The 115,343-nt window shown below is 60.9% G+C and carries 101 protein-coding genes and 1 pseudogene (1 of these 102 running past the window's edge); 42 read left to right on the top strand and 60 right to left on the bottom strand.

The features are described 5' to 3' along the window. Positions 1-171, bottom strand: the 5' end (the start) of a protein-coding gene (locus LVD10_RS00505) for a TetR/AcrR family transcriptional regulator (protein ID WP_237061329.1). Its footprint begins 486 nt before the window's first position; 171 of the gene's 657 nt are visible here — the first part of the coding sequence; it begins with the start codon at positions 169-171; the stop codon falls past the left edge of the window. Positions 172-351: 180 nt separating this feature from the next. Between LVD10_RS00505 and LVD10_RS00500 the strand changes: the two genes are divergently transcribed. From LVD10_RS00500 to LVD10_RS00475, 6 genes are read left to right on the top strand one after another with little or no spacing between them, the layout of a single operon-like run. After that, the gene (locus LVD10_RS00500) at positions 352-1,245 is read left to right on the top strand and encodes an SDR family oxidoreductase (RefSeq protein ID WP_237061327.1); all 894 of its coding nucleotides are present in this window, start codon (positions 352-354) and stop codon (positions 1,243-1,245) included. Continuing rightward, the gene (locus LVD10_RS00495) at positions 1,245-2,852 is read left to right on the top strand and encodes an acyl-CoA carboxylase subunit beta (protein ID WP_237061325.1); all 1,608 of its coding nucleotides are present in this window, start codon (positions 1,245-1,247) and stop codon (positions 2,850-2,852) included. The genes LVD10_RS00500 and LVD10_RS00495 overlap by 1 nt, the downstream gene beginning before the upstream one ends. A gap of 45 nt (positions 2,853-2,897) precedes the next feature. Next, complete coding sequence (locus tag LVD10_RS00490) at positions 2,898-4,109, top strand: acyl-CoA dehydrogenase family protein (RefSeq protein WP_237061323.1); 1,212 nt, start codon at positions 2,898-2,900, stop codon at positions 4,107-4,109. Further along, positions 4,099-4,926 (top strand): enoyl-CoA hydratase/isomerase family protein, encoded by an 828-nt coding sequence (locus LVD10_RS00485; RefSeq protein ID WP_232942182.1) that lies wholly within the window; start codon positions 4,099-4,101, stop codon positions 4,924-4,926. The genes LVD10_RS00490 and LVD10_RS00485 overlap by 11 nt, the downstream gene beginning before the upstream one ends. Further along, on the top strand, positions 4,923-6,974 hold the full coding sequence (locus LVD10_RS00480; protein ID WP_305080560.1) for an ATP-binding protein: 2,052 nt from the start codon (positions 4,923-4,925) through the stop codon (positions 6,972-6,974). The genes LVD10_RS00485 and LVD10_RS00480 overlap by 4 nt, the downstream gene beginning before the upstream one ends. A 43-nt stretch (positions 6,975-7,017) precedes the next feature. Next, entirely contained in the window at positions 7,018-8,181 is a 1,164-nt protein-coding gene (locus tag LVD10_RS00475) for an acyl-CoA dehydrogenase family protein (protein WP_232942180.1), read from the top strand. A 27-nt stretch (positions 8,182-8,208) separates the two neighbouring features. Here LVD10_RS00475 and LVD10_RS00470 read toward each other — a convergent pair whose 3' ends face one another. Both LVD10_RS00470 and LVD10_RS00465 read right to left on the bottom strand, forming a co-directional pair. After that, a complete protein-coding gene (locus LVD10_RS00470) occupies positions 8,209-9,687 on the bottom strand; it encodes an alanine/glycine:cation symporter family protein (protein ID WP_232942178.1) in 1,479 nt (492 codons plus the stop codon). A gap of 160 nt (positions 9,688-9,847) precedes the next feature. After that, complete coding sequence (locus LVD10_RS00465) at positions 9,848-10,702, bottom strand: beta-keto acid cleavage family enzyme (protein WP_237061322.1); 855 nt, start codon at positions 10,700-10,702, stop codon at positions 9,848-9,850. A 268-nt stretch (positions 10,703-10,970) separates the two neighbouring features. On the opposite strand from LVD10_RS00465, the gene LVD10_RS00460 reads away from it, so the two are divergent. The 10 genes from LVD10_RS00460 to LVD10_RS00415 all read left to right on the top strand — a co-directional run bounded on the left by LVD10_RS00460 (position 10,971) and on the right by LVD10_RS00415 (position 24,970). Then, complete coding sequence (locus LVD10_RS00460; protein ID WP_237061320.1) at positions 10,971-12,944, top strand: S9 family peptidase; 1,974 nt, start codon at positions 10,971-10,973, stop codon at positions 12,942-12,944. A gap of 16 nt (positions 12,945-12,960) precedes the next feature. Then, on the top strand, positions 12,961-13,470 hold the full coding sequence (gene greB / locus LVD10_RS00455; RefSeq protein WP_237061319.1) for a transcription elongation factor GreB: 510 nt from the start codon (positions 12,961-12,963) through the stop codon (positions 13,468-13,470). 475 nt (positions 13,471-13,945) lie between these two features. Beyond that, positions 13,946-15,244: a zinc metalloprotease gene (locus LVD10_RS00450; RefSeq protein WP_232942170.1), complete on the top strand. Its 1,299-nt coding sequence runs from the start codon at positions 13,946-13,948 to the stop codon at positions 15,242-15,244. Between the two features lie 134 nt (positions 15,245-15,378). Continuing rightward, positions 15,379-17,178 (top strand): copper resistance system multicopper oxidase, encoded by a 1,800-nt coding sequence (locus tag LVD10_RS00445; RefSeq protein ID WP_232942168.1) that lies wholly within the window; start codon positions 15,379-15,381, stop codon positions 17,176-17,178. Between the two features lie 8 nt (positions 17,179-17,186). Then, positions 17,187-18,053, top strand: a complete 867-nt coding sequence (locus LVD10_RS00440) for a copper resistance protein B (RefSeq protein WP_237061316.1) — start codon at positions 17,187-17,189, stop codon at positions 18,051-18,053. Positions 18,054-18,323: 270 nt separating this feature from the next. Next, positions 18,324-19,655 (top strand): MgtC/SapB family protein, encoded by a 1,332-nt coding sequence (locus LVD10_RS00435; RefSeq protein WP_232942164.1) that lies wholly within the window; start codon positions 18,324-18,326, stop codon positions 19,653-19,655. Between the two features lie 37 nt (positions 19,656-19,692). After that, the gene (locus LVD10_RS00430) at positions 19,693-20,421 is read left to right on the top strand and encodes an ABC transporter ATP-binding protein (protein WP_232942162.1); all 729 of its coding nucleotides are present in this window, start codon (positions 19,693-19,695) and stop codon (positions 20,419-20,421) included. A gap of 27 nt (positions 20,422-20,448) precedes the next feature. Beyond that, complete coding sequence (locus LVD10_RS00425) at positions 20,449-22,827, top strand: ABC transporter permease (RefSeq protein WP_237061314.1); 2,379 nt, start codon at positions 20,449-20,451, stop codon at positions 22,825-22,827. 1 nt (position 22,828) lies between these two features. Beyond that, positions 22,829-24,037, top strand: a complete 1,209-nt coding sequence (locus LVD10_RS00420; RefSeq protein ID WP_232942158.1) for an efflux RND transporter periplasmic adaptor subunit — start codon at positions 22,829-22,831, stop codon at positions 24,035-24,037. Between the two features lie 105 nt (positions 24,038-24,142). After that, positions 24,143-24,970: an SDR family NAD(P)-dependent oxidoreductase gene (locus LVD10_RS00415; protein WP_237061312.1), complete on the top strand. Its 828-nt coding sequence runs from the start codon at positions 24,143-24,145 to the stop codon at positions 24,968-24,970. 56 nt (positions 24,971-25,026) lie between these two features. Here the strand turns inward: LVD10_RS00415 and LVD10_RS00410 are convergent, their stop codons facing one another. After that, positions 25,027-26,706, bottom strand: a complete 1,680-nt coding sequence (locus LVD10_RS00410; RefSeq protein WP_232942154.1) for an NAD-dependent malic enzyme — start codon at positions 26,704-26,706, stop codon at positions 25,027-25,029. Between the two features lie 210 nt (positions 26,707-26,916). Then, positions 26,917-28,029: a cation diffusion facilitator family transporter gene (locus tag LVD10_RS00405; protein WP_237061310.1), complete on the bottom strand. Its 1,113-nt coding sequence runs from the start codon at positions 28,027-28,029 to the stop codon at positions 26,917-26,919. Positions 28,030-28,193: 164 nt separating this feature from the next. Between LVD10_RS00405 and LVD10_RS00400 the strand changes: the two genes are divergently transcribed. Beyond that, on the top strand, positions 28,194-29,897 hold the full coding sequence (locus tag LVD10_RS00400; protein WP_237061307.1) for a DUF1254 domain-containing protein: 1,704 nt from the start codon (positions 28,194-28,196) through the stop codon (positions 29,895-29,897). Positions 29,898-30,131: 234 nt separating this feature from the next. Continuing rightward, complete coding sequence (locus tag LVD10_RS00395; protein ID WP_237061305.1) at positions 30,132-32,171, top strand: DUF3604 domain-containing protein; 2,040 nt, start codon at positions 30,132-30,134, stop codon at positions 32,169-32,171. A gap of 70 nt (positions 32,172-32,241) precedes the next feature. On the opposite strand, the gene LVD10_RS00390 is transcribed toward LVD10_RS00395, so the two are convergent. Both LVD10_RS00390 and LVD10_RS00385 read right to left on the bottom strand, forming a co-directional pair. Further along, positions 32,242-33,789, bottom strand: coding sequence for an arylsulfatase (locus LVD10_RS00390; protein ID WP_370636703.1), 1,548 nt, complete (start codon positions 33,787-33,789; stop codon positions 32,242-32,244). A gap of 105 nt (positions 33,790-33,894) precedes the next feature. Then, complete coding sequence (locus LVD10_RS00385) at positions 33,895-34,887, bottom strand: HAD family hydrolase (RefSeq protein WP_237061303.1); 993 nt, start codon at positions 34,885-34,887, stop codon at positions 33,895-33,897. Between the two features lie 664 nt (positions 34,888-35,551). On the opposite strand from LVD10_RS00385, the gene LVD10_RS00380 reads away from it, so the two are divergent. Beyond that, positions 35,552-37,549: a tetratricopeptide repeat protein gene (locus tag LVD10_RS00380; protein WP_237061302.1), complete on the top strand. Its 1,998-nt coding sequence runs from the start codon at positions 35,552-35,554 to the stop codon at positions 37,547-37,549. Positions 37,550-37,591: 42 nt separating this feature from the next. Here the strand turns inward: LVD10_RS00380 and LVD10_RS00375 are convergent, their stop codons facing one another. Then, positions 37,592-38,596 (bottom strand): helix-turn-helix transcriptional regulator, encoded by a 1,005-nt coding sequence (locus LVD10_RS00375; protein ID WP_232942142.1) that lies wholly within the window; start codon positions 38,594-38,596, stop codon positions 37,592-37,594. A 265-nt stretch (positions 38,597-38,861) separates the two neighbouring features. Between LVD10_RS00375 and LVD10_RS00370 the strand changes: the two genes are divergently transcribed. The 4 genes from LVD10_RS00370 to LVD10_RS00355 all read left to right on the top strand — a co-directional run bounded on the left by LVD10_RS00370 (position 38,862) and on the right by LVD10_RS00355 (position 44,259). Then, positions 38,862-39,905: an NAD-dependent epimerase/dehydratase family protein gene (locus LVD10_RS00370; protein WP_237061301.1), complete on the top strand. Its 1,044-nt coding sequence runs from the start codon at positions 38,862-38,864 to the stop codon at positions 39,903-39,905. A 146-nt stretch (positions 39,906-40,051) separates the two neighbouring features. Then, the gene (locus LVD10_RS00365; protein WP_232942138.1) at positions 40,052-41,563 is read left to right on the top strand and encodes a flavin-containing monooxygenase; all 1,512 of its coding nucleotides are present in this window, start codon (positions 40,052-40,054) and stop codon (positions 41,561-41,563) included. Between the two features lie 264 nt (positions 41,564-41,827). Then, complete coding sequence (locus tag LVD10_RS00360; protein ID WP_232942136.1) at positions 41,828-42,397, top strand: hypothetical protein; 570 nt, start codon at positions 41,828-41,830, stop codon at positions 42,395-42,397. Between the two features lie 227 nt (positions 42,398-42,624). Further along, entirely contained in the window at positions 42,625-44,259 is a 1,635-nt protein-coding gene (locus tag LVD10_RS00355) for a phospholipase D family protein (RefSeq protein WP_237061298.1), read from the top strand. A 69-nt stretch (positions 44,260-44,328) separates the two neighbouring features. Here the strand turns inward: LVD10_RS00355 and LVD10_RS00350 are convergent, their stop codons facing one another. From LVD10_RS00350 to LVD10_RS00325, 6 genes are all read right to left on the bottom strand, one after another. Further along, positions 44,329-44,775: an OsmC family protein gene (locus tag LVD10_RS00350; RefSeq protein WP_232942132.1), complete on the bottom strand. Its 447-nt coding sequence runs from the start codon at positions 44,773-44,775 to the stop codon at positions 44,329-44,331. Positions 44,776-44,850: 75 nt separating this feature from the next. Further along, a complete protein-coding gene (locus tag LVD10_RS00345) occupies positions 44,851-46,113 on the bottom strand; it encodes an OmpP1/FadL family transporter (protein WP_237061297.1) in 1,263 nt (420 codons plus the stop codon). Beyond that, on the bottom strand, positions 46,104-46,964 hold the full coding sequence (locus LVD10_RS00340) for a transporter (RefSeq protein WP_237061295.1): 861 nt from the start codon (positions 46,962-46,964) through the stop codon (positions 46,104-46,106). The genes LVD10_RS00345 and LVD10_RS00340 overlap by 10 nt, the downstream gene beginning before the upstream one ends. A 290-nt stretch (positions 46,965-47,254) precedes the next feature. Continuing rightward, positions 47,255-48,412: an acyl-CoA dehydrogenase family protein gene (locus LVD10_RS00335; RefSeq protein WP_232942124.1), complete on the bottom strand. Its 1,158-nt coding sequence runs from the start codon at positions 48,410-48,412 to the stop codon at positions 47,255-47,257. A gap of 282 nt (positions 48,413-48,694) precedes the next feature. Next, positions 48,695-49,606 (bottom strand): DMT family transporter, encoded by a 912-nt coding sequence (locus LVD10_RS00330; RefSeq protein ID WP_237061293.1) that lies wholly within the window; start codon positions 49,604-49,606, stop codon positions 48,695-48,697. A gap of 77 nt (positions 49,607-49,683) precedes the next feature. After that, complete coding sequence (locus LVD10_RS00325) at positions 49,684-50,199, bottom strand: Lrp/AsnC ligand binding domain-containing protein (protein ID WP_232942120.1); 516 nt, start codon at positions 50,197-50,199, stop codon at positions 49,684-49,686. 138 nt (positions 50,200-50,337) lie between these two features. On the opposite strand from LVD10_RS00325, the gene putA reads away from it, so the two are divergent. Next, positions 50,338-53,484: a bifunctional proline dehydrogenase/L-glutamate gamma-semialdehyde dehydrogenase PutA gene (gene putA, locus LVD10_RS00320; protein ID WP_232942118.1), complete on the top strand. Its 3,147-nt coding sequence runs from the start codon at positions 50,338-50,340 to the stop codon at positions 53,482-53,484. Positions 53,485-53,903: 419 nt separating this feature from the next. Here the strand turns inward: putA and LVD10_RS00315 are convergent, their stop codons facing one another. The 8 genes from LVD10_RS00315 to LVD10_RS00280 form a co-directional block, all read right to left on the bottom strand. Beyond that, positions 53,904-54,296: a glycine zipper family protein gene (locus LVD10_RS00315; RefSeq protein ID WP_232942116.1), complete on the bottom strand. Its 393-nt coding sequence runs from the start codon at positions 54,294-54,296 to the stop codon at positions 53,904-53,906. Positions 54,297-54,594: 298 nt separating this feature from the next. After that, positions 54,595-55,299 (bottom strand): hypothetical protein, encoded by a 705-nt coding sequence (locus LVD10_RS00310; RefSeq protein WP_237061292.1) that lies wholly within the window; start codon positions 55,297-55,299, stop codon positions 54,595-54,597. After that, the gene (locus LVD10_RS00305) at positions 55,292-55,807 is read right to left on the bottom strand and encodes a DUF2878 domain-containing protein (RefSeq protein WP_232942112.1); all 516 of its coding nucleotides are present in this window, start codon (positions 55,805-55,807) and stop codon (positions 55,292-55,294) included. Before LVD10_RS00305 ends, LVD10_RS00310 begins: the two co-directional genes overlap by 8 nt. 23 nt (positions 55,808-55,830) lie before the next feature. After that, the gene (locus tag LVD10_RS00300) at positions 55,831-57,096 is read right to left on the bottom strand and encodes an SAM-dependent methyltransferase (protein ID WP_237061291.1); all 1,266 of its coding nucleotides are present in this window, start codon (positions 57,094-57,096) and stop codon (positions 55,831-55,833) included. Next, positions 57,093-57,893 (bottom strand): DUF1365 domain-containing protein, encoded by an 801-nt coding sequence (locus LVD10_RS00295; RefSeq protein ID WP_237061289.1) that lies wholly within the window; start codon positions 57,891-57,893, stop codon positions 57,093-57,095. Before LVD10_RS00295 ends, LVD10_RS00300 begins: the two co-directional genes overlap by 4 nt. Further along, positions 57,893-59,143 (bottom strand): NAD(P)/FAD-dependent oxidoreductase, encoded by a 1,251-nt coding sequence (locus LVD10_RS00290; RefSeq protein ID WP_237061286.1) that lies wholly within the window; start codon positions 59,141-59,143, stop codon positions 57,893-57,895. The genes LVD10_RS00295 and LVD10_RS00290 overlap by 1 nt, the downstream gene beginning before the upstream one ends. A gap of 149 nt (positions 59,144-59,292) precedes the next feature. Further along, positions 59,293-60,072, bottom strand: a complete 780-nt coding sequence (locus LVD10_RS00285) for an SDR family NAD(P)-dependent oxidoreductase (protein ID WP_232942104.1) — start codon at positions 60,070-60,072, stop codon at positions 59,293-59,295. Positions 60,073-60,097: 25 nt separating this feature from the next. Further along, positions 60,098-60,529, bottom strand: coding sequence for a nuclear transport factor 2 family protein (locus tag LVD10_RS00280; protein ID WP_232942102.1), 432 nt, complete (start codon positions 60,527-60,529; stop codon positions 60,098-60,100). 201 nt (positions 60,530-60,730) lie between these two features. Here LVD10_RS00280 and LVD10_RS00275 point away from each other — a divergent pair, with 201 nt between their 5' ends. After that, positions 60,731-61,324 carry a sigma-70 family RNA polymerase sigma factor gene (locus LVD10_RS00275; protein ID WP_237061285.1) on the top strand — a complete coding sequence of 198 codons (594 nt, stop codon included), beginning with the start codon at positions 60,731-60,733 and terminating at the stop codon, positions 61,322-61,324. Beyond that, the gene (locus LVD10_RS00270) at positions 61,321-62,028 is read left to right on the top strand and encodes a ChrR family anti-sigma-E factor (RefSeq protein ID WP_232942098.1); all 708 of its coding nucleotides are present in this window, start codon (positions 61,321-61,323) and stop codon (positions 62,026-62,028) included. Before LVD10_RS00275 ends, LVD10_RS00270 begins: the two co-directional genes overlap by 4 nt. Before the next feature lie 114 nt (positions 62,029-62,142). Here LVD10_RS00270 and LVD10_RS00265 read toward each other — a convergent pair whose 3' ends face one another. Then, positions 62,143-65,691 (bottom strand): indolepyruvate ferredoxin oxidoreductase family protein, encoded by a 3,549-nt coding sequence (locus LVD10_RS00265; RefSeq protein WP_237061277.1) that lies wholly within the window; start codon positions 65,689-65,691, stop codon positions 62,143-62,145. A 220-nt stretch (positions 65,692-65,911) separates the two neighbouring features. Here LVD10_RS00265 and LVD10_RS00260 point away from each other — a divergent pair, with 220 nt between their 5' ends. Continuing rightward, positions 65,912-66,397 (top strand): Lrp/AsnC family transcriptional regulator, encoded by a 486-nt coding sequence (locus LVD10_RS00260; protein ID WP_232942094.1) that lies wholly within the window; start codon positions 65,912-65,914, stop codon positions 66,395-66,397. Between the two features lie 68 nt (positions 66,398-66,465). On the opposite strand, the gene LVD10_RS00255 is transcribed toward LVD10_RS00260, so the two are convergent. After that, positions 66,466-66,672 (bottom strand): DUF2905 domain-containing protein, encoded by a 207-nt coding sequence (locus LVD10_RS00255; protein ID WP_232942092.1) that lies wholly within the window; start codon positions 66,670-66,672, stop codon positions 66,466-66,468. 129 nt (positions 66,673-66,801) lie between these two features. On the opposite strand from LVD10_RS00255, the gene LVD10_RS00250 reads away from it, so the two are divergent. Continuing rightward, entirely contained in the window at positions 66,802-68,466 is a 1,665-nt protein-coding gene (locus LVD10_RS00250; RefSeq protein ID WP_232942090.1) for an amidohydrolase, read from the top strand. A gap of 233 nt (positions 68,467-68,699) precedes the next feature. Here LVD10_RS00250 and LVD10_RS00245 read toward each other — a convergent pair whose 3' ends face one another. From LVD10_RS00245 to LVD10_RS00210, 8 genes are all read right to left on the bottom strand, one after another. After that, complete coding sequence (locus LVD10_RS00245; protein ID WP_237061269.1) at positions 68,700-70,937, bottom strand: M3 family metallopeptidase; 2,238 nt, start codon at positions 70,935-70,937, stop codon at positions 68,700-68,702. A 398-nt stretch (positions 70,938-71,335) separates the two neighbouring features. Beyond that, positions 71,336-72,388: a glycosyltransferase gene (locus LVD10_RS00240; RefSeq protein ID WP_232942086.1), complete on the bottom strand. Its 1,053-nt coding sequence runs from the start codon at positions 72,386-72,388 to the stop codon at positions 71,336-71,338. A 13-nt stretch (positions 72,389-72,401) separates the two neighbouring features. Next, complete coding sequence (locus LVD10_RS00235) at positions 72,402-73,094, bottom strand: YrbL family protein (protein WP_232942084.1); 693 nt, start codon at positions 73,092-73,094, stop codon at positions 72,402-72,404. Next, a complete protein-coding gene (locus tag LVD10_RS00230; RefSeq protein ID WP_232942082.1) occupies positions 73,091-74,131 on the bottom strand; it encodes a glycosyltransferase family protein in 1,041 nt (346 codons plus the stop codon). Before LVD10_RS00230 ends, LVD10_RS00235 begins: the two co-directional genes overlap by 4 nt. Before the next feature lie 302 nt (positions 74,132-74,433). Further along, complete coding sequence (locus LVD10_RS00225) at positions 74,434-75,123, bottom strand: glutathione S-transferase family protein (RefSeq protein WP_232942080.1); 690 nt, start codon at positions 75,121-75,123, stop codon at positions 74,434-74,436. Between the two features lie 33 nt (positions 75,124-75,156). Then, complete coding sequence (locus tag LVD10_RS00220) at positions 75,157-76,548, bottom strand: class II 3-deoxy-7-phosphoheptulonate synthase (RefSeq protein WP_232942078.1); 1,392 nt, start codon at positions 76,546-76,548, stop codon at positions 75,157-75,159. A gap of 109 nt (positions 76,549-76,657) precedes the next feature. Next, positions 76,658-77,848: an amino acid aminotransferase gene (locus LVD10_RS00215; RefSeq protein ID WP_232942076.1), complete on the bottom strand. Its 1,191-nt coding sequence runs from the start codon at positions 77,846-77,848 to the stop codon at positions 76,658-76,660. Positions 77,849-77,929: 81 nt separating this feature from the next. Beyond that, a complete protein-coding gene (locus tag LVD10_RS00210; protein ID WP_232942074.1) occupies positions 77,930-78,424 on the bottom strand; it encodes a MarR family winged helix-turn-helix transcriptional regulator in 495 nt (164 codons plus the stop codon). A 160-nt stretch (positions 78,425-78,584) separates the two neighbouring features. Here LVD10_RS00210 and LVD10_RS00205 point away from each other — a divergent pair, with 160 nt between their 5' ends. From LVD10_RS00205 to LVD10_RS00195, 3 genes are all read left to right on the top strand, one after another. Continuing rightward, positions 78,585-79,019, top strand: coding sequence for a VOC family protein (locus tag LVD10_RS00205; protein ID WP_232942072.1), 435 nt, complete (start codon positions 78,585-78,587; stop codon positions 79,017-79,019). A 323-nt stretch (positions 79,020-79,342) separates the two neighbouring features. Next, a complete protein-coding gene (gene maiA / locus LVD10_RS00200; RefSeq protein ID WP_232942070.1) occupies positions 79,343-79,972 on the top strand; it encodes a maleylacetoacetate isomerase in 630 nt (209 codons plus the stop codon). Positions 79,973-80,212: 240 nt separating this feature from the next. Further along, positions 80,213-81,316, top strand: a complete 1,104-nt coding sequence (locus LVD10_RS00195) for an NADH:flavin oxidoreductase/NADH oxidase (RefSeq protein WP_237061267.1) — start codon at positions 80,213-80,215, stop codon at positions 81,314-81,316. Between the two features lie 24 nt (positions 81,317-81,340). On the opposite strand, the gene LVD10_RS00190 is transcribed toward LVD10_RS00195, so the two are convergent. Further along, entirely contained in the window at positions 81,341-82,348 is a 1,008-nt protein-coding gene (locus LVD10_RS00190; RefSeq protein WP_232942066.1) for a mechanosensitive ion channel family protein, read from the bottom strand. Between the two features lie 138 nt (positions 82,349-82,486). After that, positions 82,487-83,656, bottom strand: a complete 1,170-nt coding sequence (locus LVD10_RS00185) for a dipeptidase (RefSeq protein ID WP_237061265.1) — start codon at positions 83,654-83,656, stop codon at positions 82,487-82,489. A gap of 101 nt (positions 83,657-83,757) precedes the next feature. Here LVD10_RS00185 and LVD10_RS00180 point away from each other — a divergent pair, with 101 nt between their 5' ends. Beyond that, on the top strand, positions 83,758-84,234 hold the full coding sequence (locus LVD10_RS00180) for an LEA/WHy family protein (RefSeq protein ID WP_237061263.1): 477 nt from the start codon (positions 83,758-83,760) through the stop codon (positions 84,232-84,234). 165 nt (positions 84,235-84,399) lie between these two features. Here LVD10_RS00180 and LVD10_RS00175 read toward each other — a convergent pair whose 3' ends face one another. The 4 genes from LVD10_RS00175 to LVD10_RS00160 all read right to left on the bottom strand — a co-directional run bounded on the left by LVD10_RS00175 (position 84,400) and on the right by LVD10_RS00160 (position 86,566). Continuing rightward, positions 84,400-84,786 carry a hypothetical protein gene (locus LVD10_RS00175; RefSeq protein ID WP_237061261.1) on the bottom strand — a complete coding sequence of 129 codons (387 nt, stop codon included), beginning with the start codon at positions 84,784-84,786 and terminating at the stop codon, positions 84,400-84,402. Next, positions 84,779-85,333, bottom strand: a complete 555-nt coding sequence (locus LVD10_RS00170) for a sigma-70 family RNA polymerase sigma factor (RefSeq protein WP_232942058.1) — start codon at positions 85,331-85,333, stop codon at positions 84,779-84,781. Before LVD10_RS00170 ends, LVD10_RS00175 begins: the two co-directional genes overlap by 8 nt. Positions 85,334-85,345: 12 nt before the next feature. Next, positions 85,346-86,236 (bottom strand): DUF6249 domain-containing protein, encoded by an 891-nt coding sequence (locus LVD10_RS00165; protein ID WP_232942056.1) that lies wholly within the window; start codon positions 86,234-86,236, stop codon positions 85,346-85,348. Positions 86,237-86,302: 66 nt separating this feature from the next. Further along, the gene (locus tag LVD10_RS00160; protein WP_232942054.1) at positions 86,303-86,566 is read right to left on the bottom strand and encodes a hypothetical protein; all 264 of its coding nucleotides are present in this window, start codon (positions 86,564-86,566) and stop codon (positions 86,303-86,305) included. Positions 86,567-86,683: 117 nt separating this feature from the next. Between LVD10_RS00160 and LVD10_RS00155 the strand changes: the two genes are divergently transcribed. The 3 genes from LVD10_RS00155 to LVD10_RS00145 all read left to right on the top strand — a co-directional run bounded on the left by LVD10_RS00155 (position 86,684) and on the right by LVD10_RS00145 (position 88,633). After that, positions 86,684-87,286, top strand: coding sequence for a DUF924 family protein (locus tag LVD10_RS00155; protein ID WP_232942052.1), 603 nt, complete (start codon positions 86,684-86,686; stop codon positions 87,284-87,286). After that, positions 87,286-87,903, top strand: coding sequence for a LysE family translocator (locus tag LVD10_RS00150; protein WP_232942050.1), 618 nt, complete (start codon positions 87,286-87,288; stop codon positions 87,901-87,903). Before LVD10_RS00155 ends, LVD10_RS00150 begins: the two co-directional genes overlap by 1 nt. A gap of 400 nt (positions 87,904-88,303) precedes the next feature. Further along, positions 88,304-88,633 carry a YebG family protein gene (locus LVD10_RS00145; RefSeq protein WP_232942048.1) on the top strand — a complete coding sequence of 110 codons (330 nt, stop codon included), beginning with the start codon at positions 88,304-88,306 and terminating at the stop codon, positions 88,631-88,633. 310 nt (positions 88,634-88,943) lie between these two features. Here the strand turns inward: LVD10_RS00145 and LVD10_RS00140 are convergent, their stop codons facing one another. From LVD10_RS00140 to LVD10_RS00105, 8 genes are all read right to left on the bottom strand, one after another. Continuing rightward, positions 88,944-89,333, bottom strand: coding sequence for an MAPEG family protein (locus LVD10_RS00140; protein WP_232942046.1), 390 nt, complete (start codon positions 89,331-89,333; stop codon positions 88,944-88,946). 90 nt (positions 89,334-89,423) lie between these two features. Next, complete coding sequence (locus tag LVD10_RS00135; RefSeq protein ID WP_232942044.1) at positions 89,424-90,722, bottom strand: amidohydrolase family protein; 1,299 nt, start codon at positions 90,720-90,722, stop codon at positions 89,424-89,426. After that, positions 90,722-92,149 (bottom strand): amidohydrolase, encoded by a 1,428-nt coding sequence (locus LVD10_RS00130; RefSeq protein ID WP_232942042.1) that lies wholly within the window; start codon positions 92,147-92,149, stop codon positions 90,722-90,724. Before LVD10_RS00130 ends, LVD10_RS00135 begins: the two co-directional genes overlap by 1 nt. 206 nt (positions 92,150-92,355) lie before the next feature. Next, on the bottom strand, positions 92,356-92,679 hold the full coding sequence (locus LVD10_RS00125) for a helix-turn-helix domain-containing protein (RefSeq protein WP_232942040.1): 324 nt from the start codon (positions 92,677-92,679) through the stop codon (positions 92,356-92,358). 237 nt (positions 92,680-92,916) lie between these two features. Further along, positions 92,917-93,213: a hypothetical protein gene (locus LVD10_RS00120; RefSeq protein ID WP_232942038.1), complete on the bottom strand. Its 297-nt coding sequence runs from the start codon at positions 93,211-93,213 to the stop codon at positions 92,917-92,919. A 206-nt stretch (positions 93,214-93,419) separates the two neighbouring features. Beyond that, a complete protein-coding gene (locus LVD10_RS00115) occupies positions 93,420-93,980 on the bottom strand; it encodes an HNH endonuclease family protein (RefSeq protein ID WP_237061253.1) in 561 nt (186 codons plus the stop codon). 78 nt (positions 93,981-94,058) lie between these two features. Beyond that, positions 94,059-95,471 carry a M14 family metallopeptidase gene (locus LVD10_RS00110; RefSeq protein WP_237061248.1) on the bottom strand — a complete coding sequence of 471 codons (1,413 nt, stop codon included), beginning with the start codon at positions 95,469-95,471 and terminating at the stop codon, positions 94,059-94,061. A 215-nt stretch (positions 95,472-95,686) separates the two neighbouring features. After that, positions 95,687-96,331, bottom strand: coding sequence for a TetR/AcrR family transcriptional regulator (locus tag LVD10_RS00105; RefSeq protein ID WP_237061247.1), 645 nt, complete (start codon positions 96,329-96,331; stop codon positions 95,687-95,689). A 138-nt stretch (positions 96,332-96,469) separates the two neighbouring features. Here LVD10_RS00105 and LVD10_RS00100 point away from each other — a divergent pair, with 138 nt between their 5' ends. Then, positions 96,470-97,720: an NADH:flavin oxidoreductase/NADH oxidase family protein gene (locus tag LVD10_RS00100; protein ID WP_232942030.1), complete on the top strand. Its 1,251-nt coding sequence runs from the start codon at positions 96,470-96,472 to the stop codon at positions 97,718-97,720. Here the strand turns inward: LVD10_RS00100 and LVD10_RS00095 are convergent. Further along, complete coding sequence (locus LVD10_RS00095; protein ID WP_232942028.1) at positions 97,713-98,486, bottom strand: L,D-transpeptidase family protein; 774 nt, start codon at positions 98,484-98,486, stop codon at positions 97,713-97,715. The two genes, LVD10_RS00100 and LVD10_RS00095, sit on opposite strands and share 8 nt — an antisense overlap. A 180-nt stretch (positions 98,487-98,666) precedes the next feature. Between LVD10_RS00095 and LVD10_RS00090 the strand changes: the two genes are divergently transcribed. The 5 genes from LVD10_RS00090 to LVD10_RS00070 all read left to right on the top strand — a co-directional run bounded on the left by LVD10_RS00090 (position 98,667) and on the right by LVD10_RS00070 (position 105,225). Continuing rightward, positions 98,667-99,062 carry a DUF1622 domain-containing protein gene (locus LVD10_RS00090; protein ID WP_232942026.1) on the top strand — a complete coding sequence of 132 codons (396 nt, stop codon included), beginning with the start codon at positions 98,667-98,669 and terminating at the stop codon, positions 99,060-99,062. Between the two features lie 109 nt (positions 99,063-99,171). Next, positions 99,172-100,053, top strand: a complete 882-nt coding sequence (locus tag LVD10_RS00085) for a DMT family transporter (protein WP_232942024.1) — start codon at positions 99,172-99,174, stop codon at positions 100,051-100,053. Positions 100,054-100,119: 66 nt separating this feature from the next. Continuing rightward, positions 100,120-100,824 carry an NAD-dependent epimerase/dehydratase family protein gene (locus tag LVD10_RS00080; protein ID WP_232942022.1) on the top strand — a complete coding sequence of 235 codons (705 nt, stop codon included), beginning with the start codon at positions 100,120-100,122 and terminating at the stop codon, positions 100,822-100,824. 129 nt (positions 100,825-100,953) lie between these two features. Continuing rightward, positions 100,954-102,063 (top strand): efflux RND transporter periplasmic adaptor subunit, encoded by a 1,110-nt coding sequence (locus LVD10_RS00075; RefSeq protein ID WP_237061244.1) that lies wholly within the window; start codon positions 100,954-100,956, stop codon positions 102,061-102,063. Between the two features lie 3 nt (positions 102,064-102,066). Further along, on the top strand, positions 102,067-105,225 hold the full coding sequence (locus LVD10_RS00070) for an efflux RND transporter permease subunit (protein ID WP_237061242.1): 3,159 nt from the start codon (positions 102,067-102,069) through the stop codon (positions 105,223-105,225). A 64-nt stretch (positions 105,226-105,289) separates the two neighbouring features. Here LVD10_RS00070 and LVD10_RS00065 read toward each other — a convergent pair whose 3' ends face one another. The 9 genes and pseudogenes from LVD10_RS00065 to LVD10_RS00025 all read right to left on the bottom strand — a co-directional run bounded on the left by LVD10_RS00065 (position 105,290) and on the right by LVD10_RS00025 (position 111,123). Beyond that, a complete protein-coding gene (locus LVD10_RS00065) occupies positions 105,290-105,685 on the bottom strand; it encodes a VOC family protein (RefSeq protein WP_237061236.1) in 396 nt (131 codons plus the stop codon). A gap of 100 nt (positions 105,686-105,785) precedes the next feature. Further along, complete coding sequence (locus LVD10_RS00060) at positions 105,786-106,166, bottom strand: YciI family protein (protein ID WP_232942014.1); 381 nt, start codon at positions 106,164-106,166, stop codon at positions 105,786-105,788. 87 nt (positions 106,167-106,253) lie between these two features. Continuing rightward, positions 106,254-106,738: pseudogene (locus LVD10_RS00055) on the bottom strand (VOC family protein). A 23-nt stretch (positions 106,739-106,761) separates the two neighbouring features. Next, on the bottom strand, positions 106,762-107,553 hold the full coding sequence (locus tag LVD10_RS00050; RefSeq protein WP_237061235.1) for a VOC family protein: 792 nt from the start codon (positions 107,551-107,553) through the stop codon (positions 106,762-106,764). Continuing rightward, on the bottom strand, positions 107,543-107,923 hold the full coding sequence (locus LVD10_RS00045) for a DUF1428 domain-containing protein (protein ID WP_232942010.1): 381 nt from the start codon (positions 107,921-107,923) through the stop codon (positions 107,543-107,545). The genes LVD10_RS00050 and LVD10_RS00045 overlap by 11 nt, the downstream gene beginning before the upstream one ends. A gap of 83 nt (positions 107,924-108,006) precedes the next feature. Next, complete coding sequence (locus LVD10_RS00040; RefSeq protein WP_237061234.1) at positions 108,007-109,254, bottom strand: RNA polymerase sigma factor; 1,248 nt, start codon at positions 109,252-109,254, stop codon at positions 108,007-108,009. A gap of 45 nt (positions 109,255-109,299) precedes the next feature. Next, on the bottom strand, positions 109,300-109,650 hold the full coding sequence (locus LVD10_RS00035; RefSeq protein WP_237061233.1) for a VOC family protein: 351 nt from the start codon (positions 109,648-109,650) through the stop codon (positions 109,300-109,302). A 206-nt stretch (positions 109,651-109,856) separates the two neighbouring features. After that, positions 109,857-110,300 carry a DUF6841 family protein gene (locus tag LVD10_RS00030; protein WP_237061232.1) on the bottom strand — a complete coding sequence of 148 codons (444 nt, stop codon included), beginning with the start codon at positions 110,298-110,300 and terminating at the stop codon, positions 109,857-109,859. Between the two features lie 268 nt (positions 110,301-110,568). Then, entirely contained in the window at positions 110,569-111,123 is a 555-nt protein-coding gene (locus tag LVD10_RS00025; protein WP_237061231.1) for a class I SAM-dependent methyltransferase, read from the bottom strand. Between the two features lie 232 nt (positions 111,124-111,355). Here LVD10_RS00025 and LVD10_RS00020 point away from each other — a divergent pair, with 232 nt between their 5' ends. After that, on the top strand, positions 111,356-111,772 hold the full coding sequence (locus tag LVD10_RS00020; RefSeq protein WP_237061230.1) for a carnitine 3-dehydrogenase: 417 nt from the start codon (positions 111,356-111,358) through the stop codon (positions 111,770-111,772). Positions 111,773-111,842: 70 nt separating this feature from the next. Here the strand turns inward: LVD10_RS00020 and LVD10_RS17995 are convergent, their stop codons facing one another. From LVD10_RS17995 to LVD10_RS00005, 4 genes are all read right to left on the bottom strand, one after another. After that, positions 111,843-112,025 carry a GDCCVxC domain-containing (seleno)protein gene (locus tag LVD10_RS17995; protein WP_500793342.1) on the bottom strand — a complete coding sequence of 61 codons (183 nt, stop codon included), beginning with the start codon at positions 112,023-112,025 and terminating at the stop codon, positions 111,843-111,845. Positions 112,026-112,618: 593 nt separating this feature from the next. Next, a complete protein-coding gene (locus LVD10_RS00015) occupies positions 112,619-113,716 on the bottom strand; it encodes a histone deacetylase family protein (RefSeq protein WP_232941998.1) in 1,098 nt (365 codons plus the stop codon). Positions 113,717-113,767: 51 nt separating this feature from the next. Continuing rightward, positions 113,768-114,307, bottom strand: a complete 540-nt coding sequence (locus LVD10_RS00010) for a GNAT family N-acetyltransferase (RefSeq protein WP_237061229.1) — start codon at positions 114,305-114,307, stop codon at positions 113,768-113,770. 172 nt (positions 114,308-114,479) lie between these two features. Beyond that, positions 114,480-115,172, bottom strand: a complete 693-nt coding sequence (locus LVD10_RS00005) for a TolB-like translocation protein (RefSeq protein ID WP_237061228.1) — start codon at positions 115,170-115,172, stop codon at positions 114,480-114,482. Positions 115,173-115,343 lie beyond the last annotated feature (171 nt).

Raw genomic sequence — 115,343 nt, 5'->3', positions numbered from 1 at the left:
GGTGCGCGCAAAACCTTTTTCCACAAACAGCCGAGCCGCCGCGTTGAGCAGTCGCCCCCGCGGCGAATCCGGGTCAGTCAGCTCCCCGCCCGCCACCAGCGCCTGCACCAGTTCCGCGGATCCAGCCCCCGACTTCGCATCACTCTTCGCCACCGCATTACTGCCCGACACAGACTCACCCCCGAATCAAAACTATTGATAACCAAGCGCTTGCTTGGTAGCGTTGACCATCATGCTCAATGTGCCCGTCCCGTGCAAGATGCTGCCAGCAAAATTCGCGCAACTGCCGGGTCCCGGGTAACCGCACAAACAATAACAACCCCAGGGTCACACGGTAGACAGGAGAGCTCCATGCCCTACCAGAGCCAATTGCGACCGGGCAGCTTTGCCGACCAGGTCCATATTGTCACCGGCGGCGGCAGTGGTATCGGTCGCTGCATAGCTCATGAACTGGCCAGCCTCGGTGCCCACGTGGTGCTGGTCGGCCGCACTGAAGAGAAGTTACAACGCGTAAGCGGTGAGATAAGGGAGGATGGCGGCGACAGCAGCTACCACTGCCTCGATATCCGCGACGAGGACGGTGTGCGCGCGACCGTGGGCACCATCCTCAGGGACCACCACCGTATCCATGGCCTGGTCAACAATGCCGGCGGCCAGTTTCCCTCGCAGCTCGAGCAGATTTCAGCCCGGGGGTTCGAGGCAGTGGTTCGCAGCAACCTGCTGGGTGGCTTCCTGATGGCGCGGGAGGTTTACACCCAGTCGATGAAGGGCGACGGTGGCGCCATTGTCAATATCACCGCCGACAATGCGGGCGGCATGCCCCTCATGGGGCACTCCGGTGCTGCCCGCGCCGGTATGGACAACCTGACGGAAACCGCCGCGGTGGAATGGGCAGCCAGCGGCGTGCGCGTGAACGCGGTCGCCCCCGGTTACGTTCTCTCCAGCGGTTTCGATACCTATGACCCGGATTTCCTGCGCCAGCTGCTTCCTGGGTTTCGCGACAGCATTCCCCTTTACCGGCTGGGTGAGGAGGCCGAGATCAGCGCGGCGGTATGCTTCCTGCTATCCGAAGCCGCCAGCTACATTACCGGACAGACCCTGCGCATCGATGGTGGCTCCAGTCTCAAGCACCACTCCCCGTTGTGGCAACCGGCCCCGGCCAGGAACCGCAAGCGCTTCGAGGGATTCCATCGCAGCGTAAAACCGGCTGTGGTCACCGAACTCGAGGCGGAGGGCAAACTCTGATGCAGCCAATCGAGTCACAGGTGGAAACAGGGTCGGCGGAGTTCGCCGAAAACCGCGAAGCCATGCTCCAGGCCATCGCGCGCTTCCGCGAGGCCGAACAACGCCCGGTGGCAGTGGCGGCGGACAAAGGCGATCGCTATCGCCAGCGCGGCTGGCTCCTGCCCCGGGAAAGGCTCAACCGCCTGTTGGATCCCGGCGCCCCATTTATTGAACTCTGTTCCCTGGCGGGCTACCGGCTCTACGACGATAACGACGGCAGCGGTGCCGGTGGCGGCGCCATCTGCGGCATCGGCAGGATCAGCGGCCGACGCTGCATGGTGCGCGTCGACAATTATGCGGTAAAGGGGGGCACCATCTCGCCGGCGGGAATGGACAAGGCACTGCGCATGCAGCAGATCGCACGGGAAAACCACTTGCCTGTGGTTACCCTGGCCCAGAGTGGCGGCGCCAACCTGATGTTCGCCAACGAGACGTTTGCGCCCGGCGGTCGCGGGTTTGCCAACCAGGCCCGCATGTCCGCTGCCGGCATCCCCCAGGTCACCGTGGTGCATGGGGGGGCCACAGCCGGTGGGGCCTACCAACCGGGCCTGTCCGACTATGTGGTAATGGTCCGGGGACAGACCGGAATGTACCTGGCAGGCCCCCCACTCCTGAAAGCCGCCACCGGTGAAATCGCCGACGAGGAAACCCTGGGCGGTGCCGAAATGCACTGCCGGCAATCCGGCAGCGGCGACTACCTGGCCGAAGACGATGCCGATGGTATCCGCATGGCCCGCGAGATAATCGCCGCCCTGCCCGCTGGAACACCAGCAACGGCTACGGAAGACTGGCGCCCTCCCCGTTACCCCGAGGAAGAGCTACTGGGGCTGATTCCTGCCGACAGCAGGCGCCCCTATGATGTGCGCGAAGTGCTGGCGCGCCTGGTCGACGACTCCGCCATCCTCGATTTCAAGCCGGCGTTTGACCGGCAGACGGTGTGCTGCCATGCCCGGATCGAGGGCCGCGTGATCGGGATAATTGGCAACAATGGCCCTATCACTCCCCCCGGGGCGAACAAGGCGGCGCAGTTCATCCAGCTGTGCGAGCAGGGCAACACTCCCCTGCTCTTCCTGCACAATACCACCGGCTTTATGGTCGGCACGGAAGTCGAGCGCAACGGCATCATCAAGCACGGCTCCAAGATGATCCAGGCGGTGGCCAATGCCAGTGTGCCCAAGATCAGCATCGTGATCGGTGGCTCTTACGGCGCCGGCAATTACGCCATGTGCGGCCGCGGGTTCGACCCGCGCTTCATTTTTGCCTGGCCAAACTCGCGCACCGCGGTGATGGGTGCAGCGCAGGCGGGCAAGGTGCTGCGGATAGTGACCGAGCAGAAAATGCAGCGTGCCGGCGCTGTCGACGAGGCATCACTGGACAAACTGGAGCAGGACACCGCCGCCTTCATGGAGGCCGGCTCGGACGCCCTCTCCTGCAGTGCGCGGCTGTGGGACGACGGTATCATCGATCCGCGCGATACCCGCAGGCTGCTGGGTATGCTGCTGGAAATATGCCGGGAAGCAGAACTGGCGCCGCAGCGGAAAAATACTTTCGGTGTGGCGAGGTTCTAGCCGCGCCGGACTGGTAACCAGGTTCAAGGAATCAGGGACAACGCCATGATACTGACTGACGAGCATCGCGAGCTTCAGCGCACCGTGCGCAATTTTGTCGAGCGCGAAATCAATCCCCATGTTACCGAATGGGAGGAAGCGGGCGAATTCCCCACCCGGGAGCTGTTCGGAAAACTGGGGGAACTGGGTTTGCTGGGCATCAGCAAGCCCACCGAGTACGGCGGCCTGGGCCTCGATTTCAGCTACGAGGCGGTCTTCCTCGAGGAGCTTGGCGCGGCCCACTGTGGCGGTGTGCCGCTGGCAATTGCGGTACAGACCGCCATGGCGACACCGGCGCTGGCCAATTTCGCCAGCGACGCACTCAGGGAAGAGTTTCTCCTCCCGGCGATTAGCGGACAAATGATCGGCGCCATCGCCGTGTCCGAACCGGGTGCCGGCTCCGATGTGGCCGGTGTCAAAACCACGGCCATTCCGGACGGTGATGACTACCTTGTTAATGGCAGCAAGATGTGGATCACCAATGCCCCCCGGGCCGACTTTTTCTGCACCCTGGTGAACACCGGCGAGGGCAAGCCCCACCGGAACAAGTCCCTGCTGGTTATTCCCGCCGACGCGCCCGGCGTCCGGGTCGGGGACCGGTTGAAAAAAATGGGCATGCGCTCCTCGGAAACCGCACCGGTATTTTTCGACAATGTCCGGGTCCCACAGGGTAATCGTATCGGCAACGAGGGCGACGGCTTCCTGCTGCAGATGCTGCAGTTCCAGGAGGAACGCCTGGCCGGTGCCCTGCTGACTATTCGCGGCCTGGAAAACTGTGTCTCGTCCACCATCGACTACACCCGTGAACGCGACGTTTTTGGCGGCCCCCTGCTGGATAACCAGACGGTGCATTTCAACCTTGCAGAGATGCAGACCGAGGTGGAATGCCTGCGGGCGCTCACCTGGCGCGCCACAGAAGCATACGTGGCGGGCGAGGACGTCACCACGCTCGCATCCATGGCCAAACTGAAATCCGGGCGCCTGGCCCGCTCCATTCCCGACCAGTGCCTGCAGTTCTGGGGGGGCATGGGCTACATGGAAGAGACGCCCATCAACCGCGCCTACCGGGACTCGCGGCTCACTGCCATCGGCGGGGGGGCAGACGAGGTAATGCTGGGCATCATCTGCAAACTGATGGGGATTCTGCCCCGGGCGAGAAAACCCGAAGCGACGGGCTCAAATGCCGGCAAAGCGGAGGCAACCCAGCGTGCACACTGACACAACAGTAAGCGGTGAACTGCTGGCCCGCCACGAGGGGCATGCAGTTTTCCTGACCCTGAACCGCCCGGACCAGCGCAATGCCCTCAGCCTGCAGATGGTGGGTGGGCTACTGGCGCAACTGGAGCAGGCCGAACAGGACCCGGCAATCCGCGCACTGGTATTGCGCGGTTCCGGGGAGAATTTCTCCGCCGGCGCAGATGTCACTGACCTGCTCGCCGCACAGCAGCGGGTCGAGGCCGGCGATAGCGATGCATTCGCAACCATGAATCGCCGTTTCGGCGAACTGCTGCAACGCTTCGAATGCTCACCGCTGGTAACCATCGCTGCGCTCGAGGGGGCCATTATGGGTGGCGGCCTGGGCCTGGCCTGCGTCGCCGACATCGCCATTGCCAGCGAGACCGCCCGCTTCTCCCTGCCGGAAACCCGCCTGGGCCTGCTGCCGGCACAGGTGGCCCCATTTATCGTTGCGCGTATCGGGTCATCGCAGACCCGCAGGCTGGCGCTCGCCGGCGCCAGTATCGGTGCCGGGGAGGCCCTGCGCATCGGCCTGGTGCACGCATCGGTGAAAGACGCAAGGGAACTCGATACCGCAGTAGCACAGCAGCTCGCGGCGGTGGGTCGCTGCGCACCAGATGCGCTCGCCGCCACCAAGCGGCTGCTCCTCGACAGCAGCCCCGTACCGCTCGCTGGCGACCTCGACCAACTGCTGGACCACGCTGCACGGCAGTTTTCCGATGCGGTCCAGGGCCACGAGGGCCGAGAGGGAACCCGGGCCTTTATTGAGAAGCGCCCCCCGGAGTGGCAGCAGCAATGATGCAGATACCAGAGAAGTCACCAGCGTCCGCCCGCCCCACACTTCTGGTGGCCAACCGGGGCGAAATCGCCGTGCGCATTATCCGCACTGCTCGCAGTGAGGGGTACCGTACGGTGGCCATCTACAGTGAGCCGGACAGGGACGCCCTGCACGCGCGCATGGCCGATACCGCCGTCGCCATTGGCGGGTGCAGTCCACAGGAATCCTACCTGGATATCGGCAAGATACTCGATGCCGCGCAACGGGCTGGCGCTAACGCCGTGCACCCGGGCTACGGTTTTCTCTCGGAAAATGCCGATTTCGCCCGCGCATGTGCGGAAAGCGGGCTTCTTTTTGTCGGCCCGCCGGCGCAGGCCATCGAGGCCATGGCCAACAAGCGCCGCGCGAAGGCGCTCGTGGCTGATGCCGGGGTTCCCTGCATACCTGGCTTTGCCGCCGGTGACGCGGTCGCTGACGACAACGACCTGGTCCGCGCTGCTGAAGAGATCGGCTACCCGCTGATGATCAAGGCCGCCGATGGCGGTGGTGGCCGCGGCATGCGGCTGGTGGAATCCGCCGAGGAATTGCAGGCCCACCTGCGCTCAGCCCGCAGCGAGGCCCGCAGTGCCTTTGGCAGCGACGAAGTTATCCTGGAAAAAGCACTGGTCAATGCCCGTCACGTAGAGGTCCAGGTCTTCGCCGACAACCATGGCAATATTGTCCACCTGGGCGAGCGGGATTGCTCGGTCCAGCGGCGGCACCAGAAAATTGTTGAGGAGAGCCCCTCCCCCGCAGTAGATACTGACCTGCGCCAGCGCATGGGTAGCGCGGCTATCGCGGCAGCGGGCGCCTGCGATTATCGCGGTGCCGGCACAGTGGAATTCCTGCTGGACGAAAGCGGGAACTTTTACTTTCTGGAAATGAATACCCGCCTGCAGGTTGAGCACCCGGTGACCGAGATGGTCACCGGCCTCGACCTGGTAGCCTGGCAACTGTCCGTCGCCCGTGGTGAGCCGCTGCCAGTGACCCAGGACGAGATCCAGCTTTGTGGCCATGCCATCGAGGTAAGACTCTATGCGGAAGACCCGGATCGCGATTTCCTGCCCCAGACCGGCGAGGTACTCCACTGGCGGACACCTGCCGGTGATGGTATCCGTTGCGATCACGCGGTCATCAACGGTGGCCTTGTCAGCCCGTATTATGACCCCATGCTGGGCAAACTGATTACCGCCGGCCGGGACCGGGAACAGGCCCGGCTGCGCATGCTCGACGCCCTGGCGCGGCTCGAACTGATCGGCCCGAAACATAATGGCTATTTCCTCAACCGGCTGGTGGCCGACCCGCTATTTGCCGCCGGCCAGGCCACAACTGCATTCCTGGGCAATGAGGGAAGATACCTTGTTGAGGCCCCGGAGAGTGCCCGGGCGACTCCCCGGCACGCCGCCATCGCAGTAGTGCTGATGCATCAGGGCCTGCTCGATCCTGCAGACCTGCGCCGCCATCGGGCTGACTGGCGCAGCGGCGATCACAGCACACCACTGGTTTACCGCCTGCAACAGGAAAATAACAGTTTCGAGTGCCAGTTGCTCCCGCTTCGCGCGCGGCATTATCGTGTCCACTGCGAAGGCTTGACCTTCGAGATGGCACTGATGCGCTCTGCTGAAAAGCAGGTGCTGCTGGCAGTCGATGGAGTGGAGGAAACTGTCGTCTTTCATCACCGCGCCTCCGAGCTGGTTACCCTGGTCGGGGGCAGGCAGCTGGCATGGCGGGACTGTACCCATGCCCCGGCACGTACAATGGAAGGGCCGGCGAGCGGCACCCTCAAGGCTCCCATGGATGGCACCGTGGTTGAGCTCTGTGTGGAACAGGGCCAGCCGGTCCGCAAGGGCGATTCCGTCGCAGTGGTTGAGGCGATGAAAATGGAGCATGCGCTCAGGGCCGACTGCGACGGTGTCATCGCTGAACTTGCCGCACGGCCCGGGGAGCAGGTACGCGGTGGGCAATTGCTGGTACGGATAGAACCGGAAGCAATGCTCTCCTCCGCCGAGCAGTCCACCGCCGCATCCTGATCCGGCCACCAAAGTGCATCAACGGTTACCAGAGGGACAGCCTGTGTTCGACATTGATTCCAGCCGCCTGTACAGCCCCTTCCGCACCGACGAGCATCATCAATGGCGCGAGCAACTGCGCCGTTTCGTCGATCGAGAGATTGCACCATTTGTCAGCCAGTGGGATGAGGAAGGCCAATTGCCACAGGAGCTGTGGCCCAAAGCGGCGGATGTCGGCCTGTTACCTCTCGGTTATCCCGAAGCCTACGGCGGCATTCCCGGGGATATATTCCACACCATTGTCGCCGCCGAAGAACTCGCCCGGTGTGGCGCGGGCGGGCTTTACGCCAGCCTGATGGTGCACGGCATCGCCCTGCCACCAGTCGTCCATTACGGCAGTCCCGCCCTCAGGGAGGCGGTGATTCCCCCGGTACTGCGCGGCGAAAGGCATATTGCCCTCGCGGTCACCGAGCCCGGTGCCGGCTCAGATGTTGCCAACCTGCAGTGCCGCGCCGAGCGGGATGGCGATGACTTTATCGTCCGCGGCGAAAAGACCTTTATCACCGGTGGTATGCGGGCCAACTGGTTCACCGCCGCGGTGCGCACTGGCGGCGAAGGCTTCGGGGGAATTTCGCTGCTGCTGATCCCGGCCGATGCAGCCGGCGTGGAGCGCCAGGCGCTGGAGCAGAAACAGGGCTGGTGGTGCTCCGACACTGCCAGTATTTTCTTCGACGGGGTTCGCGTCCCGAGGGCCAACCTGGTCGGGGAGGAGAATGCCGGTTTCCTGCCGATCGTGCACAATTTTAACAGCGAACGACTCGGCATCGCCGCGTCCTGCGTAGAGTACAGTCGCGTCTGCCTGCAGGAAGCGATCGACTGGGCACGGGAGCGCAAGACATTCGGCAAGCGGCTCGCCGACCACCAGGTAATCCGCCACAAGTTTGCGCAGATGCTGCAGCGCATCAACGCCACCGCCGCCTACCTGGAACTCTGTGCCGCTGCCGAGCAGCGTGGTGAACTCGGGGTTGCCGATGTATCACTGCTGAAGGTGCAGGCCACCGAAACCATGGAACTCTGTGCCCGCGAAGCCATGCAGGTTATGGGAGGCGCGGGCTATATGCGTGGCAGCCGCACGGAACGCATTTACCGCGAAGTCCGGGTCAACGCGATCGGCGGCGGTTCCGAGGAAATCCTGCGGGACCTGGCGTCGCGGCAGATGGGAATCTGACGGCAACCACAGAGAAGAGAGGGACAGTTACCAGCGATCAGCGTCCCAGACATCGTGCTCCACCCCCGGGATATTGTGCTTGCGTGCATCGAACATCGGCTGGTCAATGCCCCGCGCGCGCTGTTCCTCGTAGTCAGCCATTACCCGGAATGCCACCCCGGACAGTAACAGCATCGCCAGCAGGTTCGCCGTCGCCATAAAGCCCATGGACATATCGGCCATATTCCACAGCAGCGCGAAATTGTCGGAGCTGCCACTGGCCGCCACCCAGGCACCAAAGAGGATAAACAGGATATAGAGTGCCCGGTAACAGAGGATCGATGTGCGGGTGTGCCAGAGGTAGAAAATATTGGTTTCCGCGTAGTAATAATTGGCAATGATGGAGGTAAAGGCAAAGAAGATCAGCGCGATGGCAATAAAGCCGCTGCCCCAGCTGCCCACTTCGCTGGCCAGCGCATCCTGGGTCAGGGTCACGCCCTCGATGTCACCCACCATATGCACATCAGCCAGCAGGATGATCGCCGCTGTCGCCGTACAGATCAGGATGGTATCCAGGAATACTGACGCCATCTGCACATAGCCCTGGACCGCCGGGTGCTTTACGTCCGCCGCGGCACCCACGTTGGGTGATGAGCCCATACCGGCCTCATTGGAGAAAAGACCACGCTTGATGCCATTGGCAACAACCGCCCCGAAAGCACCCGCCCCGGCTTCCTGCACGCCGAAGGCATTGCTGACTACCAGGCCCAGCACGGATGGCAGCTCACCCAGGTTCATAAAGATCACCAGGATCGCAATGGCCAGGTAGGCCAGCGCCATCACCGGTACCACCAGCCCGGCAAAGCGGCCGATGGTATGAATCCCCCCGAAAACGATCATTGCCGCCACCAGGGCAACAATCACTCCCACCAGCAGCGGGTTTATCTCGAACGCGGCGCTGATAGCAGAAGCCATTGCATTGGCCTGCACGGCGTTAAAGAAGAAGCCGAAACTGATCACCAGGAAAATCGAGAACACCACCGCCAGCCATTTCCACTGGCGACCCAGGCCTTTCTCGATGTAATAGGCGGGGCCGCCACGGAAAGTACCGTGCTCCTCCCCGCGCTCCTTATAGGTCTGCGCCAGGGTGTTTTCCACAAAACTGGTGGCCATGCCCACCAGGGCCACAAGCCACATCCACAGGACAGCACCCGGGCCACCGGCCGTAATCGCCACCGCCACACCGGCAATATTACCGGTACCGACCCTGGCGGCGGCACTGGTGGCAAAGGCCTCAAATGAGGAAACCGAGTCATAGTGCTCGCGGCGCAGGCTACAGCGCATGACGTAGAGCATATGACCGAAAGCGCGGAACTGGATGAACCGGCTGCGTATGGTGAAGTAAAGGCCTGCGGGCAACAACGCCGCAATCAGGACTCCCAGCCACCAGAAACCACCGATCCCCCCCCAGGCAAGGGAGTTGCCCCAGCCGATTACTGTCGAGAGTGCATCAAGGAAGGATTGCATTCGGCCACTCCGCTGGTTGGCCCCGGTTTGCGGGCACGACACCGGCCCGCAACTGGTGGCGGAAAAGACTACACCTGCGTTTAAGACTAGTTTACCCCGAGGGAACTATATGACCCGTGGCAGACCGGTTGGTCCCCTGCCGGCGACGGGGCCCATGCCCCTAGAGGAAAATCTCCCGCGCCCGCTGCGGGGACACGACGGTACGACCGGTTTCCTCCGCCAAATTAACCAGCGCCTCGATCAACGGGCCATTGCCACTGGTACGCGAGCCATCCGGGAGGTAGAAAGTATCCTCCACCCCACTGCGCAGGTGGCCGCCAAGTTCGGCGGTCTTGCGGTGCAGTGCCCAGATTTCCTGGCGCCCGATCACCGTACTCTGCCACAGGGTTCCTTCATGCATGTATCGCGTTAATAGTTGCAGCAGGTCCGGGTCCGCGGGCATGCCCGAGGCGACGCCCATCACCAGGTTATAGTTGGGCTGCTCGACCATACCTACATCGCTGAACATACCAACAGAGCGGACAATGCCCACATCAAAGCACTCGAACTCCGGCCGTGTGCCGGTCTCGCGGCAGACCTCCAGTAACTCCTCAATTTTCTCCACCGTGTTCTCGAACAACATCGGCGGCCAGGCCCAGGTGCCATTCGAACGGGCTTTCAGGTAATTGAGGCTGCCGGCATTGCAGGCGGCAATTTCCGGCCGCCCGGCACGAATGCAGTCCAGCGCGCCCTGCTGGTCCCGACCGATGGTGCCGGTGCTGAAGTTGAGGATTACGCCCGGACAGGCATGGCGAATCGCCTCGGCAATGGCCACGGCCACCTGGGGATCCCAGCTGGGCAGGTGTCCCATACTCGGTTCCTGGGAACGGAAATGCACATGCATCACCGACGCCCCGGCATCGAAGGCCTCGCGGGCAGAGGCAGCCATTTCTTCCGGCGTGACCGGTACCGGGTGCTGCTGGGGATTGGTGAGCACGCCGGTCAGGGCACAGGTAATGACAACTTCATCGGACATGGGCAGGACTCCTGAATTATCTTTATTGGAACCCGGGCCCGGGGCAAGCACCTCGCCATCCCGGGGCATAGTGGAATTCGCGCCGCAGGCCGCAATCCGGGCCGGCTGGAACAGAACACAAACCAAGCAATTGCTTGGTTGGTCAGGCTACCACAGGCCGCCGGGCCGGCAAAGCCGACTTGTACACGGCCTGGCGGCTCGGCAGAATGCGCGCCATAAGTCGGGCAAGCAGCCCCGAAATAAACAGCGGTAGAATGGAGACCAATTCATGAGCGAGCAGCCCAACGGCATTACCGCCGCACCCTACGGCAGCTGGAAATCTGCCGTTACCGCCGACCTCCTGGTAAAGGGCAGCGTGCGACTCGGTGAAGCAAGCCTGGTAGACGGCCGCTATTACTGGCTGGAATCCCGCCCGGCAGAAAAGGGGCGCTCGGTCCTGGTCCAGCACTGCCCGGAGCATGGTACCCGGGATATCACCCCTGCCCCGCTCAGTGTCCGCTCCAAGGCGCATGAATATGGCGGCGCCAGCTACCTGGTTGCAGGGGACCAGGTGTACTTTGTGCTCGCAACGGACCAGCGCATTTACCGGATGCCGCTGGAGGGTGGCGAGCCACAGCCTCTCACACCGGATGATCCCTGCCGCTACGCAGATTTTTCCCTGGACCAGCACCACAATCGCCTGGTCTGTATCCAGGAGGACTACCGCCCATGTGAAGGCGGCGATGAACCAGTGGCACGCATTGTGGCTGTCCCACTGGGGGAAACTGCCACGCAGGGTGAACCCGATGTGCTGGTAGAGGGAGCTGACTTCTACTCCAACCCCCGGCTCAGCCCGGACGGCCAGCGGCTCAGTTTCCTGCGCTGGTTCCATCCCAATATGCCCTGGGATGGAACCGAGCTTTGCCTGGCAAACCTGGATGAAGACGGCATTCCCGGAAATATCGAAGTCATTGCCGGCGGCGCGGAGGAATCAATCTTCCAGCCCCAGTGGTCCCCCGGGGGTGAACTGTTCTATGTTTCTGATCGCAGTAACTGGTGGAATATCTATCGTCGCGGCGACGATAAACCGATATGGGAGAAGGACGCCGAGTTCGCCACGCCGCAGTGGGTCTTTGGTATGTCCACTTACAGTTTCCTGACCAGTGACTCGATACTCTGTACCTACACCGAAGAGGGTCGCTGGCAGCTCGGGCGCATTGACCTGGAAGGCGGGGGTCATGAGCGAATCGAGCAACCTTACTGCGATATCGAGAGCCTGCACTGCGAGAGCCATAAGGCGGTATTCATCGCCGCATCCCCCGGCGATTTTTCCTCAGTAGTCGCTTTTGACGACCACTCCGGGCAACTCACCAAGATCGCCCGCAGCAATACCGCAGGGCTGCCCGCAAACAATTTCTCCCAGGCCCAGGCTATCCAGTACCCGGTGGGCGACCGGAACGTATTTGCCTTCTATTACGCGCCGCAGAACCCGGACTACACCGGTCCCGGGGACGAGTTGCCACCGCTGCTAGTCCTCAGCCACGGTGGTCCCACCGGGGCCACCTCAGCCGGGCTAAACCTGAAAATACAGTACTGGACCAGTCGCGGGTTTGCCGTACTGGACGTCAATTACTCCGGCAGCACCGGCTATGGCCGCGCCTACCGCGACCGCCTCAAGGATGGCTGGGGCGTGCTGGATGTAGAGGATGTCTGTGCCGGGGCGGAATACCTGGTTGCAAAGGGCCTTGCGGATCCGCAGCGGCTCCTGGTCAAGGGCAGCAGTGCCGGGGGCTATACCGTGCTGGCCGCCCTCACTTTCCATCACACTTTCAAGGCCGGCGCCAGCCTTTATGGCGTCGGCGACCTCACCACGCTTGCCCGCGACACCCATAAATTCGAATCCCGCTACCTGGACAAGCTGGTGGGTCCGTGGCCCGCTGCGGAAGCGCTGTACCGTGCACGCTCGCCGATCAATCACGTGGAGCAACTCAACTGCCCGGTGATTGTATTCCAGGGGATGGAAGACAAAGTGGTGCCGCCCAACCAGGCCGAAGCGATGGTCGATGCCCTGCGTCAGCAGGGTATTCCCGTGGCCTACATTACCTTTGCCGAGGAGGGGCACGGCTTCCGCGCCGCCGACAGTATCAAGATGGCACTGTCTGCAGAGCTGGAGTTTTACAGCCGTATTTTCGGCTTTCCGCTGGCGGAGCCCGGCCCCGGTATCGAGATCGAGAATCTCAGTCAGCAAAGTGCCAACGGATAACAGGAGCTGAATTCCAGTGGGACGATGGAGACCGCCGCGGCCCCGCGGCTCACGCTATATCACTCCCGAGGGCGCCCGCCGCATGCGCGCTGAGGTAAAGTTCCTGTGGGAAGAGGAACGGCCGCGCGTAACCAATGCCGTGAGTGAAGCTGCCAAACTGGGCGATCGTTCCGAGAATGCGGATTACATTTACGGCAAGAAACGCCTGCGGGAAATCGACAGCCGGGTAAGGTTTCTCACCAAGCGCCTGGAAGAAATCACGGTGGTGGACCGTATCCCGGAAGAGCGCGACAAGGTGTTTTTCGGGGCCTGGGTCACCATTGAGGATGACAAGGGCAACACCAGTACCTATCGCATTGTGGGCCCGGACGAATTCAATGTGAGAGAGGGACTGATCTCCATGGACTCGCCGGTAGCCCGCGCGCTGCTGGGCAAGCGACTGGACGACGAGGTGGATATTCGCATTGAGGAGCAGTGGGTAACCTATTACGTCCTGGAAATCCGATACGAGGAAGCTGCCGACTGAATGACCGTCGTTTACTCCCGGCGGCAGTAAAAAACCTGCCTCATCATTAATTCACGGCACTATCAAATAAACGGTAGCCGGCAGTGGATCCAGCTCAGCCGATTCCTGGTTCTCTCCGGCCGTGAAACTTCCTGGAGTTCGCCCGGGTTCTTCCCGGCGATTACCACATACCTCACTTCGCATGCGCCCCCCTGCAATTTTAAGGGGAACCCCAATTGATCAATTACTAACCACTTCGTTTGCAGGGTATGCAAAAGCGAAATCAATCTGTATGATTTTGCGCCAATTGCGTCGCGCATATGGGGTGTGCGGCTGGCGAAAAGCGCTGCATAAAATTTGTTCACCAAAAAGACAGGGAGTTTCGGGTCGCCATGAGGCGACCATCAGGTCATTGAAGGCTGCAGGTGCATAGCGGACATAACACGCAGCGCGGCTCCGCGAAATGTATAAAAAATAGCCACCAGAAGTGATTCCAATGATGTCTCCCTGTATTCGCACTCTGCTGTTGATGGTCTCTATTTGCCTGCTGTCCGCCTGTAGTGGTGGCGGCGGTGGCGATGACTCCCCTTCCAGCCCGCCCGGCTCCAGTTCCACTGACAATGGCAGCTCCGGTGACAGTGGTGGCAGCAACGGCGGCGATAGCGGTGGTTCCGGCAATACCGGTACAACCGGCCTGCTTCCCGGAGACTATGTCTCCGTCGGCAACTGCGTACCCTTCGAGGGCAGCGAAAACGCCGAGCTGAAGATATTTTTCCTCAATATCAACGACGCACCGTATTTTGACGAGCTGGTCAACAATGCGGTTTACGAGCAATTCCAGGCGATTCCCCCATTCAGCGAATACTTCAGCCACCTGGCTTTCTACCAGCTGGATGTCGGCAGTGGCGAGGACTTCAACTGCAAGGGCACCAACCAGGGCCTCAACGGCGGTGACCTCCTCCAGTGCGACGACGAAAAAATCCACCAGGAAATCCTGGCCCAGTGCGATGTCAGTGACATCAATGGGCTGATCAAGGTGGCGTTCGCGGACTCTCCCAACGGCGGCTCGGCCGGCGAAGTAATTTACGTGGGATCGAACTCGAACCTGGACCAGGAGACAGTGCTGGAAAAACAGACCAATACCGTAATCCACGAAGTGGGCCACAACTTCGGGCTGGCGGACTTCTACGGTGGAGGCATCAACAAGAACGGCGATGCCGTGGAAGGCTGGCCCAGCGAGCGCTCGCGGGAATGGCGCAACCTGGACGGTCCCGGCTGCTCCAAATGGTGCAATTCTTTCAAACCGGCTTCCGAGTACACGCAGTCCGAGACTTCCGTCTGCCCCACCCTCACTACCCGTGACCAGTGTGTCAGCCACAACCGGCTCGAGGACGGGGACTGCACCAAAGACGAGAACGGGGTTTACCAGTGCTGCGCCTGGTCGGAAACCCCGGACGACTACTTCGGCTCCAACTGCGCGCCAGTCTGGGGGACCGAGGATATCGGCCTGGACTGCGAAGCTGGCGCCGGCTGCTTCTATGGCGGGGCATACGGCAATAATTCCTGGCGCCCGGTGAAATCCTGGGAAGACAGCATCATGTACGGACCGGACGATTCCACCGCCTTTGACAGTGTTTCCGAGCGCGAACTCAGGAAGGCACTGACCTGCTGTGCTTCCTCCGAGGACGGGACCGCAGCCTGTGAGGATTTCCGCGAGGAGTATGCGGATTTCCTGGCCAATGAACAGCTCTGGAAGCAACGCCTGGGCTCCTGTGGCGTGGGTTCCGCCGGCTGAGCCACGGCTGCAGCATGCACATTCAATACGGGTCCCCGGCTTCTTTTCTTTGTTGAGCCGGCGGCCCGTTCCGCGCGGCGCCCACCCGGATAGACTAGAGTTCCCCCATCTCGCCAGCGGGGAAACAGGTCACAATGGAATCGAGGCAAAAGCCGTATCGCACGGCCGGAACCTGCAGCAGGCGCCAGTTTCTCCGGGGCCTGGGCGTCGGCCTGTTTACCACCGGTATCAATGGGGCGCTGCCCCTGGCCTCCTGGGCGCTCGCTTCACCCCGCAACCTGCATGGCGGGATCGGGGATTACCATCCGCAGGACTATTTTGACCTGGCGCTGCGATATACCCCCCTGGGTATCGACGGTCGCTACGGCACAGCCACTGCCATCAACGGCACCGTCCCCGGCCCTTTGATCCGCTGGCGCGAGGGCGATACCGTGACAATGGATGTCACCAACCACCTCGATGGAACAAAGCACGCTTCCATTCACTGGCACGGGATCCTGGTACCTTTCCGCATGGATGGTGTGCCCGGGGTGAACTTCAATGGGATCCAACCGGGCGAGACCTACCGCTATCGATTCCCGGTGGTACAGGCGGGCACCTACTGGTACCACAGCCACTCACGTTTTCAGGAGCAGACCGGCACCTATGGCCCGCTGGTGATTGACCCGAAGGACGGTGAGCCCTTCCACTACGACCGCGACCATGTAATCGTCCTTTCAGACTGGGCGTTTACCGATCCCGAGTCCCTGTTCCGCAATATCAATCTCAACCCCGAACACTACATCTACTACAAGCGCACCGTGTTCGACTATCTGCATGAGGTGCGGGAAAAAGGCTTTGCAGAAGCCAATGCCGAACTGCTGCCATTTCGCAGGATGAACATGAGCCCCCGCGATCTCTCCAACGTCACCGGGTATATCTATACCTACCTGATGAACGGTCATTCGCCGGACATGAACTGGAGCGGCCAGTTCCTTCCGGGTGAGACGGTCAGGTTAAGGGTGATCAATGCCGCGGCAATGAGTAACTTCGATGTGCGCATCCCGGGCCTGGATATGGAAGTAGTGATGGCCGACGGCAAGGCAGTGCAGCCGGTACGCTGCCACGAATTCCGGATTGGTGTAGCAGAGACTTATGACGTACTCATCAGGCCGCGGGAAGCCCGCGCCTACACCCTGTTTGCCGAGTCGCTCGACCGCAGCGGCTACGCTCGCGGGACCCTTGCCCCGGAACCCGGAATGACCGCACCGGTACCGGAACTGCGACCAGTGCCGGATCGCAAGCTGGAAGATATTGGCATGGGCATGATGAAGGGCCGGTATTTCGGCGGCATGTCAGAGGCAATGAAGGAAAAGCTGCACCGCAAGCGCCTGCAAATGCAGGATGACGCCATCCCTGGACCCAATGGCCCTATGCCTTTCCTGCCCAACAGGAAAAACCCCAATGTGGCCATGGTGGTGATGAATCCGCAGCGCCGGCTCAATCAGCCCGGTATCGGCCTGGGCAACGATGGCTGGAAAGTCCTTACCTACTCTGACCTGGTTTCCGCGGAGCCCCAGCCCTACAGCGCCACAGTCGACCGCGAAATGACCATCAACATCACCGCCAATATGGAGCGGTTTATTTTCTCGCTGGATGGAAAGAAATTCACCCAACAACCCGGTCCCTACCTGTTCAGGTACAACGAAAGGCTGCGGCTGTTCATGGTCAACCACACCATGATGGAACACCCGATGCACCTTCACGGGATGTGGATGCAGCTGGAAAACGGCGAGGATAATGAACGGATACCATTCAAGCACACCATCCTGATCAAGCCGGGAGAGGTGCTGTCGGTGCTGATTACACCCATCGAAAAAGGCGATTGGGCGTTCCACTGTCACCTGCTCTACCACATGGAGGCGGGGATGTTCCAGGTGGTACGGGTTGCCTGAGCAAGCTTATGAAAAACTACCCTGCCCTGCCCCTTCTCCTGTTGCTGCCGGTGAGCTTCGCGGCAGCGTCGGAGCCCCCGGAAAATGTCCCGATCCAGGCCTCAGAGGATGGCACCGAGCCCAAACCGGAAGGCTACCGGAGCCCGCCTCTGCCCCCTGAACCTGGAAAGCAGATTCGCAAGTACGCAGAAGATGCGACGGGAAAACCCCAGGGAAACTTTGGTGTTATTCCCATCCACGACAACCAGAAATTTATGCAGGTGCTGGGCAAGAGACTCGAGTACCAACGCGACGGTGATACCGAAAAGCAGCTCTGGGAAATTGATGCCTGGTATGGTGGCGACCATAACAAACTGTATCTGGAGTCCGAGGGCGAGCGGGAAGCCGGCGGCAAGACCGAGGCGGCAAAGCTCGAGGTTTTCTGGAACCACGCCATCCGCCCTTTCTGGGACTACCAGCTGGGTATACGACACGACTTCAATCCCCGCGAAAGTCGCTCGTTTCTGGCGTCGGGGCTGCAGGGAATGACACCCTATGGCTTTGAAACCGACCTGACCGGCTACATCAGCGAAGACGGCCATGTCTCCTGGCGGCTGGAGATAGAGCGGGGCTTCCACTTCAGCCAACGGGTTGTGCTGGAGCCCAGGCTGGAAACGGATTTCTCTTTCTCCAATATCCCGGCCTACAACATTGGCGAGGGATTTACCGCTATCGAGCTGGGGTTGCGCCTGCGCTACATGATTACACCCAAGTTTGCCCCCTACCTCGGTGTTTCCTGGGAACGCAAGATTGGGGAATCCGCCGACCTGGTCGAAGCTGATGGGGAGGACTCTGAATTCACCTTCGCAGTAGCCGGTGTGCGCTTCTGGTTCTGATAACTGGCCGCCGCTGCCTCCTGTGGCACAGGCTGTTGAGAGCAACGCCAGATCAGGCTGTGATGTCTATCCCGGCACCTGCTCCCCGCCGCCCCCGGGATCACCAGGCCGCCACAGGGCCCGCGGCCAGCGACTATATTAAAGGATGAACTCACCCGCGACAGATTAAGGACGCCTGCCGGACTGACGAAAAACTCACACCAGTGCATTCGCCCCATGCCGGCTGGCTTGAATGATCCGACAGCATAATCCCAATAAATGGACCCTGACTTGCAAGGAAGCCCCGGTTCCCCCGGACAGCCACTGGAGAACCCCGCCAGCAACGAGATACCCGGCGCTATTGGCTACGTCGACCTGGATAGCGCCATCGCGTTCGGTATCGCACTCAGCCTGGGGTTACTGGTGGGCCTTCAGCGCGAGCGCACCACCGATCGCATTGGTGGCATTCGCACCTTTCCCCTGATTGCGGTATTTGGCGCCCTCGCGGCACGTATCGGCATGGTCTACCAGGCCCAGTGGCTGGTGCCCGCAGGACTCCTGAGCGTCACTATCCTGCTCATTCTCGGGAATGTTGAGCGACTCCGTGGCGAGGAGGAAACCACCGGCATTACCACGGAAATCACCGCACTGATGATCTACCTGGTGGGGGCCTATGTGATGGTGGGCGAGAAATCCATCGCCGTGGCGGTTGGTGGCACCATCGCCATACTGCTACACCTCAAGCCCAGTATGCACGCCTTTGCCCAGCACCTGCCGGAGAAAGACCTGCGTGCCATCATGCAGTTTGCGTTGATTTCCCTGATCATCCTGCCGATTCTCCCCAACCGGACCTTCGGCCCCTACGATGTACTGAATCCCTTCAAGATCTGGCTGCTTGTCGTGCTGATCGTGGGCATTGGCCTCGGCGGCTATGGCGCCTACAAGATCGTCGGCGCCCGCACCGGCACGCTGCTCAGCGGGCTTATTGGTGGCCTGATCTCCTCCACCGCCACCACGGTCAGTTACGCGCGCAGGGCGCGCAATCAGGCAACGCTGGTCAGGCTGGCAGCCCTGGTGATCCTGATTGCCTCCACCAGCATGTTCCTGCGCATGTTCGTGGAAATTGCCGTGGTTGCGCCGCGCATGGTCCTGCAACTCATCCCGCCCCTGGCGGTTATGCTGGTGGTAAGTGTCACGGTGTGCGGGCTGGGCTACCTGAGAATCGGGGCCCGGGAAGACCAGATGCCCGAGCAGACCAACCCGGCGGAACTGACCCCGGCACTGGTGTTTGGCCTGATGTATGCCCTGGTCTTACTCGCCGTCGCCGCGGCCAAGGATTATTTCGGCAACCAGGGTATCTATGTCGTGGCGTTGATTTCCGGTTTTACCGACGTGGACGCCATTACCCTGTCCACCGCCAACCTGGCCGGCAGGGGGGCACTGGAAGCCGCCACCGCCTGGCGTGCAATGATCATCGCGACACTGGCCAACCTGGTTTTCAAGGCGGGCGCTGCCGGTGCCCTGGGTGGCTGGGCGCTGTTCAGGGGGGTGCTGCTGCTGTTTACCTTACCCTTTATTACCGGCATTGCCGTGATATTCCTCTGGCCAACGGGCGCTGGTTGAGCAGGCCGGCCGCGCTGCAGGTACATGGAGGCACTCGATGGAGAGCACAGCCACTGACAGTGAGGCCATCGCGTTCCGTGCCGAGAAGCTCACCAAAACCTATGGCAGCGGTGAAGCCACTGTGCACGCCTTGCGTGGCGTTGACCTGGAAGTTCCCAGCGGGGAGATGGTGGTATTGCTGGGCCCATCCGGCAGCGGCAAGTCGACCCTGCTGAATATCCTCGGTGGACTCGATTCCCCCACTTCGGGGCGGGTGTTTTTCGGCAGGCGTGAACTGACAGCCTTCGATGACCGCCACCTGACCCTGTTTCGGCGCGAGCATGTGGGATTTGTGTTCCAGTTCTACAACCTGATTCCCAGCCTTACCGCCCGCGAGAATGTCGCCCTGGTAACCGAGATTTCAAAGAACCCCATGCGTCCGGAGGAGGCGCTGCGCCTGGTGGGCCTGGAACAGCGCATGGAACATTTCCCCGCCCAGCTATCCGGCGGGGAGCAACAGCGGGTCGCCATCGCCCGCGCAATTGCCAAACAACCCAATGTCCTATTCTGCGACGAACCCACCGGCGCGCTCGACAGTAAAACAGGAATTGTGGTGCTGGAAGCAATCGCCCGCGCCAACCGCGAGCTGGACACCACCACCATGATCATCACCCATAATGCCGGTATCGCGGACATGGCCGATCGCGTGCTTTATATGGCCGATGGCCGTATTCAGAGAAGCGAGCGCCACCCGGAACCCTGTGCACCGGACCAGCTCAGCTGGTAAGGGCCGTCTACCCCGCAGGCGCTGCCAATGCTGATAGAACTGCTCAAGCCACTGAACCGCAAACTTGTCCGCGACCTCTGGGCCATCAAGGGACAGGGCCTGGCCATTGCCATTGTGATCGGCTGTGGCGTGGGCATGTACCTGATGTCCCGGGGCATGCTGCTGTCGCTTTCCGAAACCCGCGCCGCCTACTACGAGCGCTACCGCTTTGCGGATGTGGTCGCACCGGTAAAGCGGGCCCCCAATGCACTGCTGGACGAAATCACTGCCCTGCCCGGGGTGCGCCGGGCGGAAACCCGAATCCGTGCCGGTGTGATCCTGGATGTGGAAGGCTCCAGTGCGCCGATTACCGGCGAAATCCAGTCACTGCCGGAAGTCCCCACGCCACACATCAACGACATAGTCCTGCGCCGCGGGCGCTACGTGGACCCACAACATGAGGAGGAAGTCCTGGCCCTGGACGCCTTCGCCGAAGCCCATGGACTGGGACCGGGGGACCATCTCCACGCCATCCTCAATGGCACCCGCAAGCGGCTGACCATCACCGGCATCGTGTTGTCCCCGGAATATATCTATGCGATTTCACCCGGGGAAATCGTGCCGGACAAGAAGCGCTTTGGCGTGCTGTGGATGAACCGGGAAGCCCTCGCCAATGCGTTCGACCTGGATGGCGCCTTCAACGAAGCAGTACTGCTCACTTCCGCCGGCAGTAATGAGGATGCGCTGATCGATCAATTGGACACCCTGCTGAAACGCTATGGTGCAACCGGTGCGTACGGCCGCGACCAGCAAATCTCAGACCAGTTCCTGACCAACGAAATCGACCAGCTGGAAACCATCGGGCGGATCCTGCCACCCATTTTCCTGTTGGTGGCCACCTTCCTGCTCAATGTCGTGGTTGGGCGGCTGATAGATACCGAACGCGAACAGATCGGCCTGCTCAAGGCGTTTGGCTATACCGACCGCGATGTGGCGATCCATTACCTGAAGATGATTGGTGTGATTGTGCTACTCGGGATCCTGGTCGGCATCGTGCTGGGTACCTGGCTGGGGCGCGGGCTGGCCAACATGTACCAGGACTTTTTCAAGTTTCCCTTCCTGCTGTTTCGCGCGCCCCTGCAGGTCTACCTGGTGGCGGTCGGGGTCAGCCTGCTGGTGGCCGTGGCCGGCACCTTCTCGTCGGTGCGCCGGGTCATGCAACTGGAACCCGCGGTGGCCATGGTTCCCCCGCCTCCCCCCGACTACAGCCGCTCGGCCCGCTGGATCGAGCGCCTGTCGGCATGGATCGACCAGCCCACTCGCATGATCCTGCGCCATATTTACCGCTGGCCCCGCCGGGCGGCCATGGCGGTGCTGGGCATTGGCATGTCCATGGGGTTGCTGATCGGCGCGAGTTTCTCGATGGATGCCATGATGTATATGGTGGATATCAGCTTCAATGTCATCGACCGGCAGGATGTGACCGTGAATTTCTTCGACCCACGCAACGATCGCGCCATCTACGATGTCATGCATGCGCCCGGCGTCATTACCGCGGAGCCCTTCCGCGCCATCCCGGTGGTATTGCGCAATGGCCCGCGCATGCGTCGGGAGAGCATCGTCGGTATATTGCCGGACGCACAACTGAGCCGTGTGGTGGATACCGAGCTGAAGCCCGTGGAGGTTCCGCCCGCGGGAATTGTCCTGTCGGACAAGCTTGCTGAACTGCTGCAGATCGGGCCGGGTGAGTTACTGCGGGTGGAGGTGCGCACCGGACGCCGCCCCGAACTGGATGTGCCGGTCAGTGGCGTGGTGAAGACCTACATGGGCACAGCCGCCTATATGGACCTGGCGCACCTGAATCGCCTGCTCGGGGAGGACACATCCATCAACGGCACATACCTGCTGGTAGATCCGCTGCAGACCGACGCGCTGTACCGGGAACTGAAGAACACCCCGCTGGTTGCTGGCGTCAGCCTCCAGGAACAGGCGCAGAATGCATTTTATGAAACCCTGCAGGACAGCCTCGGGACCTTTGTTTTTTTCAACACCCTGTTCGCCGGACTGATCGCCGTCGGCGTGGTCTACAACAACGCGCGCATATCCCTGTCGGAACGCGGCCGGGAACTGGCCAGCCTGCGGGTGCTGGGCCTGACCCGCGGCGAAATTTCCTACATCCTGCTGGGCGAGCTGGGGCTGCTGACAATAATCGCACTGCCACTGGGCGCCCTGCTCGGCTACCTGCTGGCGGCCACTCTGGTGATGTCTTTTGACACGGAATTATTCCGTATCCCGCTGGTAATCGCCCCATCCACCTATGGCTATGCCGCGCTGGTGGTCCTGCTCGCAGCACTCGGCTCCGGATTGCTGGTACGCCGGCGCATCGACAGGCTGGACCTGATCGCGGTCCTCAAGACACGGGAGTGATATGCGCGCAAACCTCCTGCGCCGACTGGTAATTATCGGGCTGCTGGCTGGCCTGGGGCTCTTCTTTGCCTACGCATTCCTGCCCGAGCCAGTGCCGGTGGACCTTACCCGGGTTACCCGCGGCCCCCTGGAGGTCTACGTGCGCGACGAGGGCTACACCCGGGTCCGGGATGTCTTCGTGGTTTCCGCCCCGGTGACCGGCTACCTCCTACGGGTGGAGAACGAGGTTGGTGATAACGTTACTGCCGGGGAGTCCGAGCTGGCGCAACTTCTCCCTACCCACCCGCAGTTTCTCGACGAACGCACCCGCAACCAGGCAGCGGCAGCGGTGCGCAGTGCGGAGTCAGCGCTGGAGCTGGCCCGGGCGGAACTCCGGGATGCGCGAGCACAACTCAATTTCGCGCAGGCTGATGCGCGGCGCGCCCGGGCCCTGATCAAGAAAGACCATATCTCGAGAGTGGAACTGGAGCGGATAGAACTGGCCCTCGACAGTGCCGAAGCGGCGGTGGACACTGCCGAAGCCGCTGAGAATGTTCGCCGTAGCGAGCTGGAAAGCGCTCGCGCTGCCCTGATTGAACCACGGCAGGGCAAGCCGGTCAGCCCCGAGGATATTGTCAGGGTCAAGGCCCCGGTGAGTGGCCGGGTGCTGCAGGTGCGGCAGGAAAGTGAAAACGTGGTGAATGCCGGGACGCCCCTGCTGGAAATCGGCAACCCGGCGCAGCTGGAGATAGTAGTCGACCTGCTTTCCAGGGATGCGGTCCAGGTCGAAGCGGGGGATTATGTCCGTATGACCAGCTGGGGCGGCGCAAAGCCCCTGAATGGCAAGGTCCGCCTGGTGGAGCCGTTTGGTTTTACCAAGATTTCTGCCCTGGGTATCGAGGAGCAGCGCGTCAATGTCATCATCGACTTCACCGACCCGCGGGAAAGCTGGCAGCGACTCGGGCATGGCTACCGCGTAGACGCGGCGGTGCGCATCTGGCGTGGCGAGGATATCCTGCAGGTGCCTACCGGTGCTCTCTTCCGGTACCAGGGTGAGTGGGCTGTGTTCCGGGTTATCAACGACCGCGCCGAGCGGGTGGTCGTCGCAATCGGGCACAACAATGGCCAGCAGGCACAGGTGCTCGATGGGCTCAGCGAAGGAGAGACACTGGTACTGCATCCCAGCGAACGGATCGAGGACGGCGTGGAGGTGGAAGCCCGGCATCTGTAATCGCCTGCATTGTTGGCCCCCCCCCTGGTTTCGCCCCGGGCCCACAGATTGCCCGGTAACGCGCCATATGCCAGACTTGCCGGACCAGCGTTGGGGAGAACAATAATGATCAACTGGACTCATGCTGTAATCAGCGGGGCCGGCAGTGGACTGGGCCTGGGCATTGCCCTGCGCCTCCTGCGCCGGGGTACCAGTGTTTCCGTGCTCGACCTGAAACTGCCCGACCAGGCAGGGGAGCAGCTACGGGATGCCGCCGAACAGGGCAACTGCCGCTGGCAATTTTTCCAGGCCGATGTCACCCGCCAGGAAACTCTGCAGACCGCAACCGAACAGGCGGTGGCAGCATTCGGCAACCCGCAGCTCGCACTCAATTCTGCGGGGATTGTCGTCAACCGGGCATTCCCCGACCTTTCTCCAGAAGAGTTCCACCGTGTGGTGGACGTCAACCTGAATGGCAGCTTCCACTTTGCCAGCGCCGTGCTGCCCCACCTGCAACCCGGTTCCCGCCTGGCCCTGGTAGCCTCCCTTGCCGGCCTCACCAGCAACTACGGCTACGCCGCCTACGGCGCATCCAAATTCGGCGTGGTGGGGCTGGCCACTACCCTCAGGTTCGAATACCAGCCACTGGGCATCGGCGTCAGCTGTATCTGCCCGGCAGAGGTGCGCACGCCGATGGTGGAAAAGGAGAAGCTGGACGGCAACCCGGTGTCGATGGAATTGCGCAAGGTCGCCGGTTCCCTTGATGTGGATACCGCCTGCGACGAGATACTGGCGGGACTGGACCGGGGCAAGTGGCAGATTATCCCGGGCACCAGGGGCAAGCTCACCGCATTCGCCAACCGGGTGTTCCCGCGGCTGTTTTACCGGATATGCAGCATGGTGCTGGTGCGGGTGTTGCGCAGGCAGTCCTCGACGCTACAGGAATCGGGTTAGCGGAAGGAAAAGTTCCCTGTAGGAGCGGCCATGGGCCGCTTCTACAGGGTGACATATCAGAACGAACGCCGACGGTACTTGCGGTAACCGGGGTACCAGAAATTGCGCTCGATGGAGGCACTCAGCTTCTCCTCGCTCACAACCGGCGCCACGCCATCTTCCTGGGCCTGCTGGCCCACCTTCAGGGCAATATACCTGGTGATCTCGCGAATGTTGGAAAGGGCCGGCAGCAACGCACCTTCACCGGTTTTGGCCACCGGTGCGTTTTCAGCCAGGGCGTTGGAGGCCGCCATCAGCATACCGTCGGTCACCCGTGAGGCACCGGCGGCGATAACACCCAGGCCAACCCCCGGAAATATATAGACGTTATTGCACTGGGCGATCCGGTACGAATGTCCATCCAGTTCCACCGGCTCGAAGGGGCTGCCGGTGGCCACCATGGCCTCGCCCCGGGTCCAGGTGAGGATTTCCTTCGGGCTGGCCTCGGCGCGGGATGTGGGATTCGACAGTGGCATCACCAGCGGCCGCGGGCAGCCTGCATGGAGCGCCTCGATCACTTCCTGGGAAAACAGGCCACCCTGCCCCGAAACACCAATCAGGATGGTGGGCTTGACCGCCTGCACCAGCTGCAGCAGGTCCCACTCGCTTACACCTGGGTATTTGGCCGGATCCTGGGCGAGGCGTGACTGGAAGCCGTGCAGGCCTTTCATATCACTGGTTACCAGGCCGTAGCGATCGAACATCAGCAGGTTTTCGCGGGCCCTGGATTCATTCGTTCCCTCGTCCACCATGGCCTTGACCACCTGCTCGGCGATACCACAACCGGCCGAGCCGGCCCCCACGACCAGCACACGCTGGTCGCTCAGGCTCTCGCCACGGGCCTTGCAGGCTGCCAGCATGGTTCCCAGGGCAACCGCAGCGGTCCCCTGGATATCATCGTTGAAGCAGCACAGCTCATCGCGATACTTCTCCAGCAACGGCATGGCATTGGTCTGGGCAAAATCCTCGAACTGGACCAGCACCTTGGGCCAGCGCCGCTTACACGCCGCAATAAATTCGGCCACAAACTCATCGTACTCCTCCTGCGACACACGCTCGTGGCGCCAGCCCATATACATGGGGTCATTCAGCAGGGTGCGGTTGTTGGTCCCCACATCCAGGGTCACCGGCAGGGTGTAAGCCGGGCTGATGCCTCCACAGGCGGTATACAGGGACAGCTTGCCGATGGGGATACCCATACCGCCAATGCCCTGGTCGCCCAGCCCCAGGATCCGCTCACCGTCAGTGACGACGATTACCTTCACATTGTCCTTGGTGGCACTGCGCAGGATGTCATCCATATACTCGCGGTCCGGGTAGGACACAAACAGGCCGCGGTGGTTGCGGTAAATATTGGAGAACTCCTCACAGGCCTTGCCCACCGTCGGGGTGTAGATGATCGGCAGCATCTCCTCGATATGCTCCTCGATCAGGCGGAAAAACAGGGTCTCATTGTCATCCTGGATAGCGCGCAGATAGATATGCCGCTCCAGGTCGGAGTTGCACTGCTGGTACTGGTGATAAGCGCGGCGCGCCTGTTCCTCGATGGTCTCTACATTGTTCGGCAGCAGCCCCACCAGGTTAAATTCCAGCCGCTCTTTCAGGGTAAAGGCGCTGCCCTTGTTCAGCAGGGGCATCTCCAGCAGGGACGGACCGGCGTGGGGAATATAGAGGGGGCGTTTATCTTCGTTGGTCATCGACTCGGTATTTCTTGGAAGTATATCGAACTGCCGCCGGCCATTCGCACCGGCACGCAGCATTCATTGTTCGGGAATCAGGTAAAGGTGCTGCACCGCCAACCGGCGTGAACAGAGCCCTTGCTGCAGTCACAAAAACACTGGTTTTCCAGCCTGAAACGGGCTGTCACCGCACGTGACCGTGCGGGCGGAGAGCCTAACGCGGCGCGCTCAGGATAACAACTCTCCGGGCTCATCCAGGACCGACGACTGGGCAATCCCCTCCACCTCTACCGTGAGGTGGAACACCTGCGGGCAGCGCGCCTTGAGTTCCGATTCCAGTTCGTCGATCACCCGCTCGGTGCGCTCCAGGGTGGCCTGGACCACCGCGCGGTCCTGGGCGTAGGCCCGGACCGCTTCAGTGCGCCGATGCTCGGGCACCCGCTCCAGCAGTGCTTTTTCGTGGGCCTGGATGCGCTCACGCATATCCCTTACCAGCACTTCCTCGCGCAGTTCCACCTCGGCTACCACCACCACGTGGGTCTCGTCGACAATCACCGAGCGCAGGTCATGGAAGCGCTCTATATCCCGGCGCCCCCGGCAGATCTCCGCAAAAGCCTTCTCGGCATCCGCATCGCGGATACTGGTGAGGAAACGCATATTGATTGCGCCCAGAAAGATCGCCGTCAGGCCCAGCATCACGGCGATGGCCACCGAGAACCAGATATCCCAGATCTTGTCACCCGTTACCTGGGCCAGGCCGATACCGGTGGCAGCAAGAATCACACCTGTCACCGCGATTGAGTCCTCCAGCAAGACCGCGATCAATGTGGGATCGTCGGCTTCCCGCAGGAAACGGAAAGGGTTGGTGGCCCCCCGGGCACGCATCTGCGCGCGGAACTCCTTCGCCGCCACTAACAGCACATAGGCCTCGAGCACCAGGGCAATAAACAGCACCACGGCGGAGATCCAGATTGGGGCAATTTCCACGCCCAGGATCGACACCACGGTCGGCCGCTCTGAAACATGCAGCTGGTGGTAGGCATGCCAGGCGTGGGCCAGACCCAGGCCACAGCCGATGGAAAACAGGCCAATGGCGCTCCACAGGTTCCAGAGGTACTTTTTCTGGCCGTGGCCGAAGGCGTAATTCTCATCGGCCGGCCGGCCGCCACGCAACAGACCGATCATCAGGAACACCTGGTTGAGAGTGTCCATCAGGCTGTGTACCGCTTCATTCATCATTGCGGCTGAATGTGTTGCAAGGGCTGCAAATCCTTTCAGTACGGTGATGATGCCATTGACGCAGATGGCATAGAAAACCGCTTTCTTCGAGCCTTGGGCCATTGGTGCTTCCAGTTTTCTGCTGTTTGTTGAAGTAAACGTATTGCCCTACCGGCATCAAAGGGCGCCAATAATGGTGATCGCCAAAGCCGGTGGCCGGCTTTCGAGAGCACTGGCCCCCCTTTGACTCCACCGCCCCAATACAGCATATATAGTAGTTGCCATGATTGGCGGCACTCTTTCCATCCAGTAGCTCAGTGACACCCAGAATCAACTTTACTCTTGAAGGCGACCTTTTTCCCGGAGTGAAACAAGTGATCTATCTCAAGAGCCTGGTTTACAGTGCCCTGGCAACAACCATATTCGCCTTTGCACCAGCGCACGCTGCCCCCGAAGTGCCGGCAGCAATTACCACACCAGATAAGATCGACACCCGAATAGGCACCCTGGAATTCGTCAATGGGGTCCCGACCCCGGACACCGCCCGGACTGTCCGTGACACCCTGGACTTCACCCGTGCCCTGGAGGCCTTCAACAACAGCTTTCGCGGGGCATCGGCTTACGCAATTCGGGAAGGCCTGCACAGCATCGGGGCGAAGGACAACGACATCGTCATATTCTCCGAATTGATGGACTCCAATTCGCTGTTTTTGACCGCGAATGCGGACACTGTCTATTACATGGCAGTTTTGGACCTGTCGAAGGGACCACTGGTACTGGAACAGCCTTCGATGGGTCTGGGGACCATAAACGACATGTGGTTCAACTGGGTAATCGACATCGGGTTTCCCGGTCCCGATCGCGGTGCGGGTGGCAAGTATCTACTGGTTCCACCTGGATATGAGGGCTCATTGCCGGAGGGTGGCTTCTTTATCGCACACTCCAAAACCAACCACCTCCTCTACGCCGCCCGAACCTACCTGGTGGACAATGACCCCGCCCCGGCCGTGGCCAATATCCGCAAATCCCTGAAAATATACCCCTATACCCCTGGCGGCCATGGCACCAGTATCGCCACGGCACTGGAAGGCAAGGTGCGTCTTGGCAAGAATCCCCCGGTTCCCGATACTCATTTTATCGAGGCAAGCGGAAAGAAATTCAACACAATTCCCCCGAGTGACTTCGGCTTCTTCGAAATGATTAACGCAAACCTGCAGAATGAACCTGCGGGAAGTTACGACGTGGAACTGGCGGGCCAACTGGCAGCAATCGGCATCGTCCGGGGTAAGCCTTTCAAGCCCGACGTGCGGATGAAGAAGATCCTGACCGATGCCGCCGCCGCAGGCAACGCCACTGGCCGCATTCTCAACTGGCGCTGGCCCATGGTCCACCCGGACTGGGCCTATTACCCCGATTCCATGTGGGGCAATATGTTATGGGAAGGCGGCGCCTTTTTCGAAACACCGCCGCCAAAGTTCACCAAAGACGGCATGTTCAAGCCCTTCCCTCCCACCGGTGCACGCACACTTGACTCCCGTACTGCCTTTTATTTCGCCTATACACTCGACTCGCCGGGGATGATCATGCGCATTCCCGACGTCGGCTCCCAATACCTGATGGGTTTTACGGACGCCAACGGCGAACCGTTCGACGGCGCCAAGACCTACAGGGTCACACTGCCGAAGGACATACCGGCGGGAAAATTCTGGTCGCTGACCGCCTATGACAACCAGACCCGTTCCATGCTGGCAACACCGCAGCGCTTTCCACGCGCTGGCAGCCAGTCCTATCCAACCCCGGCAGCCAAACCAGGTCGCGATGGATCAACCACTATTTACTTCGCTCCGAAGCAACCAGACGGTGTAGCAAGTGGTAACTGGATCCAGACAACCCCGGGAAAGGGCTGGTTCACTATTCTGCGGCTCTACAGCCCGCTGGAGCCCTTCTTTACCAAGGAGTGGCGCGCTGGGGAGATCGAGGAGGTTAAATAGCAGGACAAGGAGGAATGGCGAGTAGCCGCACTGGCCCAGCGCCTGATGTCGGAAACCATTACATTCGCCGTCGTCTCCTCCTGTATCAGTTGACACTCCAGCCGTGGCCATCACCAATGGCTGTGTTTATCTGTGTGTCTCCGGCAATTCCCTTGGGACTACTCTGCTATTACTACTACACGGAACTCTCACGGGTAATCCGGGTAACCTTTCAATAGAACCAAGAGGCACCCCATGACCAAAATCGGCCTGCCCATCCTGCTCGCAACCATCCTCCTGGTGGGCTGCGGAGGTGACCGTGATAAGGAATCTCCCGCCGGGGAAAGCCCTGACGTCAACGGTGAACAAGAACTCGGCACAGGGGGTGACCAGATCATCGGGGAGGAATTCGGGGCGGATGACTCTGCGGAATTGGACAGCGACCCCGAATCCAATCCCTACTCCGCGAAGGGGCCGGCCGTCAAAAGTACAACAGCGGACTCTTCAACGAGTAATGGTGTCGCTGACGGCGCTGATTACCCTACCCAGGCCTACTTCGGCGACAGCCACGTACATACCGGCTGGTCGGCGGATGCAGGCATGGATGGCGCAATCCTCACTCCTGACGACGCCTATCGCTTTGCACAGGGTGAAGAGGTGAAGTCCAACAGCGGCATTGAGGCCAAGCTGCACCGGCCCTACGACTGGTTCATGATCACCGATCACTCCGATGGCATGGGTACAATCAACGAGATCATCGACGGCAACCCGGAAATGCTGAAGGACCCGACCATCAAGAAGTGGAGCGAGGCGCTCAATTCAGGGGATCCGGACCAGGCCAGTAAGGCCAAGAGTGAGCTGATCACCATGCAGTCTGAAGAGCGGCTGCCGAAGGTGTTGATGGATCCCAAATGGATGAAGTCTGCCTGGCAAAAGACCGTCGATGCGGCAGAAAAGTATTACCGGCCGGGAGAGTTCACTACCTTCATCGCCTATGAGTGGACCGTGAATGCCGATGGAGGCAACAACCTGCACCGAAATGTCATATTCCGCGATGGTGCCGACCGGACCCGCGACATCCTGCCGCTCACCACTTTTGAGACCCAGGATCCGATGAAACTGTGGGAGTGGATGCAGGCCTACGAACAGAAAAGTGGCGGCCGCGTCCTCGCCATTCCCCACAATGGTAACCTGTCCAACGGTCGCATGTTTGAGGAACAGCAGTTCGATGGCTCGCCGATGACCAGAGAATGGGCACAGATGCGGGCCAAGTATGAGCCCTTATTTGAAGTCACCCAGATCAAGGGCCAGAGTGAATCCCACCCCTCCCTGTCACCGGAAGACGAATTCGCCAACTGGGACCTCTGGGATCGCGGCAACCTGATACTGGTCCCCAAGCCCAAGGGTGCATTCAAGACCGAATACTGGCGTGAGGCACTGAAATCCGGCCTCCGGCTGCAGGCGGAACTGGGTACCAATCCCTTCCAGTATGGCGCTAATGGCGCCAGTGACACCCACACCGGCCTATCCACGACTGAGGAAGACAACTTTTTCGGCAAATTCAAGACACTGGAGCCCTCCAACAAGCAGCGCTGGAACTTTCCCCTCCTCGAGGGCAAGAGCGGGGATTTCTACGGCTGGGAACAGGCAGCCTCCGGCATTATGGGTGTATGGGCGAAAGAGAACACCCGGGAGGCCATCTGGGACGCCATGATGCGCAAGGAGACTTTTGCCACCACCGGCCCCCGGATGAAGGTACGCTTTTTCGCCAGCCACGACTTCAACAGGGAGGATGCCGGGGATGACGTTGTAGCCATCGGCTATAAAAAGGGCGTCCCCATGGGTGGCAAACTCAAGGGCGCGGAGCGCGGCCAGCCCATGACTTTCCTGGTGGCAGCGATGAAGGATCCCGAGGGCGCCAACCTTGACCGGATCCAGATCATCAAGGGTTGGGTGGACGGCAACGGCGAAACCCACGAAAAAATATACAACGTCAAGTGGTCCGGCGAGCGCAGCAAGGATGGCAGGGGAAGGATCCAGCATGTCGGTAACAGCGTTGACCTGAAGACCGCCGGGTACAAAAATGACATCGGCGCCGAGCAACTGATTGGCTATTTTGAGGACCAGGAATTCAACCCCTTACACAAGGCGGTTTACTACGTTCGTGTCCTGGAGATCCCTACCCCGCGCTGGACGCTGTACGACAAGGTTCGCTTCGATATCGATATGGACAAGAAAGTCCCCATGGTCCACCAGGAACGCGCCTTTTCCAGCCCGATCTGGTATACGCCCTAAAGGCCCGGAAAGAGTGATGAAGGCTGCCGTGCTGAAATCACGGCAGCTTCCACCGCCCCCTGCAAGAATATCAATTACTCCCCGCTGCACCTGACTTCAGCTGTTCCTCGATTTTCTTCAGGTTGAACGCACCCGGTGTCTGGCTGGGAGGATACTCTTCCATGGTTTTCAGGAACTCTGCAGCCATCTGTTGCAACGGAACCAATACGAAGGCCCGCTCCAGCAACCAGTCATAGTAAGTATTCGCGTTATGCTGGGCCCGCTCGAACGGATCCCGGCGCAGGTTGAATATCAATGGCACCCGCAGCTCGGTGAAGGGCTCCATCCATACCCCGAATGCCTTGCCGCGATTCTCCAGAAATACCGCTTTCCATGGCTGGTAGCGCATTGCCACGATCTGGCCGTCGTCATTGACATAGATAAACTCGTTACGCGGCGACTCTTCAGTCTTGCCGGTAAAGTAATCCAGCATGTTGTAGCCATCAATATAGTTGCGGTACTTGCGCCCCTCCAGGCGCACGCCATTCAGCAATTGCTCCTTGATATCGGTGTTACCACCAGCCGCTGCCAGGGTTGGCAGCCAGTCCTCATGGGAGACAATACCATTCAGCGTTTTCCCGGCGGGGAATTTCCCGGGCCAGCGCACGAAAGCCGGAACCCGGTAGGCGCCCTCCCAGTTTGAGTTCTTCTCGCTGCGGAATGGCGTGATACCCGCATCGGGCCAGGTATTGAAGTGGGGACCATTGTCGGTGGAATAGAAAACAATCGTATTCTCGGCTATCCCGAGCTTATCCAGCAGGTCGAGGAGCTTGCCCACATGCTGGTCGTGCTCCACCATCCCATCGATATACTCGTTGCTATCTGGCCCACCCAGGTTCTTGTGTTCCTCTTTGACATGGGTCCTGAAGTGCATCCTGGTGGCGTTCCACCAGACAAAGAACGGTTTTCCGGCGTCGTGAGCGCGCTCGATAAAATCGATTGCGGCATTCACCGTTTCATCATCAACAGTCTCCATCCGCTTTTTCGTCAGGGGACCGGTATCCTCGATCGGCCCGCCCGCTTTTGCACGGATAACGCCGCGCGGGCCAAATTTCTTGCGGAATTCCGGGTTTTTCGGGTAGTCCCGATTTTCCGGTTCTTCCTCTGCATTCAGGTGATACAGGTTGCCGAAAAATTCATCGAAGCCGTGATTCGTGGGCAGGTGCTCATCCCGATCGCCCTGGTGGTTCTTGCCAAATTGCCCGGTGACATAACCCAGGCTCTTCATCACGGTTGCGATTGTGACATCGGATTCCTGCCAGCCCTCCTTGGCACCGGGCAGCCCGACTTTCGTCATACCTGTCCTGACCGGTACGTTGCCACCGAGGAATGCGGCGCGACCCGCGGTGCATGACTGCTGGCCGTAATAATCGGTAAATGAGAGTCCCTCTTTGGCGATGCGGTCGATATTCGGCGTCTCGTAGCCCATCAGGCCGCGGCTATTGAAGCTGATATTGGTGATACCAATGTCATCGCCCCAGATCACCAGGATATTGGGTTTACCCTGCGCCTGGACATTACTGTGAAAGCCAAGCAGCATGACCACCGGAATAGCCAGCAGCCACCGCAATGAGCACATAAACATCTCCTTGCTCCTAACAAACTATCCAGATTCATCAATCACGAGCTATCCGGCTTCCTGTCGGCCCGAAAGTCACCTTAGCGCAGCCTTACCAATAGCCGGTCACTGCTTCTCGAAGGGGAAAACCATTCTCCAGTCGTCCTGCATATCTATCACGGTCCAGCCTTTCTCCGGCGCCAACTTCAAGGCCTTGTCGAGACGACCGACTTCGGAATCGCGATCGTACGCCCACTCCCTGCGGGAGTCCGTATGGTGCAGCAGCAGTCCAAAACGGGGCCCCTCACCATCCGTGGTATATTCCAGCATCTGCAGGTCGCCATCGGAGTTGCCCACGGCGAAAATTGGCCGACGGCCGATGTACTGGTATATCCCCACCGGCTTGCCTTCCTTGTCATCGATCAGGTTGATTTCCGGTAGCTTGACCAGGGATGGCTTGCCATCCTTCACCTGGTATTCTGCCTTCAGGCTGCTACCCACTACCTGATCCGGCGGGATTCCATACACCTCCCTGGCGAAAGCACGGATAAAATCAACCCCGCCGCCTGAGACTATAAAGGTCTTGAAGCCGTTGGCGCGGAGATGCCGGAGAAGTTCCAGCATTGGCTGGTAAACCATTTCGGTATACGGCTCCTTGTATTTCGGGTGGCGGGCAGTGGCGAGCCACTTACTGACGCTTTCCTGAAACTCATTGCCGGTCATACCGCTGTGCGTGGCGGCCATCAATTTCATCAGGGCGGGCTTGCCGCCCTCCAGCGCCTTGCGCGGATCTCCGTCCAGTATTGAGGCAAATAGTTCCTGCTTTTCCCAGTCCGGGTGATCAGGTGCCATATCCCTGACCATGTCCATTGCATAAATCAGCTGGAAGTAGAGAGGCTTCTCTGCCCACAGGGTGCCATCATTGTCGAAGACCGCGATGCGTTCTTCGGGAGGGATATACTCGGGCCCACCCTCCTTGGTGACATTCGCCACAAACTCCATAATGGCATCCTTGGTCGGACCGTCTGTCCAGGACCGCAGGGGGTCGGCTGCCAGAGCCGGCAACGTGGCAAGCAGGTAAACAGGAATGAGCAGTATGCCGCCCCAAATGCGTGCCATGCATCTCGACATCATGGGTACCTCAGGCTAACTGGAACGCGTAGTTTGCAAAATGCGCCCTATTACACCTTAGCTGCTGGCAGGGGATTGTGCCTAGAGGATGAAGCCAGTGACACCTGTCCCGGAACAGCCTGCGCTCATCCTGGATGACACTCCCCCACGGATTGCAGAAGCCTGCGGATGCCTGCAGGGGAGCTATTTGATTCGGCGATAACGCATCTTCGGCTAATTCTGCGCCTGTCCCGACTATACTAAATTGTTGCGGTCTCCCTTTGCCGATGGGCCGGCCTGCCGTCGCTACAGCCATAAACAGGAAAATAACGACAGGGAAATAATTCCGGGGAATTCAATGCCAGTTAAACTGTACCCCTTCGGCTTCACGTTGTTGGTCCTGATGTCATTGATTTCAGGCTGCGACCGAAACGCAGGGTCTGCAGGCGGGAATGACTCCCTACAGGGCAGGTCTGCGGATACCTCCACTGGTCCGGCCGGGTCAGCGTCCGCACCATCGGTGGATCGGGCAACAACGAACGCAGCTTTCATTCCTGAAGGCCCGGGACAGTTTGTCGGCTCCGGGAGCTGTGGCAACTGTCACCGGAAACAGCTCAAGGCCTGGCAGGGGTCCCATCATGACCTTTCCATGCAGGAAGCCGCCGGTGGGGCTGTGCTCGGACAATTTGACGGTTCAGAATTCAATTATTTCGGCAGCGTGACCCGCTTCTACAGGAAAGATGGTCGGTTCCTCGTCCAGACTGCTGGTCCGGAAGGTAAGCGACAGGACTATCCCATTGCCTATACCTTCGGGGCCTTTCCCCTGCAGCAATACCTGGTGGAACTCCCCGGGGGCAGGCTGCAGGCACTCCCGTTCGCCTGGGACAGCCGCGATAAGGCCGAGGGCGGCCAGCGCTGGTTTCACCTCTACCCGGATGAGGAGATAACACCCGGGGATCCCCTGCACTGGACCGGTATCAACCAGAACTGGAACTTCATGTGTGCGGACTGCCACTCCACCAACCTGCAGAAAAACTACGACCTGGCCAGCGGAACATTCAGCACCGAGTGGTCCGAAATCGATGTGGGCTGCGAGGCGTGTCACGGCCCCGGCGCCAGGCATATGGAATGGGCGGCCAACCCCGACAGCAATATTGCCGATAAAGGCCTGGTGGCCAGCTTCGCCCAGCGGAAGCAGGTGGCCTGGGAAATGGATCCGGAATCCGGTATTGCCCGGGCGAAGCTGGCCGGACGGGGCCAGGGAGAACTCAAGACCTGCGCACAATGCCACTCCCGCCGCTCCACCGCCCATCCCGACGCCAGGCCCGGCGACTCGCCACTGGACCACTACAACCTGTCACTGCTGGATGAGGGCCTGTACCACGCCGACGGCCAGGTGGATGATGAGGTCTTTGTCTACGGCTCCTTCCTGCAGAGCAGGATGCACGCCGCCGGCGTGACCTGCAGTAACTGCCACGAGCCCCACAGCCTGGAACTCCGCGCCAAGGGCAATGCCGTGTGCGCGCAGTGCCATATGCCGGACAGGTTTGATACCGCGGAACATCACTTCCATCCCGCTGGCAGTCCCGGGGCGCAGTGTGCCAACTGCCATATGCCGGCGAAGAATTTCATGGTGGTGGATGCACGCCGCGACCACAGCTTCCGTATCCCGCGCCCGGACCTGTCGGATCGGCTCGACACGCCCAATGCATGCACTGGCTGCCATACGGAGCGCGACAATAGCTGGGCCACCGCGGTGCTGGAAGAGAAGTTCGGGAAACCGGATGGCGGTCATTACGGTGAAGCCATCCATGCCGGGCGCCAGGGGTTACCGGGCGCCGCCGATGCGCTGGCCAAACTCGCCCTCGACGAGTCGCAGCCCTCCATCGCCAGGGCCACTGCGGTATCCCTGCTGCCCCGCTACCTTAACCGGGACACCGCACAGCTACTGCAGGTGATTGCCCAGCAGGACGACCCGCTGCTGGAGCTGGGCCTGGCCCGGGCACTGGAAACCGTGCCGGAACAGGTGCGCCCAGCCCTGGGCATCCCGTTACTTTACAGCCAACAGCGGGTAACACGGGGCCTGGCAGCCAATGCGCTGGCCGGCATGCCGCTGGATCGGTTCCCCCAGTCGGTGCAGCAGCAGTTCGCCCTGGCCCTGAACCAGTACCTGCAATCCGAGACTTACAATGCCGATCGCCCCGAGTCCCTGGCCAACCTGGCAAACCTGCATGCGCAACAACAGCAGGCAGCCAGGGCGGAGGCACTCTACCGCGATGCGATCGAGCTCGCCCCCTATTACCTCCCTGCCCATGTCAACCTTTCCGAGCTGTACCGGCTGTCGGGGCGCGAAGATCAGGCGGAGCGGGTCCTGAGGAAGGCGCTGGAGACAAACGACCGGGCCGCGCCGCTTCATCACGCACTGGGGCTTTCCCTTATCCGGCAAAAGAAAACAAGGGATGCCATGGAGCACTTGCGTCGCGCCGCAGAGAGCACGGAAACCATCCCCCGCTATATCTACGTATACGGCGTTGCCCTCAATTCTGCCGGTGATACCCGGGCAGCCATTGCCGCGCTCGAGCAGGGCCTGCAAAAATTTCCCCGGGACCCACAGATTTCCAGCGCACTGGCATCCATTAACCGGGGATCGGGAGAACGGGCCGGGCAGTAAATGATTCCCGCCCGGTATCCGCATCGTGGCCGGCATCCAGGCTCATACCCGGGCACGGTGGCGGTCCCGCCACTGCCGTGGAGATAGCCCCGTCCAGCTGCGGAAGTTGCGACTGAACACCGCAACATCGGCATACCCCAGGTTCAGTGCCAGCTCGGTAATACTCAGCTGGCCGTGTTGTAGCTGTCGCTGGGCTATTTCCTGGCGGCTTTGCTGTAACAACTGACTAAAGCTGGTGCCCTCACTGCCAAGCCTTCTCTGCAGCACCCGTGGATGCAGGTCGAGGGCTGCGGCAACCCCCTCCAGGTTGCACTCACCACTGGCCAACAGGCCGCTGATCAGGTGGCGCACCTGCACCGGCAGCTTTTCGGGGTAAAGGGATTTCAGTTCCTCTATCCGCCGGCCAAAATATTCCCGTAGCCTCTGCTCACTGTAATTTGGCTTACGGTCCTGCCAGCCCAGGGGAAAGCTGACCCCACAGAAATGGCTGGCGAAAACCGGTTCCCGCAGGAACCGGCCCGGGCGCCACTGGCATGCCCGGGGTCGTTCCTGCTCAAGGTGCAACCTCGGTTGGGTAGCGGACTCACCGGCCATTTCCGATACCGCGATAAACGCCTGGCCAGCACTAACCTGCATCAGTTGCCGCAGGCCGGTCGCGTTGGTGAAATCAAAGTTCAGGCGTAATTCCAGCCGTTCAGGGGTAGGCACCAGTCGGGCATGGACGCCATAAGCGTGCAGGCTTAAATGCCGGTTGGCGTGCTCCAGGGCCTGGCCAAGTGTCTCCTGCTGGTTGATCCAGAGAGCCACTTCCCCCAATACCTGTATGGTGTGGCGCTCAGCCAGGCGGAGCCCGAACAGGGGCTCATCGCAGCTTTCCGCGGCAAGGTCGAGCAGGTCCGCTACCCGCAGATAAGACACGTAAGTGTCCGGATCACGTAGCTGCGCACCGCTGAGGCCGCTCTTCCTTAACATGGCCGCCGGGTTCCCTCCCAGGTGCCTGACAAGCTCGCCGAAACCCTCGATAGCGCCTGTGCGCACCAGGAACATGCCGCCTCCCGCTCGCGATCTGTGCCGCCAACTCACAACCGTCGCAATTGGTCAAAGTTTAGTCGCCAAAGGTCAAGTTTGCGGAATGCGCATGGCCATAAACTGCGTGGTTGTCCTCGAACGCGCGGTTAAAAATTAACCATGGCGCTGCGCTGAAGCAGGATGAGACCAGATACGCCTGGCGACTCTCACCTCGATTGACCCGAGAGCTTTGCCCCCTGCCATGGGCCTCCGCGAGACTCCCGGAGGCCGACGGAAAACAGAGATGCAACAACTTACCTCAGCCCTGGTCACCGGGGCCGACAGCATTATTGGTCGCCGGCTGGTAAACCAGCTGCTGGCCGAGAAGGTTCGCGTAGTGGCAGCTGTCCACCCGGGGCGATCCATACCCACGGCATGGGCCGGGCGCGTCACCATCATCCGCGTCGCTGCCCGCCCGATTACCGACCTGGCCGAGAACCACGGGCCGGTTGATGCGGTGTTCCAGATCGGGAACAGCGTAGCTGAAGGACCGGAAAAAACTGCACACACTGACAGGATCCTCACCACCACACGGCAGAGCATCAACCTGGCGCTGATGTGGGATGCGCACCTGGTCGCTACCACAAGTATCCGCTGCTACGGCACCGCACTGGGCAAGGGAATCCTGGACGAACGAACCCCGACCGGGGCACCGGGCTCAAGTTACGCCAGCATACGCCAGCAGGAAGAAGCCATGATCCGCGAGGCCGTGGCAAAGATTGGCCTCAAAGCCACAATTATCCGGCCCGGCAACGTTTACGGGAGCGGGGAGATTCCCTGGGTGGGTCAATTGATCTCGCGTCTGCAGGCGCGCCAGCCCTGCCTGATCGGCAGGGGCAACTGGGATGCCGGCCTGGTGCATATGGATAACCTGGTAGCCCTGTTGATTGCAGCCGCCCGGTCCCCACTCAAGGACGGGCAACTTTTCGTTGCCGGCGACGGTTTCGGGGTGACCTGGGAGCAATTCCTGCGAGCACTGGCCAGAGCGGTCGGTACCCGTGCGCCCCGCAGCATTCCCCGGCCGGTCGCCCGGGTCCTGGCCATCCTGCGCGCCTGCAACGACCCGGCCCGGCACAGGCCACAGCGGCCATGGCTCAACCAGCAAACATACCGCCTGATGGGCGGCCCCAACCAACTGGTGCCTGCCAGGGCCGAACGCCTGCTGGGTTACCGGCCTGTCACTACTTTTGAGAATGCCATGCAGGATATGGCCAGGCTCTTTCGCAATCCCCCGCCTTCCCTGCCCGCGGGTGGGCAACGCTCCCGGCAAAAGCCTACTGCCAGCTAGCGCTTCCGGGGGAGCGGCTGAATTCAAGGCCGAACCCACAGGCCAAAATCCCTCCCGCATTCCTGTTACGCGCCCCGGAAATCCGCTATCGTTGGTGCGTCCGGGGCACCGGAACCAGATAGAACAATAATGATGCGGGAATCCCTATGTCGCAGCAGCATTACGATGTACTGATCATTGGCGCCGGCCTGTCCGGTATAGGCACCGCCTGCCACCTGAGCCGGGACTGCCCGGATAAGCACTTCGCCATCCTCGAGCGCCGCAACCGCATCGGTGGGACCTGGGACCTGTTCCGGTATCCGGGAATTCGCTCGGATTCCGACATGTTCAGCTTCGGTTTCAACTTCCGTCCCTGGAATGGGTTCAAGGTCCTGGCAGACGGGGAGTCGATCCGCCAGTACATCAGCGATACCGCCGCAGAGTATGGTGTATCCGAGCGGATACAGTTCGGTATTGACCTCCAGCAGGCAAACTGGGACAGCCAGCGCCAGTGCTGGGAATTACGTGGGGAGCAGGACGGGCGCCCGGTGCGCTACAGCTGCGATGTACTGATTTCCTGCACCGGCTACTACGACTACCACCAGGGCTACCTGCCGGAATTCCCGGGCATCGACCAATTCGGCGGCCAGACCATCCACCCACAGCAGTGGCCTGAGGACCTGGACTACAGCGGCAAGCGCATTGTGGTGATCGGCAGTGGAGCCACCGCAGTGACCCTGGTTCCCGCCCTGGCAGAGAAAGCCGCGCATGTCACCATGCTGCAGCGCTCCCCCACATACGTTCTGTCGGTGCCGGCACAGGACAAGATTTCTGCAGTCTTGAAGAAATTCCTGCCCGAGGGCCTGGTTTACCGCATGGCGCGCAAGCGCAATATCAAACTGCATCGCTGGATTTTCAAGGCCGCCAGGCGCTGGCCCGGTTTCGTCCGCCGCATGATGCTGCGGGGCGTGCGCAAGGCACTGGGCAATGGCGCCGACATGCGCCACTTCTCCCCCGACTACCAGCCCTGGGACCAGCGACTGTGCGCAGTACCGGACGGCGACCTGTTTGATGCCATCCGCGCCGGCACGGCATCTGTGGAAACCGACGAAATTGAGACCTTCACCGAGGATGGCATCCGCCTCAAGTCCGGCAAAGAGCTGCCCGCCGACATCGTGGTCACCGCCACCGGCCTCAAGGTACAGGTACTGGGGGGGATGACGCTCAAGGTGGATAACCAGGCGGTGGAGATCAACCGCCGGCTGACCTACAAGGGCGTCCTGATGGAGGGGGTGCCCAATATGGGCTGGGTATTCGGCTATACCAACGCCGCCTGGACCCTGAAGGCGGACCTGTCCGCGGATTACCTGTGCCGCCTGCTCAACCATATGCGGCGTGAGCAACAGGCGGTGTTTATGCCGGTGGATCGTGAAGGCTGCAAGGAGGATGAGTCCGTCATGGCTGCCCTGAAATCGGGCTATGTCCAGCGCGCCGACCACCTGCTGCCCCGCCAGGGCACCCGGTATCCATGGCGGCTGATGAACGATTACGAGCGCGACCGGAAGATATTGCTGGAATCCCCGATTGACGACGGGATTCTCAACTTCTATCCCCGCCCGAAGAAACGAATGCCAATCGCACAGGAAGCCGCGAGCGAAGCGGAAGGCGTTACTGACTGACAAATGGTAAAGACCACACGCCCCCTTAATTGAAAAGTGAACAGCCTGCCCCCTGGCGGGCTTGCCCCGAGACGATGATCGGTCGGCCCCTTCTACCTCAGCCGCCCTGCCCGGCCATCACTACTTCCCGCCACGCCACACTTTACTACACTGCCGGAAGCGAGTTGGACATAGCGACCGCAATGGGTACCCCCTGAAGCGGGAGCGTAAAACCTAGAACTTCCTGGTAATTACTTCCCTCCCTGCAAGAGCACCCGGCGATTTATGGCTAGAGACATCTCAGTCCTCTTCAAAAAGTTAAGAAATAAACGATCCAATACCCTCATTTTCCTTGGGGTATTTTCAATGTTCCTAATGGTGCTCACCGCACTCATACTGATATCGAGTGCAGTCAGCGTCGCAGCCTTCATCATTACTGAGGGCTTTATCTACAAAGACAACCAGATCCCCGAACTTATCACCAACGCCATCAGTAACCTGATCGTCGCTCTTGCAATCTATGAGCTTCAACGCGCCCTGTCCCATGAATTACGTAAGCCGGCCATTGGTGAAGTAACCCATGTACTGCGTCGATCCACGCCACGTTTTATCGTGGTGGTCTGTGTGGCGCTTGCCCTGGAGGGGCTGATTTTTGTCATCAAGTTTGGCCAGACCGGACAACCCCAGCTCCTGTTGTACCCGGCGCTTATCATTCTCTCCGCAGCCCTACTCCTGGTGTGCCTGGGCATTTTCCTGAGAGTCGCCCCTGAGGAAACCGTGGGCCAGCACATGCTGGAAGACGTTAAAGAACAGCCAGAAACAAAAGTGGTAGGCGGCCACGCACCAACCGATTGACTAGCTGACCGAAAATGGTGGTCGTGAGATCCTGGGGTCAGGCTGTGGCTTCACGTAAAAAGCCCCGCCCTTTGCCGGCATAAGAACATCGTCCCAACAGTAAACTCCCGGGGAGAACCCGCCGCGGAGCCATACCCAGGGCACCGCGACATACCTATCAGGGCTACTATAAGTAACCGGCACCCGCTTACATTGCCCGGTGCAGTTCGGCCGCTGCGGGTGCCCAGGTGATCATCCAAGCCTTTGAAGACAGTATGTGCGCCAACCCAATGAACGCCAATTACAGCTCCCGACCGGCAACGCTGCCATTACCCATGATGATACTTTCCAGCGTTTTGAGCCTGCAGGCATGTAACAGCAACAACCAGGAGTACGACCCCAATTCACGCACGGCCTCCTATGCCCTGCCCCCGGCGACCGAATCCCCCATGGCGCAGGCTATTAACAAGCATGCGGAACAGCATCCCGGCGAGCATTCCGGCTTCCTGCTGCTGCCCGAGGGGCTGTCGGCCTTTGTGGCGAGGGTAGCCCTGATTCACGAAGCACGGGTGTCCCTGGACGTGCAGTACTATGAGTTCAAGGATGACACTGCCGGCAACCTGCTCGCCAGCAAACTGCTGGAAGCCGCCGACCGCGGCGTACGCGTAAGATTGCTGGTCGACGATGTGGCCACACGTATCGACAACCCGGATATCCTCACCCTGTCCAAACACCCCAATATGGAAATCCGCGTATTCAACCCGGTGGCGGGGCGCAGTGGCTTCAAGAAGGCACTGGAGCAGGTACGGAACCTGGGACGTATCAATCATCGTATGCACAACAAGCTGCTGGTAGCCGACAGCCTGGCTATGATCACCGGGGGCAGGAATATCGCCGACGAGTACTTCTCCTCCACCAGCGTGAAGTTCCTTGACGCCGACATCCTCGTCATCGGTCACCTACTCCCCAGGGCCGCGGCCACATTCGACGAGTACTGGAACCACCCAGTGTCAGTGCCTGTCTCGCAATTGATGCTGGACGATGACGACTCCAGGACACTGGAGGAAATCCGTGCCCAGATCCGGAAGTTCCTGCGGGAACACGCCAGGAGTGAATTTCGGGAGGCACTGGAGAAATCAGAATTCAGCGAGCGCCTGACGGAGGGCCGACTGCAATTCCACTGGGGCCCGGCGACACTTTACTCGGATCCCCCGGAAAAGGCGCTGGACAAAAACCTCCCCGAGCACGAGCTCCCCGGTTACCACCTGAAGGAGGCACTTGCCGATACCGAGTCACTTATCCGCATCAGCTCGGCCTATTTCGTGCCCGGGGACCCGGGAGTAGAACTCTTTACCGGGCTTGCACGAAACGGCGTCGACGTCGGGATCCTGACCAATAGCCTGAGCAGCACCGACGTGGCGGCGGTTCACGCCGGCTATGCACCGGACCGCGTGCGCCTGATGCAGGGCGGAGTGAAGCTGTGGGAACTGCGGCCCGGGGCGGACCAGGAGCAGCGGCGGCACTTGTTCCAGGGCAGTGCCAGTGCAGCGCTACATGCCAAGACATTCGTGATCGATAACAATCGCAGCTTTATCGGCTCGATCAATATGGACAGCCGCTCGCTGCGCCAGAATACGGAAATCGGTGTTTTGATCGAAAACACCGCCATCAACTCTGAGCTGCGCCAGTTGTTTGACAGCTGGGTGACCCCGGATTCCGCCTGGAAGCTTTCACTCGGTGAAGAAGGTGAAGGGGATGGACTGCGTTGGACCGCCGAGGAAGATGGCAAAACAGTCACTTACGAAAAAGATCCCGATACCTCGGCCTGGGACCGCTTCGTGGTCTGGCTGCTGACCTTCCTGCCAATTGAATCGCAGGTGTGAGAGCATCGCGGCCAACAGCACCTCCCGTTCGGGAATTGCTGGCTGGCCTGGGGCATTGTGCTGTTAGTATCAGGCAGAAGACAGGCGTGAGCGAACCACAATCTCCGATGTCAGGGTGCGATGTACCGGGCAACGGTTGGCGATATCGAGTAATTTTTCGCGTTGCTCACCGGTCAGCTGGCCCTCCAGTGTAATCTCACGCACGATCTCATCGATCTTGCCCTCTTTTGTCTCACAATCCTGGCAGTCCTCCGCATGCACTTTGCGGTGCGAGAGTATCACCCGGATACGATCGAGCGGAATCTTCTTACGGTCCGCGTACATACGTACAGTCATGCTGGTGCAGGCACCCAGCCCCATCAAAACATACTCATAGGGACCGGGTCCCAGGTTCTCACCTCCGAACTCCTCGGGCTCGTCGGCGACAAGCCGGTGCGGCCCGGAATGCATAGACTGCGTAAACTTGCCGTCGCCACTCTCTTCCACGGTAACTACGGTCGGCGTCGGTCCGCTCATGACAGCTGTCTCATCACTATGGCCTATTCAAGTAGTGAGTGTATGAATTCGTGATGCAGAAGACCAGACCAGCCCTTAAAGCTCAAACTGTATCGAGCCCCCAAAAAAGTTCAGCGAGTAGTCATCAAAACTACCCTGCAAGCGTGGGCTGAAAGGCGGCCGCCCTTGCTGGTCTATTGGCACATCTCCCATCCATACAAGTGTGTAACCAAAATCCAGCCGCAGGCCAGGACACAGCTCCTTACGGCCCCCCAGCCCCAGGCGCCACTGTTGGTCTACAACGACATCAGCGGTGCGAAACTGGTTCTCGACCATGCTGCTGTCATAACCCAGTCCGGCAGAGAGTGCCCACCCGCCCAGGGTCCCAGAACGAAACTGGTGTCTAAGCCCCAGTGATCCATGCCAGGTGTCTTCATAATTACGATTGACGGTCGCACTGGTCTGGTTGGGATTGTCTATCTGGATGCCCACCAGTCCGAACTCGGACCAGTTCTGCCAGTTCAGGTTAGCGTACAACGTGGTATCCGCGGCCAGTTGTTGCTGCAAACTGGCGGTAGCGGTCTGCGGAACATCCATGTCAATCTGCAGGCGCCTGTCATTCAAGCGACCGAAAACGCCATCAAAAAGTGGGCCAAAACCGGCCAAGCGTAGATTATAGGAGAATTCCCAGTCCACCTCGGTAGTCAGGTCCAATCCCAGTATTGTTGCCTCTCCGGGCCGATAGATGACGCCAAAATTACCACCTGGCGCCACATCGGTATCGTCATATTTCAACCGGGCATCACCGCCAACCAGGCCCGCCCGGGGACGGGACTCAAACCGGTAGTATCCGGTCATCAGGTTCAACCCTGCCCCCAGCGACAGGCAATCGCTTGCTTTCCAGCTGATAGAGGGCATCACGCTCATGCCGATCAGGTCAGTCTCGGTAACAAAGCGGCGCCCATACCAGTCGTTGTCATAGTCCAGGCTACCGCCGAGGTTACCGGCAAGCGCAAACCCCCAACCGAAGCGCTCATTGAGCCGCCCCGCGGCAAAAAAACCGCCACCGGGAAACCACTCGATGGCGTTTCCACCGTCATCACCCGGCACATTACTCTGGCCGCCATTACTGAATTCCAGGTTGCCGTACAGAAGCTGCCCCGATGCCATCAACTGTGTGCCGTCGCGCCAGACCGTTCCCGCCGGATTCGTATACGCGGTAGAGGCATCCTCCGGCATAGCAGCCCAACCGGCACCGGCGGTTCCCAGTGTGGGGGTCCCAATCTCCCACACCATCAGCCCGCCTGCGCTGGCCGGCGAGGCAAGCCCCATAGTGCCGAGGTAGAGCATCAGGGGCATAACTGCACTTTTGTCACTTCCTGGCTGTCGCATTTCCAGTTCCCTCTGCCTGACGAATCACTGCCCCCCTTGGGGAACAGCAGAATAAAATTGAGCCTGAAGCCCAGCCCCTCGGCACCGGCATCCGGGCTGTCGGCGTAATACCTTGGCCCAGCCTGAATCTGGTAAGTCTGGCTACCTACCGGGATTACCTTGGCCGCCAGCAGCCCGACCGGCACATTCCACTGCTCGGATTCCCAGTCGTAGGTAGTTTCCGCCTGGACGGTGATCATCCACGCATCGAGCGTGGTGTAAGCGAAGAACGGCTGGATAAACGTGCTGTCCACGTCATCGCGGTTATCATCGCCGGCAAAGGACCAGATATGGTTTACCAGCGCACTAATGGTCCAGGGCCCCGACTGTTTCAGTACCACACCGGTAGGCCCGGCACCCCACTTCTCACTGCCCAATTGCGGTTCAGACGCGGTGGGCACCAGGAATACCGGACCGAGACCCCAGGTAATGCCACCTTCAGTGGGTTCCGCAGGGGAAAAGAACACGCTCTGCACAGTGTCCCCGATGCCAGTCTTCCTGGGCGTCCCCGGGAGCACGTCGTCCTGGCGGATAATCGGGAAAATGGTGCGACTGACCAGGTTCCAGTCTTCGTTGAGGCTGACCGGCTGCACATTCAGGCTGAAGCGGTGCCCCTGGTCAAAGGGCCCGACCTTGTGATCAAAGTTGCCCGGGAACGGGACACTGACCAGGCTCGATACCGGGTTGGCCAGTTGCTTTGCCAGGTCCTTCTCGTCCTGTGCCACCAACTGGCCAGCGCCCAGCAGTGCGAAAAAGAAAAATATGAAAGTTTCGGACAAGCCTGGCCGTGGCACGGTACTTCCTCCCACCTGGCCCCGGTGTCACATACCTTTTAAGGTTAGCCGCCGTAACCTCTTACGAGAGTCAACGCAGTGCCGGGAGCGAATTATGTGTCATCACTGGCACCTGCTGCCCGCCGGCAACCGGAACTGAATCCTTGCTACCAGGCAAATGCGGTGGGATAAGGAACCCTGAAAGGAATCCGGCGAATAGGGGATCAGGAGGAAGCAGGTGCAGGAACGCAGGTCTCCGCAGCGGGAGACCTGCGCAGGGAAGTTGCGAGAGGCGCTTAACGCATCCCGGTCAGCAGGTGACGGGCAATGATCAGCCGCTGGATCTCGCTGGTGCCCTCGTAGATGGTGGTGATACGCACGTCGCGCGCCATCCGCTCCAGCGGGTAGTCGCGGGTATAACCGGCACCGCCGTGCATTTGCAGTGCCGTGTAGCAAGCCTCGTTGGCTTTTTCCGTCGCATACAGCTTGGCCATGGAAGCGGCCGGACCGAAGTCCATACCCGCGTCTTTCTGCCAGGCTGCCTGTAACAGCAGCAGTCGTGCGGCTTCCATCTCAGTATATTTGTCGGCCAGCTGCCATTGCAGGCCCTGGAACTTCGCCAGCGGCTGCCCGAACTGCTCGCGCTCCTGGATAAATGCGCGTGCGCAGTCCAGCGCCTCCAGGCCGATACCCAGGCCCAGGGAGCCGATGCCGATCCTGCCGCCGGCCAGCTCACCGGCGGCAATACGGAAACCACGGTTCTCCTCGCCCATCAGGTTGGCGGCCGGGATGCGGCAGTCATCGAAGGAAACCTCATTGGTGACCGAGGCTTTCTGGCCCATCTTTTCCTCGGCCTTGCCGATCACCAGGCCCGGCGTGCCCGCCTCCACCAGGAAACAGGAAATCCCCTTCCCTTTTGGCGCTTCCGGATCGGTCACCGCCCAGACCACAAATACACCGGCGAATTCGGCGCTGGAGATATAGAGCTTGCTGCCATTCAGCACGTACTCATCACCGTCCTTCACCGCACGGGTACGCATGGCGGCGGCGTCGGAACCGGAGCTGGGTTCGGTCAGGCAAAAGGAACCGGCAGGATATTCACCGCTGCAGATCTTCGGCAGGTACTTTGCCCGCTGCTCCTCACTGCCCACCGCCTGGATCACCTCTGCCACCATATTGGTTACAGAGGTAGTGGTAGCGGTGGAAGCGCAGCCGCGGGCGAGCTCGGTGATCGCGAGGCTGAAAGCCACGGTACCGGCACCGGTGCCGCCAAAATCCGGGTCAATATTAATGCCCATAAAACCCAGTTCGGCCAGCTGCTTCAGCTTGTCCAGTAACAGCTCGCGATTGCCGGTGGCATCCAGCTCTGCCGCGACCGGCTTCAGCTCGCTGTCGGCGAACTGGCGGGCGGCGTCCTGGATCATCTGCTGTTCTTCAGTGAGGGAAAAATCCATGGGGGTACCTGCTTATCTTTATCGCTTTTCAGTTTCTCTCAATCGTTATTATTAACCCGCCAATTACATATTGCCGGGTTAATGCTGCACATGGATGTGCAGCCGCCGAGCGTAGCTCGGAGCAAGCCCCTGAAATACAAGAAGATCCGCGCATCTTTGCCAGTATTTCAGGGGCGCCAGGTCAATATTGCAGGAGCGGCCACTGGCCGCGACCGGGCCACGTATGACCAGGCCAGTATCGCGATCGGCGGCCGCTCCTGCGGGATTTACAAACCGGAATCATCAACGCTTCAGAAGCGCCCGGCGCAGGATACCCTGCTGCACGGCGACCCCGAGCATAATCAAAACCAGGCCAACAATGGTTGCCATCTGGATCGTTTCGCCCACCAGTAGCGCAATAAATACCAACGAAAGTGGCGGCGAAAGATAAATCAGGTTACTGATGCGCGCCGTGTTGTCACAGGCCATCAATGCCGCCTGCCACAGCAGGAAGGCGATCCCCATCTCGAACAGGCCCACGTAGATCGCACCCAGCCAGCCGGCCAGGGGCGGCCACTGCCAGCCGCCCTGCCATACCAGTGCCACGGCCAGCCAGGGCAGTCCACACAGGAAGCTGAGCAGCAGGTTTACCGGCGCGCTGCCGCCGATGCGGGTATTCAGCAGCCAGAAACAGCACCAGATCAGGGTGCTGAACAGCGCCAGCCCCACACCCAGCGGGTCGGCAAAATCCAGGGCCAGGGGATCCCCGCCGGTGGCAATCACCACTACCCCGCTATAGCACACCAGTGCCGCCACCAGGTCCTGGGTCCGCAATTGCTGCTTGAGCACCGGCACCGACAACAGGGCCAGCAATACCCCCCAGGTGTAATTGAGTGGCAAAACCTGCTGGGCCGGCAGCAGGTCGTAGGCCGTGAACAGCACCAGGTAATAAAGGAAGGGATTACAGAATCCCAGCCCCAGGTACCAGCGCCAGTTCTGGCGCCACGCCAGTCGCAGCTCGCCCCAGCGCCCTTCTTTCGTGACCACTGCGCCCATCACCAGCGTGGACACCACCGCAGCGATGCTTACCAGTTGCAGCGGTGACACGAACTTCAGGGAAATCTTGAAGGCGCTGGCCACCGTAGACCAGCACAGGACGGCGGCCAGGGCGAGCAGGACAGCGCGACGGTTATCCGGGGATGACGAATCGGTCATTCAGACTACTTTGTTCCGGGGTGTGGCGGGAGTGACAGGTGCAGGTGGCGGGCCCGCCATCGGCGGGCGATCCCGCCCTAGCGCTTGGCGGAGGACTTGGCCTTTTTCGGCTCGGGATCCGGCACCGCCACGGCGGTATCGGTCTTCACTTCCTCTATAACTACATAGGTGTGGGTCTCGCGGACCCCGGGGACCGAGGCCAGCTTCTCGCCCAGGAAGCGGCGATAGCCAAGCATATCCTTGATACGGATCTTGATCAGGTAGTCGAAGCCGCCGGCCACCATGTGGCACTCCTGCACCTCTTCCAGGCTGGAGACATGGCTGTTGAAGGCTTCCAGGGCCTCGGTGGCTGTATCGGTCAGGGTCACCTGGACATAGACCACCAGGCCGGCATGGACCTTGAGCGGGTCCAGCAGCGCCACGTAGTCGCGGATAAAGCCCTCACGCTCCAGGCGCTTGACCCGCTCCAGGCAGGGGGTGGGGCTGAGATTTACCCGCCGGGCCAGCTCCACATTGGGCAGGCGACCTTCGCGCTGCAGGATGCGCAGAATCTGGCGGTCGATACGGTCAAGGTCTTCCATCTGACGAGACATAGCAACATACCCTACTGGTGATCGTGCAAATAGGCGCTACATTTAACCACAACTGTTTGCAAAATGGCGATTAATTCTGAGGAAAATCGCACATAATCCGACTTTTCTTCTGGTCCAATTTAGAGCTTTGGAGTCATCATGCCAACACAATTCGCCGGAGACCTGCACAGCGCGCGCGAAAAGTCCCGCCAGTACCTGCATGCCGACGAAAACCAGTGTGTGAGCGAGCTGCTGGCAGCACCGCGCCCCAGCGACACACTGCGGCAGAAAATCCTCGCCACCAGCCGTGAACTGGTGGTGGAGTCCCGCAAAGAGCGCAGCAAGCGCGGCACCCTGGATGCCTTCCTGCAGCAATTCGGCCTCTCGAATAAAGAGGGCGTGGCGCTGATGTGCCTGGCCGAGTCCCTGCTGCGGGTTCCGGATGCGGATACTGCCGACAAACTGATCGCCGAGAAAGTGCATTCCGGCAATTGGGCCAGCCACCGTGGCCAATCTGACTCCCTGTTCGTGAACGCCTCCACCTGGGGCCTGATGCTGACCGGCAATATCGTCGAGCTGGACCCGGATATCACCGAGCAGCCCTCTCACTGGATGAAGCGCCTGGTCAGCCGTATGGGCGAGCCCATGGTGCGTACCTCCATGATGCAGGCCATGAAGATCATGGGTGGCCAGTATGTACTGGGCCGCACCATCGAGGAGGCACTGAAGCGCGGCCCGGCGGAAAACCAGCCCGGTACCCGCTTCTCCTTCGACATGCTGGGCGAAGGTGCCCGTACCATGGCCGACGCCAAACGCTACTTTGACGCCTACATGATGGCCATCGAGGCCATCGGCAAGAACAATGACAAGCGCGACGTGGTGGAGGCCAACGGCATCTCCATCAAGCTGTCCGCCCTCCACCCCCGCTACAGCGTACTGCAGCGCGAGCGCGTGATGACCGAGCTGTTGCCCCGGGTAAAAGAGCTGTGCGTCGCTGCCGCCAAATACGATATGGGCCTGAACATCGACGCCGAGGAAGCCGAGCGCCTGGACGTTTCCCTGGATATCTTCGAGGAACTTGCCCGCGCGCCGGAGCTGGGCAACTGGCAGGGCCTGGGCTTTGTACTGCAGGCCTACCAGAAGCGCGCTCCCCATGTGGCCGACTGGCTGATTGCACTGGGCCGCGACACTGGCCGCAAGATCATGGTACGGCTGGTGAAAGGGGCCTACTGGGACACCGAGATCAAGCACGCCCAGCAGATGGGCCTCACCGACTACCCGGTATACACCCGCAAATCTCACACCGACCTGTCCTACCAGGTCTGCGCCAAGAAGCTGCTGGATAACCGCGATGCGGTCTACCCGCAGTTCGCGACCCACAACGCCTACACCGTGGGCCTGATCCTGGAGCTGGCCGGCGACGCCAACAACTACGAGTTCCAGCGCCTGCACGGCATGGGGCACCTACTGTTCGCACAGGTGGAAAAAGTACATGGCAAGCGCGTCCCGGTACGCGTCTACGCTCCCGTGGGCGCCCACAAGGACCTGCTGCCCTACCTGGTCCGTCGCCTGCTGGAAAACGGCGCCAACAGTTCCTTCGTCAACCGCTTTATGGACGAGAAAACACCAATCGAGGAACTTGTGCAGGACACCATCGAACAGAGTGAAAACGCCAAACCCTTCCGTCACCCGCAGATCCCGGTACCGGAAGACATTTACCTGGGCGGCGAACCGTTGCCCCGCAAGAACTCCCACGGCATCGAACTGACCGACCCGGTGGCGGTAGAGCCGTTGCTGCACAGCGTCGAGAAACTCAAGGGCAAGCAGTTCAAGGGCGGCCCGATTATCAGTGGCAAGATGGGCAAGGCCGATGAGCCGGTCCACAACCCCGCTACCGGCGAGGTAATCGGCCATACCGCCAACGCGGACAAGCACCAGATCGACGCGGCCTACCAGGCAGCCACCGAGGCACAGATTGCCTGGGATCGCCTGGGCGGCAACGAGCGCGCGAAAATCCTCGACCGCATCGCCGACCTGTACGAGGAGCACCTCAACGACCTTACCGCGCTGATCTGCCTTGAGGCGGGCCGCACCCTGAATGATGGTATTTCCGAGGTGCGTGAGGCGGTGGACTTCTGCCGTTACTACGGCAACGGTGCCCGCCGCCACTTCAGCGAGCCGCAGGAACTGCCCGGCCCCACCGGCGAGAGCAACGAGCTGTACCTGACCGGCCGCGGCGTGTTTGTGGCCATCAGCCCGTGGAACTTCCCGCTGGCGATTTTCACCGGCCAGGTGGTGGCGGCACTGGCAGCAGGTAATGCTGTCCTGGCCAAGCCCGCCGAACAGACCCCGCTGATCGCTGCCCGCGCCATCGAGCTGATGCACGAGGCCGGCGTGCCGAAGGAAGTGCTGCACCTGATCACCGGCACCGGTGCCGCGGTGGGCGCATCACTGATCGAAGACCCGCGCCTGTCCGGTGTGGCTTTTACCGGTTCCACCGAAACCGCACGCCTGATCAACAAGCAACTGGCCAACAAAGAGGGCCCGATTATCCCGCTGATCGCGGAAACCGGCGGCCAGAACGTGATGATCGTGGACTCCACCGCGCTGCCCGAGCAGGTAGTGGACGATGTTATCCAGTCTGCCTTCCTCAGTGCCGGCCAGCGCTGCTCCGCCCTGCGTATCCTGTGCGTCCAGGACGTGATTGCGGACAACCTGCTGAAGATGCTCAAGGGCGCCTGTGAAGAGCTGACCCTGGGCGATCCGTCACAGCTGTCCACCGACATCGGCCCGGTAATCGACGAAAAAGCCCTGGGTATGCTGGAGAAGCATCGGGAGCGCATGGCCGGCGAAGCCAAGCCGCTGTTCGCCTTTGACCGTGACAAGGTGCCGGCGAAAGGCACTTTCTTCGGCCCGCAGGTGGTCGAGATCGAGGATTTCTCCGTGCTCGAGCGTGAGGTGTTTGGTCCCTTCCTGCACGTTGTGCGCTTCAAGGCAGGTGAACTCGAAGATGTGATCCGTCGCATCAATGCCACCGGCTACGGACTGACTTTCGGCCTGCACTCCCGCATCGAGGGACGTGCGGGCGCGGTATTCAAGCGCGTGAATGTGGGCAACACCTACGTCAACCGCGACATGGTCGGCGCCGTGGTCGGGGTCAACCCGTTCGGTGGCCAGGGACTGTCCGGCACCGGCCCCAAGGCCGGCGGCCCGCACTACCTGTTCCGCTTTGCCGACGAGAAGACCAAGACCATCAATACCGTGGCTACCGGCGGCAACACGCAGTTGTTCTCCCTGGCCCAGTAAGGCCAATCGGATTCCGGGGAAACCGCGGCCTGCGGTGCTCCCGGGAATTCGTTCCCGATCGCGACCAGCGGCCGCTTCTGTCACGGCGTGGAGGGTTCATTTCTGGATCCAGGCCTCGCCCGCGGGAGCGGCAGTTGGCCGCAATCGTAATAACCCCGCCCCCTTTGTATTCACCGCCATGGGCCGCCCCACGGCTGGCGCCTATTTGCACCCTCCTACAATCTTCAGGGTAATCCCACCGTATTCCTGTAGGAGCAGCCCACGGCCGCGATGGATCGGGTGATGCAGATAGCTTTTCCAGCAGCCAAAAAAAGAGCCGGGCGACTGCCCGGCTCAAGCCAAGTCCTGTGAGATTGCCGAATATCAACAGGCTGTGTTGATTCTTTGACCGCCAGTGCGGCAGAAAGATCAAAAAAAGATCAATTCAATACACGATATCCGCGACCGCGCAGACAATTCCTGACGATGCGACCTTCTTCGCTATAGGAACTACCCACTCCGGAAACGCCGCCCAGCAGTGCACCGGCACCGGCTCCGGCCGCAGCCGCACTACTGGAGTCGCCGACGATTGCACCCAGCGCGCCGCCCAGCAGCGCGCCACCGGCAGCGCGGGTTACCCCGCGGCGACCGGCATCGGCCCGGGCGTAATAGGCTTTCGAGCGACAGTCCGCCAGGTCGAGCTGGTACTGGCGCATATTGACGCCATAAGTATCGATTACCACGCCACCGGCCCCCGGAACCTGCTCCTGGGTGACACAGCCGGCAGCCAGAATGGCGCTGAGCCCTACGACAGAGAGAAATGCAGACTTCATCGCGTTACCTCGGTTGAAGAGTTGACGCCTGCCACCGTGCGCACGGTTTATCCCGCGCGGCGCGGCCAGCGCAAACATGTCGCCTCTTTCCACTTAGGTTTAGCTGCAAGTCGAAGTGTGCGCCAGTCGGCGCCGAAAATTTTTTTGACCGGGAGGTACCAGTTATTTCCCCGCAAGCGAAAATCCCCCTGGGGACGGGGCGTGCAGGGCATGGGGCTGGACATGGAAAGAAAAGCCAGCCGCCTGGTCCTGGCTATCCAAGATAGCCAGGCCTGGTGTTGCTACTGGCTACTGCTGGCTACCGGTAGAAATAGTCGATACGCAGTTTCTGGCTCTCCCCCTGGTCATCGAGCAGATTCACGATCCCCTCGAATTGCCTGAGCTGGCGCTGTTCCGTCCCGTATACCAGGTAGAGATCGCCGGCGAACATGCGCAACAGTGCCTGCGCCAGGTCTACCCGCAGGCAGAGATTGCCCTGTTCCTCTCCCCGGCAATCCACCTTGCGCGCGCGCAGTTTTACCGCACGACCATGCAGCGGGGAGGCGAAGTTGAATTCCACCGCGTCACCGGCTGACAAGCGGTCCCAGTTATTGCGCACAAACGGGTCAAAGCCGGCATCGATCACATCGAGTTCACCGGCATCAATGACGTCGATCTCCCACCCAGCCGTATCACTCTCCCGGTAGCGCATTTCCCACTGGTCGCCCCGTCGCCGCACGACGCGTTCCTCGCCATGGCGGTAATCCTGCTGCACTACCTCCGGGCGCGGTGCATTGCGCGGCTTTTGGCCGGACGGGGTGATCAGGGTTTTCTCGGCAATACGGTGGCCCCGGGGGTTGTAGTAGAGGACCCGCGTGCGGTTGTCGCGGGTGGGCAGGTAGTACTCACAGTAGGCCAGGTTGTTATTGCGGGGATCCCGCGCCAGGCCCAGGGCCTGCACCTCACCCTGGTAACCACAGTGCGCGGCGGCGTTCAGTGCCACGGCGGCAAGGAGACTAAGCATATTCAACCCCGGTGAAAATCCGTCGGCGCGACAGCCAGGTGGTAAACGGCAGGAACAATGCCCAGATACATACGAGCACAATCACCGGAACGATCACTGGCTGGCTGAATTCCACAGTGCCGTTGAGCCAGGCACCAGTCCAGTAACTGAACGGCCCGAAGATACCCCCCAGCAATGCGGCAAGGATAGCGCTCTTCTGCAGGAAGAACATGCTATAGCGGAGCGCCATGGCAAAATTGACCCACAGCAGCAACAACCAGGCCGGCGGGAACGGTGAACCATCGTCATTGACCAACAAGCCACTGGAGAATACTGCGGTATCGATGCTGAAGCCAAGGAGCCACACCACCGCGATCCACAGCCATTCATTGGCCTTGTCGGCAACGATTCGCAGGTGCACAAACAGGTTGGCTGCGGTGAACGCGATGATAATCCATACGCTATCCACCAGCACACAGAGGGGCCAGGCAATATCGAAAAGGACAGCGTTTACGACAATCCGCCACATAACCCCGCCCCTTTACCGGCCCGTCAGGCTGGCAGCGCCTTGCAACGCGGCTTGGCAAAAACAAACTGTGCGGTGCTGATCACCCGCTCGAGAAATCCGCCCTCGCAATAGCACAGATAGAAATCCCACATACGGATAAAACGGTTGTCAAAGCCCTGGCGTCGCACTTCATCCAGGCGCTCAAAGAACGCATCCCGCCAGGCGGCCAGGGTTCGGGCATAGTGGAAGGTGATGTCTTCCAGGCCCACAATCTGCATATCGGTGTTGTCTGCAATATGGTCGGCTACTACCTGGTTGGACGGCAGGCAGCCGCCGGGAAAAATATACCGCTGGATAAAGTCCACCTGCTTGCGGTAGCGATCATAGCGCTGGTCCTGGATGGTGATGGCCTGCATCACCATCAGGCCATCTTCCTTCAACAGCCGGCTACAGCGGGAAAAGAAGTCCTTGTAGTACTCGTGCCCCACAGCCTCGATCATCTCGATAGACACCAGCTTGTCGTATTCGCCATCCAGGTCGCGATAGTCTTTCAGCAGCAGTGTCACACGGTCCTGCAGTCCCTCGCGCTCCACCCAGGCCCGGGCGTGCTCATATTGCTCCCGGGAAATCGTGGTCGTGGTCACCTGGCAACCATAATGCCTGGCAGCGTATACCGCCATTCCGCCCCAGCCAGTGCCGATCTCGAGCAGGTGGTCGTGTTCATTGAGATCGAGCTTCTGGCAGATACGCTCCAGCTTGTTCAGGGAGGCGTCCTCAAGGCTGGCACTCGCTGAAGGGAATACGGCCGATGAGTACAGCATGGTGGGGTCGAGAAACAGCTTGAAAAAGTCATTGCCCAGGTCGTAATGGGCGGAGATGTTTTTGCGCGAACCGGAGCGGGTATTGGCATTGAAACGATGCAGGATACGCAATGCGAATTTCTGCAGGAAGCTCCAGCGGGAATCCATATTTTCCAGCAGGGCCATATTGTTGACCATTAACCGGATCACATTGACCAGGCTGGGTGATGTCCAGGCGCCCTGCATATAGGCCTCCCCGGACCCAATGGTGCCGTTGAAGAGCACATGGGTATAAGTTGACTCATCCTGGACGCAGATCCGCGCAGACACCTCAGCCTGCTGTTCCGGCTCGCCGAAGCGATGCACTTCACCGCCCTCTTCCACCACCAGGTGGCCATGCTTTATTCCCGCCAGTTTTCCCAGCACCAGGCGCCGGGCAAGCTGGGTAATCCAGGTCGACTGACTCGAGTCTTCGACTCGACTGGCCTGGCCTGCTTCAACAGTCTTCATTCGTGTTCTTCTCCTGCATCGGCCCGAACGCTGCGATTCGGATGGGTAAACAACGGCACGCGCTTGAGCCACAACCTCAATGCCTGCCAGTAGATGGCAGTAATGACTTTTACGGTCATCAGGGGGTATCGGATTAGCGCAAGATTCAACGAACGCGGGGAGATTTCCTCGCGTTTCAGGCTGAGGGTGGCGTCGAAGACAGCTTTACCGTCCTGCAGGTTCTGCAGGAATATGGACAGGCGATCCGCGGGAGTGATACTGCGCCAGCGGTATGCCTGCCGCATCGGCATAAAGGGGGAAACGTGAAATGCCTTGTCGAAACTGCTTCTCTGCACTCTCGATATTCTTTCCGGTGTTTCGTCCGATGCCGCGTCGCGACAGTCCAGCACATAACTGTGACGCTCGTTCCACGGCGTGTTATGCACATCGAGCATTACCCAGCGAACGTCGCGGCCATCCCGATCGAAACAGTAATAGGTACTGATCGGGTTCATGTTATATCCAAAATAGCGCCAGTTGGCCAATACCCGCACCGGGCCATCCGGCCGCTCGCCGCACGCCTCCTCTACGCGCCGGCGTACAGCCTCACCGACACCCAGTGCCGGATCCCCGAAGAAATCCTCCCGCCGGAAGCTTGCCGGGGCCCAGCGGCTGCGGGACCACAGTGGGCTCATGGCAAGCACCTGGTCCAGCTCCCCCAGGTCCAGGTACATCATGAACACCCGGTAGCGAAATCGGTGCTCCCGTGGCGCGAAACGGCGGTGCTGGACCCAACCGCTGTAAATGGCGCTCTCCATCAGAGCGTCACCCCGAATGCCTGGGCCACACGCAGCGCGCTGTTCACGCCATCCTCGTGAAAGCCGTTATGCCAGTAGGCACCGCAGAACCAGGTATAGTTCTGGCCATTGACCGCCTCCCATTGCTTTTGCGCCTGCATGCCCGCCACGGAAAACTGTGGGTGAGCGTATTCGAAGCGCCGGATAACCTTGTCCGGATCGATCATATCGTCCGCATTCAGCGTCACACAATAGGTCTGCTCCGAGTCCAGTCGCTGCAGGATATTCATGTTGTAGGTCAGTACCGGCAAACGGTCACTGTCACCCTGCAGGCGATAATTCCAGCTGGCCCAGCTGCGGCGACGCTCCGGTAGCAGCCGGGTATCGGTATGCAGTACCACCGAATTGGCCGCGTAGGGAATGGCTCCCAGCAGTTCCCGCTCCGCAGTTGTCGGCGCGTCCAGGCAGGCCAGCGCCTGGTCGGAGTGGCAGGCCAGCACTACCGCATCAAAATCCAACGCCTCGCCAGCCCCTGTCCGCAGGGTGACACCGTCGGAGCCGCGTATCACGCTGGTCACCGGCGTGGAGAGCCGGATGCGGCCGGCAAAGTCTTTCACCATCGGGCCGATATATTCCCGCGAACCGCCCTTGATCACCCGCCACTGGGGCCGGTTGAAGATATTCAGCAGTCCGTGGTTGAAAAAGAAACGCACAAAAAAATTCACCGAGAAGTCCAGCATCTGCGACATGCTGGCTGACCAGATGGCCGAGCCCATTGGCACCAGGTAGCGATTGGTGAATTCTTCAGAGTATCCGTTATCCCTCAGGTACTGGCCCAGGGAGAGTGCATCATCGAGCTTGCCGCTACGCCAGTCGCGAACTGCCGCGCGATTGAACCGCACGATATCCCGCAGCATGCGCCAATGCCCAGGGCTGAGCAGGTTGCGCCGCTGGGCGAACAGGCTGTCCAGGTTGTTTCCTGCGTACTCGAACGACTCACGATCGGAGCAGACACTGAAGCCCATGTCCGTGGGCTGGGAATCCACACCCAGCTGTTGCATCAGCTTGATAAAGTTGGGATATGTCCAGTCATTGAACACAATGAAGCCGGTGTCGATTGCCAGCCGGCGATCCCCCTCCTCCACATCCACAGTGGCGGTGTGCCCTCCCAGCCGATCGGCCGCCTCGAACAGGGTGATATCGTGTTTCTTGTTTAACAGGTAGGCCGCAGTCAGGCCGGAAATGCCGCTACCGACAATCGCAATGCGCATCCAGGTTTCCTTATTCTTCGAATAACCACCACAGCTGTTCCCGCTGTGCTGGCCTCACTTCCAATACTGTTGCAGTTGCACGTGCCGGCTATCGACCCGCGCCGGCCTGCTGGCGACGGAACCGATCCATCTTCCGCCGCTTCGCCCGTTTACTGCCGGGCCGACAGGGACTGTATCCGCGTCATCCGGGGTGCGGAAAAGCGAAACCACAGCCAGCGGAAAAACCCGAAAAAGCGCAGCGGCCAGCTGAGCCGCCGGGGAAAATCAATCGTGCTTTTCCCCTGCAACAGCCCCTTCTCGATACAGGCGGCCGCCTCCTCCGGCGTCATCAGGAATGGCATATCAAAATCATTGCGCTCGGTGAGCGGCGTATCGATAAAGCCCGGCCGGATGTGCACCACCTTCAGGCAGGTACGGGACACGTCCGCCCGTAAGGCATCCAGGAAGTACCCCAGTGCCGCCTTGGAAGCACCGTAGGCCTCAGCACGGGGAAAACCAACCACCGACGAAAGACTCCCGACCCCGGCAAATACCGGCGCCTTGCTCTGCGACAGCAGCGGTAGGGCCTGGCGCAGGGTGTTAATAGCCCCAAAGAAGTTGGCATCAAACACCCGCCGGTAACTGGCGCTGTCCAGTTTCAGGCCGTCGTCGTACTCACAGGTACCGGCACAGGCCACCACCATATCCAGGTGGTCGGTAAGTTCAGCCAGCTCCCGGCCAGCACGGTCCATGCCCGCGTCATCACTGACATCACAGGGCAGCACGCGAATACGTGTGGGTGCCACCTTCTGCACATCCAGCAATGATTCCCTGCCCCGACTGCTGATAATGACGAAGTTGTTGTGCTCTGCCAGGCGCCGGGCCAGGGCTTCCCCTATCCCGGAACTGGCGCCGGTAATCCAGATGGTTTTGCCTTCGATTGCGCTCAAGAAAATCCCTCCTGTCCTGTGGGCATCAGTCCGCCGTCCTGGCCATACGGCCCTTGATGCCGCGCACCAGGGCGCCCATCAACGGCACATGCTCATAGACCATGGCGCCAACATCGTAAAAGTCCTCGTGGTAATGAATACGCTCAGCGAACCGGAGCAGACTGCAACCGCGCAGCTCAAGCGGCCGGCCCCCTTTCAGGGATCGATGGGCGTAGTGCATTACCCACGGCAGGCAGGCACTGCCACTTCCCTCGACCGCCTCGCCGAACTCGAACCGGCAGCTCTCCAGGCCCCGGCTCATCCCTTCGAAGTAGGCTCCCAGGGCGTCCAGGCCCTCAACCCGGTGAATCGGGTCGCAGAAAATGACGGATGGGTCATAGATACGACCCAGGCGGTCGGTATCCGCCTGGAGAAAGTCCCGGTAAAACGACTGCAACTCCCCAATCAGGCCACTCATGCTGTCACCCTGTTAAGATTTGCGGAATATTACGCCGATGGCCACTTATCGGATCATCCCCGAACTGATAGCCCATTTACATGGAAATTCCCATATAGATGGTGATCCACCTGCCGCTCGACCACGTAACCCGAGGTCGACAAACGTGGAAAGACCGATAAGATGGCTTTAGCAACACGGACAGACCCAAACGGAAACACTTTGCAGCAGACCCAGAGTCGCGATGATGACTGGAGCAAATTGCTCGTACTGGTGGGCTCCCGCCAGGACCGGGCGGCCTTCGAGCGCCTGTTCCACCATTACGCCCCCCTGATCAAGGGCTTTCATTACAGCCGCAGCGCCCAGGCGTTCTCCGCCGAGGCGGCGGATGAGCTGGTACAGGAAGTCATGTTCCGGGTCTGGCGCAAGGCTGCCAGCTTCGATCCCACCAGGGCCTCGGCCAATACCTGGATCTACACCATCATGCGTAACTGCCGCATCGACATGCTGCGGCGGAACAGCCGGCGCCAGGATGCCGACGGTGGTGATGTGGAAGTGGATGATATCTGGGATGACTCCCCTGAGAGCCAGCCGTTGCTGGTGCTGCAGCACAAGCGCAGCCAGCGGGACATCGCGGAGGGCCTGCGCAGCCTGCCGGCCGAACAGAGCCATGTACTGGAGAAGGCCTATATGGAGGGCAAGTCTCACAGTGAAATTTCCAATGAACTGGGACTACCGCTGGGTACGGTCAAGTCCCGTGTAAGACTGGCTTTAAAGAAGCTGGAAGCGATTTTGAGTAAACAGGGTGCATCATGATTCGACACCATCCCGACAACAACCTGCTGGTTGAGTACGCCTCCGGCAGCCTGCCCTGGGCCATGAGCCTGGCAGTGTCAGCGCACCTGCAACTGTGCCCGCAGTGCCGGAGGGAGAGCGAGCGCCTGAACCATATTGGTGGCGGCCTGTTGGATGACTGCGAACCCCAGGAAACCTGCGACGGAGCCCTGGATCGCCTGATGCAGCGCATCGACCACGAGGAGACGGCACCAGCCGAACCGGAACAGTGCGCCGCGCCCGCACCGCCCAGCAGGCGTTCCCGCAGCACCAGGGACGACCGCGACCCGGCCCTGGCACGCCTGCCGCGCGTCATCCGCAAGCTGGTGGGCAGCAACCGCCCGCTGAAGTGGCGCCGTGTGTCACCATCGCTGAAAACATCGCGGCTGGCTGCGGGCCAGGACAGGTACGAGGTTGCGTTCCAGCGCATCTGCAGCGGCGGCAAGGTGGTCGAGCACGACCACCGCGGGCGCGAAGTAACACTGGTGTTGTACGGTAGCTTTTCCGATGCCGACGGTGTTTACACCCCGGGCGATTTCCTCCTGCGGGAGCCCGGCGAGGTGCACCAGCCGATTGCCACCCAGGACCAGGAATGCCTGTGCCTGTCCGTGGTCGAGGCCCCCGTCCATGTGAAAGGTCCACTTGGCTGGCTGGTAAACCCGTTGCTGTCTTTCAGGCCGGCGTAACAGGCCATCCGGTTGTGCTGGAGCAGCAGCCCCCAGACAGCAAAACTGAGCAATAAAAAAGGCAGCCCGTATTGTGCGGGCTGCCTTTTTTTGTGCCTCTGTACAACCCCCGGGTTACGGTGCCTTCTCAGCCTCTGCCGGTGAACGGGTCATCACCGTCGCCCCGCCACGGGGCTGGAAGTCGCCGGAGGTAAACTGCTGCAGCAGTTGCTCCCAGCGATCGTGCACGGCCGCGTGCTTGCGCTCGCGCACATGACCGTAGCCACGCACCAGCTGTGGCAGCGACAGGAGCTCCAGCGCGGCATCGTAGTTGTCCGCGCGCAGTCCCCGCGCCACTGACCTGACTGCCCCCGCCACCTGGCGAGCCCAGCGGCGCTCTTCCCGACGCTCACGGGTATAGCCGAAAATATCGAACACGGTACCCCGCAGTACCCGCCCCCTGGCGAGCAACGGCATCAGCTTGCCCACCCAGGGACCGAATACCATCTTGCGGATACGGCCGGAACTGTCTGGCCGTGCCAGCAGGGGCGGCGCCATATGGAAACGCAGCTTGTAATCACCGGTGAAAGTCTCCCGCAGCTGGCGCTGGAAATCCTCGCCGCTGTACAGCCGGGCCACTTCGTACTCATCCTTGTAGGCCATGGCCTTGAACAGGCTGAGGGCCGCGGCACGGGCCAGGCGCCCTCCACCATGCGGTACCGCCTGCTCGGCGCGGCGCAGCTGCTCCACAGTACGCGCGAAGACCCCGGCGTAGGAGCTGCTCTGGTACTCGGTAAGTTCGCCTTTCAGGCGGGCCAGCATGGCATCGAGGCCCTCTTCCGGCTCCTGGATCCGCACCTGCTGCTCGGGCACCAGCAGTCGATCCACCGCTGCCGGGTCGGCCGCCAGCAGGCGGCCGGCACGAAACGCGCGCAGGTTGTTTTCCACCGCCACGCCGTTCAGTTCGATGGCCCGTTCCAGTGCCGCATCGCTGATGGGCAGCAGGCCCCGCTGGCAGGCGTAACCCATCAGCATCAGGTTACTGGAGACGGTATCGCCGAACAGCGCCTGAGCATAACGGTTGGCATCAAAAGCGAAGTACTCGGCACACAGGGACTCAATACTCTCCTGGGTGGCATCTGCCGGGAATGCCAGCTCGTTGTCCCGCACAAATGCCGCCACCGGCACTTCTGCAGTGTTTACCAGTGCCCGGACCTTGCCGGCAGCCATTTTGGTCCGCTGGGCGGCTGCCGTGACCATGTCGCAGCCCAGGACCAGTTCTGCTGCGCCATCGCGAATGCGCGCGGTGGTAATGTCCTCCGGCCGCGCCGCCACCTTCACGTGCGCCACTACGGCACCGTTCTTCTGCGACAGGCCGGTGAAATACAGGGTGGTGCTGCCCTTCTCTTCCAGGTGTGCCGCCATCCCCAGCAGGGCCGCTACCGTCAGTACGCCACTGCCGCCTATACCGGCGACCAGGATGCTGAGGGGCTTCTCCACCTGCGGTTGCGGGGCCAGCGGCAGGCGCGCGATTTCCGCATCCAGGGATTCCGCCAGCGACTGCACCGGTGGCTTTTTCAGCTCGCCGCCCTCGACACTGACAAAGCTGGGGCAGAACCCGTCGGCGCAGCGCATATCCTTGTTGCAGCTGGACTGGTTCACCTGGCGCTTGCGGCCATAGGCTGTCTCCAGGGGCTCCACCGCAATACAGCTGGACTGCTCACTGCAATCACCACAGCCCTCGCATACCCGGTGGTTGACCAACAGGCGGGTTGCCGGGTCCGGCATCTGCTTTTTCTTGCGCCGGCGACGCTTCTCCGCCGCACACACCTGCTCGTAAATGATGGCGGTAACGCCCGCTACTTCGCGCAGGCGACGCTGGACCGCGTCCAGGTCCGCCCGGGGCACGACCTGCAATGCACCGGGCAACTCACTCCGGTGCTCGCGCCAGTGGTCCTCATGCTCGGTGACCAGCACCACTTCCCCGACACCTTCCGCCAGCAGTTGCGCGGCCAGCGTGGGCGCGGTGACCTCTCCATCAGCCGGTTGGCCGCCGGTCATGGCCACTGCGTCGTTGAGCAGGATCTTGTAGGTGATATTGACCTTGCTGGCCACCGCCTGGCGGATGGCCAGCAGGCCGGAATGGTTATAGGTGCCGTCGCCCATATTCTGGAAAATATGATCGGCGCTGGAGAAGCGGTGCAGGCCCACCCACTGGGCACCCTCGCCGCCCATATGGGAGTAGGTATCCGTGCGCAGCCCCTTGCCCAGCGCCATTATATGGCAGCCGATACCGGCACTGCCCAGGCTACCCTCCGGCAGTTTGGTGGAGGTATTGTGGGGGCAGCCGGCACAGAAAATCGGCTCACGCGCCAGCAGCCCGGTGGCTTTGGCCGGGGTATCGGCGCCCAGCTTCTGCGCCACCGGCAGCAGCTTCGCGGCCAGCTCGGTGTCTCCCAGCCAGCGGGCGATGGCCCTGGCCACCTGGTCCGGGCCAAAGCCCCAGATCGCCGGCAACAGGTCGTTCCCCGCCAGGTCTTTCTTGCCCACCACTCTGGGACGCTCGCCATCGGGCCAGCCGTACATCAGGTTCTTGAGCTGGTCTTCCACCAGCGGGCGCTTTTCCTCCACCACCAGCAGGCGTTCCATGCCGGCGGCGAACTCGCGCATGCCGCGCGGCTCCAGCGGCCAGCTCATGGCCACCTTGTAGATGGAGATACCGGCCCGCTGCAGGTCCGCCTCGGTAAGGTTTAGCAGCTGCAATGCCTCCAGCAGGTCGCCGTGGGCCTTGCCCACAGTGACGATACCAAAGCGCTTGCGCGGCGCCTCAAGGACGGTCTTGTCGAGCCGGTTGGCATAGGCAAACGCCTGCGCTGCCGGCAGTCGCTCCTCCAGCATGCGGCGCTCGTACTCGAGCCGCTCCGCCGGCCAGTTCAGGTGCGGGTCGTAATTGAGGCCGTGGGGAGGAACAGTGAAATCCTCCGGCAGCACAAACCGGGGCAGCTCCGGCACAACCAGGGAGGCGCCACTTTCAACGGTTTCGGTAATGGTCTTGAAGCCTACCCACAGTCCGGAAAAACGCGACAACGCGATACCGGCCAGGCCGAGGGTCAGGTATTCGTCTATGGTTGCCGGGAACAGCAGCGGCATCATCACCGACTCGAAGATCTGGTCGGTGTTGTGGGAGAACATGGAGGATTCCGCCGTGTGGTCGTCGCCGCACAGCGCCAGCACCCCGCCCAGGCGGGAAGTGCCCTGTACATTGGCCTGGCGGAAGACATCGGCGCTGCGATCCACGCCGTGCCCCTTGCCGTACCAGATAGAGAAGACCCCGTCGCGGGTAGCCTGCTGGCGATAGTGATCCAGCAGCTGGGTACCCCAGATGTTGGTGGCGCCCAGGTCTTCATTGATGCCGGGCTCGAAATGAATATCGCGCTTTGCCAGCAATGCCTTGTGGCGCCACAGGGCCTGGTCGTAGCCCCCGAGCGGCGAGCCCCGGTAGCCGGAGATATAGCCGGCGGTATTGTGGCCGGCACTTTCATCCAGCTGCTTCTGCATGATCGGCAGCCGCACCAGTGCGTCGATGCCGGTGAGAAAGACTCGCCCCTCGTCGCGGGTAAACGCGGCCTTGAGGGAATACTCGCGATCGAAGCCCAGCTCCTGGTCGCTCTCTACCATTGCCATGGGTACACCTGCTTATGATTATATCTATGCGGACAAAACTACCACCGCCTCCATAAGCAGGTCATACCAAATTGAGCGGGAATACGGCATAATACAGCCACAAGTCACCAAAGACTGCCGACTACCTGCAACAATTCATCAAATCAGGGCTCCCTGCGGACACATACGACGGCAGGATAATCAACCGGGAGCGCCGCCCTAAGAGAGAAGCTGCAACGCTATGGCCTACGTTCTGGACGCCATCGACAAGAAGATCCTGGAGATACTGCAGGAAGACGCCACCATCCCCAATATCGAACTGGCGGAAAAGGTGTGCCTGTCCCCCTCCCCCTGTTCCCGCCGGGTCAAGAACCTGCATGAACAGGGCTTTATCAAGCGAGCCGTCACCCTGTTGGAGCCCCAGATGGTGGGACTTCCTGTCAGCGTATTTATCCAGGTGACGCTCAACCACCAGGTCAAGAAGGAGCTACAGGATTTCGAGTCGGTAATTGAGCAGTGGCCGGAAGTCATGGAGTGTTACCTGATGACCGGCGATTTCGACTACCTGCTGAGGGTGGTGGTACCCAACCTGCAGGCTTACCAGGAGTTCCTCGACAAGAAACTGACTGAATTGCCGGGTATCGACCATATCAAGAGCAGCTTCTCCCTCAAGCAGGTCCGTTACCGCACAGAGCTGCCGCTGGAACAGCTGCTGGAGCAGGAATAACAACCCCGCCCGGCCATCCCCCACCGGGGTGGCCGGATTACGCCCCCGCCGGCCTGGCCGCCCCAGGCTCAGCGACGGAAAAGGTTCAGCAACAGGCTCAATACCACGCTGATCACAATCATCGAGGTGATGGGAATAAAGACCCGGCTGCGCCCCGACTCGAGACGGATATCACCGGGCAGCCGCCCAAACCAGTTGAACAGCCAGGGAGCGAAATGCATCAGCACCCCGATGGCCAGCAGGACGGCCCCGGCGAGCATAAACCAGCGCGACATAACCCCTCCTTTCCCCATATCCCGAATATCACTGCGGTCTCCCGCCTGCGCCCTGCAATTGCCAAGCAAAAAGACCCATTGCTACTATCGGTCACACCCCGTCACAGGTCAAAAACAAGGCTAACAACCATGCACCTACCCCGCCCCATCACCGCCCTGGTTGCGGCAATAGCACTCACCACAGTTTCCAGCAGCGGTTTCGCTACAACCCTTATTCATAATGTCAGCGGCTACCAGGCCACCGAGGATAAGCTCGAGCGCTTCCAGGCGCTCGCGTTTGACAAGGGCAAGGTACTGGCGACCGGGGATTACCCGGCACTGGCGAAGCAGTATCCCGACGCGGAAAAAATCGACGGCCAGGGAAAGACCCTGCTGCCCGGCCTGATCGATGCGCATGGGCACGTGCTGGGACAGGGGCTGCTGCAGCAGCGGCTGGAGCTTCGTGACCTGGGCTTACAGGAAACCCTGGACGCCATTGAAAAGTTTGCAGGGCAACTGGAACCGGGCGAGTGGCTGGTCGGGCGCGGCTGGAACCAGGTACTGTGGCCCGGCAAGGCCTTCCCCACCCGCGCACAGCTGGATGCGCTGGAGATTGACAACCCCATCTGGCTGCGTCGTATTGACGGCCACGCCGGCTGGGCCAACAGTGCCGCCCTGGAGAAGGCGGGTATCGACAGTGACACCCGGGCGCCCGAGGGTGGCGAAATCCATCGCCTCGATAACGGCGAACCCAGCGGCGTACTGGTGGACAATGCCATGGCCCTGCTGGAGAAAGTGATCCCGGCACCCTCGCTGCAGGACAAAAAAGCCGCTCTCGCCAAGGCCTTCGACCTGTCTCTATCGCTGGGCCTGACTGGCGTCCACGATGCGGGGATCGACCGGGAAACACTGACGGCCTATCGCCAGCTGGCAGAAGAGAAGGCGATCCCCCTGCGCATGTATCCGATGATCTCGGTAGAGAGCGACAACCTGCGCGAACTACTGGCAGCGGGCCATATCGGTAAGCCGCAGGACCGACTGTACGTGCGCAGCATCAAGTTATCAGCGGACGGCGCGCTGGGCAGTCGCGGGGCCGCCCTGATTGAGCCCTACCACGACCGCCCGGGGGAAAGGGGCCTGCTGCTTTACCCCGAGGAAGAAATCCTGTCTCTGCTCAAGCTGGCCACGGACAATGATTTCCAGGTAAACGTGCACGCCATCGGTGACCGCGCCAACCATATCGTGCTCGACCACCTGCAGACACTGCACCAAGAGCACAACCAGAAGCCCTTCCGCCATCGCGTGGAGCACGCCCAGGTACTGAAGGTGGAGGATATTGCCCGGTTTCCGGCATTGAACCTGGTGGCCTCCATGCAGCCGATCCATGCCACCAGCGACAAGAATATGGCCGGCGATCGCCTGGGTGAAGAGCGTCTCGAGGGAGCCTACGCCTGGCAGAAATTCCTGGACCAGGGAACCCGCATTGCCTCCGGCTCCGACTTCCCGGTTGAGCCCGTCAATCCGCTCTACGGTATTCACGCAGCAGTGACCCGCCGGGACCGCCAGGGTATGCCCGCAAAAGGCTGGCGCATGGAGGAGGCAATGAGCCTCGAAGAGGCCCTGCGGTCTTTCACCCTGGATGCGGCATACGCGAGCCACCAGGAGCAGGTTACCGGCTCCCTGGAACCGGGTAAGTTCGCTGATTTTGTTCTGCTGGAACAGGATATATTCCGAATCGACCCGCAGGATATCTGGCAGGTGAAAGTGGCGGAAACCTGGGTGGAAGGCGAGCGTGTTTATCGCCGTGAGCAGTAATCACGAGACACCCATCGACTGTCGGTGGTCACCAGATCGCGGCCACGGAGGGCTCCTACAATAAACCCTGTTACCCCAGGAGTGGCGTAGGAGCGGCCGCTGGCCGCGATTAACTCCGGGCCCAACCCCCTCCAGATCGCGGCCACGGGTCGTTCTTACAACGGGTTATGCCAAAAACAAAAAAGCCGCGGTGCTTTCACACCGCGGCTTTTTTACAGGTTAAATACCTACCGTCAGTCTTTCACTGCGATAGTGGTATTTTCCTTTTCGGACTTATCGCCCGGTACCGGGAAGCCACGATCACGCATCAGTGCGCCAATCTCGGCATCGCGGCCGCGGAAAGCGCGGTAGGCTTCCGCCGGATCGACCGAATTACGCGGTGCAAACAGGTGCTTGACCAGCTTGTCCGCAACTTCCGGGTCGTAGAAACCACCCTCGGCTTCGGCGAAGGCCTCCGCCGCATCCGAAGTCAGTACGTCGGCCCACATGTAGCCATAGTAACCGGCAGAGTAACCCTCACCGGAAAAGATATGGCCAAAGTGCGGCGTGCGGTGACGCATTACCAGTTCATCCGGCATGCCCAGCTCTTCCAGGGTCTCGCGCTCGAACTTGTCCGGGTCGATACCTTCCGGGTCGGCAGTATGGAACTTCATGTCCACCAGGGCCGATGCCAGGTACTCGGTAGTGGCGAAGCCCTGGTTGAACTTGGAAGCCTTCTTGATCTTGGCAACCAGCTCCTCAGGAATCGGCTCTCCAGTCTTGTAATGCACCAGGTAGTTGTCGATCACCTCGTCGGTGGACAACCAGCGCTCCAGCAGCTGTGACTGGAACTCAGTGTAGTCACGCACACCGCCGTTCAGGGTCGGGTAGGTGACGTCAGAGGCCAGGAAGTGCAGTGCATGGCCGAACTCATGGAAGAAGGTGGAGGCATCGTCCCAGCTCACCAGCACCGGCTCGCCCGGGGCACCCTTGATGAAGTTGGAGTTGTTGGAAGACAGTACATTGGTCTTTCCATCAAAGGTGGTGTGGTCGCGGTACATGGTCGCCCAGGCGCCGGAACGCTTGCCGGCGCGGGCAAACGGATCCAGGTACCACAGGCCGATATGCTCGCCGGAAGTCTTGTCGGTGACTTCCCAGACTTTTACGTCCTCGTGGAAGACCGGCACGCTGCCCTCTTTTACCGGGCTGAACTCGAAGTTGAACAGCTCACCGGCAACGAAGAACATCGCTTCACGCAGCTTGTCCAGCTGCAGGTACTGTTTCACCTCGTCAGAGTTCAGGTCGTACTTGGCCTTGCGTACTTTCTCGGCGTAATAACGGTAATCCCATGGCTTGATGGTGATATCCGCACCTTCCTCGTCTGCCAGGGCCTGCATATCAGCCACTTCTTCCTCAACACGGGCCACTGCGGCAGGCCATACAGCCTCCATCAGCTCCATGGCGCGCTCGGGGGTCTTGGCCATGCGGTCCTGCAGACGCCACTGGGCGTAATTCTCGAAGCCCAGCAGTTCCACGCGTTCATCGCGAAGCTTCAGGATCTCGGCAATAATTGCGTTATTGTCGTGTTCACCACCGTTGTCGCCGCGGCTGTAGTAGTTGCGCCAGACCTTCTCGCGCAGCTCGCGGTTATCGGAATAGGTCAGGAACGGATCCATGGAAGAGCGCGTATTGGTGATGGCGTAGTTGCCCTTCTGGCCCTTCTCTTCCGCCAGCGCCGCGGCTGCATTCACGAATGATTCCGGCAGGCCGGCCAGCTGGTCGCTGCGCAGGAACAGGGTGTAACCCTCCTCGTCCGCCAGCACATTGTTGGCAAACTTGGTGTGCAGCTCGGCCAGGCGCTTGTTGATCTCGGCATAGCGCTCCTTGGCCTCGCCCTCCAGGGTCCCACCGTTGTTGGCGAACTGGTTGTAGATCAGCTCGACCACACGCTTTTGCTCGCCATCCAGGTCGGAGTCATTGCGGGCGTCATAGACGGCCTTGACCCGCTGGAAGAGCGCGTCGTTCTGGATAATCTTGGACTGGAAAGAGGCCAGCTTGGGTGCCAGCTCGCCCTGAACCTCGCGGAATTCCGGAGAGGACATGTTGGCGGCCCAGATACCGTAGTAGGAGAACAGGCGATCCAGCTCGGCACCGCTGCGCTCCAGCTCGGCAATGGTGTTGGCGAAGGTAGCCGGCTCGGGATTGGCGGCAATGGCATCGATCTCGCGCAGGTTTTCAGCCATGGCGAACTCCATTGCCGGCTTCAGGTCCTCGACGCGCATCTTATCGAATGCCGGTACACCGCCGTAAGGGCCGGTCCACTCGGCCAGCAGTGGATTGCTTTCGACCACGGAGCTTTTGGCATCAGCGGCAGCGCTCGCCTGGGCCTGGGCGTTTCCGTCGACAGACGCGGCCTGTTGGGCCTCCTTGCTACAGCCCGCGGCAGCGGCGATGGCTGCGGCTACGGAAAGCGCGATCAGTGATTGGCGCATCGGCTAAATCCTCTCTCTTGTTAGAATACCGTCACATGTAAACCCCCGAGTTTAACCGTATTTTTGCGCCAACCGCCATTCACGGGTGCCCAGCCGCCTCCCCCACGGGGTAAAACGACAGTTTTTCAGGATGATCCCCCCACAGCTGGCAAACAATTGCGCAGGAGGGTTGTTTTGGATCTATTTGTGCTATTTGATAACGACTTAACAAGTGGTTATTAACCAAAACAGGGAGTAAAAGTCACCCGGCCCGCCGGCCTGGGCCGGGCGCCACAAGACAACTTTTCCAGAGTGAAGACCGCGGTGCTGGCACCAAGCATTGACCCAATCCGGGGTACCGGTCCGCATAATCAGGTTACGCCACGCCCGGACTCCAGGTGCAGCCTGCTGCCCGGGGCTCAGGTCCCGCTTTTCAGCCCGCTGAAGAACTCCAGGTACTGGCCGACAACCACTGCCCGGCTGAATCTACTCCAGTAGTGGGACCGGCCCGCTTCCGACAGCTGCCTGCGCCCGGCCTCATCTGATACCAGGCCGGCAATGGCGTCGGCCAGCGGCCCCGGTTGATCCACCGGCGTGACAACGCCGGTGACTCCCGACTCGATCAACTCACCCGGTCCCTGGGAGTCCGTCGCAACCACCGGGCAGCCGTGGGCCCAGGCTTCCATGATCACGGAACCCAGTCCCTCGTGGCGCGAAGGGCAAATGAACATATCAGCGGTACGCATCAGGGCGGTCACGTCTTCGCGCCAGCCCAGGAAACGGACACGCTCATCCAGGCCCAGCTCCCGGCACATTGCCTTCAGGGATTCCTCTTCCGGACCGGTGCCGGCGAGCCAGAGGATGGCATCGGGCACCTTTTCAAGTGCCTGCAGCAGGGTGTCAAAGCCCTTGTTGGTATGCAGGCGCCCAGCGGCGAGCAGTAACGGACGGTCAGTAGGCGTATCGAAGCTGTCGCGAGGCAGGGGCTCGACCTCTGCCTCATCGGCAAAATTGGGAATAAGGAACACACGCTCGGCCGGCATCCCCCCGCGGACCAGGTGATCACAAATCCCCCGGGAAATACCCAGCCAGTAGTCGGAGTGCCGGTAATATTTGAGGTTGTAGTAATGCCCGAGGCGACTGACCAGCGTGTAATCCCCCTTCGGCGTCAGCTTGCTGGCACGGCTCATCCAGGTGAGCACGATATCCGGCCGGAAGGCACGCAGGGCGCGCCTGAACCGAAAGCGGTCAATCTGGTGGAGCGGGCCACCAAAGCGGAACCCCTCCGCAGTCACACCACCATTTCTCAATGACCGCAGGCGATGATCATGCCCCCGGATAAAAGCTTTCTGGGTAATAGCACCCGTCTGCTGGAGGCCAGTCGCCAGGCGGGCAAAAAAGTTCTCAGCTCCACCTTGCTGCGCCCCTGCCAGGGCCTGGGCGATGCGTAATGATTCCGTGTTAGCTGCCATGGTGATATCCATATCATGGGGAAGACAAACCGTCGTGCATCAGGAGCCCGTGGTACCCGGGGAAACTGGCCTGGTGCCGCTGGCCGAGCAATGTCTCGATGCGTCCATGCATGACGGCAATTTTCTTTTTAATCTTGTTCCGCTGAAACACTCGCGGGAATATGCTCATGGGAAGCAGCCCCGCGCTACCCAGCCCATCTATGACTACCAGCCGCTCTATGCAGCCCTGTATGTCACGCTGGACGACAATATTGTGCAAAAGGAGATGCCTTGAGGGGACCAGGTTGCCCTCCCAGAAACGGCTCAACTCCTCTACTGCCGTGCGGCACTCATCCGTAAACGCCTCGTCCCAGATCACCTTCTTGAGGGTCTGGGAAATAGCCCCGCTGCCATCCCTGATCAACTCCGACACCAATCCCCGTCCCATGTCGGTATCGACAAACCCGAAACAGCGACTGACGTGATGGAAGACGAGATCACCGTATCGCTTCTGGAGCGAAGCCATCACCCTCCACTCTTCACGGTTGTCATCGAATGCGGAAAGTGGCTTCAGGTTCTTGGGAAAGCCTTTCTTGCGGCGCCGGTCTGCCAGCGTGAAATCCGGGCGCCGCACCTTGATACAGAGCGAGTCGTCATCCGGGTGCACAAAACAGAGTCGATTGCCTCCCCGGGCGAAAGGCTTTTCTGGAGCAAGCAGGATCGTCATGAGTGGGCCCCGCCCTGCAAGACGTCACGGGCCCAAACATAATCGTGGGAGAACGGGCGGGCCAGGGATGCCTCGACAATATATTGGGCGTACAGGCGGGAATTCATCTCTGCATGGAAGAAATCCCGCGCCCGGGCAGCCCAGCTGCGACGCTTTGCATCGTCGTTGTGGAACTCGCGGACCTTGTGCAGCAGATCGTCCTGATCGTCAAAATACACAATGGATTCCGCAGGTAACAACTCATCAAAGCGTGGGCTACTGTGGGAAAACTGGAGAATGCCGTTACCGGCCAATTGTGCCATACGGGCGGAGGAGTACCAGTAATGCCCTTCCTGTCGATTCAGGTTCAGGCCCATACGGGTGTTGGCCAGCGCCCGATCATAGTCGCGCCCCCATACAGGCGGCTCCCCGAAACTGCCATAAGTCCTGAAATTCAGCTCGCCCTGCAGGGAGTCGCGGAGCCATTTCACCAGCTCCAGGCGCCTGGTGAGGTTGGTGCTGTTACTGCAGAAAAGAAGGTCGGTTTCCAGGTCAGTCCGGGCGGCATTGTTCATACCTTCCTGGGCCGGGTCCACTGGGTTGGGCATGTGGTAGATCCTCGCCCCGAGCCCTTCAAACCGGGTCAGCTCCGGGCGGCCGGTAGACACAAATACGGCGTCGGCAACGCGGGCGCGATGCTTGATACGCTCCACATTGCTGGGGACAAACAGCGGATCGTTGTTGCAGTGGGCGATGGCCACGGAGGGATTGCGCTTGCGAATCTCTGCCAGCGTTTCGTTGCTGATGATGTCGCAGTGCCCGGCGATCACCAGGTCCGGGTCGACCGCCTCCACGGTTTCCAGGAGCTTACGGTTCGCCCTGCCCCGGCCCAGGTCGCGAATTCCCAGAGGGGCCTCGAAGGCGGCGACGTCGCGATCACTGAAGGTGTGGACGAAATGATCGTTCTTGATCAGCCCGTTGGTCAGCTTCTGGGCCCAGCTGACCCGGGTCTTGCCATATCGGCGAAGCTGTTGGTACGCGATGTGGAGTACGCGCATAAACCGTGGTCCCTGTACGGTGGAAAACGCAGTCCTGACATCTGATTTAACCGGATTTTTTCGCCAAATGCCACTAAGCGTCTCACTTCACTTGCCTCTGCCCCTGGTGACACCCGCCCTCTGGCGGCTAAATCCACGTAAAGGTAAACAGGAATACCGGCGCTGATTGATAACGACTTATTGCATGGATAATAAAAAAGGGATGCCTCACCAGCGCGGCCAGGAATAACAATTTCAACCGGCGCTGGCGAAGTTACTGCGCATAACCCGGTGCCCGGGGCGGGCACCGGCAGGAATCAGGTTCAGGCGGGCTGGACGCGCCGGTCCTCCACCAGGGTGCCGGACTGCAGCATCTCCTCTTCGTGGTCAGTTTCGCGCCAGGGCTCGCGCAGCGCCTCGGCCTCCCATTCGCCCATGGCGGGGAGAGTGAGCAGGTGGCGGGCATAGGCTGCGGCGGCATCGGGCAATGACAGGCCGAACCCCTTGACCCGGAATGCAACAGGGGCGAAGAAGGCATCGACCGCCGTAAACCGGTCCCCAGCCAGGAAGGGCCCACCAAAGCGCTGCAGCCCCTCTTCCCAGAGCTCTGCAATACGGCCCAGGTCTTTCTGCAGCCCGGCACTCAGGGTATCGAGCGAGACAGTGACACCACAGTTCATCGGGCACTGCTCACGCAGGGCGGCAAAGCCGGAATGCATCTCGGCGGTGGCGCAACGGGCCCACGCCCGGGCCACGGCATTTTCGGGCCAGACCTGCGGGTACTGTTCGGCGATGTATTCCACAATCGCCAGCGAGTCCCATACGGTGACCTCCCCATCTTCCAGGCAGGGCACCAGGCCATTGGGGGCAAAGTGGCGAAACTTCTCCCAGCTGCCGCCCTCATCGAAAGGCACCAGCTGCTCATCAAAGGGAATGTCCAGCTGGCGCAAAAGGACCCAGGGCCGCAGCGACCACGACGAGTAGTTCTTGTTACCGATAAAAAGCCTGTACATACGCCCTCCCCCTCTGGTTTCAGTTGTAAGGATTCAGGAAGCCCGCCCGCTGCGCAGCCAGTCGGAAACACGGAAGGCCAGCTCCAGCACCTGGTCGGCGTTCAGGCGCGGATCGCACTGTGTTTCATAGCAAGTAGCCAGGTCATCCTCGGATATTTTCCAGGCACCCCCAGTACATTCGGTGACATGCTGGCCGGTCATCTCCAGGTGGATACCACCGGGATGACTGCCCTCGGCGCGATGTACGGCGAAGAAGTCGCGGATCTCACGCAGGATTTTGTCGAAATCCCGGGTCTTGTAACCACTGCTGGCCTTCACGGTGTTGCCGTGCATGGGATCGGTACTCCAGACCACTTTGTGCCCTTCGCGCTGCACTGCCTGTACCAGGGCCGGTAGCTTTTCACCCAGGGTATCGGCCCCCATACGAGTAATCAGGGTCAGGCGCCCGGCCTCATTGGCGGGATTGAGACGGTCGATCAGGCGCAGCAGCTCATCCGGCTGCATGCCCGGCCCCACCTTGACGCCGATAGGGTTCCAGACGCCCGACAGGAATTCCACGTGGGCACCGTCCAGCTGGCGGGTACGTTCGCCGATCCAAAGCATATGCGCCGAGCAGTCATACCATTTGCCGGTCAGGCTGTCGGTGCGGGTCAGCGCCTGCTCGTACTCCAGCAACAGGGCCTCGTGGGAGGTGTACAACACGGTCTCCCGGATCGCCGGGGTATTCTCCGAGGTCACGCCACAGACAGCCATAAACTCCAGGGCATCCTGCAGGCGCTCGGCTAGCTGGGCGTAGTTTTCCCGCTGGGGATTGTTCTCAAGGAAACTCAGGTTCCAGCCGTGCACCTGGTGCAGGTCTGCCAGCCCACCCTGGGCGAAGGCACGCAGCAGGTTGAGGGTTGCCGCCGACTGGTTATAGGCCGTGAGCATGCGCTGCGGATCGGGCCGCCGCGCGGTCTCGGTGAAGTCGATGCCGTTGATGATATCGCCGCGGTAGCTGGGCAGCTCAACGCCGCCCACCACCTCGGTATCCGATGAGCGCGGTTTGGCATACTGCCCCGCCATACGCGCCACCTTTACTACCGGCATGTTGCCGGCGAAGGTCAGCACCACAGCCATCTGCAACAACACCTTGAAGGTGTCGCGGATACGGTTGGCATTGAAGTCGGCAAAGGACTCGGCGCAGTCACCACCCTGCAGCAGGAACGCCTTGCCCTCGGCCACCTGGGCCAGCTGGCGACGCAGCTCCCGCGCTTCTTCGGCAAATACCAGCGGCGGGTATGCGGACAGCTGGCCGGTTACCTCGCCGAGCTCAGCGGCAGATTGGTAGGAGGGTTGCTGGTGGGCGGTAAAGTTGCGCCAGCTCTCGGGATTCCATTCTTTACCTGCTGACTGTGACACTTTCGACTTTACCTCCACTTCCATTGCCAACCTCTTCCAAATACGGCTTTCAGACTCTGTTGCAGCCCCGGGCCCGCCAGCGCCGCAGCAGTCCACCGGGCCGTACCCTGATGACACGGCCCGACAGCGGATATTACAACACGCTGGCGACCGCTTTGCAGAAGTATTCCATGTTGGACTGGCTCAGGCCGGCAATACTCATGCGGCTGGAATCCACCATGTAAATGGAATACTCCTTTTGCAGCCTTGCCACCTGCTCCGGGTTAATTCCCAGGAAGGAGAACATGCCCTTCTGTTCGCGGATAAAGCTGAAGTCACCCGCGGCACCGGCTGCGGCCAGGCTCTCGACTACGCCCGCACGCAGGCCGTTAATGCGCTCGCGCATCTCGGTCAGTTCCGCCTCCCAGTTGGCGCGCAGGCTGGCATCGGTGAGGATCGACTCCACGATCGCGGCACCGTGCGACGGCGGCATCGAGTAGTTGCCACGCACTGCACTCAGCATCTGGGTCTGGCCGGTATCAGCGGCCGCACTGTCATTGTAAATCACCATGGCCAGGCCGACGCGCTCCCGGTACAGCCCGAAGTTCTTGGAACAGGATGCCGCCACCAGCAGCTCCGGTACCGATTCTGCCATCAGGCGCAGGCCCCAGGCATCGTCGTCCAGGCCATCGCCAAAGCCCTGGTAGGCCATATCGATAAACGGGGTGAAACCCTGCTTCTGCGCCATCTCCACCAGCACCTGCCACTGCTCACGGCTCAGGTCGGCGCCACAGGGGTTGTGGCAGCATGCGTGCAGCAGCACCACGTCACCCTCCCCTACATCCTTCAGTGTTTCCACCATGGCATCGAACTGCAGGCTACCGCTGCTGCGATCGTAATAGGGGTAGCTCTTGATCTGCAGCCCGGCATTGCCCAGCAGCGGCACGTGGTTGGCCCAGGTGGGGTCACTCACCCAGACGGTCGCACCGGGCTTTGCGCGATCGACCAGCTCTGCCAGCACCCGCAGGGCACCGCAGCCACCGGGAGTCTGGGCAGAGCGCACACGGTTGGCAACCAGCGCCGGGTGGTTGGCACCAAGGACCAGCTCCTGCATGGCGGCATTGAATCCCGGGGTACCCGCCGGGCCGATATAGGCTTTTGTCTCCTCAGACTGCAGCAGGCGTGTCTCCGCCTCCTTCACAGCCTGCAGGATGGCAGTGTGGCCCGCCTCATCCTTGTACACGCCGACGCCCAGGTCGATCTTGTCCGGGTTCTCGTCGGCGCGGTAACTGGCCAGCAGGCCCAGGATAGGGTCCGGCGGCAGGCTGCTCAGGTGTTCAAACATGCGGGTACTCCTCGGGTACTTAATGTCTCGGATACAGGCACCCCGGAAGCCCAGCTGTCCGGGGGCGTGGTAGGTACAGGTTCAGTCGATCAGGCCGCGCTCGGCCCAGGCCTGGGCGCGGTCCATCAGCTTGTCGATAATGCTTTCCAGCTGGGCCCGCTCATCGGGAGAGAGCGAGGACATCAGGTCGTCCTCGTACTGCTGGGCCAGCGGAACAATGCGCTCATAGACATCCCGCCCCAGCTCGGACAGGTTCAGCACCTGCCGGCGGCGATCGGCGGGATCCTCGCTGCGGGTGATGTAATCGTTGCGCATCAGGACCGATACCGCGCGACTGATGGCAACCTTGTCCATGGCGGTCTGCTCCACCAGTTCCGCGGCAGAGAGGTCCGGGAAACGGCCCAGTATAGCCATGACGCGCCAGGCCGGGATGGTCAGGTCAAAGCGGCTGCCATAAGCCTGGGCAATGGCATTACTCACGCGGTTGGAGAGCACCGACAGGCGATACGGCAGGAACCTCTCCAGGTGCAGGTCGTCACGCACCGGTTTTTCCGCCTCGGTCTTCTCGATTGTCATACGGCTTTTCCACCTGCAGTTGCCATGGATGTTACAAATGTAACTAAAATTGGTTTCAATTGTAACCGCTTTGGCCGGAATCAGGTAGCGGCACCAGCGCCGGCTACCGCCAGCTCAATGGGCGCCAACACCCCCTGCCCCTCGCCAAATCGGCACTGTTGTGCTGCAAAAATCGCGCAGCATTATAAATCCATGTCATTTTTATTGGGTATCGTGTGACCGCACACAGGGATTTCGTGCCACCGCCCATCAAACATTGCAGACCCGGACAGACATGGAGGTCCCGGCAATGGCCTGTGAATATCCGCACAACCCACTCGGCACCGATGGCTTCGAATTTGTAGGGCATGCCGCTCCTGACCTGGAGCCGCTGCGCACACTTTTCAGCCAGCTCGGGTTCACCCGCGAATCCCTGCATCGCAACCGCGATATCACCCTGCACCGCCAGGGTGACGCCAACTTTATCATTAATGCAGAACCCGGATCATTTGCCGGGGCTCTGTCCACCGCGGCAACATGGACCAGTGGGCGGGCTTTTAAGCGAGCATCTTCAATTTCCGGGAAATCCCCTATTTCGATATCGAAGGCAAAATGACCGGGCTCTCCAGCCGGGCGATGACCAGTCACTGGGGCAGGATCCGCATTCCCATCTATGAATCGGCCGATGAAAAATCACCGGCCGAGGAATTCCTGCGGGAGCACCGGGCGAGGGAAATTTCCAGGCCCTGCTCGAACCCATCGAGCTCGACCAGATTCGCCGCGGCGTGCTGGAGCCGGAAAGATACCCGGGGGATTCGCACGATGCCCGCGTTGGGCCCGTCCTTCCCGACACTGGCACCCTGCGGCGACAGATGTTGAAATAGCCTCGACAAATCTGCCCCGGCCCGGCGGGTGGGGATGCAAAGAAAAAGGTATCTTATGGAATTACACGGTTACTTTCGTTCGTCTGCCAGCTATCGCGTGCGTATTGGCCTCAACCTCAAGGGCCTACCGTACGATTACCACCCGGTGAACCTGCTGAAAAGTGAACAAGGCGAAGAGGAATACCGGAAACTGAACCCCCAGGGCCTGGTCCCGGCACTGGTGGATGGTGACACGGTACTCACCCAGTCACTGGCAATCCTGGAGTGGCTCGAGGAGACGCACCCGGAACCTCCACTGCTGCCCTCGGACCCGGTGCAGCGCGCCCATATACGCGCGCTCTGCCATACCAGTGCCAGCGATATCCAGCCACTGCACAACCTGCGCGTGCTGCGCTACCTGCAGGGACAGTACGGTCTGTCGGATGAACAGAAAACCGGCTGGATCCGCCACTGGATTCACGAGGGATTCAGCGCCCTGGAACAGCAGCTCAAGCCTGCGCCCTTCGCCGCTGGCGAGACACCGGGGATGTTCGAGTGCTGCCTGTTGCCACAGGTGTACAGCGCCGAAAGGTTCGGGCTGGATATTGCCGAGTACCCGGCCATCCACCGGATTACGCTGGCGTGTAACGAGATCCCCGCCTTTATCGAGGCCCGCCCGGAGAACCAGCCGGACAGCACCCTCTGACGCCCCGGACTTTTCCCTGATCGGCCGGCACCCCGGAAGCGCGCCACCGCGTGCATCCGGAGCCGGTCGTGGGCCGTCATGGTCTTGCCCGGTACCTGGCACCAGCTGGTATACCATCGGCCCCTCTCCGGCGAAATACGACAGCTTCAGGCAACTGCCCTGCAGGTTTCACTATGGCGGGATGCTCCCCCGGCCCTTAAGCTTTGTGGTAATTGCTGGGCATTCAACAGGAAACCGGCCATGGGCGCACCCAAGCTGTTTGAACCTCTGACTGTCGGCTCGCTGACACTCCCCAACCGGATTGTTATTGCGCCTATGTGCCAGTACTCCGCGGTTGATGGCTGCATGACCGACTGGCACCTGATCCACCTGGGGCAACTGGCGTTATCCGGGGCGGGGCTGCTCACCATTGAGGCCACCGCTGTGGTGCCAGAGGGCAGGATCAGTTACGGCGATGTTGGCCTGTGGGACGATAACACCGAGGCCGCAATGGCCCATACCCTGGAGTCGATCAGGCAATGGTCCGACATGCCCATCGCCATCCAGCTCGCCCACGCCGGCCGCAAGGCGTCTACGGACCTGCCGTGGATGGGCGGCCGGCAGATTGCACCCGGGGATACCAACGGCTGGCAGACGCTGGCGCCCTCCCCCCTCCCATATGACCCGGGCGAGCATGCGCCGCTGGAAATGGATCGGGCTGCCATCGAGCGGGTGCGGGATGCCTTCGCGGTATCGGCCCGGCGCTCGGTTCGCCTGGGGCTCGACGCCATCCAGATCCACGCCGCCCACGGCTACCTGTTACACGAGTTTCTCTCCCCCCTGTCCAACCGGCGCGATGATGAATACGGTGGCTCACTGGAGAACCGGATGCGCTTCCCGCTGGAAGTGTTCGAGGCCGTACGCGATGCAGTGCCGGATGCATACCCTCTTTCCATACGGGTGTCGGGTACCGACTGGGTGGAGAACGGCTGGGACCTGGAACAGACCATCGCCTTTGCGCGGGCCCTCGAGCAGCGCGGTTGCGGGGCGATACATGTCTCCAGTGGCGGGCTGGATCCCACCCAGCAGATTCCTGTTGGACCCGGTTACCAGGTACCCCTGGCCCGGGGCGTGAAACAGGCGGTTTCGATGCCGGTCATCGCGGTCGGACTGATCACAGAGTTCGAGCATGCGGAGTCGATCATCGCCACTGGCGATGCCGATATGGTCGCCCTGGCCCGGGGAATGCTCTACAACCCCCGCTGGCCCTGGCATGCCGCTGCACACCTGGGGGCCACCGTCTCGGCACCCAACCAGTACCTGCGCTCCCAGCCACACAATTACCCGGGCCTGTTCGGGGAGTGAGCCGGTCTTTCCGGCCCCGGGGCCTCAGGCCTCTTTCCCCTCCCCTTCCCCGTCTATGCGGAGGGGCTCCTTGAAGGTCAGCGTGCGGTAAGGGAATGGAATCTCTATGCCTGCCTCATCCAGGGCCAGCTTGATCGCGGTAACCACCTCACCCTTGGACTGGCGGATATCGAAGGGCACAGAGCCGGTCCACCAGGTGACCTCGATATCGATACTGCTCTCGCCGAAACCGGCGGGAAATACCTGCACCGGATCTTCCTGTCGCACTGTCTTCAGGGGCTTCATGGCCTCTGCAATCACCTTCACCCCCTCCCGCACATCCTCGCCATAGGCGATACCCACAGTGATAGTCACACGCCGCTTGACCCGGCTGGTCAGGATCTCGCAGGGGTTCTGGAACAGGAACAGGTTCGGCACGATCACCAGTTCGCCGGTGAGCTTGCGAATCGTCGTATTGCGCACCTCCACCGACTCCACGCGACCACATACGCCCTCGCACTCGATTACATCGCCCTCCTCGAACGGGAAGCGCCACAGGATCAGGATGCCTGCGAAGAAATTCTCAAAAATATCCTTGAACGCCAGGCCAATCGCCACCGACAGCAGGCCGACCGCGCCCAGCGCCCGGGCCGGGGTCAGCCCGGGGAACAGCACCATGGCGGCAAACAGCAACCCCAGCATCCATATCACAATGGTGAGCAGGCGGACCATCAAATCCTGCAGGGATTTTTTCGAGGCAAACCGGCGGAAGATACGACTGCCGAAATGGCGGACCGTCAGGACAATCAGCCAGGTGACGAACAACACCATGAAACTGGCGATTACAAACGGCGTGTGGTTGAGGAAGTTGCCCCAGACCGAGTCCAGCGAACTGACCACGGTCTCTGCCGCCTCGGAAACCGGTTCCGGCGTGATTTCCTCCAGGTTTTCCTGCAGGGCGGGTTTCTCTTCCTTGCCCCCACCCTCCTCCTGCACCAGGAGCCGGGCCGGCAAGTTCAGTAGTTGGCTGAGAAAAAATGCGAGGCCGCTCACGGGTAACACGCTGCTCCGGTTTCAGTACACCATCCCTTTTTATAGCTGAAAGGCTTGATGTGCCGGGGCCTGCCGGTGGCATGTGCCAGCGAAAGGCATGCGCCTCAACCATGCCGCCGGCGAGAGCGGCAAATGGCGTCAGGAGGCAGGAAGCTGTTCCAGGAAGAAATCCCGCAGGTTCTCCCCCATAATCCGGCGGATCTCGTATTCACTGAATCCCTGTCGCAGCATTTCCTGGGTCAACACCCCCAGCTCCCCGGCATCGAAGGCCACCTCCACCGTGCCGTCGTAATCCGAGCCCAGCGCTACATGTTCAACCCCCAGCAGGTCGATGGCATAACGCATGGTGCGCACGATATTTTCCGGGCTGGGATCGCAGACCGCGCCGTCCCAGTAGCCGATACCCACCAGGCCGCCAGCGGCGGCCACTGCCTTCATCAGCCCATCACTGATATTACGGGGCGTGTCACACATTCCCCGGAGGCCCGTGTGGGACACAATCAGCGGCCGCTCCACCAGGGCCAGGACATCCCGCACCACCGCCTCCGAGGAATGCGCCACATCGATGACAATCGAGCGCTCGGCCATTTCCTGTACCGCGGCACGACCGAACTCCGTCAGGCCGGCCCCACTCTGGCCGTGCAGTGAGCCTCCCAGTTCGTTATCGAAAAAGTGCTGCAATCCCATTACCCGGTAGCCGGCATCATGGAGCCGGCCGATATTGGCCAGTTCGCCCTCGAGCGGGTGGGCGCCCTCGATTCCCAGGATGGCGGCCAACTGCTTGCCGCCCTGCGCCCTGGAGGCCAGGGCCTGGCGCAGGTCTTCGGCACTGTGGATTACCCGCATCTGTCCCGGCGCTTCGGACGCCAGCGCCCGCACTCGCCCGGCATGGTAGAGCGCCCGCTCCAGCAGGCTGCCCCAGGTGCGGGGCGGCCAGCCCTGGGCCACTGCCAGCAGGGTGATATTGTCGGGCGCATCACTGGCGTTGCTGGCGTAGTTCTGGCCGCGCGGCGACTTGGTCACCGCGGTAAACACCTGTATCGCCAGGTTGCCGTCGCGGGCGCGAGGCAGGTCCACATGGCCATAGTCGGCACGATCCCCGATATCCCTGGCCCAGAGGAAGCTGTCGGCGTGCAGGTCGCCCACCACCAGTGACTCGTGCAGCGCCCGCGCCCGCACCGACAGCGCGGGCAGCGCCTCGCCGGTGCGGGTGTTCATCCTTTTCTCCACCCCGGGCAGCAGCAGCCACTTCCACGCTGTGAACAAAACCAGCGCCACCGGGGTCAGGATAATGAGAAACTTCTTCATGAGGATTCCTGGCATTCCACGTTATTATTCCTGTCCGCGGATTATTCCACTATTGCGGATGGGCATCATCGTCCCGCAGGGACATTACTGAGGAGCTTTACGTGCAGTTAGTGCAGTCATTCAACCGGATTGTTGTTTTGTTATTGTTCGCGGCCCTGTTCCAGGGGTGCACGGTACTCACGCCCGACTTCGAGGAACCGTCGGTCCAGGTCACCGCCCTGGAGCCGCTGCCGGCCAATCGTGCCGGCGACCTGCGATTTCGCATTCGCCTGCGGGTGGACAACCCCAACTCCGTGGCCCTGTCCCTGTCGGGACTCTACTACACCCTGGACCTGGCCGGGCACGAGGTGGTGACCGGCACCGCCCGTGACCTGCCACAGATCCCCGCCTACGGCAGCAAAGATATCGCGGTAGAGGCCTCCGCCAACCTGATGGGCTCATTCATGGCCGCCGCCGAACTGATGTCCCTGCGCGGCGACACTGTGCCCTATTCCCTGGAGGCCAAGCTGGGCCTGGAACGCACATTCCCGCCCTCCATCCGCGTTCGCAAGGACGGCGAGATCAGCCTGAACCGCTGATTCTCCGCATCGCCCGGCCGGCACCCTGCCGGGGACGCAGACGCCGGTCCGGACAGCCGCGCAGGGGCCAGCACTCGCACGGGGCGAAAGCGGGGTAGCTAAAGGGATTTAAGGAAAAGAAAAGACACTGGGCCGGGGACCGGATGGCCCCCGGTGCACGGTTGTTCAGCGACGTGCTGCGACAATACCGCCGAACATGGCGGCCACGGAGGACAACACCCCGAGGCCCAGCAGGCTGTAGAGGCTGATTGACTGGCGCGCGGCTTCGGCGAGCACCTCATCCAGGGGGAACTGCCAGGCGACAATGGCCGAGGCCAACACCACCGCCCCATATTGGGTGCGGGTCACCCGGCGATCGGAACGCCGTGTGGGCGCAGGCAGTCGCTCCATGACACCGTCACAGAAGCCATCATCGTCCAGGTAGGGCTCGCTGAACTGCAGCTGCTGCCCCAGCCAGGTATCGAAATCCGGGTCGCTGTTGCGTAACTGGGCTTCACTCAAGGTTCCAGACCCCTGTTCCCCGTTGCGGGAATACCATTCAAACTTATCCACTGACCACCTCCTCACGCCACGCCTGCAGCAATGTCTGCAACCTGGCCCGCGCGCGGTTAACGTGGGATTTAACCGTACCGAGGGGCAGCTTCATGATACTCGCAGCCTCCTCGTGTGAAAAGCCGCGTTGCATGCACAGGTGAATCGCCTGTCGTTGCGGCTCGCTGAGCTCCTGCAAGGCGGCATCCAGGTCGCGGGCCATGCCCAGCTGCTGGGCCTCTTCGACCGTCTCCTGGGCCTGGGCCCGGTCCACCGCCTCCTGGTCCACCTCCGGCGCGTTCTTGCGCCGGTAACTCATGACGAGATTGTAGGCGATCCGGTACAGCCAGGTGCTGAAACGCGCATCCCCACGAAATGCCGGCAGCGCCTTATAGGCCTTGATAAAGGCCTCCTGCGCCATATCGTCGGCCAGGGCCTGGTCACCATCGCACAGATTGCGGAGCGAGAAACGCAACTGTGACTGATAGCGCCGAACCAGCTGGGCGTATGCCCGCTGGTCCCCGTCTTCGACGATACGCCGGATCAATTCCCCGTCATTGAGGTCCATAAACCGCTGTCCCTAGCCTGCCCGGTTGCCTTCCTGGTGTTCCAGTCTCCAGTTGATAAAGCGGGCGATACCGATGAACAGCGGAATCAGACCCAGGCTGCCAACTCCCACGTCCACGGAGAGGGTAAGCCAGATAAAGAGCGCCAAGCCTACAGCAATCAGGGTGAAACCGCGGTCTTTCAGGTTACTGGGAGACTCACCCTGCATGGCATCCAGCAGCTCCGGCGGGATATCCCGGCCCTCGGCCACCATGCGGTTGATGTTGTCCATCATCAGCTGCTTCTTGCGATAGCTGTTGCGGGTCACCAGCCACACAATCAGGATGGGCATGCCGAAAACGCCGAGCACCGCGATGAGCCCGATGGTCAGCTCCATGGAGTCGTCGTCACCGCCACTCCGGTGCTCCCAGTGGTGGTCACCGCGATTCCCGAACTCCCGCGCCATATCGCGGGAGATATCCCGGGATATCTCCCTGGAGATATTGCGGGACATACCGATCTTGATGTTATCCGGCACTCCCTCCATGGCCTCCTCGATCACCAGGCCGGACTCATCGAGGATGCCCTTTTTCTCCAGTTTCTCGTAGATTCGCCGGGACAGGGCCCCGCCGAACTCCTCGCCCAGGTCTACCTCGACCTCGGACCGCTGGCCGTCGGCATCTCGGGTCCTGATTTTCAGGGTGCCATCCTCGCCGCGGATGATCCGCACCTGCTTCTCGACACGGTCCTCGTAGTCCTCGATGTCCGCCCGGGGTGGCTCGGGCGGCTCCGGTGGCTGCTCACTGCGCACCTCCGGTGCCGCAGCCGGCTGTTCCGCCGGTGTCTCCTGGGCCCAGGCGAAGCCGGTGCCCAGCACCGTCGCCAGTCCCAGGACCAGTGGGGATATCAGGTTTCTCGCTCTCATTAGTGACTCTCTGCTTGCTGTCAGTATTCTTTTAAGTCGCGTTGCTGTAACTGCCGGTGGCACTCCTCAGAAGGCCGCCAGCGGGGAGCCGGTCAGCGAGGGGCCAGCGATACGCACTGGGTAGCGCACCTCTCTCTCCTCCTCCCGGGCCTCCCGCTCCCGGCACTCGCGGAGCTTATCCGAGACCGCCTGCTCGGCTTTCTCGGCCAGTTCCTGCTGGACCTTGGCAATGGGCAGCTCCAGCGACTCTGCCGACACAACCGGGGTCGACATGGCCGGGGCCGCTGCCAGGAATGCAACCAGCGCGACGTAAAATTTAACCTTTTTCACACATCCTGTCTCAGGGGTTACCATGGTAGCCTCCATATAATTTCCGTTTACAGCCTTAAGATGCCGCCGGGAGGCCCTATGGATGCACCGGCTGCAAAAAAAATTCAGGGGAGCCCGATGACCCAGCCCGCCGACGTACTGCGTTTCTGGTTTGGCAGCGAACACCTGGATGCGCCGGTGGCGGACAGCCACCGGCAGCTCTGGTTTACCCGCGACGAGACACTGGACCAGAAGATCGAGGAAGAATTTGGCCCCGCCGTCGAGGCGGCCCTGGCCGGGGAACTGGGGGACTGGCGTACCAGCCTGGCCGGGGAGCTGGCCCTGGTGCTGCTCTGTGACCAGTTCACCCGCAATATCTACCGCGGCACCCCGCGGGCCTTCGCCGGGGACCCCCTTGCGCGGGAGGTGGCCATGGCGGTGATAGGGCGCGGCGACGACAACCTACTGGGCCTCTACCAGCGGGCTTTCCTGGGGATGCCCCTGGAGCACGGCGAGAGCCTGGAGATGCAGCAGCGCTCGATCGAGTTCTTCGACCGCCTGCGCAAGAGCCACCTCGATGGCGCCGAGGGTGCGGCCCAGGCCGAGAACTTCTACCAGTACGCCCTGGCGCACCGGGAGGTGATCGAGGAATTCGGCCGCTACCCACACCGCAATGAGGCCCTGGGCCGGGCCTCGACACCGGCCGAGCAGGCCTGGCTGGAAAAAGGGGGTGGCTTCTGATGGATATTGTCGCCTGGCTGTCCCTGGCCGGTATCTGTGCCCTGGGGGCCATGTCACCCGGTCCCAGCCTGCTGATTATCCTGCGGGGCGCCGCTGCCGGCGTACGCCCCGGCATCGCCGCTGCACTGGCCCACGGGGCCGGCGTAGGTATCTATGCGGTCCTCACCGCCCTGGGGCTGGCAGTACTGATCACCAAGTCGCCGCTCCTGTTCAACATCCTCCAGTGGGGCGGCGCCGCCATGCTGCTCTACCTGGGCTGGAAGGCACTGCGGGCCAGGGCGCCGGACCCCAACGGCGAACGGGCCGAGATCGCCCCCCTGAGCACCCGTCGCGCCGCGGCACAGGGGTTCGGTATTGCCTTTTTCAACCCCAAGATCGCAATCTTCTTCACGGCGTTGTTCAGCCAGTTTGTGGGGGAACAGCAGGCACTGGGGATAAAGCTGGGCATGGCCGCCCTGGCGGCCGGGATCGATGCAGTCTGGTACTGCCTGGTGACCCTGGCAGTCTCGGCCGGCCGCCGCCGCAACTGGTCCGGCGGTCCGGTAATGCACCGGCTGCAGCAGCTGTTCGGCATCCTGCTGGTGGCCCTGGCAGCGCGGCTGGTACTGACCATCTAGGTACACTCCCCGGCCCGCAGGATCCCGGGCCAATAAAAAAGGCCCGCCGGGTGGCGGGCCTCAATCTCACACTGCGGGGTCAATTGCGGGCGCCTACTGGGGGGAGGAGGCGCCCGACTGCAGGGCTATTATGGCAGCCCACTGGTGCCGCGGGGGGGCGCAAAACGCAGCCGGCCATCGCTTTATCGCATCACGGCGGTTCCACCCGGGCAAGGCCTGGCGCAGATAACACCGGGTTGCGTTCAACCCGGGGCTACTGCGCTCCCCTGCCGCCCCGCACACCTGCCGCATTTCACGCCAGAATCTCTTCAAGGTCGTCACCGTCGGTTGACACTGGACAGCCATACAGATACTGTACGTTCACACAGTATGATTACTTGAACAATAACCGGAGGCACACATGGCCGTAGTTGCTGTTTGGAAATGCGATAGAGACGGAGCTATGTTCGACAACAAGAAAGATGCGGAAGAACACGACAAGATGCTGGAGCTGGCCGCCAATATTACCTCGCTGATCGAGAAAAATATTGACGGTATTTCCGAAGCCGCGGGCGAGGAAATTGGCCTGCTGCTGGCCAAGCGCCGCGAAGTGCTGGCCAAGGCCTGCAAGGGCAAGCCTGAAATGCTGCTGGAAGCAGAAAAAGAGACTGCAGGCGAGAGCGCCGAAGAAACCGGCAACGAACAGGGCGAGGCCGACGACCGCGTCACCCCGCTGGCCGCGAATCAGTAATTTTCCCGCATGAATCCCCACCCGGGGATGTCACGCAAACCATCCCTGTACTGTGCCCGGTATCTGCCGGGCTTTTTTTTTGCCCGTGCGCCCTGCGCCTTACACCCTACCCTTCTTTGTAGGAACGGCCCGTGGCCGCGATTGCAATGCCCCGAGCCACCGATCGCTGCCAGTAGACATACCCCCGTAGGAGCGGCCGCTGGCCGCGAGCTTCAGACCATTCCCTAAGGCATATAACAGTACTGACAGCAGGATTTATTGTGATCGCGGCCAGCGGCCGCTCCTACAACAGGGGTCCGTTGCTGCCCGCCTAGAATGCCCCGATGATATTGATCGATGCATAGGCAGTGATCACGATCCAGGTCAATGTCGTGCCCCAGAAGCGACCGTAGTGGTAGCCACCCCTGCCGGCCGTCAGGCCCCAGGCGTGCAGGAAACGGCCCAGCACCAGCAGACCACCGAGGATATTCAGCCAGAAAGCGGACAGGCCATTGATCTCCGCCACCAGCATCATCAGCAGCGCAATGGGAACATACTCGACCGCATTGGCGTGGGTGCGGATCAACACCTCTGCATAGTGTTTACCGCCACTGCCCACACCCACCTTCTCGCCGCGACGAAAACGCACCACGCGAAAGGCAAGCGCCAGGATCAGCAACGCGCAGAGGCCGCCATACAGGCCTGTCAATGGAACCATCATTGGAAACTCCCCATGTAAAAAGGGCGGGACCCGGTCCCGCCCTGTTCTGTTATCAATCTTATCCGGGACAAGTCCAGGCCATCTGCGGGCTCAGAACTTGTAGCCCATTTCATGGCCCTGCTCGGGCTTCAGGTAGCGGTCGCGCAGGCGCGTCGAGCGGTTCACCAGTGACTGCGGCTCACCACCAATCAGTACCTGCTCGGGATAGCTGGTGACTTCCAGCGGGTCCCCGCTCCAGACGACGATATCGGCCACACCACCCGGCTGCAGCACTCCGCCCTCGAGGCCAAAAATGCGCGCAACATTGGTACTGATGGCCTTCAGGGCTTCTTCGTACGGCAAGCCGTAGACCACCGCATTACCGGCGGACTGGCGCGCAAGGTGCACCAGGTGGGTGGAACCATAACCCGGGCCGCCAATGGCCACAGTGACACCGGCCTTCTGCATCCGCGCCGCGTTGTCAAACCGGGCGCCCAGGCTCTCAAAGCTGATCGGCAGGTTGTTAACCACATCGATGATCACCGGCACCCGGGCGGCAGCCAGCTGCTCGGCTACCATCCAGCCCTCGGCGGCACCCTGGATGATTAACCGCAGCTTGTACTCCTCGGCCAGCTCCAGGGCCTGGAGGATATCGCTGGCACGATTGGCGGTAACAATCAGCGGCTGCTGGCCCTGTACGACCGGCTGCAGCGCCTCCAGGTCATCCAGTGAATGATTGAGCTCACGCCAGTTGCCCCGGCGGATCGCCTCCCGGTTGTTCAGGTATTCCCGGGCTTCGGACAGGGCTGTCTCGATGCGGGCATAGGCATTGGCCCGGCTGCCGCCGGCCAGCTGGCTGCCCAGCTCACCCAGGTAGGCCTTCTGGCCCAGCTCTTCCGCTACCACACTGTCGAAATCGCCGTTCAGGGAAATGGCAAAGCCCTGACCGGCAAAAACCCGGTGCAATTTGCCGGCACCCTCACCCCAGGTGCTGATCGACGGGAATACCACCGCGCGGGTCACGCCGTGCGCACGGTTATAGGGGATCAGGGTGGACTTCGCGTTGTACGCCGGGCGCGGGTCAAAGCCGCTGCCAATACTCTCACCGCTGACTGCGTAATCATTGGTGGCGCTGGCAGCACTAATCTCGGTCAGCCCCAGCTCCGACTGGGGTGCGATAACACCGGGGGTCACCACCTTGCCGCGCGCATCGATCACGCGGTCGGCGCGCTCGTTAATGGAGGGGGCCACCGCCTGCACCTTGCCATCCCGCACCAGGACATCACCCTCGGCCAGGGTACCGATACCGGACAGGGTGTATACCTTGCCCCCCTTGATCAGCACGGTCTCGGCATGTACCGGGAGTGCGAACAGGCCCGCAAGCGCCAGTTGAATCAGGAATCTGGTCATTACAGTCGCTCCCCCTCTGCCTCGATAATACCCAGCTCGAAATCACTGCGCGGCTGCCGCGCGGGATCGTCACGGTCGTACATCAGCTCGCCATCGATAAAGACTTTTTCTGCCTGCGTATAGACACTGAACGGGTTGCCCGACCAGACCACCACGTCCGCCATCTTGCCTTTCTCCAGGCTGCCGGTTTGCCCGGCGATACCCAGCGCTTTGGCCGGGTTGAGGGTCATCCAGGTAACCGCGTGTTCCGGGCCGATATCAAAACCGGCCCGTTGCCCGGCCACCATCGCCTTGGCAGTTTCCTCATTCAGGTGCTGAATCCCCACTGCGGAATCAGAGTGGATCATGGCACAGGCCCTGGCCTGGTCGACAATGGCTATATTGGCCTCGGTCATGTCGAAGGCCTCGTGCTTGAAGCCCCACCAGTCGGCCCACATAGCGGCACAGACATTGTTCTCCGCCAGCAGGTCGGCGACCTTGTAAGCCTCCACGGCGTGGTGGAAGGTGGAAATCTGGAAATCGAATTCCTTGGCGATATCCATCATCACGGCCATTTCCTCACCACGGTAACAGTGGTTGTGCACCAGGATATCCCCGTTCAGCACACCCGCCAGGGTTTCCATTTCCAGGTCGCGCTCGGGCGGCTCGCCGCCGTTCTCGGCGTACTTTTCCCACTTCTCCTTGTACTTGCTGGCAGCGATCCAGGCCTTGCGGTAACCGGCCACGTTACCCATCCGGGTGGAGGGGGCCTGACCCTTGCCACCGTAAACCCGCTTGGGGTTCTCCCCGCAGGCCATTTTGAGCCCGTAGGGCGCACCGGGGAATTTCATATCCTGTACACGGCGCCCGGGAACATTCTTCAGGGTCACGCTGCGCCCACCAAACAGGTTGGCCGAACCGGGCAGGATCTGCAGGGTGGTAACCCCACCAGCCAGCGCCAGGGAAAACTGCGGGTCCTGGGTCCAGACCGAGTGCTCGGTCCACACCTCGGCGGTATTGGGTGCAGTCATCTCGTTACCGTCCTGGGAGGACTCGATTGCCGGTGCCGGGTAGTTACCCAGGTGGGAATGGACATCGATAATGCCCGGCGTCACCCACTTGCCCTCACCGTTCACCACCAGGGCATCTCGCGGAGCCTTGAGTCCATCGTCGATACGGGCAATCTTGCCGTCCTCGAGCAGCAGGTCGGTGTTTTCCAGCATTTCGCCGGTGCCGGTGAGCAATGTGGCACCGGTAATCAGTACCGGGCGGGACTGTTCGATGGAATAGGTGGAGGGAAAGGCATCGAGGCGGGCGAAGTCCGCGGCCCCTTTGCCAGCGGCGGTGTCATCACCGCCACAGCCGGTAAGCAGGAAGGCGGCCGTGAGGGCGGCCGCGATAGCGCGCGGCGACGGGAGCCCCCCGCGGCAGAGTGCGTGCAACTGCATAGCGATATTTTCCGTTGTTATCCGTTGCGGGTAAATCAGGTGTAATCGCTTATGCTATCAGGACCGCACCCTTTACACACCTACAAGCGGATGCCCGGGGGAAGGGAAACGGTTAGGGGCGAGGATCGGTGAGGGGATCGGGATAAGTATCGGGGAAAAGCCGCGGTGGCCAGGGACCGGAGATCCCCCTGCCCCGCCGGCCCGGCTCAATCCACCGTCGACTCCTCGGTGGCCTTACGCGGCGCAGAGGCCCGGCGCCGATCACCCATGCTATCGTCGCTCTCCCGTGCCGCTTCCACCGCCAGCTGCGCAAAAAACTGCTCCAGGCGGTCGGCGTAGCCCAGCGCCGCCAGCAACTGCAACATTGCAGATAGGTTACAGCCGCGGCCATTTTCCAGCCGCTTCACGGTACTCAGCCCCAGCCCGGACTCCGCTGCCAGGGTTTCCTGGGGGATATTCCGCGCGAGCCGCAAGCGCCGGAAATGTTCGCCGAGTTGCGCCAGAGATTGCCCTTGATCAAAAGTGCTCATTGTAAATTAACCAGTTTCCTTCCAGTTTCACGCGGTTACAGGGCTGATGCCGGATCTTTGCGACACTTTCACCCTGTTTTGCTTTTCGCACATTCAGTCGGAATTGCTGGTAGATGGCTACAGCCGCACTTGCAGGCTCACCCCGGCAGGACCCGGCAACTACCAGCTCGAGGTATATCTACGCAGGGTTGTCGCAATTGGATGACAATTTGTGAGACGGTCGCAGGGCTTAACGCCTCAGTAGTGCATCAGCTTGATGATGGTCTCGCCATTATCGCACTCGCCGACCACTTCCGGCTCGCGGATCTTGGAGCCCGCCTGGATCACCTTGTTGGAGGGATAGGAGACGAAGCAGGCAAAATTGAAGTTGACCGCCCAGTTACAGCGCAGCAGGCCGTCATCCTCCTCGTAAAAGCGCTCCTGGCAGAAGCTGAGGTAGGGGCTGCCAGAGGCACCCTGCTCCGGGCCAATCGTAATCTGTGTATCGTACGCCACCGGCAACATCAGCCCTGTCGCCAACACCCACTGCCACATAGCGCCAGCCTCCTGTTCGGGAGCAATCCGGGGAGCCCCTGCAGTCCATCATCTCCGGGGCCTACGGAAGCTCCGGGGAAATACGACGGATTTATCCAGGGTCCCCCTGAGTCTAGCAGCTTCTGGCGCCTTTTCCGTCCAGGTGTCCTGCCCCCGCAGGCACTCCGGGGAAGGCTCCCTACTGGTCCGGCCAGTCCCCGGCGAAGTCAGCTGCCGCCGCGACGCCCCGCGGCCAGGGCGGTAAAGCGGCGCGCCTCCTCCCCGGTGGGCTGGAGATCGTACTTGCGGACGATCGCCATAAAGCGCTCCACATAGACCTGCGACACGGGCCCGTAGGGCGGCATCCACTGGTCCGGCCCCCGGTGCCCCTTGCTCTGGTTGCGCCCGTCATCCACCAACCACAGGTTCTCCGGGTCCTCGGCAAACTGGCGCTTGCGGGCCCTATCCCAGCCGGCGCCACCATGATCGTGGGCCCACTTGAGCGGCACGATATGCTCCACATCCAGGTCCGAGGCCAGGGTGAAGAAGTTGCCGGTATAGGGATCCAGCCACAGGCCGGTCTTGACCCGGCATTGGTCGGCGCGGGTAAAGGTCACCGGCGCCAGGGAGTAGCGCAGCAGGAGTTCATGGCGGGTGTCCTGGCAGTCGCGGTCACTGTCTGACCAGCGTGGCAGCCACTCGGCGCGATGGTAATCCGCCGCGCTGGCAACAGTACAAAGGATAAACGGGAGGCATGCCCACAGGGGACGTAACGATCGACTACTCATACTACTCCTACCAATCGTTTTCAGGGTCTGGTTGTCGGGGAGATGGCAGGCGGGCAGCGCGGCTCCACCTGCCAGGCCTCAGCGGGCTTTCTGTCCTGTTGCGGAAGGCTGTTGGTGCAGCTCAATCACCTCGCCGTTGATTACTGCCACCCGCACACCCGCCTCATCGCGCAACAGGAAGGTGGCATCGCGACGACGCAGTGGCCGTTGCCGCTGCGGGTTGCGGGGGTTGATGGCCACCGGCAATTCGGTGTCCACCCGAAGCCGCGCCGGGTCGCCAACAAAGTAGCCGTAGCCATCCTCCAGCAGCTCGCGGTAGCGGCTGTCGTCCAGCATCAGGATTGGGTCGCCATCCAGCTGGAAGGGACGCGGCGGCTGGTATTGCCACTGGCTTGCATCCAGGGTCTGCGCCCCGGCCAGGTTCGACAGGTCGCCGGCATCCACCACCTGGGCACCACCGGTCCGCTGGTTGATGGCCAGGTCGGTGACATACCCGGTGTCGCCCTCACCTGCCCTCAGCCCGGTGATCTTGATATCGACGATGGCGTCGTCCTCGTTAAAGGGAATTGCCTCGTAGCGGGCCAGTGGGGTATCCCGATAGCTGCCCGTGGCAATACTGTCGATAGCGCTCACCAGCATCTCGAAATTCATCCGCCGTGCCACCTGCCGGTTGGGGTCCGCAGGGTGGGCACCGGACTCGATCAGGATGGTACTGATGCCCATTTCAGAGAATGTGTCGCCAAATGCACGGTAGGCATAGGTATCGTCGTAACGGGCAATATGGCCCCCGATGAAAGGCTCGATCGCCGCGGTCAGCACGCCGATCAGTTTCATGGCTCCGGCGCGACTGTCATTGACTTCGCGCGCCCGGTTGTACGCCGGCGCCAGCACCGAGATAGTGGCCATCTTGCCGGTATCGCCGACGCCGTAATGGCGGTCCTGGTCGTGCAGGTTAAAGCCGAAATGCGGGTCGAACTCCTTTGCCAACCCCATCAGGACCCGGCCCTCCGGCGACTGCAGGGCCTTGGCATCGCGGTTCACGTCGAAGCTCTGGGCGTTGTGGCGGCTGTTCCGCTCGGCGCCATCGGGATTCAGCATGGGCACCATCACCAGGGTGATTTCGTCCATCCACCCGGCCCGCCACTTCGCCTGTTCCGGCGCGGTTATAAAATTCACCAGGTCAAAAATTGCCGGGGTGGCGGTAGGCTCGTCGCCGTGCATCTGTGACCACATCATCACCCGTATGGGACCGGAACCCACCTGCAGGCGGAAGATGGGCCGGCCTTCATAGGAGCGACCGATTTCCTTTACATCCACCAGTTCCGATTCCCGCAAGCGGTCCACCAGCGGCAGAATGTCCGCCTGGCGAATGACGGGCTTGTCGAGGCCCGGCTGGCGATACTGTTCATAGGTTTCCGGCGAAGCCGCGGCCATCGCCACCGGGCCGGCGGCAATCAGCACAGCCGCCGCTACCGTTTTCAGCGCGGGCATTGCGATTGCGGACACAGGGCGTAATAGAAGTGCATCAATGGCACTGGGAAAGGAAATCGGCATGGCAGTACCCGGTTGTTATCGGTTTTATCATTCGCCGCGGAATAATTTCAGCAAATAAAATATTCCACAGCCTGCCCGGGTTTTGCAATCAAATTTTTTTGGTGATGTTAACCACCTAACACTCGCGTACAGGAATAGCGGGGTAACAGGCCTCAATCCATAAAGCCATCCACCAGCAACGCCAGCTGGCTGTCGGTCCCACGGCAGGTGCGGATACCAGCCGCATCAAACTCGCGGTGCAACGCCAGGCCATCCACTGCCGCCAGGGACAGTTTCGCCGCCACCAGCGTATCCAGTTGCGAGCGGAAGGCACCACTTTCCACCCCACTGGCCAGTGTCCGCCGCAGCGCGCCTACCGCAGCGTTGAAGAATTCCCTTACCTGCTCCCCACCACAATGGTCACGGGTCACCGATTCCGCCAGGGTTACAATCGACCCCGCGCTGGCCGCGCTGAGGCCGGCCTGCAGGCGCCGCAGTTGTTCCAGCAGGCGCTCCCGTGGCGGCAGCGCCAGGACCGCCGCCTCCTCCAGGGCAAATCGCTCGGGCGCTGTGAACTCCTCCAGCAATGCGGTGCGAATGGCCTGCTTGGATTCGAAATGAAAATAGATGCCGCCCTTGGTCAGGCCTGCCGCGCTGGCTATATCCTGCACCGACGTACTGCCGAAGCCACGGCTGTTGAAGCATTCACGGGCCGCAGCGAGGATTGCCCGGCGTCGCTCCTGCTCGGGCAGCTTCTTCCAGCCACCGCGGGCCCGGGAACTGTCTGTACCGCTGGCGGACATATCTGCAATCCTCATGGTCTATTACCCTGCGGGGCATCATAAATGGAACACAGCCGGCCTCCAAATAAATACCGACCGGTTGGTATTTATTGACGCCAACCCAACGCCCTCTTAAGATTCCGACCCACTGGTATTTATCATCAGGAGGTACCGATGCTGGCCACCCCCATTACACTGCCCAACGGCCTGTTATTGCCCAACCGGTTTGCCAAGTCCGCCATGGAGGAAGAGCTGGGCCACCTCGGCGCCCCCACCAGCGCACATATCAACCTGTACCATCGCTGGAGCGCCGGGAACCCCGGGCTGCTGATCACCGGCAACGTAATGGTGGACCGACGTGCCATGACCGACCCGGGCGCCGTGTTCCTCGAGGATGAGTCCCGCCTGCAGCAATTCCGCGCCTGGGCCAGTGCCGGGCGCCAGGGCGGCAACCTGTTCCTGATGCAGATCAACCACCCCGGCCGACAGATACCCAAATACCTGAGTGAACGCCCGGTAGCACCTTCCGCCGTGGGCCTTGAGGTACCCGGCGGCCGCGGCCTGTTCAATACCCCCCGCCCACTGACCGATGACGAGATTCGCGAGCAGATCCGACGCTTTGCCCGCACCACCGCCCTGGCGGTGGAGGCCGGTTTCGACGGCGTACAGGTGCATGCCGCACACGGCTACCTGATCAGCCAGTTCCTCTCTCCCCTGACCAATCGCCGCGAGGACCGCTGGGGCGGTTCAGCGGAAAACCGTGCCCGTTTCCTGTTTGAAGTATTGGCCGCGGTACGCGCCGTATTGCCGCGCGGCAAGGCGCTGTCAGTAAAACTCAATTCTGCCGACTTCCAGCGCGGCGGCTTTACGGAAGAGGATGCCTTGCGCGTAATCGAGCGCCTGGCGGAGTTCCGGGTCGACCTGCTGGAAATCTCCGGCGGCAACTACGAGTCCCCGGCGATGATGGGCGGCAAGGACGCCACCCCCGGCAAGCGCACCGCCCAGCGGGAGGCATTCTTCCTCGACTTTGCCGAAAAGGCCCGGGCTATCGCTCCCATGCCCCTGATGGTAACCGGTGGCTTCCGCTCCCGGCGGGGCATGGATGCGGCCCTGAAGTTCGGCGCGGTGGATGTGATCGGTATGGCCAAGCCATTCTGCCTGGAGCCGGAGTTGCCCCGGCGCATGCTGGAAGGCGACCTGGATGAGATCCACTATCCCACAAGGCGCCTGCGCACCCAGGCCATGAGCAGCCTGGGCGTGATGGCCTCGGCGCGCACCCATATCCGCCGCATCGCCAGCAACCAGCGCCCTGACCCGAAACTCAATATTTTGCTGAACCTGGTACGGGATTTCCTCAGCACCCAGCTGCACGCCTGGCGCTACCGGCGCTGGCTGCGCAAGAACCCGGGGCCACAGGCTACCTGAGGCTGTTACCCTCACTGTCCCCATCGCCAACCGGCAGGGCTGGCAGTGACCAGGAGTCCCGCAGGCGCAGGTATTCGGCACGGGGCAACGCCACATACAGTGGCCTTGCACCTCGCTGCAGGCGTGCCAGCACGCGGTCCATCTGCGGTTCGGCAAAGGCGGTGCAACCTGCTGTTGGCGCCCCCGGCGCCTTCCAGAGGTGGATAAAGATACAACTGCCGGCGCCAGGCTGGTTCTCAGGGTTGTGGGCGACAAATATCCCTTTCTTGTACTGCTGGTCGCCGTAGTGGATATCCCGGCGCATCCCCTCGCTGGAGCCTTCAACAGCGGCGCGCCCCACCTCTTCCGTATCCACTGTGCGGTTGTAGAGGGGGGATTCCGGGACATCCACGCAGAAATGTGTCTCTTTCATGGGCCAGTATGCCAGGCCGGTTTCCACCGTAGGCGCGTAGCCGAAAGCGTCGCCCAGCCGGAAGATACCCGCCGGCGCCTTGCCATCCCCTTCCCGCTTCTGCGGGCCCTGCTGCTGTGGGTGCAGGCCGATTCCCCAGGCCAGGCCGGTGCGACCGATATTGACCGGCACGGGCTCCGCCACACCTTCCCAGCCGCCTTTTGCCCGCTCGAACTGGTACATCACGCCCGTATCCGCATCCCAGTCTTCGGTAATGGTGAGCAGCAACTGGGACGAGGTCTCGGGAATCTGGGCCAATCCCTGGCATGAGGCCAGCAGGCCCACGGTCGCCACCACCAACTGGAAAAGTCGCATTGCAATCGGCTCCTTACATTGCTTTTCACGCCAGAGCTTAACTCCGGGGCGGGGATCGAAAAAGTACCCCCTGCCCGGGGCAAGCCGATTCGGGGCAAATTTGAGAATACCTGCGCTACTACCTACATTGAAACGGACCGTGCGAGGTTATCCAGCACAGGGAAGTAATCGGGCGACAGGATGCGAACGCAATTTCTGCAGGCAATCGAAATCACCGGGCTGGCCATCGAGATTTTCGGTGTGCTGGTAATCCTGGTGGGCTGCTGCTTCTCCACCGGCAAGTTCCTCACCACATACCGCCACCTGCCCGGGGCAGAGTCCTTCCGTAATTTCCGCCAACAGCTGGGGCGGGCGATCATCCTTGGGCTGGAGTTCCTGATCGCCGGTGACATCATCCGCACGGTGATTGTTTCCGAATCCCTGGAAAACGTCGGTATCCTGGCCCTGATTATCCTGATGCGGGCTTTCCTGAGCTTTACCCTGGAGATGGAGATCGAGGGCAAGATGCCATGGACCCACCCGGCGGGCACCCACGATGCCCCTGCACCCACCTCCACCGCTGGTCGCGACAACTGATACAATTGCGCGCCAGCGTCGGAAACGCCCCCGGCGGAACCAACAATCGCGGTCCCACCCACACCTGATGGCACCAGGCCAGGACCGCCCGGCCGCCGGAACAGTATTTATGCCCTCACTGCGCATCCTGCTGCTGACCACCCTGGCAATGATCGCCTTCGCCGGCAACTCGATCCTGTGCCGCCTTGCCCTCAAGGAAACCAGTATCGACCCGGCCAGCTTTACCTCCCTGCGCCTGCTCTCCGGGGCGGTGATCCTGTGGTTGGTATCACTACACAAACCGGTTATCGAAAACGGTGACAGGAAGCACTGGCAGCACGGCAACTGGATTTCGGCCGTTGCACTCTTCGCTTATGCGGCCGGTTTCTCCTTTGCCTACGTGAATATGAATGCAGCCACCGGCGCGCTGCTGCTGTTCGGTGCTGTACAGGTCACCATGATCGGCCACGGGCTGTGGGCCGGGGAGCGACTGGGGCCGCTGCAGCTTGTCGGTACTTTTATCGCCATCGCCGGGCTTGTTGTCCTGCTCCTGCCTGGCGCCACCGCCCCGCCGCCACTCGCGTCCTCGCTGATGCTCGGCGCCGGTGTAGCCTGGGGAGTCTATTCGCTGCGCGGTATTGGCCAGGAGGACCCGACCCGTGTCACCGCCGGCAACTTTATCCTCGCCGCCCCGGTAACCCTGGCCCTCAGCCTGCTCCTGCGACAACAGGTTTCGTTCGACCTTGCGGGGGTGATCTACGCAATACTCTCCGGTGCCGTGGCCTCGGGTATCGGCTACGTCATCTGGTATGCCGCCCTGCCCGCCCTCAAATCCACCACTGCCGCCACGGTACAATTGAGCGTGCCCGTGATCACCGCGATCGGCGGTGTGTTGTTTCTCCACGAGTCGGTGGACCTGCGTATGGTGCTGTCCTCAGTTGCAATACTCGGGGGCATTGCGCTGGTGATTGTGGCTCGCAACAACAGGAACGATGCTTCGGCAACAGACTGAGTCACAACAACCCGGGGGCTCATTGACGATCGCCGGGAAGCGCGTGGTAGATTGCAGGGAAAACCAATGAACTATTCGCGAGCCCCAATGAAAACAGCCATCGTAATCGGCGCTACCGGACTGGTTGGCAGTGCGCTGGTCGACTGCCTTGCCCGCAGTGAATCCATCGGCACCGTCATTACCATTACCCGGCGCCCCGCACCGCATCCGGCCGGCAAGGTCGACAACCGCGTGGTGGACTTTGAGCAACTGGCGGCCCACCCGGAATTATTCCAGGGGGATATGCTGTTCTCCTGCCTGGGCACCACCCGCAGGCAGGCCGGCTCCCTCAAGGCGCAGCGCCGGGTAGACCTGGACTACCAGTTACAGGCTGCAGAGCTGGCAGCGGCGAACGGCGTTCACCACTACCTGCTGGTATCCTCCAGCGGCGCCAATGCGGAGAGCCGCAGCGGCTACCTGCAGATGAAAGGCGAACTGGAACTGCGCGTGCGGCAGCTCGGCTTTCCCCGCATCAGCATCTTCCAGCCGTCACTGCTTATCGGCGAGCGCGATCACCTGCGTGTGGGCGAGCGACTGGCGGCAATGATCCTGCCGACCCTGTGTCGCCTGCCCGGGCTGCAACGCTATCGTCCGATCCGCGGCACGCAGGTGGCCGCGCGAATGCAGGAAGTGGCCCTGTCGAGCGGGAATGGCGTTGAAACTTTCACCCTGGACGAGGTATTTCCATCTCCTGCTGCAGCCCCCGCCGCTGCCCGCGACCGGGCCCGCTGATCCAGCCGGCGCCATTACCAGTAGACTATCCTATAGGGTCTGTCCGCCACGCGGACGGCTTACCCGCGCCACACTTTTGATGCCCGGGGCCGCCCCGATAACAGCGACAAAGGGTGAGTAAGTCTGTTTATGCGCCACCATTGCGCAAAGAGGTTCCAGTTGCTGCCGGTACTGGCAGGTATTGCCGCGACCCTGGTGGCACAGGCCCAGGAAACCGCGCGGATTACCGTGGAGGCCGTGACCGCCCGCTCCCGCCCGATTGTCGAATCAGTCCCAGTGAACGGTACCCTGACGCCGCCACGGCTGGCACTCCTCTCAACCGAGGTGGCCGGCCTGGTCAGTGAAGTGCATTCCGACGTGGGCGACCGTATCCAGTCCGGCGAGCCCCTGCTGGAGCTCGACCCGGAACTGAACATCATTGCCCGCGACGCCGCCCTCGCCGATGTGGAACGCCGGCGTGAACTCCTGTCCGATGCGAGCCGCCGGCTGGATGAGGCCCGGCGGCTGGTGGGAGACAACTACATTGCCGAAAGTGAGGTGGACAGTCTGACGTCCCAGGTACAGGTGGCCCGGGCTGAACTGCGCGCGGCAGAGATCGAGGCACAACGCCAGGGCGCCCTGCTGCGCCGGCACCAGGTCAATGCCCCGTTTACCGGTATCGTCTCCCGCAAGCTGGCGGAAAAGGGGGAATGGGTGGAGCCTGGTGCCGAGCTGTTCGAAGTGGTATCCACCGATCACCTCTACGCCGACCTGGAAATTCCGCAACGCCTCTATGCCCGCATCCGCGAGGAAACACCCCTGCGCCTCAACTTCGACACGGGCGATGACCGTACTTACCGCGCCAGGGTACTGAACAAGGTTCCCCTCAGCCGCACCGGCGCGCGCACTTTCGTGTTGCGCACCGAAATCGTCGACAAGAACAAGCCGGCACTGATCCCGGGGATGTCGGTCTCTGCCGAACTACAACTGGGCACCGAGCGCAAGGGAGTGGCGATTCCGCGGGACGCCCTGACGCGCTACCCCGACGGTCGCATTACCGTCTGGGTCGCGAAGAACTTCAGCGGCTGGAACAAGCCGGCAAAGGTAGCCGAGCAGCAGGTCAAGACCGGACTGGGTTTCGATGGCCTGATCGAGGTTCGCACCGGCCTGCAAGCCGGCCAGGTGGTGATAACCCGTGGCAACGAGAGCCTGCAGGAGGGCCAGGAGGTAATGGTCCGGCAGGCGACCGGGGACGACTAGGCCATGTTCGAGGGAATCATCCGCAACGGCATCCTGGTTACGGTCAGCGTGCTGATCGTCACCATCCTTGGTGTGGTCGCGGCACTGCGCGTGCCCGTGCAGATGATTCCCGACCTGGAGGTGCGCACGGTCACCATCCAGACCCGCTGGGCCGGCACCACCCCGCAGGATATTGAAAAGGAAATTCTGATCGAGCAGGAAGAGTACCTGCGCAATATCCCCTACCTGCAGGAGCTGCAGTCCACCGCCGACCTGGGCTCGGCGGAAATCGAGCTGGAGTTTCCCTTCGGGGTGGATATCACCGAGACCCTGATCCGGGTCAACAACGCCCTCACCCAGGTACCGTCCTACCCCGAGAACGTGGACGAGCCACAGGTATACGCCACCTCGTTCTCCTCCAACTCTTTCATGTACTTCCGCGTCTCGCCGCTGCCGGGAAACCCCCGCAAGCTGGATATGGACATGATGCGGGATTACATCGAGGACAATGTGCGCCCGCGCATGTCAGGCGTGCCCGGCGTGGCACAGGTCGACGTCTGGGGTGGCGCAGAGCGGCAGGTCCAGATCCGCCTGTTCCCCGAGCGCCTGACCCAGCGCAACCTGACCCTCGATGACGTGCGCCAGGCCATTGGCCAGCGCAACCGGGATATCTCCGGCGGCGAGGTGGAAAGCGGCAAGCGCCGCTACCTGCTGCGCACGCTGGGCCGCTTTGACAGCCTGGATGAACTGCGAAACCTGATCCTGCGGCGGGATGGCGACGGCATAGTGCGCCTTGGGGATGTGGCAGAGGTGCGCCTCGACCACTTCAAGATCCGCAGCAACTCCTATGTGGACGGCCGCCCGGTGATCACCCTGGCCGTGCGACGCGAGAGCGGCTCCAACGTGATTGCGATCAAGCGTGCCATGATGAAGGAGGTTGAGGACATCAACAGCGAGATCCTCAAGCCCGCCGGCATGATCCTCGAGCGCACCGCGGATGATGTGGTCTATGTGCAGGCATCGGTGTTCAATGTGTGGAAGAACCTGTTAATCGGCGCCCTCCTCGCCACCGCCATCATGTACCTGTTCCTGCGCTCGATCCGGGCGACCGCGCTGGGGGTCTCGGGTATTCCCATCTGTACTATCGCCGCCTTTATCGGCCTGCTGGTGGCCGGGCGTACCATTAACGTGATTTCCCTTGCCGGCGTGGCTTTCTCGATCGGCATGACGCTGGACAACAGCATCGTGGTACTGGAGAGCATCGAGCTGGAGCGCCGCCGGGGCCTGGACCGCCTGCAGGCGGCTATCGCCGGGGTGCAGAAAGTCTGGCCGGCGGTGCTGGCTTCCACCCTGACTACGGTAATGGTGTTCCTGCCCGTGGTGTTTATCGTCGAGGAGGCGGGCCAACTCTATTCAGATATTGCCATCGCCGTTTCCGCCTCCATCCTGGTATCCATGCTGGTGGCTATCACGGTGATTCCAACCGCCAGCGCACGATTGAAGTTCGACGGTTCCACCGGTGAGGACATCGCCCACAGCCGGCTGCGTACCGGCGTACTGGACCGGATCAGCGGGCTGATCGCCACCCCGGCCCGGCGGCTCTACTGTATCGGCATCACCGTGGCGGCCAGCCTGGCAATTATCCTGTTCCTGACCCCACCGGCGGAATACCTGCCCGAGGGGGAGGAAGCCAAGACTTTCGCCACCATGAACGCCCCGCCGGGTTATAACCTGGACACCATGGAGGCCATCGCCAGCGAGATCGAGGCATACTTCCTGCCTTTCGTGGGTGGGGACCCGAAAGCCTTTGAACGCGGTGAGGCTGAGGTGCCGGCAATGAAATACCTCAACCTGCGTGTCTCCCCCCAGAGCCTGCGAATTATTTCCGAGACCATCGACCCGCGGCAGATCGATGAGCTGATGCAGGCCATCGTTAATAAGTACGAGAGCTATCCCGGCATGCGTGCCTTTGCCGCGCGGGGCTCCATTATCAGCAGCAACGACGGCGGCACCCGCAGCGTGAACCTGGATATCTCCGGGCCCAACCTGGCCGACCTCTACCAGGTGGCCCGTGCCGCCTACGACCGTGCCGAGGAGATCTTCGACAACCCCAGTATCCAGACGCGCCCGTCCAGCCTGTCGCTGTCCCAGCCGTTGCTGCAGGTCCACCCGCGCTGGGACCGGGCTGCCGAAGTGGGTATGAGCGCCGGGGATATCGGCTTCACCGTGGCGGCGCTCACCGACGGGGCCTTCGTCAACGAGTTTTTCCTCGATGACGACAAGATCGATATGTACCTGTACAACCGCGAGGGCCCGGCGGCCACCGTCGATACGCTGGAGCAGCTGTTCGTGTACACCCCGGTGGGCCAGGTACTGCCATTATCGGAGCTGGCCCGGGTTCAGGAGACCGTGGATACCGCCACCGTGCGCCGCGTGGACGGGCGCCGCACGGTTACCCTGAATATCATCCCACCACGCTCCGTGGCACTGGAAACAGGCGTGGAGCAGGTGAAAACCCAACTGGTGCAACACCTGAAGGATACCGGCCAGGTGCCGGCGGGCGTGAGCCTGAACATTTCCGGCGCCGCCGACCAGCTGGATGCCACCCGCGCGGCCCTGGGGGGCAATTACATCGTTGCCCTGCTGATCGTCTACCTGCTGATGGTGGCCATTTTCTCACATTGGGGTTACCCGCTGCTGATCATGACCACCATCCCGCTGGGCATTGCCGGCGGTATCGCCGGCCTCGCACTGCTCAACCTGGCGGGCGCCACCCTGCGCGGGATGGGATTCGAGGGCTTCCACCAACCCTTCGACATGATCTCCATGCTGGGCTTCCTGATTCTCATGGGCACGGTGGTCAACAACCCCATCCTGATTGTGCACCGCGCCATCGACAATGTACGGGAAGAAGGCATGGCCGCCGTGGCAGCGGTGGAGGAAGCCGTCAGCTCGCGCCTGCGCCCCATCGCCATCTCCAGCATCACCACCATCTGTGGACTCGCACCACTGGTGTTCCTGCCCGGCGCAGGCACCGAGCTGTACCGGGGCGTGGGTGTGATCGTGATGGGTGGAATCATCGGGGCCACGCTGGTGACACTGACCATGTTGCCGGCGCTGACCGTCATCGTGCTGAACTGGCGCCGGGACCCTGTGCCGCAAGCCGATAACGCGGGAAGCTGACCAGACAGGGAAAAGGACACCCCGGGGAAACCCTCCTGCCCTGCCCGCCGATGCCTGGCTACTGCTATGCAGGCATTGCCGCCGCATCCATCCACAGGGGTTCCCATATGTGGCCGTCCGGATCGGCGAGACTGCGGTTGTACATAAAACCCATGTCCTGGGTCGGCCTGATATCCGCAGTGCCCCCATTCGCGGCTGCGGCGTCATTCATCTCATCTACCTGTGACCGACTTCCGCAGGCAATGGCCAGCATGACTTCGCTGGTGGTGGACGGTGGAATGGGCCGGTCGGTAAAAGTGCGCCACTTGTCGTGAGTGAGCAGCATCACGTTGATGGTATCGCTCCAGACCATGCAGGCTGCGGTATCGTCGGTGAACTGCGGATTATTGCCAAAGCCCAGGGACTTATAGAAGGTCATGGAGGCTTGCAGGTCCTTGACGGGAAGATTGATAAAAATCATTGTTTCCACTCCTGGTTATCCAGCTTTTGATTGAAGGAGCGGCACCTCCACTCCAATAGGATAATGTCCAGTCGCTCGGCCATACCGGGGTAGCGGGTACTCAGGCGTTCTCACTTAATATATTGCCCTCCACCATCAACTCCCGCACCGGACGCACCTCGACACTGCCGTAGCGCGCTGGCGGAATCTTCTGGGCCAGGCGCAGGGCCTCATTGAGATCCCTGGCTTCCAACATATAGAAACCCGCCAACTGCTCCTTGGTTTCAGCGAAAGGCCCGTCGGTGGTCAACGTCTTGCCATCACGAACGCGCACCGTAGTTGCCGTGTCGGTGGTTTGCAGTGGCGCACCATCGAGGAAATGTCCTCCTTCCTGCATGTCCTCCACACAGGCGATACACTCCCGGTTCAGGCCATCCCATTCCTGCTGGGACATCTGCTGCATGATCGCTTCGTTGTAATACACCAGGCAAAGATATTTCATGGTCTCTCCACAGTTTTTTTGTCTCCGGGGACTCCAGTACACAGTTACACACCCTGCACCACTTCCCACTACTCTCGACAGGCTTTCCTATGCCTTATCAAATGCGCCTTGCAGGCCTGCAATATCCAGTTTTTTCATATCCATCATGGCCGTCATCGCCCTCCCGGCAGCATCGCGATCCGGTGCGGACAACAGCTCCGGCAGGCAACGGGGAACAATCTGCCAGGACATACCGTAACAGTCTTTCAGCCACCCGCACTGGCTTGCCCTGCCACCGTCGGCCAACAGGCCGTGCCACAGGCGATCGGTTTCTGCCTGGCCTTCCGTCAAAACAACGATACAAGCGGCCTCACTATGCGGGAACCGGGGCCGCCATTCTGGCCCTGGTAGGGGACGCCGGCCAGGTGAAACTCCACCAGCAGCGGTGCCGCCCCTGGCTCGGGGAAAAACCCCGAAGTAATCGCGGAACCGGGAATCAGCGAGGTATACAGTTCCACTGCCGGTTCTGCCACACCATCAAACCACAGGCAGGTAACGACTTTTCCCTTGTATCCCTGTTCATCCGGTTCCATCGTTTCCGCCCTCGGGAATAACGTTAGCGCGAGCCCACCAGGGAAAATGTCGCCCCCTGGGGATCAGTGCCGTTGAGGGCGTACTCGCCCCCGGGGATTTCATCGGGCCCCTGCTGCAGCTGGCCACCCAGTTCGGCAATTTGCTCCACTGCACGGTCGATGTCTTTAACGCGGAAATAGAACTGCCACATTGGCCGGGGCGCAACCTCGCTTGTCCGGGCGATAGCACCGATCAGGCCGCCATGGCGAAGGAACTCATAGGGCCCCAGTGCGCCCATATCCAGTTCACCGTCTTTCTGCCAGCCAAACAATTGCCCGTAAAAGGTTTTTGCGGCACCGGCATCGTGGGTGACCAGCTCGTTCCAGGCGCAGTGCCCGGGTCGCGGCTTATCCGCGGCAAAGGCCAGGCTATCCCCCTCGCCACTGGGGCGGATTACATAGAAAGGTACCCCCTGGGGGTCTGCCAGCATGGCAACACGGCCGGCTTCGGGGATGTCCCGGGGAGGCATCAGGGTGCGGCCGCCCGCGGCGTTTGCTTTCACAGCGCAGGATTCCACGTCGTCCACGGCAATGTAGCCCAGCCAGGAGGGACTGGCACCGCCGCTGGACATTTCCGGGGTCAGTTGCAACAGGCCGCCAATTCCATGGCTCGCGCCGGTTCCGGCTTCTGGCGCCTGCATGATTCGATAGGCCGGATCCGATCCACCCTTCTCTGCGACTTCCCAGCCCAGCAGCTGGCTATAGAAAGCCTGGGAGGCGTCAATATCATCGGTAATCAACTCGTACCAGACAAAATCCCCTGTCTTATTCGGCATCTTCAGCCACCTCGCTGACCAGGTTAACCACCGGGACAAAACCACCAAAAATCATGCGCTTACCGTCGAAGGGCATCGGGTTGGATTCGGGGTTCATACGCGGGTCGTCCATCATTTTGGCCATGGCCGCATCGCGTACCGCCTTGTCCGGCCACTCGACCCAGCCATAGACCAGGCTTTCATCCGCTTTGAGCGCCACAGAACGCTGAAAATCGGTGTGTTTGCCCTCGGGCACGTCATCGGCCCAGCACTCCACCACCCGGGTAGCACCCAGATCCATAAATACTGGGTCGGCGCGTTCCGCATGTTCGATGAAGGCCTTTTTATTAGCTGTGGGAACCGGGATCACAAAGGCATCGATATAATTCATGGTTTGCTCCTGTTGTACGACTCATGATGTTCCATCTATTAGTCGTCCAGGCAGGACGCGATTCGACAGGAGGGTGAAAAAAATTAAGAAACCGGGATATCGGCAAGTTTGCGCGCCAGGAATCGTCGCTCCGGCCCCTGATGTGCCAGCGCCAGGGCCTCCTCATAGGCCTGCCGGGCAGCCGGAAACTGCCCTAGGCGGGAAAAGAGGTCGGCCCTGGCTGCATAAGCCAGGTGATAAGTACGTAACTCACCCGTGGCCAACAGGCCATCAATCAGGGCCAGTCCCGCAGCCGGCCCGTCGCGCATTGCCACCGCCACAGCCCGGTTCAGTGCAACCACCGGCGAGGGCGCCAGCCCCATCAGCACATCGTACAGTCCTACTAATTGCGGCCAGTCGGTATCCTCGGGGCGGTCCGCCTCGGCGTGTACTGCAGCTATCGCCGCCTGCATGGCATAGGGACCGGCGTTGGCGGAGCGCAGCGCGCTGACAGCCAGGTCACAGCCCTGCCGGATCTGCGCCCTGTCCCAATCCCGTCGATCCTGCTCTTCCAGGGGCACAAGCTCACCCCGGGCATTAGTACGCGCGCCACGGCGGGCATCGTGCAGGAGCATCAGCGCCAGCAGGCCGGCTACTTCACCCTCCGGAAGCAACTGGTACAACAGGCGGGCCAGGCGTATCGCCTCCCTGCATAATTCACCACTGGTGACCAGCTCTCCCATCGATGCGGAATAGCCTTCATTGAACACCAGGTAAATAACCTGCAGGACAGAATTCAGCCGCTCGGGCAACTCGGCCCGCTCCGGTACTTCATAGGGAATAGCGGCATCGCGTATCTTGGCCTTGGCACGCACTATCCGCTGGGCCAGTGTGGCGGTAGGCAGCAGGAATGCCGCGGCAATCGCTTCCGTTGTGAGCCCGCACACTTCGCGCAATGTCAGGGCTAACCGGGCCTCCCGGGACAGGCCGGGGTGGCAGCAGGTAAAGATCAACCGCAGCTGGTCGTCGCCGATCCCTTCCAGCTCCGCCTCGGCCGGATCTCCACCGGCCTCATACCCGGCAAGTAATTTCGGGATACTGGCATCGAAGCGGGAACGGCTGCGGAAGCGATCAATCGCCTTGAATCGCCCGGTGCTGACCAGCCAGGCGCGGGGGTTCGCAGGCACACCCTCCCGCGGCCATTGCCTGAGCGCGGCAACGAAGGCGTCGTGCAGGGCCTCCTCCGCCAGGTCAAAATCCCCATTTAAAAGCCGGATCAGGGTCGCCAGCACCCGGCTGGCCTCGGCTTCATATACGTCCTTGATCTGGCGTTGCAGGATGTCATCTGCCATCGTAATAAATGTCCCGGTGGTCCGGTTCAGGGAACCCTGAACCGTTCATTCGTGCTGGAGGATGTTAATGAGCTTGCCGAAAGGGTCGCGAACATAGAATCTTCGTACACCCCACGGCTCACTGACAGGGCCGTACTCAAGAGGTCCCCTCGCCCCTTCAAATCTTGCCAGGGCAGCCTCCAGGTCATCGACTTCCATGAACAGGTCAGGCACTGCAGTACCTGAGCCACCCTGGGCCCCTAAGCTCACCTGGACCGTCATTGATTCACCGGAGCCGTAGGTCTGGAACCAGCCATGGTCCATCAGCATTTCCAGCCCCAAAATTCCCCCACAAAAAGCCGCAGCCTTGTCCAGGTCCGCCGTGCCAGTATTGGACACGATACGCATGACTTTCATATTCAAGACACTTGCTGCTGTGGCGAGCTGAAACTCGGGCGCCGGTCATCTATTGACCCGCTAATCCAGGAGTTCCCACTACTCCCCACACCAAGAACATCAAATTTATTTGACTTTATAACTGCCCGCCCCACCGAAAAGCAGAAAAGCCGCAGATACCGCCGGCAATTGACGCCAGCTGTCAGCAGATTAAACACTGCCAAATATTAATTGCAACCACCATCACCCCGGGCCTCACTCGGTTGCCAGCTCGTGATCCTGTATCCAGTCTCACCCTGCAAAATGCCGTAGGTGCTACATACCTCATCCAACACCTCACCATCTGCTTTGTACCGCTGCAAATGGAAGGTGACCAGGGAATAGTTATCTATATTCGCCTTTGCCCTGGAGCTGATTATCGACGACTCCCTATATTCAGAGTTCTTGAGTTTTGAGCGAATGCCAAGCATAAACTCGCCAGCCTTGTCGGATGACTCGGGAACCAGCAGGTGACTACCGAAGATGAACTGCGGTTGCTCCACAAAATACTGGCTCAGGTCCTGCTCCAGGGAAAAGTCCTTGAGGTACCTCCCGACAAACCCTTGAATATCATCAGCACTGGCACTCAGGTTAAAACACAGAATAAGGAAGCCACAGAAAACCTTTTTCATGAATGTTATTGTTCCCTTGCAGAATACAACGTTGACAGCACTTAAACCCGGGGAAAAGCAATCTCAGCACCCATGATAATTTCCCTGGGGAGCACGGAGAGTCCAGCCGCATGATAAAGCATTCCTCTCCGGTCCCGGCCTGGATAGATAAACCCGGTCATTCAGGAGGGCACTGGCACCTCCGGGGGCATGGAGGCTTTTGTAAGCCAGCAAAGCCCGTCAACCTGCATGACCAGGAAGCCTGGCCGACAGGATCAAATGTCAGTGCTTACCAGGATTTTTCCGCACAGAACTCCCAAGCGAGCTTGGCCTTTTCATACCGGTCAATCTTCCTGTGGTGGAGTTCTAACAGTCTCCATGGTTCTACCATCAGCGCCTCAATGTCTGACTTTGTAAAAAATCTCTTCAGCTGCCCATTGACGGAGTATAAGCCCGGCTCCAGCTCGGGGTGCCCGACAGCACCATGGTGAATATCTCTATTTGAGTTGAGACGACAGATCAGGTTCCCGCCATCCCCCAACACCCTTGCTATCTCGCTGAACACTTTCCCGGTGGTTTTCCAGTCGAAGTAATGAAGGGTCAGGCTGGCTATTACTACATCAAAAGTGCAGCCTGGAAATGGCAGCCTCCTGGAGTGATCCAGCTGCAATACCCGGGCAAGATCACCAAGGCCTAGTGCAGGGGAAATATCAGCAGCAACAAGCTCGCCGGCAACCCTGGCAAGCTTGCTGGTATCCCGGCCCTTGCCACAGCCAAGCTCCAGCACTGCTTTCCCCTGAATAGTTGGATACCATTTTTCGAGCCAGCGATCGTCAGATTTCACCTTTTCACCCAAAAATGTGACCTCCAGAGTGGCTTATCATTTGGGAAGCGCCGGGTTTCTCGCCGAAACTGGCTATCTCCCCATTAACTGCGCCCATAGCTTACCCTATTCCGGTCTGCTATTTACCGCGCTCTGTCAACAGATCGCCGGTTCACCGGCTCGTCAACAGGAGACACCCTGGCCTGCATATTACAGGCCTATTGCCGGCCATCGCCCCCCGGCAGGCATAGCTGTGAGCCGCCATCATGCCGACGCCCTCGTCGTTGGAGCGTTCGGCTCAGTCCCGGCCGTGGCTGGTGGCTGGTGGCTGGTGGCTGGTGGCTGGTGGCTGGTGGCTGGCGACGAGACCGGCATGCCCCATATGCTGGAACAGTTTGGCCCGGCACTGAAACTGCCCTGGACCAAGCTTGAGGCTCCGGAACTGAACGACATCCTGATCGATCGCATGGTGGAAGGCACCCAGGCCCAGGCCTGCGAGCAGTCCATTCGCGAACTGGAAGCCCTGCGGGACAACTGCCTGGTGCGGATCATGGAAGCGCTCAGCAAGTTTGAGATGGGGCCGGCAGGGTGCTGGCGGAGCATCGCTCGCGCCACCAGCTGGAAAGCAACGGCTGGCAGCCGTTGGCATGGGCCGGCATTAAGGGATTAGAGCCAGCCATGCAGCGATACCCGCGGTCAACCTGGCAGGCTCGCGCCCCATTAGGGCTGCCCAAAAACACCTATCCGCAACAACCGCTGCCCTGCTGAACTGGCGGACACTTTACTGTGCCATATGAGCAGAAAACACAGCAGTCGCCGGGTTTTGGCCTGAACACCTTATGGCAAGACTCACATTCGTAGAAAAACTGGCATGAGTCCGTGGGCATAATCTCTTTTTTCTCGTGGCCACACTCAGGACACATAATGATACTTTCTCTGATTACGCCTGGCATTGATCCTCCTGGCATCCAGTCATCAGGCAGGGACTCGTTCGGCGTGCCCCTGAGATAGAGGTGAAATTTTTCTCGCCGTGGAGAGCGCCCACCAACCAACAAGGCAGTTTAAGATAACACGAAGCGGGCAATAGATTAACGCTGGAAGGCTAAACAACCACGCCACAAATGTTTCAGGAAAGACGTAGTAGGCCACCTGTTTAACCCAGCAGAAAAACTCGATATGCAATCTCAGTAGAGAGCAATAACTCCATCGCCAAGACTGCCGATGATCGACGTCCAAGCAAAAATGATCAGGAATTTCCGCATTAACGCTTCCCGCGCCCTGCAAAGATTCGAAAACCTTGCATCCAGTACCCGCACTATGGGTACCAAACTCACCGGCTACCGAGCCGGTTGTGAGACTACTCGCGCCCGGGAGCCGCTCCCCTGGCCGGTCAAAAACCGGGTAGCATCAGTGGTTGCCGCCGCTGGGGCGCAAAGTTGGCTTAAGGGCTCGATAGGCATCAAAACCCTGCCCCAAATCTGCTGCGTATCGTGTTCGAAAGCCGGCTGGCGACACACTACTCCTCAATAAACGCCGCCTGGTGAAAGGCTATGGCCTCGGAAACCTCGCGGATACCGGCCTCCGTCAACTGCGGTATCTCGCCCCCGGCCAGCACCTCCAGAACCGCATGGACCCCACGGGCGAGAGACGTCAGGTTGTACCCCCCTTCCAGGACCAGGACCAGCTTTCCATCGCAGTGCTGGTCGGCAATCTGCTGCACGATGCCAGTAATTACCTTGAACCCGTCATAGGTGAGGTTGAGTGCCATATCATTACGGTGAGGGTCGAAGCCCGCCGATACCAGGACCAGGTCTGGCTGGAAATACTCCGCAGCCGGAACCAGGATTTCCCGAAACGCCTTCTCGAAAGCGAGGTCACCGGCAGTCTCGGGAAGCGGTACATTGATGGTAAACCCCTCCCCGAGACCCGCACCCACCTCATCGAGGTGCCCGGACCCCGGGTAAAAGGGCGCAGCACAATGGGTATCGAAGAACAGCACGTCCGGATCGGCCCAGAAAATGTCCTGGGTTCCATTGCCGTGGTGGGCATCCCAGTCAACAATCAGGATGCGTTCACAGCCCAGCTTGGCCTGGGCGTGAGCAGCAGCCACGGCGACGTTGTTCAGGAGACAGAAGCCCCGGGCACGTACTGGCTCGGCGTGATGCCCGGGAGGGCGCACCAGGGCGAATGCGCTCTGTGCATCCCCATTTACCACGCTTTCCACTGCCGCAATGGCATTGCCGGCCGCGGCAGTAGCCGCCGTGACACTCGCAGGAGAGACCGCGGTGGTGTCCCTGTCCAGCCATGCCCGCTTGCCCGCCATTGAAAAAATATGGTCCAGGTAAGAGCTGGTATGCACCCGTCCCAGCTGTTCATGGGTGGCACAGGGGCCAGACGTGAACGTGACGCCGGGAACCGGGTTCTGCTCGAGGTAATCCCTGACCGCGATTAGCCGCCCAGGATGCTCGGGATAGCTCCACTTGGACTCGAGCTGCTCGAGCACCGTCCTTACACGTTTTTCCACCCGGCTGGGCATGAAGGGCAGGTCCACCTCAGGGTTATGCCCCAGCATGATTTCGTCGAAAAAAACATTTACGCTGCGCTCTCCTGTCATTCTGCCGCCCTGCCCTTGAATTTCTGGTTGCTCTCTTACCCCCTCACCTCACTACCGCCTCGATAAGGCCTGCCGGACTGTCTCAGTGGGGGCCGCGGCACGAACACCGGTCGGCTTAAACCCCAGCCCTCCCCACGCCGCTTCGGCCTCGCGGTTAGAGGTGGAATACTCCAGCATCAGCTCCCTGACTCCCTGGGCGTCGGCAAAAGCCACTAACTCACCCATAAGGGCACTGAAAACACCCATATTCCGAAAATCCGGTTCCACCCAGACATCATCGATAACCCCCACGGTCAGTTCCAGGTTCCCGGCCCCCTCCCAGATACCATGATTGCGCACGATCGAAAGATAGCCCATGCCCACCAATTTGGCGCCAGATGTTTCCGCAACGAGCAGTAAGCAATCAGGATCGGCAAGGCCAGTGCGCAGGCTTTCGGCGAGCCTGTCCTGCTCCTCCTGCTTCAGGTTCTGCGGAGGCCCACCATTAACGTGGAGCGCCAGATTGGCGAGAAACTGGATAAGGACCGGCACATCTTTCCCTTCGGCCTGACGAATGCCGAATACTCTAGAAATATCCTTCTCAATCACCATCCGAAACGTCCTGTAGTTAGACCTGCCGTTATCACCAGCCCCAAGTGACCCAATATCAAATGAGTATTTCTGCGCCTCAGTTAACCTGACACGCGCCAGCGGGGAGCAGCAAAGCTGCTGCCGCCCCACTGTGGACGCCGGCCCGGGAGAATTCAAGTGTGAACCAGGAGGTTTACTGCGTTGGCATGAGGTCGTCGATAATCTGCGCATCGATCCAGTACAGGTCCGATTGGGAATCCGTATCGTCGGTTGCTGGCGTCACCATTCTATTGAAGAAGAGGTATTTTCCGTCAGGTGTGACCTGTGGGCCCCCTTCTTCAGCATCTGTGTTTACCTTGTCCCCCAGGTTAATCGCCTCACCCCACGAGCCATCTTTCTGCCGGAAACTGATATAGAGGTCAGATTTGCCATACCCGCTCTCTCTTTCACCATCCCACATAATATAGGATTCGTCTGGCGCGATGAACGGATGGGCATTCCATGTTCCGGTGTTAATCTCTTTACCGAACGGCTTCGGCTCTTCGCGTTTACCGTCCAGTAACCGTGAATAGCGAATAACACCGTCTCCGTCTGTACCAACCTCGTCGAAAACTAAAGTGCCTTTGCGGGAAGCTGAAAGGCCCATAATGCGTATTTCTTCAAAAGCAGGGCCAAGGCTTTTCATTTCTGACCAGCCGTCAGCTGTGCGCTCCTTATATTTGCCACCATAGTACAGGACATTCCCGCCTGGGGCGTGAAAGGGTTTACGAGCTCCAGCCGGCACAGCCATCTTACGCCACTGATCGCCCACCTTTTTAAAAATAACAGATTCTGGTTCTCTTGCGTCACGAGAGTGTTTCCATCTGGTAACAAAAAACTCGTTCATATCAAGGGAGAAACCACCAGCGTCCCCCCATTCCTCTGTATTCAGAATGCCGGGGGCAAAAGGCCTGGCGGTTAAACCAGGTGGCGTTTGCCCCAAGACTTACCCACGATTAGTAGACACCCTGTATAGTTAGGTTTCGGCCTAACACGGAGGTGTACCATGGGTAAGAAG

The organism is Microbulbifer zhoushanensis (assembly GCF_021729055.1).
GTDB lineage: Bacteria > Pseudomonadota > Gammaproteobacteria > Pseudomonadales > Cellvibrionaceae > Microbulbifer > Microbulbifer zhoushanensis.
The sequence above is the reverse complement of the archived record's forward strand: the minus strand, read 5'-3'. Positions and strand labels throughout refer to the sequence as shown.

What these genes read in the sequence shown, in the direction of transcription:
- LVD10_RS00500 (WP_237061327.1), top strand. Translation starts at nt 352, where the DNA reads ATGCCCTACCAGAGCCAATTGCGACCGGGCAGCTTTGCCGACCAGGTC.
- LVD10_RS00495 (WP_237061325.1), top strand. Translation starts at nt 1,245, where the DNA reads ATGCAGCCAATCGAGTCACAGGTGGAAACAGGGTCGGCGGAGTTCGCC.
- LVD10_RS00490 (WP_237061323.1), top strand. Translation starts at nt 2,898, where the DNA reads ATGATACTGACTGACGAGCATCGCGAGCTTCAGCGCACCGTGCGCAAT.
- LVD10_RS00480 (WP_305080560.1), top strand. Translation starts at nt 4,923, where the DNA reads ATGATGCAGATACCAGAGAAGTCACCAGCGTCCGCCCGCCCCACACTT.
- LVD10_RS00470 (WP_232942178.1), bottom strand. Translation starts at nt 9,687, where the DNA reads ATGCAATCCTTCCTTGATGCACTCTCGACAGTAATCGGCTGGGGCAAC.
- LVD10_RS00465 (WP_237061322.1), bottom strand. Translation starts at nt 10,702, where the DNA reads ATGTCCGATGAAGTTGTCATTACCTGTGCCCTGACCGGCGTGCTCACC.
- LVD10_RS00460 (WP_237061320.1), top strand. Translation starts at nt 10,971, where the DNA reads ATGAGCGAGCAGCCCAACGGCATTACCGCCGCACCCTACGGCAGCTGG.
- LVD10_RS00450 (WP_232942170.1), top strand. Translation starts at nt 13,946, where the DNA reads ATGATGTCTCCCTGTATTCGCACTCTGCTGTTGATGGTCTCTATTTGC.
- LVD10_RS00445 (WP_232942168.1), top strand. Translation starts at nt 15,379, where the DNA reads ATGGAATCGAGGCAAAAGCCGTATCGCACGGCCGGAACCTGCAGCAGG.
- LVD10_RS00440 (WP_237061316.1), top strand. Translation starts at nt 17,187, where the DNA reads ATGAAAAACTACCCTGCCCTGCCCCTTCTCCTGTTGCTGCCGGTGAGC.
- LVD10_RS00430 (WP_232942162.1), top strand. Translation starts at nt 19,693, where the DNA reads ATGGAGAGCACAGCCACTGACAGTGAGGCCATCGCGTTCCGTGCCGAG.
- LVD10_RS00425 (WP_237061314.1), top strand. Translation starts at nt 20,449, where the DNA reads ATGCTGATAGAACTGCTCAAGCCACTGAACCGCAAACTTGTCCGCGAC.
- LVD10_RS00420 (WP_232942158.1), top strand. Translation starts at nt 22,829, where the DNA reads ATGCGCGCAAACCTCCTGCGCCGACTGGTAATTATCGGGCTGCTGGCT.
- LVD10_RS00415 (WP_237061312.1), top strand. Translation starts at nt 24,143, where the DNA reads ATGATCAACTGGACTCATGCTGTAATCAGCGGGGCCGGCAGTGGACTG.
- LVD10_RS00410 (WP_232942154.1), bottom strand. Translation starts at nt 26,706, where the DNA reads ATGACCAACGAAGATAAACGCCCCCTCTATATTCCCCACGCCGGTCCG.
- LVD10_RS00405 (WP_237061310.1), bottom strand. Translation starts at nt 28,029, where the DNA reads ATGGCCCAAGGCTCGAAGAAAGCGGTTTTCTATGCCATCTGCGTCAAT.
- LVD10_RS00395 (WP_237061305.1), top strand. Translation starts at nt 30,132, where the DNA reads ATGACCAAAATCGGCCTGCCCATCCTGCTCGCAACCATCCTCCTGGTG.
- LVD10_RS00390 (WP_370636703.1), bottom strand. Translation starts at nt 33,789, where the DNA reads ATGTGCTCATTGCGGTGGCTGCTGGCTATTCCGGTGGTCATGCTGCTT.
- LVD10_RS00385 (WP_237061303.1), bottom strand. Translation starts at nt 34,887, where the DNA reads ATGGCACGCATTTGGGGCGGCATACTGCTCATTCCTGTTTACCTGCTT.
- LVD10_RS00375 (WP_232942142.1), bottom strand. Translation starts at nt 38,596, where the DNA reads ATGTTCCTGGTGCGCACAGGCGCTATCGAGGGTTTCGGCGAGCTTGTC.
- LVD10_RS00370 (WP_237061301.1), top strand. Translation starts at nt 38,862, where the DNA reads ATGCAACAACTTACCTCAGCCCTGGTCACCGGGGCCGACAGCATTATT.
- LVD10_RS00365 (WP_232942138.1), top strand. Translation starts at nt 40,052, where the DNA reads ATGTCGCAGCAGCATTACGATGTACTGATCATTGGCGCCGGCCTGTCC.
- LVD10_RS00360 (WP_232942136.1), top strand. Translation starts at nt 41,828, where the DNA reads ATGGCTAGAGACATCTCAGTCCTCTTCAAAAAGTTAAGAAATAAACGA.
- LVD10_RS00350 (WP_232942132.1), bottom strand. Translation starts at nt 44,775, where the DNA reads ATGAGCGGACCGACGCCGACCGTAGTTACCGTGGAAGAGAGTGGCGAC.
- LVD10_RS00345 (WP_237061297.1), bottom strand. Translation starts at nt 46,113, where the DNA reads ATGCCCCTGATGCTCTACCTCGGCACTATGGGGCTTGCCTCGCCGGCC.
- LVD10_RS00335 (WP_232942124.1), bottom strand. Translation starts at nt 48,412, where the DNA reads ATGGATTTTTCCCTCACTGAAGAACAGCAGATGATCCAGGACGCCGCC.
- LVD10_RS00330 (WP_237061293.1), bottom strand. Translation starts at nt 49,606, where the DNA reads ATGACCGATTCGTCATCCCCGGATAACCGTCGCGCTGTCCTGCTCGCC.
- LVD10_RS00325 (WP_232942120.1), bottom strand. Translation starts at nt 50,199, where the DNA reads ATGTCTCGTCAGATGGAAGACCTTGACCGTATCGACCGCCAGATTCTG.
- putA (WP_232942118.1), top strand. Translation starts at nt 50,338, where the DNA reads ATGCCAACACAATTCGCCGGAGACCTGCACAGCGCGCGCGAAAAGTCC.
- LVD10_RS00315 (WP_232942116.1), bottom strand. Translation starts at nt 54,296, where the DNA reads ATGAAGTCTGCATTTCTCTCTGTCGTAGGGCTCAGCGCCATTCTGGCT.
- LVD10_RS00310 (WP_237061292.1), bottom strand. Translation starts at nt 55,299, where the DNA reads ATGCTTAGTCTCCTTGCCGCCGTGGCACTGAACGCCGCCGCGCACTGT.
- LVD10_RS00305 (WP_232942112.1), bottom strand. Translation starts at nt 55,807, where the DNA reads ATGTGGCGGATTGTCGTAAACGCTGTCCTTTTCGATATTGCCTGGCCC.
- LVD10_RS00300 (WP_237061291.1), bottom strand. Translation starts at nt 57,096, where the DNA reads ATGAAGACTGTTGAAGCAGGCCAGGCCAGTCGAGTCGAAGACTCGAGT.
- LVD10_RS00295 (WP_237061289.1), bottom strand. Translation starts at nt 57,893, where the DNA reads ATGGAGAGCGCCATTTACAGCGGTTGGGTCCAGCACCGCCGTTTCGCG.
- LVD10_RS00290 (WP_237061286.1), bottom strand. Translation starts at nt 59,143, where the DNA reads ATGCGCATTGCGATTGTCGGTAGCGGCATTTCCGGCCTGACTGCGGCC.
- LVD10_RS00280 (WP_232942102.1), bottom strand. Translation starts at nt 60,529, where the DNA reads ATGAGTGGCCTGATTGGGGAGTTGCAGTCGTTTTACCGGGACTTTCTC.
- LVD10_RS00270 (WP_232942098.1), top strand. Translation starts at nt 61,321, where the DNA reads ATGATTCGACACCATCCCGACAACAACCTGCTGGTTGAGTACGCCTCC.
- LVD10_RS00265 (WP_237061277.1), bottom strand. Translation starts at nt 65,691, where the DNA reads ATGGCAATGGTAGAGAGCGACCAGGAGCTGGGCTTCGATCGCGAGTAT.
- LVD10_RS00260 (WP_232942094.1), top strand. Translation starts at nt 65,912, where the DNA reads ATGGCCTACGTTCTGGACGCCATCGACAAGAAGATCCTGGAGATACTG.
- LVD10_RS00255 (WP_232942092.1), bottom strand. Translation starts at nt 66,672, where the DNA reads ATGTCGCGCTGGTTTATGCTCGCCGGGGCCGTCCTGCTGGCCATCGGG.
- LVD10_RS00250 (WP_232942090.1), top strand. Translation starts at nt 66,802, where the DNA reads ATGCACCTACCCCGCCCCATCACCGCCCTGGTTGCGGCAATAGCACTC.
- LVD10_RS00245 (WP_237061269.1), bottom strand. Translation starts at nt 70,937, where the DNA reads ATGCGCCAATCACTGATCGCGCTTTCCGTAGCCGCAGCCATCGCCGCT.
- LVD10_RS00240 (WP_232942086.1), bottom strand. Translation starts at nt 72,388, where the DNA reads ATGGCAGCTAACACGGAATCATTACGCATCGCCCAGGCCCTGGCAGGG.
- LVD10_RS00235 (WP_232942084.1), bottom strand. Translation starts at nt 73,094, where the DNA reads ATGACGATCCTGCTTGCTCCAGAAAAGCCTTTCGCCCGGGGAGGCAAT.
- LVD10_RS00230 (WP_232942082.1), bottom strand. Translation starts at nt 74,131, where the DNA reads ATGCGCGTACTCCACATCGCGTACCAACAGCTTCGCCGATATGGCAAG.
- LVD10_RS00225 (WP_232942080.1), bottom strand. Translation starts at nt 75,123, where the DNA reads ATGTACAGGCTTTTTATCGGTAACAAGAACTACTCGTCGTGGTCGCTG.
- LVD10_RS00220 (WP_232942078.1), bottom strand. Translation starts at nt 76,548, where the DNA reads ATGGAAGTGGAGGTAAAGTCGAAAGTGTCACAGTCAGCAGGTAAAGAA.
- LVD10_RS00215 (WP_232942076.1), bottom strand. Translation starts at nt 77,848, where the DNA reads ATGTTTGAACACCTGAGCAGCCTGCCGCCGGACCCTATCCTGGGCCTG.
- LVD10_RS00210 (WP_232942074.1), bottom strand. Translation starts at nt 78,424, where the DNA reads ATGACAATCGAGAAGACCGAGGCGGAAAAACCGGTGCGTGACGACCTG.
- maiA (WP_232942070.1), top strand. Translation starts at nt 79,343, where the DNA reads ATGGAATTACACGGTTACTTTCGTTCGTCTGCCAGCTATCGCGTGCGT.
- LVD10_RS00195 (WP_237061267.1), top strand. Translation starts at nt 80,213, where the DNA reads ATGGGCGCACCCAAGCTGTTTGAACCTCTGACTGTCGGCTCGCTGACA.
- LVD10_RS00185 (WP_237061265.1), bottom strand. Translation starts at nt 83,656, where the DNA reads ATGAAGAAGTTTCTCATTATCCTGACCCCGGTGGCGCTGGTTTTGTTC.
- LVD10_RS00170 (WP_232942058.1), bottom strand. Translation starts at nt 85,333, where the DNA reads ATGGACCTCAATGACGGGGAATTGATCCGGCGTATCGTCGAAGACGGG.
- LVD10_RS00165 (WP_232942056.1), bottom strand. Translation starts at nt 86,236, where the DNA reads ATGAGAGCGAGAAACCTGATATCCCCACTGGTCCTGGGACTGGCGACG.
- LVD10_RS00155 (WP_232942052.1), top strand. Translation starts at nt 86,684, where the DNA reads ATGACCCAGCCCGCCGACGTACTGCGTTTCTGGTTTGGCAGCGAACAC.
- LVD10_RS00150 (WP_232942050.1), top strand. Translation starts at nt 87,286, where the DNA reads ATGGATATTGTCGCCTGGCTGTCCCTGGCCGGTATCTGTGCCCTGGGG.
- LVD10_RS00145 (WP_232942048.1), top strand. Translation starts at nt 88,304, where the DNA reads ATGGCCGTAGTTGCTGTTTGGAAATGCGATAGAGACGGAGCTATGTTC.
- LVD10_RS00140 (WP_232942046.1), bottom strand. Translation starts at nt 89,333, where the DNA reads ATGATGGTTCCATTGACAGGCCTGTATGGCGGCCTCTGCGCGTTGCTG.
- LVD10_RS00135 (WP_232942044.1), bottom strand. Translation starts at nt 90,722, where the DNA reads ATGACCAGATTCCTGATTCAACTGGCGCTTGCGGGCCTGTTCGCACTC.
- LVD10_RS00130 (WP_232942042.1), bottom strand. Translation starts at nt 92,149, where the DNA reads ATGCAGTTGCACGCACTCTGCCGCGGGGGGCTCCCGTCGCCGCGCGCT.
- LVD10_RS00125 (WP_232942040.1), bottom strand. Translation starts at nt 92,679, where the DNA reads ATGAGCACTTTTGATCAAGGGCAATCTCTGGCGCAACTCGGCGAACAT.
- LVD10_RS00120 (WP_232942038.1), bottom strand. Translation starts at nt 93,213, where the DNA reads ATGTGGCAGTGGGTGTTGGCGACAGGGCTGATGTTGCCGGTGGCGTAC.
- LVD10_RS00115 (WP_237061253.1), bottom strand. Translation starts at nt 93,980, where the DNA reads ATGAGTAGTCGATCGTTACGTCCCCTGTGGGCATGCCTCCCGTTTATC.
- LVD10_RS00110 (WP_237061248.1), bottom strand. Translation starts at nt 95,471, where the DNA reads ATGCCCGCGCTGAAAACGGTAGCGGCGGCTGTGCTGATTGCCGCCGGC.
- LVD10_RS00105 (WP_237061247.1), bottom strand. Translation starts at nt 96,331, where the DNA reads ATGAGGATTGCAGATATGTCCGCCAGCGGTACAGACAGTTCCCGGGCC.
- LVD10_RS00100 (WP_232942030.1), top strand. Translation starts at nt 96,470, where the DNA reads ATGCTGGCCACCCCCATTACACTGCCCAACGGCCTGTTATTGCCCAAC.
- LVD10_RS00095 (WP_232942028.1), bottom strand. Translation starts at nt 98,486, where the DNA reads ATGCGACTTTTCCAGTTGGTGGTGGCGACCGTGGGCCTGCTGGCCTCA.
- LVD10_RS00090 (WP_232942026.1), top strand. Translation starts at nt 98,667, where the DNA reads ATGCGAACGCAATTTCTGCAGGCAATCGAAATCACCGGGCTGGCCATC.
- LVD10_RS00085 (WP_232942024.1), top strand. Translation starts at nt 99,172, where the DNA reads ATGCCCTCACTGCGCATCCTGCTGCTGACCACCCTGGCAATGATCGCC.
- LVD10_RS00080 (WP_232942022.1), top strand. Translation starts at nt 100,120, where the DNA reads ATGAACTATTCGCGAGCCCCAATGAAAACAGCCATCGTAATCGGCGCT.
- LVD10_RS00075 (WP_237061244.1), top strand. Translation starts at nt 100,954, where the DNA reads ATGCGCCACCATTGCGCAAAGAGGTTCCAGTTGCTGCCGGTACTGGCA.
- LVD10_RS00070 (WP_237061242.1), top strand. Translation starts at nt 102,067, where the DNA reads ATGTTCGAGGGAATCATCCGCAACGGCATCCTGGTTACGGTCAGCGTG.
- LVD10_RS00065 (WP_237061236.1), bottom strand. Translation starts at nt 105,685, where the DNA reads ATGATTTTTATCAATCTTCCCGTCAAGGACCTGCAAGCCTCCATGACC.
- LVD10_RS00060 (WP_232942014.1), bottom strand. Translation starts at nt 106,166, where the DNA reads ATGAAATATCTTTGCCTGGTGTATTACAACGAAGCGATCATGCAGCAG.
- LVD10_RS00050 (WP_237061235.1), bottom strand. Translation starts at nt 107,553, where the DNA reads ATGCCGAATAAGACAGGGGATTTTGTCTGGTACGAGTTGATTACCGAT.
- LVD10_RS00045 (WP_232942010.1), bottom strand. Translation starts at nt 107,923, where the DNA reads ATGAATTATATCGATGCCTTTGTGATCCCGGTTCCCACAGCTAATAAA.
- LVD10_RS00040 (WP_237061234.1), bottom strand. Translation starts at nt 109,254, where the DNA reads ATGGCAGATGACATCCTGCAACGCCAGATCAAGGACGTATATGAAGCC.
- LVD10_RS00035 (WP_237061233.1), bottom strand. Translation starts at nt 109,650, where the DNA reads ATGAAAGTCATGCGTATCGTGTCCAATACTGGCACGGCGGACCTGGAC.
- LVD10_RS00030 (WP_237061232.1), bottom strand. Translation starts at nt 110,300, where the DNA reads ATGAAAAAGGTTTTCTGTGGCTTCCTTATTCTGTGTTTTAACCTGAGT.
- LVD10_RS17995 (WP_500793342.1), bottom strand. Translation starts at nt 112,025, where the DNA reads ATGTGTCCTGAGTGTGGCCACGAGAAAAAAGAGATTATGCCCACGGAC.
- LVD10_RS00015 (WP_232941998.1), bottom strand. Translation starts at nt 113,716, where the DNA reads ATGACAGGAGAGCGCAGCGTAAATGTTTTTTTCGACGAAATCATGCTG.
- LVD10_RS00010 (WP_237061229.1), bottom strand. Translation starts at nt 114,307, where the DNA reads ATGGTGATTGAGAAGGATATTTCTAGAGTATTCGGCATTCGTCAGGCC.
- LVD10_RS00005 (WP_237061228.1), bottom strand. Translation starts at nt 115,172, where the DNA reads ATGAACGAGTTTTTTGTTACCAGATGGAAACACTCTCGTGACGCAAGA.